This window comes from Streptomyces sp. NPDC046716, assembly GCF_040645755.1.
Classification (GTDB): domain Bacteria; phylum Actinomycetota; class Actinomycetes; order Streptomycetales; family Streptomycetaceae; genus Streptomyces.
This window is the reverse complement of the sequence record NZ_JBEYYU010000007.1, coordinates 113,821-219,862: the sequence shown is the minus strand read 5'-3', so window position 1 is coordinate 219,862 and position 106,042 is coordinate 113,821. Positions and strand designations below refer to the sequence as shown.

General features: G+C 70.6%; 97 protein-coding genes and 2 pseudogenes (1 of these 99 cut by a window edge). 64 read left to right on the top strand and 35 right to left on the bottom strand.

The annotated features are described in order from the left end of the window. Window positions 1–133 precede the first annotated feature (133 nt). Window positions 134–1,174, bottom strand: a complete 1,041-nt coding sequence (locus ABZ930_RS08345) for a polysaccharide deacetylase family protein (protein WP_361543457.1) — start codon at window positions 1,172–1,174, stop codon at window positions 134–136. A 156-nt stretch (window positions 1,175–1,330) separates the two neighbouring features. Here ABZ930_RS08345 and ABZ930_RS08340 point away from each other — a divergent pair, with 156 nt between their 5' ends. Continuing rightward, window positions 1,331–1,690: a hypothetical protein gene (locus ABZ930_RS08340; protein WP_361543454.1), complete on the top strand. Its 360-nt coding sequence runs from the start codon at window positions 1,331–1,333 to the stop codon at window positions 1,688–1,690. A gap of 103 nt (window positions 1,691–1,793) precedes the next feature. On the opposite strand, the gene ABZ930_RS08335 is transcribed toward ABZ930_RS08340, so the two are convergent. Continuing rightward, window positions 1,794–2,102 (bottom strand): hypothetical protein, encoded by a 309-nt coding sequence (locus ABZ930_RS08335; protein WP_361543451.1) that lies wholly within the window; start codon window positions 2,100–2,102, stop codon window positions 1,794–1,796. Window positions 2,103–2,409: 307 nt separating this feature from the next. Here ABZ930_RS08335 and ABZ930_RS08330 point away from each other — a divergent pair, with 307 nt between their 5' ends. The 7 genes from ABZ930_RS08330 to ABZ930_RS08300 all read left to right on the top strand — a co-directional run bounded on the left by ABZ930_RS08330 (window position 2,410) and on the right by ABZ930_RS08300 (window position 11,770). Continuing rightward, window positions 2,410–3,405: an aldo/keto reductase gene (locus tag ABZ930_RS08330; protein WP_361543448.1), complete on the top strand. Its 996-nt coding sequence runs from the start codon at window positions 2,410–2,412 to the stop codon at window positions 3,403–3,405. A 183-nt stretch (window positions 3,406–3,588) separates the two neighbouring features. Then, the gene (locus ABZ930_RS08325; RefSeq protein WP_361543445.1) at window positions 3,589–4,464 is read left to right on the top strand and encodes an AraC family transcriptional regulator; all 876 of its coding nucleotides are present in this window, start codon (window positions 3,589–3,591) and stop codon (window positions 4,462–4,464) included. A 166-nt stretch (window positions 4,465–4,630) separates the two neighbouring features. Further along, a complete protein-coding gene (locus tag ABZ930_RS08320) occupies window positions 4,631–5,494 on the top strand; it encodes an ABC transporter ATP-binding protein (protein ID WP_361543442.1) in 864 nt (287 codons plus the stop codon). Between the two features lie 59 nt (window positions 5,495–5,553). Beyond that, window positions 5,554–6,621, top strand: coding sequence for an iron-siderophore ABC transporter substrate-binding protein (locus tag ABZ930_RS08315; protein WP_361543439.1), 1,068 nt, complete (start codon window positions 5,554–5,556; stop codon window positions 6,619–6,621). Between the two features lie 107 nt (window positions 6,622–6,728). Next, a complete protein-coding gene (locus ABZ930_RS08310; protein WP_361543487.1) occupies window positions 6,729–8,792 on the top strand; it encodes an iron ABC transporter permease in 2,064 nt (687 codons plus the stop codon). Further along, window positions 8,789–9,922, top strand: coding sequence for a peptidase C39 family protein (locus ABZ930_RS08305; RefSeq protein ID WP_361543436.1), 1,134 nt, complete (start codon window positions 8,789–8,791; stop codon window positions 9,920–9,922). Before ABZ930_RS08310 ends, ABZ930_RS08305 begins: the two co-directional genes overlap by 4 nt. 753 nt (window positions 9,923–10,675) lie before the next feature. Further along, window positions 10,676–11,770 carry an LLM class flavin-dependent oxidoreductase gene (locus ABZ930_RS08300; protein ID WP_361543433.1) on the top strand — a complete coding sequence of 365 codons (1,095 nt, stop codon included), beginning with the start codon at window positions 10,676–10,678 and terminating at the stop codon, window positions 11,768–11,770. A gap of 28 nt (window positions 11,771–11,798) precedes the next feature. Here ABZ930_RS08300 and ABZ930_RS08295 read toward each other — a convergent pair whose 3' ends face one another. Continuing rightward, the gene (locus ABZ930_RS08295) at window positions 11,799–12,713 is read right to left on the bottom strand and encodes an NmrA family NAD(P)-binding protein (RefSeq protein WP_361543430.1); all 915 of its coding nucleotides are present in this window, start codon (window positions 12,711–12,713) and stop codon (window positions 11,799–11,801) included. 102 nt (window positions 12,714–12,815) lie between these two features. Between ABZ930_RS08295 and ABZ930_RS08290 the strand changes: the two genes are divergently transcribed. From ABZ930_RS08290 to ABZ930_RS08265, 6 genes are all read left to right on the top strand, one after another. Next, window positions 12,816–13,382, top strand: coding sequence for a helix-turn-helix domain-containing protein (locus ABZ930_RS08290; protein WP_361543427.1), 567 nt, complete (start codon window positions 12,816–12,818; stop codon window positions 13,380–13,382). Between the two features lie 95 nt (window positions 13,383–13,477). Next, window positions 13,478–14,362, top strand: a complete 885-nt coding sequence (locus ABZ930_RS08285; RefSeq protein WP_361543424.1) for a MurR/RpiR family transcriptional regulator — start codon at window positions 13,478–13,480, stop codon at window positions 14,360–14,362. Between the two features lie 79 nt (window positions 14,363–14,441). Beyond that, complete coding sequence (locus ABZ930_RS08280) at window positions 14,442–15,311, top strand: NAD(P)-dependent oxidoreductase (protein ID WP_361543421.1); 870 nt, start codon at window positions 14,442–14,444, stop codon at window positions 15,309–15,311. A 99-nt stretch (window positions 15,312–15,410) separates the two neighbouring features. Next, window positions 15,411–16,997: an aldehyde dehydrogenase family protein gene (locus tag ABZ930_RS08275; protein WP_361543418.1), complete on the top strand. Its 1,587-nt coding sequence runs from the start codon at window positions 15,411–15,413 to the stop codon at window positions 16,995–16,997. 9 nt (window positions 16,998–17,006) lie between these two features. Further along, a complete protein-coding gene (locus tag ABZ930_RS08270; RefSeq protein WP_361543415.1) occupies window positions 17,007–18,233 on the top strand; it encodes an amidohydrolase in 1,227 nt (408 codons plus the stop codon). Continuing rightward, window positions 18,230–19,591 carry a DUF3100 domain-containing protein gene (locus tag ABZ930_RS08265; RefSeq protein ID WP_361543412.1) on the top strand — a complete coding sequence of 454 codons (1,362 nt, stop codon included), beginning with the start codon at window positions 18,230–18,232 and terminating at the stop codon, window positions 19,589–19,591. The genes ABZ930_RS08270 and ABZ930_RS08265 overlap by 4 nt, the downstream gene beginning before the upstream one ends. A gap of 8 nt (window positions 19,592–19,599) precedes the next feature. On the opposite strand, the gene ABZ930_RS08260 is transcribed toward ABZ930_RS08265, so the two are convergent. The 3 genes from ABZ930_RS08260 to ABZ930_RS08250 all read right to left on the bottom strand — a co-directional run bounded on the left by ABZ930_RS08260 (window position 19,600) and on the right by ABZ930_RS08250 (window position 25,033). Then, on the bottom strand, window positions 19,600–20,829 hold the full coding sequence (locus ABZ930_RS08260) for a GNAT family N-acetyltransferase (RefSeq protein ID WP_361543409.1): 1,230 nt from the start codon (window positions 20,827–20,829) through the stop codon (window positions 19,600–19,602). A 169-nt stretch (window positions 20,830–20,998) separates the two neighbouring features. After that, on the bottom strand, window positions 20,999–21,994 hold the full coding sequence (locus ABZ930_RS08255; RefSeq protein WP_361543406.1) for a LacI family DNA-binding transcriptional regulator: 996 nt from the start codon (window positions 21,992–21,994) through the stop codon (window positions 20,999–21,001). A gap of 135 nt (window positions 21,995–22,129) precedes the next feature. Continuing rightward, window positions 22,130–25,033 (bottom strand): CBM35 domain-containing protein, encoded by a 2,904-nt coding sequence (locus tag ABZ930_RS08250; protein WP_361543403.1) that lies wholly within the window; start codon window positions 25,031–25,033, stop codon window positions 22,130–22,132. 598 nt (window positions 25,034–25,631) lie between these two features. Here ABZ930_RS08250 and ABZ930_RS08245 point away from each other — a divergent pair. The 5 genes from ABZ930_RS08245 to ABZ930_RS08225 all read left to right on the top strand — a co-directional run bounded on the left by ABZ930_RS08245 (window position 25,632) and on the right by ABZ930_RS08225 (window position 31,865). After that, window positions 25,632–27,002, top strand: coding sequence for an extracellular solute-binding protein (locus ABZ930_RS08245; RefSeq protein ID WP_361543400.1), 1,371 nt, complete (start codon window positions 25,632–25,634; stop codon window positions 27,000–27,002). 101 nt (window positions 27,003–27,103) lie between these two features. Then, window positions 27,104–28,066, top strand: a complete 963-nt coding sequence (locus ABZ930_RS08240; protein ID WP_361543397.1) for a sugar ABC transporter permease — start codon at window positions 27,104–27,106, stop codon at window positions 28,064–28,066. 11 nt (window positions 28,067–28,077) lie between these two features. Next, window positions 28,078–28,989, top strand: a complete 912-nt coding sequence (locus tag ABZ930_RS08235; RefSeq protein WP_361543394.1) for a carbohydrate ABC transporter permease — start codon at window positions 28,078–28,080, stop codon at window positions 28,987–28,989. Window positions 28,990–29,050: 61 nt separating this feature from the next. After that, the gene (locus ABZ930_RS08230) at window positions 29,051–30,712 is read left to right on the top strand and encodes an alpha-amylase family glycosyl hydrolase (RefSeq protein WP_361543391.1); all 1,662 of its coding nucleotides are present in this window, start codon (window positions 29,051–29,053) and stop codon (window positions 30,710–30,712) included. 100 nt (window positions 30,713–30,812) lie between these two features. Next, on the top strand, window positions 30,813–31,865 hold the full coding sequence (locus ABZ930_RS08225) for a LacI family DNA-binding transcriptional regulator (protein WP_361543388.1): 1,053 nt from the start codon (window positions 30,813–30,815) through the stop codon (window positions 31,863–31,865). 9 nt (window positions 31,866–31,874) lie between these two features. On the opposite strand, the gene ABZ930_RS08220 is transcribed toward ABZ930_RS08225, so the two are convergent. Next, window positions 31,875–32,387, bottom strand: a complete 513-nt coding sequence (locus ABZ930_RS08220) for a VOC family protein (RefSeq protein WP_361543385.1) — start codon at window positions 32,385–32,387, stop codon at window positions 31,875–31,877. Beyond that, window positions 32,375–33,307 carry an RNA polymerase sigma factor SigJ gene (gene sigJ / locus ABZ930_RS08215; protein WP_361543382.1) on the bottom strand — a complete coding sequence of 311 codons (933 nt, stop codon included), beginning with the start codon at window positions 33,305–33,307 and terminating at the stop codon, window positions 32,375–32,377. The genes ABZ930_RS08220 and sigJ overlap by 13 nt, the downstream gene beginning before the upstream one ends. Window positions 33,308–33,422: 115 nt before the next feature. Here sigJ and ABZ930_RS08210 point away from each other — a divergent pair, with 115 nt between their 5' ends. Then, a complete protein-coding gene (locus tag ABZ930_RS08210; protein WP_361543379.1) occupies window positions 33,423–33,935 on the top strand; it encodes a nuclear transport factor 2 family protein in 513 nt (170 codons plus the stop codon). Between the two features lie 120 nt (window positions 33,936–34,055). Here the strand turns inward: ABZ930_RS08210 and ABZ930_RS08205 are convergent, their stop codons facing one another. Continuing rightward, a complete protein-coding gene (locus ABZ930_RS08205) occupies window positions 34,056–34,451 on the bottom strand; it encodes a hypothetical protein (protein WP_361543376.1) in 396 nt (131 codons plus the stop codon). Window positions 34,452–34,654: 203 nt separating this feature from the next. Between ABZ930_RS08205 and ABZ930_RS08200 the strand changes: the two are divergent. The 7 genes and pseudogenes from ABZ930_RS08200 to ABZ930_RS08170 form a co-directional block, all read left to right on the top strand. Further along, window positions 34,655–35,548: pseudogene (locus ABZ930_RS08200) on the top strand (FAD-dependent oxidoreductase); the annotation flags it as partial. Beyond that, on the top strand, window positions 35,546–36,220 hold the full coding sequence (locus ABZ930_RS08195; RefSeq protein WP_361543484.1) for a GMC family oxidoreductase: 675 nt from the start codon (window positions 35,546–35,548) through the stop codon (window positions 36,218–36,220). The pseudogene ABZ930_RS08200 and the gene ABZ930_RS08195, both read left to right, overlap by 3 nt. Before the next feature lie 61 nt (window positions 36,221–36,281). Beyond that, window positions 36,282–37,712, top strand: a complete 1,431-nt coding sequence (locus ABZ930_RS08190) for an aldehyde dehydrogenase family protein (RefSeq protein ID WP_361543373.1) — start codon at window positions 36,282–36,284, stop codon at window positions 37,710–37,712. Next, entirely contained in the window at window positions 37,709–38,851 is a 1,143-nt protein-coding gene (locus tag ABZ930_RS08185; protein WP_361543370.1) for a M20 family metallopeptidase, read from the top strand. Before ABZ930_RS08190 ends, ABZ930_RS08185 begins: the two co-directional genes overlap by 4 nt. A gap of 525 nt (window positions 38,852–39,376) precedes the next feature. Further along, the gene (locus ABZ930_RS08180) at window positions 39,377–39,952 is read left to right on the top strand and encodes a transcriptional regulator (protein ID WP_361543367.1); all 576 of its coding nucleotides are present in this window, start codon (window positions 39,377–39,379) and stop codon (window positions 39,950–39,952) included. 65 nt (window positions 39,953–40,017) lie between these two features. After that, window positions 40,018–41,607: an oxidoreductase gene (locus ABZ930_RS08175; RefSeq protein ID WP_361543364.1), complete on the top strand. Its 1,590-nt coding sequence runs from the start codon at window positions 40,018–40,020 to the stop codon at window positions 41,605–41,607. A 62-nt stretch (window positions 41,608–41,669) separates the two neighbouring features. Further along, a complete protein-coding gene (locus ABZ930_RS08170) occupies window positions 41,670–41,990 on the top strand; it encodes a hypothetical protein (protein ID WP_361543361.1) in 321 nt (106 codons plus the stop codon). 110 nt (window positions 41,991–42,100) lie between these two features. Here ABZ930_RS08170 and ABZ930_RS08165 read toward each other — a convergent pair whose 3' ends face one another. After that, the gene (locus ABZ930_RS08165; RefSeq protein ID WP_361543358.1) at window positions 42,101–43,135 is read right to left on the bottom strand and encodes an iron-siderophore ABC transporter substrate-binding protein; all 1,035 of its coding nucleotides are present in this window, start codon (window positions 43,133–43,135) and stop codon (window positions 42,101–42,103) included. 137 nt (window positions 43,136–43,272) lie between these two features. On the opposite strand from ABZ930_RS08165, the gene ABZ930_RS08160 reads away from it, so the two are divergent. Beyond that, window positions 43,273–43,656 (top strand): BlaI/MecI/CopY family transcriptional regulator, encoded by a 384-nt coding sequence (locus tag ABZ930_RS08160; RefSeq protein ID WP_361543355.1) that lies wholly within the window; start codon window positions 43,273–43,275, stop codon window positions 43,654–43,656. Beyond that, complete coding sequence (locus tag ABZ930_RS08155; RefSeq protein ID WP_361543352.1) at window positions 43,653–44,591, top strand: M56 family metallopeptidase; 939 nt, start codon at window positions 43,653–43,655, stop codon at window positions 44,589–44,591. The genes ABZ930_RS08160 and ABZ930_RS08155 overlap by 4 nt, the downstream gene beginning before the upstream one ends. A gap of 81 nt (window positions 44,592–44,672) precedes the next feature. Here the strand turns inward: ABZ930_RS08155 and ABZ930_RS08150 are convergent, their stop codons facing one another. Next, on the bottom strand, window positions 44,673–45,377 hold the full coding sequence (locus ABZ930_RS08150) for a response regulator (protein ID WP_361543349.1): 705 nt from the start codon (window positions 45,375–45,377) through the stop codon (window positions 44,673–44,675). Further along, window positions 45,374–47,014: an ATP-binding protein gene (locus ABZ930_RS08145; RefSeq protein ID WP_361543346.1), complete on the bottom strand. Its 1,641-nt coding sequence runs from the start codon at window positions 47,012–47,014 to the stop codon at window positions 45,374–45,376. Before ABZ930_RS08145 ends, ABZ930_RS08150 begins: the two co-directional genes overlap by 4 nt. A 213-nt stretch (window positions 47,015–47,227) precedes the next feature. On the opposite strand from ABZ930_RS08145, the gene ABZ930_RS08140 reads away from it, so the two are divergent. The 6 genes from ABZ930_RS08140 to ABZ930_RS08115 all read left to right on the top strand — a co-directional run bounded on the left by ABZ930_RS08140 (window position 47,228) and on the right by ABZ930_RS08115 (window position 52,209). Then, on the top strand, window positions 47,228–48,043 hold the full coding sequence (locus ABZ930_RS08140; protein WP_361543343.1) for an ABC transporter ATP-binding protein: 816 nt from the start codon (window positions 47,228–47,230) through the stop codon (window positions 48,041–48,043). Between the two features lie 25 nt (window positions 48,044–48,068). Next, window positions 48,069–48,926, top strand: coding sequence for an ABC transporter permease (locus ABZ930_RS08135; protein ID WP_361543481.1), 858 nt, complete (start codon window positions 48,069–48,071; stop codon window positions 48,924–48,926). 42 nt (window positions 48,927–48,968) lie between these two features. Then, window positions 48,969–50,027, top strand: a complete 1,059-nt coding sequence (locus ABZ930_RS08130; RefSeq protein ID WP_361543340.1) for an ABC transporter substrate-binding protein — start codon at window positions 48,969–48,971, stop codon at window positions 50,025–50,027. Window positions 50,028–50,336: 309 nt separating this feature from the next. After that, a complete protein-coding gene (locus ABZ930_RS08125; protein WP_361543337.1) occupies window positions 50,337–50,756 on the top strand; it encodes a hypothetical protein in 420 nt (139 codons plus the stop codon). Window positions 50,757–50,788: 32 nt separating this feature from the next. Continuing rightward, window positions 50,789–51,529: a class I SAM-dependent methyltransferase gene (locus ABZ930_RS08120; RefSeq protein ID WP_361543334.1), complete on the top strand. Its 741-nt coding sequence runs from the start codon at window positions 50,789–50,791 to the stop codon at window positions 51,527–51,529. Window positions 51,530–51,615: 86 nt separating this feature from the next. Further along, entirely contained in the window at window positions 51,616–52,209 is a 594-nt protein-coding gene (locus tag ABZ930_RS08115; RefSeq protein ID WP_361543331.1) for a hypothetical protein, read from the top strand. 261 nt (window positions 52,210–52,470) lie between these two features. Here ABZ930_RS08115 and ABZ930_RS08110 read toward each other — a convergent pair whose 3' ends face one another. Continuing rightward, window positions 52,471–53,004: a hypothetical protein gene (locus ABZ930_RS08110; protein ID WP_361543328.1), complete on the bottom strand. Its 534-nt coding sequence runs from the start codon at window positions 53,002–53,004 to the stop codon at window positions 52,471–52,473. Window positions 53,005–53,161: 157 nt separating this feature from the next. Between ABZ930_RS08110 and ABZ930_RS08105 the strand changes: the two genes are divergently transcribed. Further along, a complete protein-coding gene (locus ABZ930_RS08105) occupies window positions 53,162–53,704 on the top strand; it encodes a DUF1707 domain-containing protein (protein WP_361543325.1) in 543 nt (180 codons plus the stop codon). 66 nt (window positions 53,705–53,770) lie between these two features. On the opposite strand, the gene ABZ930_RS08100 is transcribed toward ABZ930_RS08105, so the two are convergent. From ABZ930_RS08100 to ABZ930_RS08090, 3 genes are all read right to left on the bottom strand, one after another. Beyond that, a complete protein-coding gene (locus tag ABZ930_RS08100; protein ID WP_361543322.1) occupies window positions 53,771–54,163 on the bottom strand; it encodes a hypothetical protein in 393 nt (130 codons plus the stop codon). Window positions 54,164–54,370: 207 nt separating this feature from the next. Next, window positions 54,371–56,554 carry an MMPL family transporter gene (locus ABZ930_RS08095; protein WP_361543319.1) on the bottom strand — a complete coding sequence of 728 codons (2,184 nt, stop codon included), beginning with the start codon at window positions 56,552–56,554 and terminating at the stop codon, window positions 54,371–54,373. A gap of 4 nt (window positions 56,555–56,558) precedes the next feature. Beyond that, window positions 56,559–56,819, bottom strand: coding sequence for a hypothetical protein (locus ABZ930_RS08090; RefSeq protein WP_361543316.1), 261 nt, complete (start codon window positions 56,817–56,819; stop codon window positions 56,559–56,561). Between the two features lie 136 nt (window positions 56,820–56,955). On the opposite strand from ABZ930_RS08090, the gene ABZ930_RS08085 reads away from it, so the two are divergent. Both ABZ930_RS08085 and ABZ930_RS08080 read left to right on the top strand, forming a co-directional pair. Then, the gene (locus ABZ930_RS08085; RefSeq protein WP_361543313.1) at window positions 56,956–58,125 is read left to right on the top strand and encodes a sensor histidine kinase; all 1,170 of its coding nucleotides are present in this window, start codon (window positions 56,956–56,958) and stop codon (window positions 58,123–58,125) included. After that, window positions 58,100–58,771, top strand: coding sequence for a response regulator transcription factor (locus ABZ930_RS08080; protein ID WP_361543310.1), 672 nt, complete (start codon window positions 58,100–58,102; stop codon window positions 58,769–58,771). The genes ABZ930_RS08085 and ABZ930_RS08080 overlap by 26 nt, the downstream gene beginning before the upstream one ends. A gap of 27 nt (window positions 58,772–58,798) precedes the next feature. On the opposite strand, the gene ABZ930_RS08075 is transcribed toward ABZ930_RS08080, so the two are convergent. Further along, the gene (locus ABZ930_RS08075) at window positions 58,799–59,452 is read right to left on the bottom strand and encodes a hypothetical protein (RefSeq protein ID WP_361543307.1); all 654 of its coding nucleotides are present in this window, start codon (window positions 59,450–59,452) and stop codon (window positions 58,799–58,801) included. A gap of 471 nt (window positions 59,453–59,923) precedes the next feature. On the opposite strand from ABZ930_RS08075, the gene ABZ930_RS08070 reads away from it, so the two are divergent. Next, window positions 59,924–60,115: a DUF6417 family protein gene (locus ABZ930_RS08070; protein ID WP_361543304.1), complete on the top strand. Its 192-nt coding sequence runs from the start codon at window positions 59,924–59,926 to the stop codon at window positions 60,113–60,115. 109 nt (window positions 60,116–60,224) lie between these two features. Further along, window positions 60,225–60,674 (top strand): hypothetical protein, encoded by a 450-nt coding sequence (locus ABZ930_RS08065; RefSeq protein WP_361543301.1) that lies wholly within the window; start codon window positions 60,225–60,227, stop codon window positions 60,672–60,674. An 87-nt stretch (window positions 60,675–60,761) separates the two neighbouring features. On the opposite strand, the gene ABZ930_RS08060 is transcribed toward ABZ930_RS08065, so the two are convergent. The 3 genes from ABZ930_RS08060 to ABZ930_RS08050 all read right to left on the bottom strand — a co-directional run bounded on the left by ABZ930_RS08060 (window position 60,762) and on the right by ABZ930_RS08050 (window position 62,711). Further along, window positions 60,762–61,487 carry a nucleotidyltransferase domain-containing protein gene (locus ABZ930_RS08060; RefSeq protein ID WP_361543298.1) on the bottom strand — a complete coding sequence of 242 codons (726 nt, stop codon included), beginning with the start codon at window positions 61,485–61,487 and terminating at the stop codon, window positions 60,762–60,764. A 41-nt stretch (window positions 61,488–61,528) separates the two neighbouring features. After that, complete coding sequence (locus tag ABZ930_RS08055; protein WP_361543478.1) at window positions 61,529–61,909, bottom strand: tautomerase family protein; 381 nt, start codon at window positions 61,907–61,909, stop codon at window positions 61,529–61,531. Window positions 61,910–62,060: 151 nt separating this feature from the next. After that, entirely contained in the window at window positions 62,061–62,711 is a 651-nt protein-coding gene (locus ABZ930_RS08050) for a TetR/AcrR family transcriptional regulator (protein WP_361543295.1), read from the bottom strand. Window positions 62,712–62,824: 113 nt separating this feature from the next. Between ABZ930_RS08050 and ABZ930_RS08045 the strand changes: the two genes are divergently transcribed. Further along, window positions 62,825–63,493: a hypothetical protein gene (locus ABZ930_RS08045; protein ID WP_361543292.1), complete on the top strand. Its 669-nt coding sequence runs from the start codon at window positions 62,825–62,827 to the stop codon at window positions 63,491–63,493. Between the two features lie 149 nt (window positions 63,494–63,642). Here the strand turns inward: ABZ930_RS08045 and ABZ930_RS08040 are convergent, their stop codons facing one another. Next, window positions 63,643–63,957, bottom strand: a complete 315-nt coding sequence (locus ABZ930_RS08040; RefSeq protein WP_361543289.1) for a hypothetical protein — start codon at window positions 63,955–63,957, stop codon at window positions 63,643–63,645. 238 nt (window positions 63,958–64,195) lie between these two features. Further along, the gene (locus ABZ930_RS08035; RefSeq protein ID WP_361543286.1) at window positions 64,196–64,783 is read right to left on the bottom strand and encodes a DinB family protein; all 588 of its coding nucleotides are present in this window, start codon (window positions 64,781–64,783) and stop codon (window positions 64,196–64,198) included. A gap of 195 nt (window positions 64,784–64,978) precedes the next feature. On the opposite strand from ABZ930_RS08035, the gene ABZ930_RS08030 reads away from it, so the two are divergent. Continuing rightward, window positions 64,979–65,725 (top strand): aminoglycoside phosphotransferase family protein, encoded by a 747-nt coding sequence (locus ABZ930_RS08030; protein WP_361543283.1) that lies wholly within the window; start codon window positions 64,979–64,981, stop codon window positions 65,723–65,725. Between the two features lie 114 nt (window positions 65,726–65,839). Here ABZ930_RS08030 and ABZ930_RS08025 read toward each other — a convergent pair whose 3' ends face one another. After that, window positions 65,840–67,822 carry a BTAD domain-containing putative transcriptional regulator gene (locus tag ABZ930_RS08025; protein WP_361543280.1) on the bottom strand — a complete coding sequence of 661 codons (1,983 nt, stop codon included), beginning with the start codon at window positions 67,820–67,822 and terminating at the stop codon, window positions 65,840–65,842. A 250-nt stretch (window positions 67,823–68,072) separates the two neighbouring features. Here ABZ930_RS08025 and ABZ930_RS08020 point away from each other — a divergent pair, with 250 nt between their 5' ends. After that, a complete protein-coding gene (locus tag ABZ930_RS08020) occupies window positions 68,073–68,951 on the top strand; it encodes an alpha/beta hydrolase (protein WP_361543277.1) in 879 nt (292 codons plus the stop codon). Between the two features lie 71 nt (window positions 68,952–69,022). Here the strand turns inward: ABZ930_RS08020 and ABZ930_RS08015 are convergent, their stop codons facing one another. Further along, on the bottom strand, window positions 69,023–71,110 hold the full coding sequence (locus ABZ930_RS08015) for an alpha-galactosidase (protein ID WP_361543274.1): 2,088 nt from the start codon (window positions 71,108–71,110) through the stop codon (window positions 69,023–69,025). Between the two features lie 73 nt (window positions 71,111–71,183). Here ABZ930_RS08015 and ABZ930_RS08010 point away from each other — a divergent pair, with 73 nt between their 5' ends. From ABZ930_RS08010 to ABZ930_RS07975, 8 genes are all read left to right on the top strand, one after another. Then, window positions 71,184–72,338 (top strand): ROK family protein, encoded by a 1,155-nt coding sequence (locus tag ABZ930_RS08010; protein ID WP_361543271.1) that lies wholly within the window; start codon window positions 71,184–71,186, stop codon window positions 72,336–72,338. A gap of 50 nt (window positions 72,339–72,388) precedes the next feature. Next, complete coding sequence (locus ABZ930_RS08005; protein ID WP_361543268.1) at window positions 72,389–73,657, top strand: sugar ABC transporter substrate-binding protein; 1,269 nt, start codon at window positions 72,389–72,391, stop codon at window positions 73,655–73,657. 4 nt (window positions 73,658–73,661) lie between these two features. Further along, entirely contained in the window at window positions 73,662–74,642 is a 981-nt protein-coding gene (locus ABZ930_RS08000; RefSeq protein WP_361543266.1) for a sugar ABC transporter permease, read from the top strand. 4 nt (window positions 74,643–74,646) lie between these two features. Next, window positions 74,647–75,486 carry a carbohydrate ABC transporter permease gene (locus tag ABZ930_RS07995; RefSeq protein WP_361543263.1) on the top strand — a complete coding sequence of 280 codons (840 nt, stop codon included), beginning with the start codon at window positions 74,647–74,649 and terminating at the stop codon, window positions 75,484–75,486. 32 nt (window positions 75,487–75,518) lie between these two features. Beyond that, window positions 75,519–76,850 carry a glycoside hydrolase family 27 protein gene (locus ABZ930_RS07990; RefSeq protein WP_361543260.1) on the top strand — a complete coding sequence of 444 codons (1,332 nt, stop codon included), beginning with the start codon at window positions 75,519–75,521 and terminating at the stop codon, window positions 76,848–76,850. Window positions 76,851–76,927: 77 nt separating this feature from the next. Then, on the top strand, window positions 76,928–79,294 hold the full coding sequence (locus ABZ930_RS07985) for a glycoside hydrolase N-terminal domain-containing protein (protein WP_361543257.1): 2,367 nt from the start codon (window positions 76,928–76,930) through the stop codon (window positions 79,292–79,294). Between the two features lie 168 nt (window positions 79,295–79,462). Further along, window positions 79,463–80,560, top strand: a complete 1,098-nt coding sequence (locus tag ABZ930_RS07980; RefSeq protein ID WP_361543254.1) for an SGNH/GDSL hydrolase family protein — start codon at window positions 79,463–79,465, stop codon at window positions 80,558–80,560. A gap of 209 nt (window positions 80,561–80,769) precedes the next feature. Beyond that, window positions 80,770–81,189 (top strand): hypothetical protein, encoded by a 420-nt coding sequence (locus tag ABZ930_RS07975; RefSeq protein WP_361543251.1) that lies wholly within the window; start codon window positions 80,770–80,772, stop codon window positions 81,187–81,189. A gap of 28 nt (window positions 81,190–81,217) precedes the next feature. On the opposite strand, the gene ABZ930_RS07970 is transcribed toward ABZ930_RS07975, so the two are convergent. The 3 genes from ABZ930_RS07970 to ABZ930_RS07960 form a co-directional block, all read right to left on the bottom strand. Then, window positions 81,218–81,601, bottom strand: coding sequence for a hypothetical protein (locus ABZ930_RS07970; RefSeq protein ID WP_361543248.1), 384 nt, complete (start codon window positions 81,599–81,601; stop codon window positions 81,218–81,220). 178 nt (window positions 81,602–81,779) lie between these two features. After that, entirely contained in the window at window positions 81,780–82,214 is a 435-nt protein-coding gene (locus ABZ930_RS07965; RefSeq protein ID WP_361543245.1) for a PRC-barrel domain-containing protein, read from the bottom strand. 158 nt (window positions 82,215–82,372) lie between these two features. Then, on the bottom strand, window positions 82,373–83,308 hold the full coding sequence (locus ABZ930_RS07960) for an alpha/beta hydrolase (protein WP_361543242.1): 936 nt from the start codon (window positions 83,306–83,308) through the stop codon (window positions 82,373–82,375). A gap of 188 nt (window positions 83,309–83,496) precedes the next feature. Here ABZ930_RS07960 and ABZ930_RS07955 point away from each other — a divergent pair, with 188 nt between their 5' ends. Further along, entirely contained in the window at window positions 83,497–84,087 is a 591-nt protein-coding gene (locus ABZ930_RS07955; protein ID WP_361543239.1) for a TetR/AcrR family transcriptional regulator, read from the top strand. A gap of 109 nt (window positions 84,088–84,196) precedes the next feature. On the opposite strand, the gene ABZ930_RS07950 is transcribed toward ABZ930_RS07955, so the two are convergent. After that, window positions 84,197–84,646, bottom strand: a complete 450-nt coding sequence (locus ABZ930_RS07950) for a spore-associated protein (protein ID WP_361543236.1) — start codon at window positions 84,644–84,646, stop codon at window positions 84,197–84,199. A 193-nt stretch (window positions 84,647–84,839) separates the two neighbouring features. Here ABZ930_RS07950 and ABZ930_RS07945 point away from each other — a divergent pair, with 193 nt between their 5' ends. Next, window positions 84,840–85,532 carry a DUF2470 domain-containing protein gene (locus ABZ930_RS07945; protein ID WP_361543233.1) on the top strand — a complete coding sequence of 231 codons (693 nt, stop codon included), beginning with the start codon at window positions 84,840–84,842 and terminating at the stop codon, window positions 85,530–85,532. Between the two features lie 13 nt (window positions 85,533–85,545). Then, window positions 85,546–86,379 (top strand): siderophore-interacting protein, encoded by an 834-nt coding sequence (locus ABZ930_RS07940; protein WP_361543230.1) that lies wholly within the window; start codon window positions 85,546–85,548, stop codon window positions 86,377–86,379. A gap of 23 nt (window positions 86,380–86,402) precedes the next feature. Here the strand turns inward: ABZ930_RS07940 and ABZ930_RS07935 are convergent, their stop codons facing one another. From ABZ930_RS07935 to ABZ930_RS07920, 4 genes are read right to left on the bottom strand one after another with little or no spacing between them, the layout of a single operon-like run. After that, window positions 86,403–87,677, bottom strand: a complete 1,275-nt coding sequence (locus ABZ930_RS07935) for an MFS transporter (protein ID WP_361543229.1) — start codon at window positions 87,675–87,677, stop codon at window positions 86,403–86,405. Further along, a complete protein-coding gene (locus tag ABZ930_RS07930; protein ID WP_361543226.1) occupies window positions 87,674–88,384 on the bottom strand; it encodes a 4-phosphopantetheinyl transferase in 711 nt (236 codons plus the stop codon). Before ABZ930_RS07930 ends, ABZ930_RS07935 begins: the two co-directional genes overlap by 4 nt. Next, window positions 88,381–88,623: an acyl carrier protein gene (locus ABZ930_RS07925; protein ID WP_361543224.1), complete on the bottom strand. Its 243-nt coding sequence runs from the start codon at window positions 88,621–88,623 to the stop codon at window positions 88,381–88,383. The genes ABZ930_RS07930 and ABZ930_RS07925 overlap by 4 nt, the downstream gene beginning before the upstream one ends. 15 nt (window positions 88,624–88,638) lie before the next feature. Beyond that, window positions 88,639–89,526 carry a hypothetical protein gene (locus ABZ930_RS07920; RefSeq protein WP_361543221.1) on the bottom strand — a complete coding sequence of 296 codons (888 nt, stop codon included), beginning with the start codon at window positions 89,524–89,526 and terminating at the stop codon, window positions 88,639–88,641. A gap of 368 nt (window positions 89,527–89,894) precedes the next feature. Here ABZ930_RS07920 and ABZ930_RS07915 point away from each other — a divergent pair, with 368 nt between their 5' ends. The 5 genes from ABZ930_RS07915 (at window position 89,895) to ABZ930_RS07895 (ending at window position 96,528) form a co-directional block, all read left to right on the top strand. Beyond that, complete coding sequence (locus ABZ930_RS07915) at window positions 89,895–90,977, top strand: phytanoyl-CoA dioxygenase family protein (protein WP_361543218.1); 1,083 nt, start codon at window positions 89,895–89,897, stop codon at window positions 90,975–90,977. Next, complete coding sequence (locus ABZ930_RS07910; protein ID WP_361543215.1) at window positions 90,959–92,269, top strand: DUF6271 family protein; 1,311 nt, start codon at window positions 90,959–90,961, stop codon at window positions 92,267–92,269. The genes ABZ930_RS07915 and ABZ930_RS07910 overlap by 19 nt, the downstream gene beginning before the upstream one ends. Further along, window positions 92,266–94,044, top strand: coding sequence for a condensation domain-containing protein (locus ABZ930_RS07905; RefSeq protein ID WP_361543212.1), 1,779 nt, complete (start codon window positions 92,266–92,268; stop codon window positions 94,042–94,044). The genes ABZ930_RS07910 and ABZ930_RS07905 overlap by 4 nt, the downstream gene beginning before the upstream one ends. Before the next feature lies 1 nt (window position 94,045). After that, the gene (locus ABZ930_RS07900; protein ID WP_361543209.1) at window positions 94,046–95,317 is read left to right on the top strand and encodes an MFS transporter; all 1,272 of its coding nucleotides are present in this window, start codon (window positions 94,046–94,048) and stop codon (window positions 95,315–95,317) included. Between the two features lie 86 nt (window positions 95,318–95,403). Continuing rightward, on the top strand, window positions 95,404–96,528 hold the full coding sequence (locus ABZ930_RS07895) for an IS630 family transposase (RefSeq protein ID WP_361543475.1): 1,125 nt from the start codon (window positions 95,404–95,406) through the stop codon (window positions 96,526–96,528). A gap of 10 nt (window positions 96,529–96,538) precedes the next feature. On the opposite strand, the gene ABZ930_RS07890 is transcribed toward ABZ930_RS07895, so the two are convergent. Further along, window positions 96,539–96,856, bottom strand: a complete 318-nt coding sequence (locus ABZ930_RS07890; RefSeq protein ID WP_361543206.1) for an immunity 53 family protein — start codon at window positions 96,854–96,856, stop codon at window positions 96,539–96,541. A gap of 129 nt (window positions 96,857–96,985) precedes the next feature. Next, the gene (locus tag ABZ930_RS07885; protein ID WP_361543203.1) at window positions 96,986–97,651 is read right to left on the bottom strand and encodes a TetR/AcrR family transcriptional regulator; all 666 of its coding nucleotides are present in this window, start codon (window positions 97,649–97,651) and stop codon (window positions 96,986–96,988) included. A gap of 81 nt (window positions 97,652–97,732) precedes the next feature. Here ABZ930_RS07885 and ABZ930_RS07880 point away from each other — a divergent pair. The 4 genes and pseudogenes from ABZ930_RS07880 to ABZ930_RS07865 all read left to right on the top strand — a co-directional run bounded on the left by ABZ930_RS07880 (window position 97,733) and on the right by ABZ930_RS07865 (window position 105,232). Further along, window positions 97,733–99,237, top strand: a pseudogene (locus ABZ930_RS07880) (monooxygenase). A gap of 448 nt (window positions 99,238–99,685) precedes the next feature. Then, window positions 99,686–100,159: a hypothetical protein gene (locus tag ABZ930_RS07875; RefSeq protein WP_361543200.1), complete on the top strand. Its 474-nt coding sequence runs from the start codon at window positions 99,686–99,688 to the stop codon at window positions 100,157–100,159. Window positions 100,160–100,161: 2 nt separating this feature from the next. Next, window positions 100,162–103,992: an ATP-binding protein gene (locus tag ABZ930_RS07870; RefSeq protein WP_361543197.1), complete on the top strand. Its 3,831-nt coding sequence runs from the start codon at window positions 100,162–100,164 to the stop codon at window positions 103,990–103,992. A gap of 28 nt (window positions 103,993–104,020) precedes the next feature. Further along, window positions 104,021–105,232, top strand: a complete 1,212-nt coding sequence (locus ABZ930_RS07865; protein WP_361543194.1) for a tetratricopeptide repeat protein — start codon at window positions 104,021–104,023, stop codon at window positions 105,230–105,232. On the opposite strand, the gene ABZ930_RS07860 is transcribed toward ABZ930_RS07865, so the two are convergent. Continuing rightward, a complete protein-coding gene (locus tag ABZ930_RS07860) occupies window positions 105,229–105,501 on the bottom strand; it encodes a hypothetical protein (RefSeq protein WP_361543191.1) in 273 nt (90 codons plus the stop codon). The genes ABZ930_RS07865 and ABZ930_RS07860 overlap by 4 nt on opposite strands. A 227-nt stretch (window positions 105,502–105,728) precedes the next feature. On the opposite strand from ABZ930_RS07860, the gene ABZ930_RS07855 reads away from it, so the two are divergent. After that, window positions 105,729–106,042, top strand: the 5' portion of a protein-coding gene (locus ABZ930_RS07855; protein WP_361543188.1) for a hypothetical protein. It continues 232 nt past the right edge of the window; the window shows 314 of its 546 coding nt (coding positions 1–314); the start codon lies at window positions 105,729–105,731; its stop codon lies beyond the right edge, outside the window.

The following is a 106,042-nucleotide window of genomic DNA, read 5'->3' as shown; positions in this document are numbered from 1 at the left end:
GGACGCCGTCCGGCAGCGCGAGTACGGGTGCGGGCGCGGATGCCGGAGGCGGAAACTCGTCGGACAGCGGCAGGCCGTTGACGCCGTTCGACGGGCACACCTGTGCCGGCCCGCCGCCTCGTGCTCGCCCACGTCAGCCGGGCAGCCGCTGCACCATGGTGTTGCTGAACACGAAGCGGTAGCCCGCCTCGACCAGAGCACGGTCCGCGGCCGACTCGCCGGTCCAGGAAGTCCCCTCCAGCCAGGCGGTGCACACCGCGGAGCCGCCGGTGGCCCGGTCCATGAGCCGCTTCGGCCGGATCACCTCGCGCTCGATGTCCTCGGGCGCCAGCACCTTGCGGGCGAGGGCGTGGGAAGCGGTGTGCGGAGTGACCACATGGCCGCGCCGGTGCAGATCGGCGATCTCGTCCCACGTCATGGCGAGGCGTGTGCCCTTCTCGTTCTCGGATACGAGCTTGATCCGATGGGCGAGGGCGTAATCGTGCTGGGCGTCGACGGGTGTGTCCACGAAAGCCGTGCAGACGAAGAACCACCCGACGACCCCGGCCTCCTCGCACGCGGCGGCCGCGACGTCGTAGTTGTCCCGGTAGCCCTCGTAGAACACGGGCAGCAGTCCGGGCCGCGTCTTGTGCCACACCCCGGTCTGGGCGAAGCGCTCGAGATCCGCGACGTCGACGGTCTCGAAGTCCTTCGCGTACCCGCGCAGCTCGGCGACCAGTTCGTCCTTCCAACTGGCCGGAGTGTTGTGGTAGTTCACCACGCGGAGGAAGTGACCGGACCGCAGGTCGGCTTCGGTGCCGCCGGCGCTGATATCGGGATCGGTCGACAGGGGCAGGGGCGCGGTGGGTTCCTCGGCGGCGGGTGCGGAGGGGACGGGCCGGACGCGATCGGGCCCCAGCCCGGCATAGGCCAGGGCCTGCAACGTCCGTATCAAGGTCTCCTCCTCGCCGGGCGCCTCGAACTGCGGGCACGACGCGGTGAACCCCTCCGCCAGTTCCGCGTCGGCCGGGCGCGGGGGAGCGGGAGATCGGTCGCCCCGGGCGGTTGCCACATCGTGCGAGGCCGACGCCGAACGCAGGGACACGTACATCGGCACACCCCGGCGCTGCGCCACCAGACGTTGGCTGGCCTCGAAGGCGTCCTGCGGGGTGATTGCGGTGAAGGAACGAGACATGCCAGATCCTCAATGCCGTACTCAGCTGACCCCTCTCACTGTGCTCAATCGAGCGAGGAGCGGCAATAGCACGCAGAGCCTGACTGAAATTGCTCACTTAGCCGAAGGTGTACCTGCGGCATCCCGTGGCGAGCGTCCAGCGCGCAGAATGACCTCATGTCGAAACTGCCGGTACGGTCGGTCCGTTGTTCGTCCTCGGGTTCAGTGCTGTCCTTGTGGTCGCAAGACTCCGTGTTGTCGATCGGCTCGGTGGGCTCGGTGCTGTCCATCGGGTCCGTCGGCTCGGTTCTGTCCCTCGGCTCGATCGGAAGCGCCCTCTCGGTCGGTTCCGTCGGCTCGTCCCTGTCCTTGATCTCGACCGGGTCGTGGCTCAGTACCGGATCCCTGTTCTCGGCGCAGTCGCGTTGGTCGGTGCTGTCCTGGCGCTCCTCTCACGGCTTCCTGGCCATGGGAGCGGTGGGCGCGGCGACGGGAGGCGTCCTGGCGGTGATGCGCCTGCGGTCACAGGGCCGTTGACCCGCGTCGGGACGAGTGGCGAGCCGTCCTGTGGATCCCGCGTCCGCGGGGCCGCTCCCTTGTCCGGGCACGCCGGCGCCGGTGAGTCAGCCTCACACCGGTGTCAGAGGGCCATCCCGTAGACGATGGTGAACAGCGTGCCGAGTGAGCCGATGATGAACACTCCGGTCAGCCCGGCGATGATGAGGCCCTTGCCCTGCTCCGCGCTGAACGTGTCGCGCAACGCGGTCGCGCCGACGCGCTGCTTGGCGGCGCCCCAGATCGCGATCGCCAGGCAGAGCAGGATGGCTACCGCCATCACGACCTGGACCATGGTCTTGGCCTCGGTACCCAGGGAACCGAAGGGGCCCCAGTCGGGAGCGATCCCTCCGATGATCGTGGTGATGTCGCCTTTCTCGGCCGCGAACACCATGGCGTCCTCCGTGCAGTTGGTGACGTCGTGCCTGTCATAGTGTCAGGTCGAACGACATATTTCGCCATCACCGCTCATCGCGTTCCGCGGCTGCCGGACCGTGCGGAGCCGCCTTGACTTCGAGTGCGATCGAAGTCCTAGAGTCCCGATCGTCCGTCCTGGAGTCCCGACCGTCCGCCAATGCCGTCGGGATGCCGCATCGCCGAAGCGGTCGTCTCATGAGAGGTGATCGGTCCGTGGACCGGATCGCGGCGGTCGTGAAGCGACGGACACCGCTCGACTCTGACGGAGAAAGGCCCGTACCAAGATGACGCAGCGCACACGCACACTGCGGGACCTGACGGTCTCACCGCTCGGCCTCGGCTGCATGGGAATGTCCGCCTTCTACGGCACCACCGACGAGGCCGAGGGCATCAGAACGATCCAGCGCGCCCTGGAACTGGGAGTGACCTTCCTGGACACGGCCCAGATCTATGGCCCGCTGACGAACGAGTCACTGGTCGGCCGCGCCGTCAAGGGGCACCGCGACGAGTACGTGATCGCGACGAAGTTCAACCTCCGCATGGACGACGCCGTGCCCGGAGACCCGAGCACCGTCGGTCGGCAGGACGGTTCGGCAGCCCACGCCCGCAGCTCGATCGAGGGCTCCCTCACGCGACTCGGCACCGACTACGTGGACCTCTACTACCAGCACCGCGTCGACCCGCAGGTGCCGATCGAGGAGACCGTCGGGGCGCTGGCCGAGCTGGTCGCCGAGGGGAAGGTGCGCCACATCGGGCTGAGCGAAGCGAGTGCGGAGACGATCCGGCGTGCCCACGCGGTGCACCCGATCACGGCCGTGCAGACGGAGTACTCGCTGTGGAGCCGGGACCCGGAGGCCGAGATCCTGCCCACGTGCCATGAGCTGGGGATCGGGTTCGTGCCCTACTCCCCGCTGGGCCGGGGCTTCCTCGCGGGCAGGTTCTCCTCCCCGGAGGAGCTCGACGAGGGCGACTTCCGGCGCAGCGGTCCGCGCTTCACCGGCGACAACCTCGAAGCGAACCTCCGGCTCGCGGCGAAGGTGAAGGAGATCGCCTCCGAGAAGGAGGTCACGCCCGCCCAGCTCGCCATCGCATGGGTGCTGGCGCAGGGCGAGGACCTGGTCCCGATCCCGGGCACCAAGCGCCGGACCTATCTCGAACAGAACGTCGGCGCCCTGGACGTCGAGCTCACGGCCGACGACCTCGCGCGCATCGACGCCGAAGTCCCCGAGGCCGCCGGACAGCGCTACGACGAGAGGGGCATGTCCGCCGTGAACCGGTAGGGGCGTGTCGAGGCGGTCGCGGCGCGCTCCAAGCGATCCACGACCGCCTCCCGCCTTCCCGGCGTGCCCCGCGGGCGCCAGGGCGCCGGTGGCGATCTTGCGTGGCGGCCCCCGACCGTTCGGCGCGTCGTCGCTGGTGAGGGGCCCGAAGGGTCGGTACGGGCCCCGGATAGACTCGGCCGCATGGTTCGATCGTCCCGTGGTGAGGCGAGCCCCGGAACGTTGTCGCGCGAGACAGGCGTCGAGGCCCGCCCGGCCGTGGCCGTCCCCGAGCGGGCGGCGGCGCCCTTCGTCATCACCGCCGGATTCCGGATCCCCCGCGTCCCCACCGAATGGGCGCCGCACTCGCATCCCCTCCACGAGCTCGTCTGGGTACGCGGAGGAACGCTGACGTCCCGCGTGGAGGACCGCGTCTTCACCGTGTCCGAGGGGCACGGGCTGTGGATGCCCGCCGGAGTGGCGCACGGCGGGCGGGCGACGGCGGGCGCGCGGTTCCACGACGCCTTCTTCGCCCCCGACCACACGCCGTTCGCCTTCGGGGAACCGACGGCGATCTCGATGACGCCGCTGCTCGAGTCGCTGTTGACCCATCTGTCCCGCACGGATCTCGACGCGGCTGCCAGGGCGCGGGCGGAGTCGGTGGTGTTCGACGTGCTCCAGCCCTCGGAGCGCCCCTTCACCCTGCAGCTGCCCAACGACACCCGGATCGACGCGATCGCCGAAGCCCTGCTGGACGATCCCGGCGACCCCCGTTCGCTGGAGGAGTGGGCGCTGGAGCTGGGCATCAGCGACCGTACGATCACCCGCGCGTTCCGCCACGCGACAGGTCTCTCCTTCGCGCAGTGGCGCCAGATGCTGCGTGCGCACCGAGCGCTGACGCTCCTCTCCGAGGGCTTCGACGTCACGACGGTCTCCGACGTGCTGGGCTACGCGCAGCCCAGCTCCTTCATCGCCGCTTTCCGGCGCACCATGGGGACCACGCCGGGCGCGTTCTTCGAAGCGGCCGACGACATCCCCGGCGATGTCCGGAATCCCGTATCGGGTGTCCAGAACTCCTGATTGTCGACACGGCGAGCGGAATATAACCTTCCCGGAGTTAGGTAACCCTTAGTTGGTGCTCGACGTGCACGGTGCTGCCCGTGCGCGGCCGAGCCCGTGGCTCGGCCGGTGAAGACCGGACGGAGGGTGCCGCGACCCTCGCCCCTCCGATCACCCGGACTCATCGATGTTCACACGCCCGAACCGGCACATATCCGGCCCGGTTGCCGATGTCGCCACACCGGTGGCCGCCCTGAACGGGCACGACCTGGTCCTCCGGTACGACGGCACCCCGGTCGTCCACGGGGTGTCGATCGACCTGACACCCGGCCGCGCGACCGCCCTGGTGGGGCCCAACGGCAGTGGGAAGTCCACACTGCTGCGCGCCCTGTGCCGACTGCACCGCGTGGACGGCGGCCGGGTGACGCTCGGCGCCCCCGAAGGCCGGCCCGAGCGGGACGCGGCCCTGCTCAGCGCCCGTCAGTTCGCCCGCGAGGTCACGCTGTTCTCCCAGTCGAGGCCCGCGCCCCAGGGGCTGACGGTGACGGAGGTGGTGGCGTTCGGACGCCATCCCTACCGCCGTGGCTTCGCGGGCCTCGACGCCGAGGACCGCACCGCCATCGACCACGCCATGGGCGTCACCGGCGTACGGGACATGGCCGACCGGCCGGTCGGCGAACTCTCGGGCGGCGAGATGCAACGCGTCTGGCTCGCGGCCTGCCTGGCCCAGGACACCGGCGTCGTCCTGCTCGACGAACCCACCAACCACCTGGACCTGCGCTACCAGATCGAGACGCTCGACCTGGTGCGCGATCTCGTCCAGGAACACGGCGTCGCGGTGGGGGTCGTCCTGCACGACCTCGACCAGGCGTCCCGCGTCGCGGACACGCTCGTCCTGATGCGCTCGGGCCGTGTGCACGCCGCCGGAGCACCCGCCGACGTCCTCACCGCCGAGAACATCGGCGAGGTCTACGACATCCGCGTCGAGGTCTTCACCGACCCCCGCACCGGTCGTCTCCGCATCGATCCCATCGGGCGACACCTCGCCTGAGGCGGGACTTCCGCCCCGCTCGCACCACCTTCACCACACCACAAGAAAGAGGACCCTTCATGAACCGTGCCCGTCGCCTGGCGGCTTCAGCCTCCACCGGGCTCGTTCTCCTCGCCGCCGCAACGGCCTGCGGTACGACCGACGTCGACAAGGCCGAGGCCAAGAGCGGCGCCAGCGCGTCGCCCGCGTCGAAGGACTGCGCCTCGGACACCACGACCACCTCGACGAAGCCGGTCTCCTTCAAGGACGGCGTCGGCCGGACCGTGAAGCTCGACAAGCCCGCCAAGCGGATCGCGGTCCTGGAATGGCAGCAGGTCGAGGACGCGCTGACCCTGTGCGTCACCCCCACCGCGGTATCCGACGCGAAGGGATACAGCACCTGGGTCAGCGCGGAGAAGCTGCCCGGCGGGGTGACCGACATCGGTACGCGTGAGGAGCCCGACCTCGACACGCTGTACGCGGCGAAGCCCGACCTCATCGTGGTGGAGGCGTTCGACGCCCAGGACGAGACCCTCAAGAAGCTCGAGAAGCGGGGCGTCCCCGTGATGGCCACCCGGGGCGCGAACCCGAAGGACCCGATCGGGAACATGCGCGACGTGTTCAGCATGATCGGCGAGGCGACGGGGCGCACCGAGCGGGCCGACCAGGTGCTCAAGGAGTTCGACGACCACCTCGCGACGGCGAAGAAGCAGGTCACCGACGCCGATCTGCCGACGAAGGACTTCCTGTTCTTCGACGGATGGCTGGAGGGCGGCAACCTCACCGTCCGCCCCTACAGCGACGGAGCCCTGTTCACCGAGATAGGCAAGGAACTCGGCATGAAGCCGGCGTGGACCGCCGCCGTCAACAAGAACCACGGCGACGGAGGTGTCGACAAGTCCTACGGTCTCGCCCAGACCGACGTCGAGGGACTCACCGCGGTGGGCGACGCCAACCTCTTCTACGCCAACGACGAAGGGGCCGGCGGCTACGTCGCGGCGCTGAAGAAGAACCCGATCTGGAAGACCATCCCGGCCGTGAAGGAAGGCCGCGCGCACTCCTTCCCGGCACGGGTGTGGGGCGCCGGCGGTCCGCGCTCCTGCGAGCAGGCGATCGACGCGTACGTCGACGTACTCGACAAGAAGTGAACACACCGCAAGAGGTGAACACACCGCAGCACGTGAACGCACCGCAGGGCGCGGGCACTTCGCGAGAAGTCGGCACGCCGCGGACGCCGACACCCGGCGGGGGCCCGCTGCCGCGCACCGAGCGCGGCGGCGGCCCCACCGGGGCGGTCGTCCTCGTGGCACTCCTCGCCGTGACCGCGCTGGTGGGCATGTGGCACCTGACGCAGGGCACTTCGGGCGTCGGCGTCGGCGATCTGGTGCGGTATCTCGCCGGCGGGCGGGAGCACACCGGCGGGGCGCCGGTCGGGGAGATCCTCACCGGCTCGCGTCTGCCGCGCCTGCTCGCGGGCGTGGCCGTCGGGTTCGCCCTCGGCGCCGCCGGAGCGCTGCTCCAGTCCGTCACGCACAACTCCCTCGCCTCGCCCGACACCCTCGCGGTCACGGCCGGGGCCTACTTCACCCTCACCCTCGTCGCGGCCTTCGGCCTCACCGTCCCGCTGTGGGCGTCCGGCGCCGTCGCCTTCGCCGGCGGACTGGCCGCGGCGGCGGTCGTCCTGCTCCTCGCGGGACGCGCCGCGGGCACCGCGGGCACCCGTCTCATCCTCGCCGGATCGGCGATAGCGATGGCCCTGGACGCGGCGACCGGGGCGCTCCTCATCCTGTTCAACCAGAACACGACCGGCCTGTTCGCCTGGGGGAGCGGTTCGCTCGCGCAGCTGAACATCGACGCGTCGGTCCGCGCCTGGCCCCTCGTGGTGCTGGTGCTCGGTCTGGCCCTGGCGCTGTCCCGGCGCCTCGACGTGATGAACCTCGGCGACGACACCGCGTCCAGCCTCGGGGTGCCGATCCGGTCCACCCGCGTGACCGCGGTGCTCTGCGCGGTGCTGCTGACCAGCACCGCGGTGACCCTCGCGGGCCCGATCTCCTTCGTCGGCCTCGGCGCCCCCGTCCTGGTCCGCCTGATCGCGGGCCGGGTGCGGGCGCTGCGCCGGCACCTGTACTCGGTTCCCGCGGCCGGGCTCCTCGGCGCGCTGCTCATCCTGCTCGCGGACGCCGTCCTGCGCGCCGTGCAGGGCGCCGACGGTGCCGCCTCCATACCCACCGGCGTACCCACCGCACTGCTCGGCGCCGTCGTGATCGTCGTCCTCGCGCTGCGCCTGCGGGACACGGGACAGGTCCGGCGACCGCCGAACGCGCGCGTCGCGGCACGCTCGCGCCGCGCGTTCCTCCTCGTGGTGCTCGGCGCGGTGGCACTCCTGGCCGTGGCGGCCTTCGTGGCGGTCCTGGCGGGGAGCCTCTGGCTGCGGGCCGGGGACATCGCGCTCTGGGCCCAGGGCACGGCGCCGGACCTGATCGGCCAGGCGCTCGACGACCGCGTCCCGCGTGTGATCGCCGCGGTGCTCGCCGGCGCGGCACTCGGGCTGGCCGGATGCGTGGTGCAGGGCGCGGTGCGCAACCCGCTGGCGGAACCCGGGGTCCTCGGCATCACGGCGGGCGCCGGGCTGGGCGCGGCGAGCGTCGTCACCTCGGACCTGCCCGGCGGACGGCCGGTGCTCATCGTCGTGGCGGTCGCCGCGGGGCTCGCCACGTTCGGGGTGATCGCCCTGCTGTCCTGGCGCGGAGGCTTCCTGCCCGACCGGTTCGTACTGATCGGCATCGGCTGCGGGTACGGGCTCAGCGCCGTCACCACCTTCCTCCTGCTGCGCGCCGACCCGTACAACACGCCCCGCATCTTCACCTGGCTCTCCGGCACGACCTACGGCCGCACCCTCTCCGACGTCGTATCGGTCGCGGTGGCCCTGCTGATCGCGCTGCCCACGCTGCTCGCCCTGCGCGGCCGGCTCGACCTGCTCGCCGTCGACGAGGACACCCCGCGCATCGTCGGCGTCAAGGTCGAACGCACCCGCTTCGTCGCACTGGCGATCGCCGCGGTGCTCGCGGCGCTCAGCGTGATCGCCGTCGGTGTCGTCGGGTTCGTGGGGCTCGTCGCCCCGCACCTCGCCCGGTCCCTGGTGGGCGCCCGGCACGGTCGCGCGATCCCGGTATCGATGCTGCTCGGCGGCGTACTGGTGTGTGTGGCCGATGCCCTCGGCCGCACCGTCGTCGCGCCCGCGCAGATGCCGGCGGGCCTGATGATCGCGCTGGTCGGTGCCCCGTACTTCGTCTGGGTGCTCCGGCAGTCCCGCGCATGACCCGTCATCCACACCGAGCCGAAGCCCCGGAGGGCCCAGCCGTGAACAGCACCGTCATCCCGTTCGACCCCGATACGTCGTCGGCCCTGCCGGGACGGCTCGGGCACCACGCGGTGCCGGAGCGCTGGCAGACCGTCGACCGTTCGGCCCATGCCCCGCACCTGGTGGCCGTCGGGGACGGCGACGGCGGAAAGTGGACCGGAGCGGCGCTGGTGACGGCCCGTCCGCACACGGCCTACCTGAAGATCGTCGATGCCGTCGGCGACGTTCCGGCCGCCGTCGCAGCGGTCGTCGCCCATGCGCGGGGACAGGGACTCGCGCAGGTCAAGTGGGAAGGATGGTCGGTCAGTTCGGAGGATGCCGCCACTGTGGGCTTCGCCCCGTTGCGTCCTCCGCTCACACCGCTCGAGGAGGCGACGGGTCCTGCCGCCGGTTACGTGCGCTGGCTGCACGACGACGTGGCGACCGCACCTCCGTACTACGGGCAGACCACCCACTTCACGTGCGGCGCCGTCACCGCCCTGGTCGCGCAGGCACACGCGGGGACGCTGTCGTCGGAGGCGCTCGACCGGGAGACGGAGCTGACGCTGTGGCGCGACGCGACCAACTTCCTCGCGTGCGAGCCCGTCGGACTGGGCGTCGCCGTGCGCCGGGCGTGGCCGGCGTCCCCCGTCACGATCCACCTCGACGCGGACGGCCCCGTCCTGCTCGACCACCATCCGGAGGAGGACCGGGAATGGCGTGCCGTGCTCCAGCGCGCGTCACGCAAGCAGGCCGGAGAGCTGGGCGTCCCGATCGACGTGAGCCGTCTCTCCATGACCGCGATCCGGGGCGCGCTCGACCGACGGGAGCACGTGCTGCTCCTGCTCTCGCTCGCCGGGATGCAGGGCTTCGACGTGCCGCACTGGGTGCTCTGCCACGGCGCCGTGCCCGGGGCCGTCGTGATCGACGACCCGTGGGCGAACGCGTCGACGGGGGACACTTGGGTGGACGCCCATCTGCTGCCCGTTCCCGACGCGTCTCTCGACTCGATGGCGGCCGTCTCGGCGGACGGCTTCCGCGGCGCCGTGACCATCGGTCGTCCGCCGCGGGGAGGTGCGGCTCTCGCCGATCCGGTTGAGCAGGGGTAGAGCCCGCTCGGGGCCGGTCCGTCAGTGGACGGCACAGCAGTTCACCCGTGCGATCGAACTGGGCATGTAACGCGAGCATGGCGGGTCCATGAAGGGGCCGTTGCAGCCCGATGCCGGTCAACTTCTCTCCCTTGACCAGGACTTGGCCCGTGGATAGCTTCGCCGACATGTGGATCGATCAACGGCTCCGGAAGCGACGGGCCATCGACCTGATGCGTGTCGCCACCGCGGTGTGTAGCTGACTCTCGAACGGCGCTTCTCATCGAGCCCTCGCCCGTCTCGACCACGACGCGCCGGCCAGCGCTGACCTGACCGCCCCCGACAGTGTGTCGGTGGTCTTCCAGGACGCACGACTGCTCCGGTGGAAGCGGCTGCCCGGCAATGTCCGTCCTCGGCCTGACCGGAACGGACGCCGAGGACCGGGGCCGCACCGCCGCCCGTCGCGCTGTCCGGGGCGGCGGCATTTGGCAGACGGCACAGCGCATCGCCGCGACGGTCTGCCTCGGCGCGGTCCCGGCGGTAAATCCGCACTCCGCCCCGACCCCGCCGGGAGGCAGCGGCCCCCGATCCGCGTAGGCCCTCGCTTCGTGCCCCTGCGCCGGTCTGCGCGTGGTGGCCCTGGTGCCCTCACGACTGGGCGCGTCCGGACCCGAACCCCCGGAACGCCAGGGCCACTTGAGCTCGGAGACCTCCCACGGTCCGTGCCCCGATCCGCGCTGCGCCGCCCCTGCCCGACCGACGATCGGAACCAGCGTGACCTCGGAATTCCTCTGGTACATCCCCAACACCGTCCAGCCGGGCCACCGCGGCGACGACGCGACCTCAGGCTGGGGGTCCATCGAGTACTCGACGGAACTCGCCCGCACGGCGGAGGACCACGGCTGGAGCGGCGCCCTCCTCGGCACCGGATGGGGGCGCCCGGACACCTTCACCGTCGCCACCGCGCTCGCTGCACGCACCACCACGTTCAAACCTCTGGTCGCCGTCCGCCCCGGCTACTGGCAACCCGCGCACTTCGCCGGTGCCGCCGCCACCCTCGACCAGCTCAGCCGCGGCCGCCTCCTGGTGAACGTGGTCAGCGGCGTGGACAGCCCGGCCGCCTACGGCGACACAGTCGTCGATCCCGCCGCGCGCTACGCCCGTACCCAGGAGTTCCTGCATCTCGTCCGGCGCCTGTGGACCGAGGAGAACGTCACTTTCCACGGTGCGCACTTCCAGGTCACGGACTCCACGGTCAGCCCGTCCCCGTACGTCACCGACGGGCGGACCCGTCCGACCCTCTACTTCGGAGGAGCGTCCGAGGCCGCCGAACGGGTCTCGGCGGCGGAGGCCGATGTCCAGCTCTTCTGGGGGGAACCGCTGGAGGGAGTCGCCGAACGCATCGCCGAGCTGGGGGAGTTGGCCGAACGGCTGGAACGTCGCCACGCGCCACTGGAGTACGGGCTGCGGATCACCACAGTCGTCCGCGACACCACCGACGAGGCGTGGCGCGCGGCGGAGGAGAAAGTCGCGAAGATGGCCGCCGACGCGGGCGAGATCGGCACGTGGATGGGCAACCGGAGGACGGCCGTCGGACAGCGCAGGCTCCTCGACCTCGCCGAGCGCGGTGAGGTCCTCGACACCTGTCTCTACACCACCCCGGGGAGGTTCGGCGGCGGGGGAGCGGCGACCACGTGGCTCGTCGGCTCCCCCGACGACGTGGCCGCGGCACTCAACGCCTACCGTGCGCTCGGCATCACACATTTCGTGCTGTCCGACACCCCGTACAAGGAGGAGACCCGCCGGATCGGCGACCAACTGCTGCCCCTGCTGCGTGAGGAACACATCGCGGGAACGGGCCGCTCCTGACCGCGCGCCCGCACACCTCGGACAGGCCCTAGCCGGCCGCGACCGCCAGGTGCTCCCGCGCCCACTCGGCGAACGTGGTCAGCGGGATCCCCAGCGCCCGGGCGAACTCGGGCCGGGCCGGCTGGGTGACCGCGTTGTTCCACTCGTGGCCCGCGCCCCACGTCGGCATGCCCGCGGCCAGGGCCTCCTCCACGGTCATGGACGGCGCGGCGACGGGAACTCCTGAGACGTCGGACAGGATCTGCGCGACCTGCGTCATGGTGAGCCGGTCGCTCGCCAGCTCCAGTTCCACCGCGTGGAACCGGTCGGGATCGGCGAAGGCGAGAGCGGCGGCCGCGCCGATGTCCTCGCGCGACACGAGTGCCAGCTCCGTGTCCGGGTGCAGCACCGTGGCCAGGCCGCCGCCGGGGCCATGGGGCAGCAGCGCGGGGATGTTCTCCATGAAGAAGGCGGGCTTGAGCACGGTCCAGCGGCCGAAGCCCGCAGCGCGTACTGCCTCCAGGATCGCCTGCTTGGTGGCGAAGTAGCCCTCCAGCGCCGCCCAGCGGCCTTCGGCCCAGCCGGGGGTACGGGTGTGCTCGCCGACCCCGCTGGTCGAGGACTGCACGAACTGCCGTACGCCCGCCGCCTTTGCCGCGTCGATCAGGTGCGTGGCCTGCGCCAGCTCTCCCGCGAAGTCGACGCTGGTCTCGGTCATGGGCGGCATCTGGACCGAGAACACCGCCCGGGTCCCGTCCAGGGCGGCGTCCAGGGAGCCCCGGTCGGCGAGATCCGCCTTCACCAGTTCGGCGCCCAGCGCCTCGATGGCCCGGGCGGGCTCCGAGCTCGGGGTGCGCACGAGTGCGCGTACCGGGGTCCCGGCGGCCAGGAGGGCGCGGGCGGTGGCCCCGCCCTGGCGGCCGGTGGCGCCGGTGACGAGGACGGGTGCGGTGTCAGTGGTCATGGTTCTCGCTCCTCGGAGTCCTAAGAACGTAAACGGCGGGCCCCGCCGTTTTGCCGGGGCTAAGATATGGCGGGCCCCGCCGTTTAGCAAATGAGGGAGAACATGACCGGTCAGCGCTCGGATGCCCGGCGTAACTACCAGCGGATCCTCTCCGTCGCCGAGGCCGAGGTGGCCGCCCGCGGCGCCGATGCCTCCCTCGAACAGATCGCCCGCACCGCCGGCGTCGGATCGGCCACCGTGCGCCGCCACTTCCCCACCCGCCAGGCCCTGCTCGAAGCTGTCTTCCGGGAGCGCGTCGAGCACCTCTGTGACCGCGCCCGCAACCTGGGCGACACCGACGACAGTCGTGCCGCGCTCCTGGAGTGGCTCCGGGCCCTGGTCGCGTACGCCGTCTCCGCCCGCGGACTCGCCGACGCCCTCACATATGAGCCCCCCACCGACCAGCCCGCCGCGCACTCCTGCGGGAGCGCGCTCGAAGAGGCCGGCGCGCCCCTGCTCCGGCGTGCCGTCCGGGACGGGGCGGTCAAGGGTGACGTCACCTTCCACGACCTGCTCACCCTGAGCGTCGGTATCGCGCTGGCCACCGAGCATCACAGCGACCCGGCGGCGCAGGCCGACCGCCTCTTCCGGCTCTCCGTCGAAGGGATCAGTCCGGGGCGGGAGGCCTGAACTGCACAATCACCCCTTCCTGCAATTGAGATTGCGTTGTACGGTGCTGCAATCGCACTTGCAGAGTGCTCCGTCTCAGAGCCGGGAGCAATGCCGTGTCCTCCTCCACCGCCCAGAACGACGAGCCCACCGAAGACGCCCAGAGCCGGTGGCTGGGTGACGCCCTGCCCGATGTGCCGCTGTCCAAGGCGCAGGCGAGAGTCGTCGACGTCATCGTGCGCAACCCGCAGCTGGCCTCGTACGCGGAGATCGCGCAGATCGCCGAGCGGGCCGACGTCAACAGCTCGACCGTGGTGCGGGCCGCGCAGACGCTGGGTTTCCGGGGATGGCCGGATCTGCAACGCGAGTTGCGGGCCCGCTATCTCGTGCACATCTCGACCGAGGACACGCTGACCGAGCACGGGGAGCACCACAGCCCCCTGCACGAAGCCCTCACGCACGACATCGAGAACCTGCGCCAGACCCTGGAGAGCAACACCGCCGGCGACGCGGAGGCCGCCATCGCCACACTGGCAGCCGCCCGCTCGATCCTCGTCGTCGGTGTCGGCTCCTTCGCCGGCCCGGCAGGCGTCATGGCCCACCTCGGCTCGACCATGGGCTATCCGATGGCGCTGGAGAACCGGGCGGGTGTGCATCTGGCGACCGCCGTGAACAGCCTCGGGCCCGGCGACGTCCTCGTGGTCGTCAACATGTGGCGGTCCGTCAAACAGATCCTCGTCGCCGCCGAGGCGGCACACACCGCGGGCGCGAAGGTGGTGGCCATCACCGACATGCGCCGCGGCCGGCTGGCCACCTCCATCGCCGACCACCTGCTGATCGTGCCCTCCGAGGGCATCTCCTTCTTCCAGTCGGTCACGGCGGCCACCTCCGTGGTCTACGGGCTGCTCGCAGGGATGCAGGCGGCTCAGCCGGAGCGCAGCCGCGCCGCCATCCGCCGTACCCAGCAGCTCTGGAAGGACCTGGACATCTACCTCGACTGAGGCCTGGCCCAGTCGGCGCTCTCCCTCACGCTTCACAGTCCGGGGCCCGTCCTCACCGCCCCACACGCAAGGAGTTCTGATGAGCAAGCACATAGCCGTCGTCGGCCTCGGTTCCATGGGAGGGGCCATGGCCGGGGCGCTGCACCGGGCCGGCTGGCAGGTGTGCGGATACGACCCCTCGCCCGCCGCCCGGGCCGCCGCCGAAGAGGCGGGTGTGCGCGCGGTCGACGACCTCGACGCGCTCGCCGGCACTCCTTACGTCGTGCTGTCGCTGCCCTCGGCCACGGTGGTGGAGGCGACGCTGCCCGTCCTGCTGGCGCGGCCGGGCACGCTGGCCGTCGTCGACACCACCACCTCGCAGCCGGACACCTCCGCCGCCTGTGCCGCCCTGGCGGCCCAGAAGGGCGCCGTCTTCGTCGACGCTCCGGTCTCCGGCGGCCGTGCCGGGGCCGCGGCCGGGCGCCTGACCGCGTTCGTCGGGGCCACCGAGGAGGCCCTCGACGCGGCCCGCCCGGTGCTGGACGCCCTCACCGACGGCCAGTACCGCCACCTCGGCGGCCCCGGCTCCGGCAACGTCGTCAAGCTCCTCAACAACGTGCTGGCCGCGGTCAACCTGGTCTCCGTCGGTGAGGCCCTCGCCGTCGCCAAGGCGTACGGCGTCGACCCCGCCGCGGCCGCCGCCGGGATCAGCGGCGCCTCCGGCGGCAGCAAGGTCTCCGCCGCCATGTACCCGGACTGGGTGCTCAGCGGGACGTACGACTCCGGCTTCGCCCTGGGACTCATGGCACGGGACGCGTCCCTCGCCGTCGAGACCGCACAGCAGCGCGGCGAGAGTCCGCGGCTGCTGGCCGCGGCCAGCGACCGGTGGCAGTCGGCCCTTGCCGACCTCGGCCCCACCGCCGACTTCACCGAGATCGCCCGCACGGTCGCCCCCTCGCTGACCTCGTGAACCCGACGTCCTGACGAGCTGATCCCCGGCTCCCCCTCCTCCACCCTCCTGGAACCGGCACCCGGCTGGGCCGCCCGACCCCGAAGGAACCACCGCACCATGAGCACCACGTCATCCACGAGCGGATCCACGACCGGCACGGCGCTCCCGCTCGACGCCACCACCTCGTCCGCCGCCACCGCCCGCGCGGTCCTCGACGCCCACTTCCCGCACGGGCTCGGCTCGTTCGTCGACGGCCGTGTCGCCGTCGGCCGGGGTGAGAGCGTCGTCCTGACCTCGTCCGCCACGGGCGAGCGGTTCGCCGAGTACGCCGACGCGGGCGCGGAAGGCGCCGACAGCGTCCTGGCCAGTGCCGTGCGGGGCGCCGAGGTCTGGGCCGCGACGGACCCGTTCGAGCGTGCGGCGATCCTGCGCGAGGTCGCGCGTACGGTCGCGGCGCACGCCGAGGAACTGGCAGTACTGGAGTCCGCCACCACCGGCAAGCCCCTGCGCGACACACGTGTGGAAGCGGCCAAGGTCTCCGAGATGTTCGGCTACTACGCGGGCTGGGCCGACAAGATCCTGGGCCACACCATCCCCGTACCGGGCAACTGGCACACGTACACCGAACGTGTCCCCTGGGGCGTGGTCGTGGCCGTCACCCCCTGGAACGCCCCTCTGTTCACCGGGGGTTGGAACTCGGCAGCGCCCCTCGCGGCCGGCAACGCCGTCGTCGTCAAGCCCAGCGAGTTCACCCCCGCGTCCACCGTGCGCCTGGCTCAACTCGCCCACCAGGCAGGGCTTCCGGACGGGGTGTTCAACGTGGCCACCGGTCTCGGCGGCACCGTCGGGGCGAGCCTCACCGCCGACCGCCGCGTGGGCAAGGTGTCCTTCATCGGCTCGGTCGGCACGGGACGCCGTGTGGCGGTCGCGGCGGCCGCCGCCGGCATCCCGGCCGTCCTCGAACTCGGCGGCAAGAGCGCCAACATCGTCTTCGCCGACGCCGACCTGGACCGGGCGGCCGACGGGGCGATCTCCGCGATCTTCTCCGGAGCGGGACAGTCCTGCGTGGCCGGGTCGCGGCTGCTCGTGGAGCGGTCCGTCCACGCCGAGTTCGTGGCGACGGTCGCCGAGCGGGCCGCACGGCTGCGGCTCGGGGACCCGCTCGACCCGGCCACCGAGGTCGGCCCGATCATCACGCCGTCCCAGTACGACACCGTCACCTCGCTCATCGAGGCGGGCGTGGCGGGCGGCGCCCGCCGGGTCACCGGCGACCGCCTCCCGGACCGGCTCACCGGCTCGGGGCTCGCCGGAGGGCGCTGGGTGCCGCCCACGCTCCTGGACGGAGTCACCCCCGCGAACCCGCTGGAGACCACCGAGGTCTTCGGCCCGGTCGTCGGCGCCGACGCCTTCGACACGGAGGCCGAGGCCATCGCGCGGGCCAACGCCACCGACTTCGGCCTGGCCGGCGCGGTGTGGACCGGGGACGTCGCCCGCGCCCACCACGTGGCCCGCGCGGTACGGGCCGGAACCTTCTGGATCAACTCGTACAAGACCATCCACGTCGCGGTGCCCTTCGGCGGCTTCGGCGACTCCGGGCACGGCCGTTCCTCCGGCCCCGGCGTCCTGGACGAGTACACCCAGACGAAGGCCGTCTGGACGCCGACCCGGGCCGCCGGCGCCCCCTTCCCGTCGCTCAGCTACTAGGAGGCATCCGTGACCACGACGTATCCCACCACCCCCGGCGAACGGCTGAAGACGGACACCTCCGCCGGTGTCGAGAACTGGAAGGAGCGCGTGCACTCCCTGGCACGCGCCCTGCACGCCCACCCCGAACTCGCCTTCGAGGAGACGGAGTCCAGCGCGGCGATCACCGCACTGCTCACCGACGGAGGGTTCACGGTCGAGCGCGGCACCGGGGGCCTGCCCACCGCGTTCACCGCGACCGTGGGCAGCGGCCCCCTCACGGTCGCCCTCTGCGTCGAGTACGACGCGCTGCCCGAGGTCGGACACGCCTGCGGGCACAACCTCATCGCCGGCGCGTCGGTGGCCGCCGCCCTGGCCCTGGCCCCGCACGCCGACGCCCTCGGCATCACCCTCAAGGCCCTCGGCACCCCCGCCGAGGAGCACGGCGGCGGCAAGTCCCTGCTCCTGGAGGCCGGCGCCTTCGACGGCGTGGGTCTGGCCCTGATGGTCCACCCGGTGCAGGACGGCGTCCGCTACAACCCGGCCGGGACCACGGCGCAGGCGGTCGGCCGGTACCGGGCCGTGTTCGCCGGCCGGGCGGCCCACGCGGCCGCCGCTCCTCACCAGGGGGTGAACGCCGCCGACGCCGCCACGCTCGCGCAGGTGGCCGTCGGTCTGCTGCGCCAGCAGATTCCGGGCGACCAGCGGGTGGCGCTGTTCGTCTCCGAAGGCGGTGTCGCCACCAACATCATCCCCGAGCGGACCGTCGTCGACTTCGAGTGCCGGGCGTTCACCCTGCCCGAGTACGAGGCGCTCCTCGAACGGGTCCGACGCTGCTTCGAGGGAGCCGCCCTGGCGACCGGCACCGAGGTGACGGTCGAGGCCACCGAGCCGCTGTACGAGCCGCTCGTCCAGGACGACGCTCTGGCCGGCTACTGGACGGCCGCCCTCGAGGAGTTCGGCTGGGACACCACCTCGGGCGGACGCCTGGGCGGCGGGTCGACCGACATGGGCAACGTCAGCCAGGTGATCCCGACCCTGCACCCGTGGCTGAGCATCCCGGGCGCCGACGCGCCCATCCACTCCCACGCGTTCGCCGCCGTGGCCGACACCGACGCGGCGTACGACGTGATGTTCGCGGCGGCCCGCGCGCTGGCCTGGACCGTGATCGACGCGGCGGGCGACCCGCAGCACCGGCAGCGATTCATCGACGCGGCCCACCGCCGCGACCTCCCCCAGGAAGCAGTGGCGACATGAGTACCCTCACCACTTCGGCCAAGGACTCCGAGACCAGAACGCGGGGGCCCCGGCAGGCGCTGCCGATCGCCTTCCTCGCTCTCGTCATCGCCGTGGTCGTGCAGTTCGTCGGTCAGCTCGACATCGACCTGGGCGTCGGCTCCGTCATCATCTTCCCGATGGTGTGGGGCCTGGTGCTGGGCCTGCTGGTCTCCGTCCAGAAGTTCCGCCCGCTCGGCGTGGACCTGCAGAAGGTGGCGGCCGCGCTCGTCGGCGTGGCGGTCATGATCCTGGTCGCCCGCCTGGCGTTCAACATCGGACCCAGCCTGCCCACCCTCGCCAAGGCCGGCCCCGCCCTGCTGTTGCAGGAGGTCGGCCACCTGCTGGGCACCGTCGCCCTGGCCCTCCCGCTCGCCGTGCTGCTGCGCATGGGCAAGGCGACCGTCGGCGCCACCTTCTCCCTGGACCGTGAGCCCTCGTTCGCCATGGTCTCCGAGAAGTACGGCCCGGACTCGGACCAGTACCGCGGGGTGCTGGCCATGTACGTGTTCGGCACGATGTTCGGCGCGGTCTTCATCACGCTGCTGACGTCGCTGGTGACGAACTGGAAGATCTTCGACCCGCTGGCCCTGGCCATGGGCGCCGGTGTCGGTTCCGGCTCGATGATGGCCGCGTCCTCCGCCAGCATCGTCGCCGCCCACCCCGGCCAGGAACAGGCCATCCTGGGCATGGCCGCCGTCTCCAACCTCATCACCACGATCCTCGGCGTCTACGTCGGCATCTACGTGGCCCTGCCGCTCGCCGACCGGTTCTACCGCTTCCTCACCCGGCGCCGCGGTGACGGCGAGGGCACGCCCGACGCGGTCTCCTCCCCGGCGGACGAGGCGGACGCCCTCGCCGCGAACCGCGCCTTCCGCGAGGACGTGGCGCAGGCCTCGGGCGAGATCAAGCTCCCGCTCTGGCTCTCGCTCGGCATCCTGACGGTGCTCGGCCTGGGCACCGCGTCCGTCGCGGCCAAGAAGGTGAGTTGGGACATCGTCGGCGGCTACGCTGTGCTGCTCGCCCTGGTGCTCGTCGGCCTGATCCTCGCCAAGGCCAGCCGGAAGATCTCGGCGATCGTGTGGATCACCACGGTCGGCGCGTACATCTCCAGCCCCTGGTTCTTCGCCTCGGACACGCTCAACCGCCTGGTGGGATCGGTGGACTTCCTCTCCATCGCCACCATCATGCTGACGCTGGCGGGCCTCTCGCTGGGCAAGGACCTGCCCCTGTTGCGCCGCATCGGCTGGAAGATCGTTCCGGTGGGCCTCGTCGCCATCACCGCCTCGTTCCTCATGGCGGTCGTCATCGCCGAGTTCACTCTGGGGGCCTGGGGCTGAGGACTGCCTCAGAACCAGTGCAGGCAGTGCGGGGGACGTTCGGTACCGAACAGGGCGTCCGCGAGGGCGGCCGCGCCGGGGTGGTGGGCGTGGATGTGTCCCGCGCGCACGAGGGTGCCGGGGGCGGTGCCGCCGAGGTAGACCGAGCCGAGGTCGCCGATGTCCAGGGACAGGTCGGGTTCCCGGTCCGTCGGGGCGCAGGCGGCTTTGCCGTTGCGGACGGACAGCAGGTAGCGGTCGTGCTCGCCGAGGAACGGATCGTCGACGGCGAGGACGAGATCACCGTCCGTGGACCATCCGCGCGCGGCGAGCGCACGGGGGACGTCCAGCAACCGCAGCCAGAGCCAGTCGGTGTCGTCGCTCACCCGACCGGCCCGGAAGTCGGCAAGCTGCCAGCGCAGCGGATGCTGCGGCGGGAGGTGCTTGAACACGACGTCGGTGACAAGGTCGTGTCCGAGGACGAACTCGGCGAGCGCGGTGAAGACGGTGTCGTCGGTGGTGATCGTCTCGTCCACCGTCAAGGTACCGGCCTCGATCGAGTAGCTGGCGTATCCGTCCGGGACGCCGTCGGCATCGCGGTGGACGGCGACGTAGCGCGGCGCGCCGGAGACCGGGGGCTGGCCCGCGGCCAGGTCCCACCAGCGGTGCGGCCGGGACAGGGCACCGGGTTGTGCGCGGCGGTAGCGGTCGTAGACCGCTTCGAGGATCTCGCCGCACGCGGCCCGCCGCAGCAGCTCGACGGAGCCGGTGCCCGATCCGCCGGTGGCACCTGCCTTGCCGCGTGCGCGGGTGAGGGCGAAGGCGCCCTTGTCGCGCGGCACCGTCAGCCGCTGCGTATAGGTCGCCGGTCCATAGCCGAACCGTCCGTAGATCGACGCCTCGGAGGCCAGCAGCACGGAGAGGAACTCACCTCGGGCCCGCAGCTCGGTGAGCTGATGCCGCATCATCGCGCTGAGCATGCCCTGACGCCGGTGGGTGGGCAGGACACCGACACCACTCACTCCCGCGGCCGGGGCGAGGACCTTCCCCGGCAGGGTGAGCTCGAAGGTGTACGCGCCGGCGGTGCCCACGGGCCGTCCGTCCGCCGCCAGGGCGAGCAGGCCGCGGTCCATCTCGAGCGCCGCCCACCAGACACCACGGCCGTCCGCCGGGGTCTCCGGGAACAGCCCGAACGCGGCATGAAGAGTCTCGACGAAGACGTCGAGATCCTCGTCGGTCGTGGCACGGATCTCCGTCACTGCCGCAGCCTTCCTGGTATCCGGGCACCACCACCTGTGGTGTCCGGCCGCAGCGCTGCATCGCCCCGCGGCCGGATCAATTGGATCATTGCCGGATTCGGGATACGTACCGGGCCCGGACCGATGCCGAGTGGTAGTGGCCGACACTGACTCGGCGCCTCGCCAGCAGCTATACCCCGGTGCGCCGCCGGAGAAGGGGAGCGGTGGACTGACGGACCACGAGTTCGGGCTCGTGCAGCAGTTCGTGAGGGGTGGGGCTGTCGCCGGATATCTGGTTGGCGAGCAGGGTGACGGCCGCCCGTGACATGGCCTCGATCGGCTGACGCAGCGTGGTCAGCGGCGGGTCCGTGTAGTTCATGAAGGCGGAGTCGTCGAAGCCGACGACGGACAGGTCGTCGGGAACGGACAGTCCCACGCGGCGCGCGGCACGCACGGCTCCCAGGGCCAGCACGTCGCTGCCGCAGATCAACGCGGTCACCTTCTGGGCGAGCAGTTCGGAGGCGACGGCCTGACCGCCCTCGAAGGAGAACAGCGCATGGCCGACCGGGTGGTTGCCGCTGGTCCCCGCGGAGAGGGTCGCGAAGGCGTCGGCCTTGCGCCGGGAGGGCATGTGGTGGCCGGGGCCGACCATCAGCCCGATGTCGGTGTGGCCCATGGCGGTGAGATGGGCGAAGGCCTGGCGGACGGCGGCGGTGTCGTCGGTGCTGACGCTCGGGAAGCCGGGGTAGTCGACCGCGGCGTTCAGCAGGACCACGGGGACACCGCGCTGCAGCAGCGCCTGGTGCTCGTCCTCGGTCAGACCGCCGCAGAAGATGACCCCGGCGACCTGCTGGTCCAGCAGCATGGAGACGTACTCCGCCTCGGTGAGACCGCCCGCGGTGCGCGTGCACAGGACGGGGGTGAACCCGAGCTGGACGAGCGCGCCGCCGGCGATCTCGGCTATCGCGGGGAAGATGGGGTTCTGCAGCTCGGGCAGGACGATGCCGACCAGGCGTGCCCGCGCGGCCCGCAGGTGTGTGGGGCGCTCGTATCCCAGGACGTCGAGGGCCGTCAGGACCGCTTGGCGGGTGCTGTCGGAGACGCCGGGCTTCTCGTTGAGGACGCGACTGACGGTCGCTTCACTGACGCCCACGCGGCGGGCTACTTCTGCGAGCTTGCGGGCCATGGCCGGAGTGTATCCGCACGTCAGTGACCCGGTCTGCGGGGTGGATCACAGCGGATCGGAGGGGCCTCGCCGCTCGCACGGACGCGCCGGGTGACGACGGCGCGTCCGCACGGGCAGGGTTGTCGCCCCAGGTGCTCAGAAGCCGCTGTTGCCGCTTCCTCGGGTGAGGGTGAAGCCGGGGGAGTTGTTGAGCAGTCCGCCCGTCTCAGCGGTGACGGTGGTGTCGGAGACGGTCATGCCGCCGGTGACGTTGTTGAGGTCGAAGCCGTAGGTTCCGGCGTTCGTGATGGTGTCGTGGTCGAGGGTGAGGTTGCTGATCTGTTTGTCGTAGCTGAGCAGGACGCCCTGGTAGGTGCTGTCCTTGATGGTGTTGCCGTCGATGTGGACGGGCTGGGTGATGTCGGCGGTGTCGGCGTAGATCCACAGAGCGCCGATCGTGGTGGACCAGTTGATGTGGTACGAGCCGCAGCGGGTGAGGAGATTGTTCTCGACGTAGGTGGGAGCGCTGAAGCCCTGTCCGAAGTACGTGCTGATGGTGATGCCGGAGCCGAAGGCGACCGTGTCGCTGACGGCGTTGTTCTCCACGGTGTTGTCGCCGCCCCCGTAGACGCCGATCCCGTTGGCCTGGATGGGGAGTTGGACGGTGTTGTGGGAGACGGTGCTGTGCGTGACGTTGCCGTCCTCGGTGTCCAGGGCGATCGTGTCGTCGCCGGTGTTGCGCACGTGGGACTGCTCGATCCGGGTGTTGCCGGAACCGCCGTGGACGTGGAGACCGTCGGCGAAGACGTTGCGCACGCGGACGCCGGAGACGAGCAGGCCGTTGCCGGGCCGGGCCCACAGGCCGACCTTGGTGTGTTCCATCCACACGTTGGAGATGAGGGAGCCGGAGGCGAAGCTGCCTTCGATGGCGGCCGCGCCGGAGTCGTTGTTGCGTGAGGTCTGGTCGCCGAAGACGGACAGGTCGGCGATCTGGACCCGGCCGCCGTTCGAGAAGAGGCCGCCCGCTCCGTTCTCGGCGGTGGACGTGAGCGTCGTGTACCAGGGGCCCGCGCCGCGCAGAGCGACGCCGGACAGATTCACCCGGCCGGAGACGGTGTACGTGCCGGTGGGCAGCCACAGTCCCTTGCCCGCGCTCGCGGCGCTGCTCAGCGCCGAGTTGAGGGCGCTGGTCACGTCGTCCGACCCGGGCTTCACGCCGTGGTCGGCGGCGGAGACGTAGCCCGCCGGCATGGTGGCGGCGGCGTCGACGAGCTCGGTGTCGATCACGTCGACGGTGTACGAGGCGGCGGTGGAGCCGGCGTCCTTCTGCAGTTTCAGGACCGTGCCGGCCGGCCAGGTCGTGGAGTTGAGGTAGCGGACCTCGTCGAAGTAGTGGTGGCCGGTGGAGTCACCGGTGTTCCCCGGTGTGTTGGTGTCGTAGTAGCCGGCGCCGTACAGCCAGGAGAACTTGTTCGTGGTCTGCAGGTCCGTGACCTTGGTGGAGCCCGCGTAGAGGGACAGCGGGGCGGTGGTGACGGATCCGCTCGCGGTGTCGGGGATCGAGTAGCGCACGACGAGGGCGTTGGCCGGCTTGGTCAGGGTGATCCGCACGTACTGGCCGGTGGCGGTGAGCTTGACCGCGCTGCGGCCGGTGGATTCGGCGGACAGGCTGGGGTAGCTCGTGCTGACGGCCAGCTCGGTGCCGGTGGTGTCGGCGTCGGCCGCCCGGTACTCGGTGTAGGGCAGGGCCGCGCCCTGCGTGGGCAGGGCGGTGCCGCCGTCGACGGACACGCTGTCCAGCGCGACGTTTCCGCTGTCGCCGGAATCGGTCCGCAGGCCGATGAGGTTCAGGCCGCTGCGCAGCTCGGCGTTGACGGTGACATACACCCAGCCGCTCGCGGCGGGGAGGGACAGCCGGCTCGAACGGACGCCGTTCACGTACAGGGAGAGGGTCTGCGGGGCGCTGGTGGTGTTCCGGTAGGTGACCGCCACCGGATAGGTGCCGGCGGACGGCACGGCGGTGTCGATCACGGTCTCGGCGCCCTGCGCGGTGAAGCCGGTGAGATAGCCGCTGCCGGTGAACCCGGACAGCGACGTGGCGGTGGCGGGGCCGCCGGTGACGAAGGCGGTCTCCGCCTCGTAGGCCTTGCCCGGGGCGGCGGCGCCCCCGCCGGTGGGCGGTTCGGTGGAGTCGGAGGCGACGGTGATGTCGTCGAGGTTGACGTTGCCGCTGTCCGCGGAGTCGAAGCGGTAGGCGACGGTGTTGGAGCCGTTCTTCAGCGTCAGCGACTCGGTGCGTGTGGCCCAGGTGTTCCAGTCCGCGGTCGCCGCGAGTGAAGTGGTCAGTGCCTTGCCGCCGTTGACGTACACCGACAGTGTCTTCGCGGAGCCGGTCCCGTTGGCGTAGCGCAGTACCACATCGGTGGCCCCCGCGGAGGCGGCCGTGACGGTGAACGTGGTGGCGGCGGTGCCCTTGTTGGCGTCCGTGTAGCCGCCCACGTAGCCGGTGCCCTGGTAGCCGGGGTGTTCGGTCGCGGTCAGGGTTCCGCCGCTCAACGCCGCGGACTCGGCCTCGTACTGGCCAGCGGGCGTCGCGGGAGCGGCCTCGAGTGTGAGGGCGTCGATGTTCACGTTGCCGGTGTCGGAGGAGCCGAAGACGTAGGCGACCTTGGTGCTGCCCGAGGTCAGGTTCACCGGACTGGTCACGGTGGCCCAGGTGTTCCAGTCGGCGGTGGCCGGCAGGGAGACGGTGCCGGCCCTGGTCCCGCTCACGTAGAGGGAGAGGGTCTGCGTGCCACCGGTGCCGTTGGCGTACCGGAGGGTGGAGGTGTAGGCCCCGGCGACGCCCGCGGTGACGGTGAACGTGGTGGTGGCGGTGGACTTGGCGGTGTCGGTGTACCCGCCGACGAAGCCGCTGCCGGTGAAGCCCGAGTGGTCGCTCTGGACGACGGCCCCGCCGCTCAGGGCGGCGGATTCCGCCTGGTACGTGGTCGAGGCGGCCATTGCCGGGGTGCCGAGCCGGCCGAGCGCGGCGCACAGCACGGCCAGGATCGTGGCCACGAGAAGGAGTCGGGGTCTGGTCCGCACAGGGCGGAGCGCGGAGCCGAATCGAGGCATGGGGAACTCCCACGGATAAGAAGGGGGTGAGTGACGCGCACCGTAACGGTGGGGTGATGGCCGGGCAATGCGTGCGGACATCCGCGAATTCCACCGACGTGCCCAGTGAAATCGATTGCGTTCCTTGCGGACCCTCAACTACCCGCGAAGACAGGGTAGTTCGGCTCTGAAAAGGCGTGGGAGCGTGGAACGGAATTACGCTCCGGCGGTCGTCTTCTTGCCCCGCGTCTTGCGCTCTCCCGCCGTGTGGGCACTGCCGCGGTGGACGGCTGCGGGCCAGCTCAGTGCGGGTGCTCGCGCCCCGCTTCCCTGATGGGCGCACCGCATCGACCGATGCGTCGGCCGGGGACGCGGACGTCCGTGTCGAGTTTTTGCGTCGAGTTTCGTCGACAAATTTCTCGACGGCCCGCAGGTGTTATTGATGCTTTGCGCATCCAGATTTGAGTATTGCTCGGTGTTCGTGGTGCCCGTAACTTGTGCGTCACCTCGACGGGCCGCACACCGACATCGGGCCCATCCACTTCACCCTCAGGGACGATCCATGACCGGAATACCGGCGGGCAGAAACGCCCGCGTCGGCATCGCCGTGGCCGCGGCGGCCGCACTCGGCCTCACCGTGAGCGGCTGCGGAGCCTCCAGCGACGGATCCGCCTCCCCCGACGGCAGGATCACCATCACGGTGAACGACATGCCGGCCAAGACCGACCCGGTGAACCGCAAGATCTTCCTGCAGGACGTGGCCGCGTTCGAGAAGGCCAACCCGAAGATCCACGTGGTGCCGCACGAGGGCCAGATGGACCCTCAGACGTTCTCCGCCAAGCTGGCCGGAGGGCAGCTCGAGAACGCCTACTACGTCTACCTCACCGACCCGGCCGGCATCATCGCCAAGCACCAGGCGGCCGACATCACCGACCACCTCAAGGACCATCCCGAGGCCCAGCAGGTCAAGCCCGAGCTGCGCAAGGTCTTCCAGGACGAGGCCGGCCGCACCTACGGCGTGACCGAGGGCAACTACTCCATGGGCCTCGTCTACAACCGCACCCTGTTCAAGAAGGCGGGCCTGGACCCCGACAAGCCCCCCGCCACCTGGGACGAGGTCCGCGCGGACGCCAAGAAGATCTCCGCCCTGGGCAAGGGCATCACCGGCTACGGCGACTACAGCAAGTCGAACACGGGCGGCTGGCACTTCACCGCCGAGATGTACTCCCGCGGCGGCGACGTGGCCAAGCAGCAGCCCGACGGTTCCTGGAAGGCCGACTTCGACAACGCCACCGGCCGGGCCGTCCTCCAGCAGCTGCACGACATGCGCTGGACCGACGACTCCATGGGACAGCGCCAACTGCTCGAATGGGCCGACCTGTTGCAGATGATGGGCTCGGGCAAGCTGGGCATGTACCTGGCCACCTCCGACAACATCCCCACCATCGCCGCGCAGTACAAGGGCGACCCGAAGGAGTACGGACTGGGCCCCATGCCGGAGGGCAAGGGCACCCTGGCCGGTGGCGGCGGGTTCATGTTCAACCCGAAGAACAGCACCGCGCAGACCAAGGCCGCCCTCGCCTGGGTCATGTACAAGTACGAGAACCCCGACCGCATCACGCTCGGCCAGAAGCGCGCCGCCGACCACGACCAGCCCGTCGGCCTGCCCGAACCCAACATCTGGACCGGCGCCGCGCAGAAGACCAAGGCGGCGGCCGACAAGAAGTACGCGAACCAGCCCGTCGCCAACTACGCGCCGTTCAGCGCCTCCATCGGCAAGATCCCGCTCAAGCTCGAACCGCCGCAGGCACAGAAGGTCTACGCCGTCCTGGACACCGCCATGGCCAAGGTGCTCACGCAGAAGGACGCCGACATCGACAAGCTGCTCTCCGACGCCTCGAAGCAGGTCGACTCGCTGCTCGCCGCCCAGTAGCACCCGCCCGGCACCCCGTGGCAGGGCCGTGCCGCCGCACCCGACCCCGCGGCACGGCCCCCGCACGTCCTCGAACAGCCCCGAACCACAAGGGAGAACCCATGGCGACGTCCCTCGCGCCGCGTCGCAGCGAAGTCCATCAGCCCGCGGCCGCGCCCGCCCCCGCCGGACCGCCCGGCCGAGGGGACCGACTCCGCCGGAGGATCACGGACAACGCTCTGGCCTACGGCTTCCTCGCAGCCGGGATCCTCAGCTTCGCCTACTTCTCCTGGTATCCGCTCGTCCGCGGCATCACCCTGAGCTTCCAGCAGGACAACCTCATCACCGACCCGCAGTGGATCGGCCTGGGCAACTACCGCACCCTGTTCGCCGACCCGCTGTTCTGGACCGCGTGGAAGAACACCGCCGAGTTCACCGGCCTCGCGCTCGTGTTCGGCTACGCCGTGCCGTTCGTGATCGCGATCCTCCTCAACGAACTGCGGCACTTCAAGGCCTACTTCCGGATCGCCGTGTACCTGCCGGTCATGCTCCCGCCGATCGTCAGCGTCATGCTCTGGCAGTACTTCTACGATCCCGGCCAGGGCCTGTTCAACACCCTCCTGCACGGCGCGCACCTGCCGACGTCCCAGTGGGTGCAGTCACCGCACACGGCCATGATCTCCCTCGTCCTCGTCTCCACCTGGGCCAACATGGGCGGCGCCACCCTCATGTACCTCGCCGCCCTGCAGTCCATCCCCGGCGAGCTCTACGAGGCCGCCGAACTGGACGGCGCCGGCATGTGGGCCCGACTGCGGCACGTCACCGTCCCGCAGATGCGCTTCGTCATGCTGGTCCTGCTCCTCCTCCAGGTCATCTCGACGATGCAGGTGTTCATCGAGCCCTTCCAGATGACCGGCTTCACCAACCCCTCCACCATCACCGTGATGACGCTCATCTACCGCTACGCCTTCGCCGTCAACAACGACTTCGGTCTCGCCGCCGCGATGAGCGTCCTCCTCTTCGTCGTACTCGCCGTCTTCGCCGCCGTCTATCTGCGCCTGACCCGCGACGGCGACCAGGGCTGAGGGAGAAGCACATGTCCAGGACCAGCCCCTCCGCCGACCCGGCGCAGCGCAGCCTGATCTCCACCAAAGAGCTCGCACGCCCCCGCAACCGGCGCCTCTACTACGCGATCCTCACCCTGACGGTGATCGCCTTCGCCGCCGCGTTCCTCTACCCGCTGTACTGGATGGCCAGTTCGGCGCTGGAGACACCGCGCCAGTTCGCCGAGCAGACCCCGACCCTGTGGCCCAAGTCCGTGCACCTGAGCGCCTACAAGGACGCCTGGACACAGATGGACATCGCCCACTTCTTCCTCAACACCGTGTACTACGCGGCCGGGGGATGGGCGATCCAGATGGCCGTCGACGTCTGCGCCGCCTACTCGCTGTCGAAACTGCGCCCGGCCTTCGGCAACGTCGTCTTCGCCGGCATGCTCGCCAGCCTCATGCTGCCCGCCGCGGCGCTCCTCGTACCCGCCTATCTGACGGTCAACGACCTCCCGCTGCTCCACCTCAACCTCATCAACACCCCCTGGGCCCTCTGGCTGCCCGGAGCGGCCAACGCCTTCAACATCTACGTGCTGCGCCGCTTCTTCGACCAGATCCCCACCGACATCCTCGACGCCGCCGCCATCGACGGCGCCTCCCGCCTCCAGGTGCTGCTGCGCATCGTCCTGCCCCTGTCCCGGCCCGTCCTCGCCGTGGTCTCCATCTTCTCGGTCGTCGGCATGTGGAAGGACTTCCTGTGGCCCCTGCTGGTGCTGCAGGACCCGGACAAGCAGACGCTGTCCGTGGCCCTGCACCGGCTGTCCACGTCCACCACCCAGGTGCCGCCCACCGAGATGATCGCCGGACTCGCCATCGCCGCGGTCCCGATGATCGTGCTCTTCCTCTTCTTCCAGCGGCACATCATCAGCGGCCTGTCCGCGGGCGCCCTCAAGGGCTAGCGGTACGCCGCCCAGATCTCCCGCCGCCGTCACCGCACCCCTCATTCAAGGAGCTCCCTCCGTGGCCCGATCCGCAGACGCCCACGACGAATGGTGGCGCCACGCCGTCATCTACCAGGTCTATCCGCGCTCGTTCGCCGACGCCGACGGCGACGGCATCGGAGACCTCGCCGGCGTCCGCCAGCACCTGCGCCACCTGGCCGAACTCGGCGTCGACGCCCTCTGGTTCAGCCCCTGGTACGCGTCGCCGCAGGCCGACGCCGGTTACGACGTCGCCGACTACCGGCGCATCGACCCCGCCTTCGGAGACCTGGCCGAGGCTGAGGCGCTCATCGCCGAAGCGCACGCCCTGGGCCTGCGCATCATCGTCGACATCGTCCCCAACCACGTCTCCGACCAGCACGCCTGGTTCAAGGAGGCCGTCGCAGCGGCCCCCGGTGCCGAGGCCCGCGACCTGTTCTGGTTCCGCCCCGGCCGCGGCCCGGACGGCGAACTCCCGCCCAACACCTGGCAGTCCGTCTTCGGCGGCCCCGCCTGGACCCGTGTCACCCACCCCGACGGCAGCCCGGGGGAGTGGTACCTCCACCTCTTCGCACCCGAACAGCCCGACCTCAACTGGAACAACCCCAAGGTCCGCGAGGAACACGAGGACGTCCTGAGGTTCTGGTTCGACCGCGGAGCCGACGGCGTCCGCATCGACTCGGCCACGATGCCCGCCAAGGACCCCTCGCTGCCCGAGTTCGCCCCGGACGCCACACCGCCAGACCACCCCTACATCGACCGCGACGACGTCCACTCCATCTACCGCTCCTGGCGCGCCATCGCCTCCGGGTACGAACCCGCCCGCGCCCTCATCGGCGAGGTGTGGCTCGCCGACCCGGACCGCTTCGCCCGCTATCTGCGCAGCGACGAGATGCACACGGCCTTCAACTTCGACTACCTCAACAGCCCGTGGGACCCCAGCGCCCTGCGCACCGTCATCCAGGACACCCTCGACGCCCACGCAGGTGTGGGCGCCGCGCCCACCTGGGTGCTCTCCAACCACGACGTGACCCGGCACGTCACCCGCTACGGCAGAGCCGACACCTCCTACGGGCACGCGCTGCGCCAGCACGGCACCCCCACGGACCTGGTGCTGGGGACCCGCAGGGCCCGCGCTGCCCTCCTCCTCGCCCTGGCGCTTCCCGGCGCGCACTACCTCTACCAGGGGGAGGAGCTGGGCCTGTGGGAGGTCGAGGACATCCCCGCCCACCTGCGGCAGGACCCGATCTTCCACCGCACCGCGGGACAGGACGTCGGCCGCGACGGATGCCGCGTCCCCCTGCCGTGGTCCGGCGAGGAGCCCCCCTTCGGTTTCAGCCCCACGACGACCGCAGGCAGGACGACGGCACCCACCTGGCTGCCCCAGCCGACGGCCTGGGCCGGCCACACCGTCCAGGACCAGCAGGCGGATCCGGACTCCATGCTCACGTTCTACCGCGGCGCGCTCGCCGCCCGCCGCCGTCACGCGAGCAGCCTGCGCGGCGACTCCTTCCGATGGCTCGACGCCGACCCGCGGGTTCTCGCCTTCCAGCGCGGGCCCGGCTTCGTCTGCGTCGCCAACCTGTCCACCGCCGAGCAGCCGCTGCCCCCGCACAGCGACATCCTGGTCGGCAGCGCGACCGGCACACCCTCCCGCGACACGGTGGCACCCGACACCACGGTGTGGCTGCGCACCGACTGACATCACGCACCGTCGGGGCCGTCGGCGACCGCCGGCCCCGACCGCCGCGGCGGCATCCCGCTTCACCGGCATCCCGCTTCACCGACAGAAAGCACCTCTCATGGCTCGCAGGCTCTCCGAAGTGGCCCGCCGCGTTGGCGTCAGCGAAGCAACCGTCAGCCGCGTCCTCAACAACAAACCCGGAGTCTCCGACACCACGCGCAAAGCGGTGCTCACCGCCGTCGACGTCCTCGGCTACGAACGGCCCACCCAACTGCGCGGCAGCAGCTCCCGCCTCGTCGGACTCGTCCTGCCCGAGCTGCAGAACCCCATCTTCCCCGCGCTCGCCGAAGTCGCCGGCGGCGCACTGGTCCAGCTCGGCTTCACCCCCGTACTGTGCACGCGGACCGCCGGCGGACTCACCGAGGCCGAATACGTGTCCATGCTGCTCGATCAGCATGTGAGCGGTGTGATCTTCTGCGGCGGACTCAACGCCCAGGAGTACGAGGCTCTCGCACAGCGCGGAGTGCCCGTCGTTCTTCTGAACGCCGCCGTCACCCAGCCGCCCACCAGCCAGGCCGGCACGGGGTTCCCCCAGGTCTCCACCGATGACGCGACCGCCGTCGAACAGGCCCATGCGCATCTCACCGCGCTCGGTCACACCCGGATCGGGCTCCTGGTCGGCCCCTCCGACCACGGGCCCTCCCGCCGCAAGGCCGACGCCTTCGCCCGTCTGACAGCACGCCACACGCCGCACGCCCGTGACCAACTCGTCGGCCATGCGCTGTTCTCGTTCGAGGGCGGGCAGGCGGCCACGACCGAACTCCTCCAGCAGCAGGTCACCGGCCTCATCTGCGGCAGCGACATCCTGGCCCTCGGCGCCATCAAAGCGGCTCGCCGGTCGGGTCTGTCCGTCCCCGGCGACCTGTCCGTCGTCGGCTACGACGACTCCGCGTTCATGAACTACACCAACCCGCCCCTGACGACCCTGCGCCAGCCCATCGAAGCCATGTCCCGGGCCGCCGTCACCCTCCTGGCCAACCAGATCGGGGGTGTCCCCACCAGCGCCAACGAGCTCCTCCACGAGCCCGAACTGGTGGTCCGCAGCTCCACCGCGCCGCCCTCCCGGCAGCGCCGGATACGGCCCGTCGCGGGGGTGGCCATGGGCGCGTGAGGCGAGCGGCTAGTGACCGCCTATGTCCGAGAAAGCCTGCGCGGTGAGTTCCTGAAAGTCGGCGAGCGGTACGTCACGCAGGCGCTGTGTCAGCCCCCAGCGATGGCCGAACGGGTCCAGCAGCTGTCCCTCCCGCTCGCCCCAGAAGGTGTCGCCCAACGGGCGCACGACGGTGGCTCCGGCGTCGACGGCCCGCTGCCAGACGGCGTCGACGTCGTCGGTGTGCAGGTAGACGGCGCCGTAGGTGCCGCCGAAGTGCTGTGGGCCGAAGGACGTCAGCTCAGGGAACTCGTCGGCCAGCATGACCGTGAGCGTCCCGATGCGGATCCGGACGTGGATCAGCCTGCCGTCGGGCACCACCAGCCGGGTCAGTTCCTCGGCCCCGAACGCTTTCCGGTACCAGGCCGACGCGCCGTCGGCGCCGCGGGTGGTGAGGTGCACGGTGTGGGAAGTCAACGACATCGTCAGACCTTTCGAGAGGAGGACGAGGACGGTGCGGGTGATGCGGGTCAGGCGGTCCAAGGTCGCAACTTGTCCGGGTTGCGGATCGCCCAGATGCTCTTGATGCGGTCGTGCGTGAAGTCGAACGCGTAGACGCTCAGTACGTCCTCGCCGTTCAGGGCGACGAGTCCGGGCTGGCCGTTGACGGTGCGTTCGTGAAGGTCGAGCCGGTCGGCAAGGTGCGCCAGCCGCACCAGGAACCGGGCGACCGCATCCCGCCCCCGGAGCGGAACCGGAGACGCCGATGTGCGACCGCCACCGTCGGCGGTCGCGACGACCGAGGGGTCGAGCAGCCTGACCAGAGCGTCGATGTCCTTCCTCTGCCACGCCTGCCGGAATTCGTGGACGACCGCGGAACGCCGTGGCACCCCCAGTTCGCGGGTGCGGGCGGCAGCGACCCGGCGACGGCCGGCGGACGCGAGTTGCCGGCACGCTCCGGGACTGCGGCCGACGATCTCGGCCACCTCGCCGAAGGGCATCCGGAACACGTCGTGCAGCATGAAGGCGACACGTTCCGCCGGCGTCATCGCGTCGAGGACGACCAGGAACGCCATCTCGACGGACTCGTCCAACGTGATGTGGTCGGCCGGATCGGTCGCCGTCGAGCCCGGCGGGAGTCCGTTCCGCTCGGCCCGTGCGGGCAGCGGCTCGGGGATCCACTCGCCGACGTACCGTTCGCGTCGCACGCGTGCCGACCGCAGGTGGTCGAGACAGACCCGGCTCACGACGGTGGTCAGCCACGCGCTCGGGGAGGAGATCGCGGCGCGGCGTGCTTCAGGGAGCGCGAACCAGCGCGTGTAGGTCTCCTGGACGGCGTCCTCCGCCTCGGTCAGCGAGCCGAGCAGCCGGTACGCGACATTCGACAGGACACGGTGTGCGGACTCGGGCGGACCGCCGTCCGGTCGCGCCCGGGGCTCGTCGCGTCCGTCTGTGATCCTCATCGGCCGAGTTCCCTTCGCCGGCTTGGTACGGGCTGTCCTCGTTCCTATGACGCACCAGAGCCCGCCGATGTCAGGCGTCGGCGCCTGCCGACCGTTCTCCTGACAATCCCGCGCGATGCACCGTCGGTTCGCAGTGACGGCGAACGGGAGTCCGTCACCGAGCCGAGGAGAGATCGCGATGAGAAGAGAAGCGGCAGAGCCGGAAGAGCTGCGAAGCCTCAGGGACCGGATCGAGATCGACGCACTGCGCGCGGAGTTCACGGACGCGGCGATGATGAACGACCATGTCCGGCTTGCCGCGCTGTTCGTCGCGGAGGGCGTTCTCAGGATCCCGGAGGCCGGAATCGAGCTCGTCGGCCGCGACAGCATCCGACGGCTCGGACAACAGCGTGAGGCCGGCTTCGAGGTCTTCGTGCAGACGACCCATCCCGGGGCGGTCTCCGTGTCGGGAGACACCGCGACCGGCCGCGCCTACCTCAGTGAGGTCATCCGGATGCGTGACGGCGCCGCACACCTCAACCACGGGATCTACCACGACCGCTACCGACGCACACCCCACGGCTGGCGCTTCACCGAGCGCGTGTACGAGATACGTCACCGGGAGGAGTCATCCACAGCGGAGCACTGAGGCCTGCCTTCGTAGGAGGCCGCACATGAGAGGGCGAGAGGCAGCAGGGGACCACCTCCGCGCAGGCCGTCGAGACACTGGGTGAATTCGGCACCCTGGTGCAGGGAGCTGAGGACACTTCTACGTACCGCCGGGATACTCGTCGAGCAGACGTCGCAGATTCCGCACCATGAAGGCGTAGTAGGTGTGCATCTCGCGCAGCCGCGCCTGCTGAACCTCCGGCATGCCCCGGCCTCGCTCCTGCGCGGCCCGCGCGAGTTCGAGCAGCTGCTCGGTCTGGTGGAGCTGGTGCTGGAGGCAGCCGACCCACGCGTCGTCGCGCCACGCGTACACCGCCTGGCGCACACCGGGCACCTTGACCCGTTCGACCGTCCCGTTCGCGATGAGCAGGCGGGTCATCTCCGACGTCGAACCCTTGCTGGCCCCGAGGGTGGCCTGGAGCTCCGACAGGGTCAGGGGAGCGGGGCTGAGCATCAGGACGCCCGCCAGCCGCCCGGCGATGGGCGGCCATCCCATCGCGCGCCCGATCCGCTGACCGAAATCCTCGATCAGTGGCCGGTCGTCCCCGGCTGGACTGTTGTCGGCGGCTGGCGACACCGATTCCCCCTGTACGGAAAAAACTGAATATTCATTCTTGACTGAACTTTCTTGGTACGTCAGATTACCAGCATCCGCGTGGGAGTCACCGGCGCGGGACGCTCCCGCATCAAGGAGTAGAGATGGCAGAACACGTTCGCGACCTGATCGTCGTCGGTGCGGGCTCCGCGGGTGCGGCGATCGCCGTCCGCGCCGCCGCCCGGGGCCGGCGGGTCCTCCTGCTGGAGGCGGGCCCCGACTACCGCTCGGCGCAGATGCCGGAGGTGTGGCGCTCGCCCAATCCCGTGGTGGCCCTCATGGACCCCACGGCCTCGGAACATCTCGTGTGGACCGGCCTGAACTCCTCGCGCACCGAGAAGCAGCCGCAGGCCCCGTACTGGCGCGGCCGCGGCGTCGGCGGCAGTTCGTCGGTCAACGGACAGATCGCGATCCGGCCGCCCATGGAGGACTTCGAGGAATGGGCCCGGCTCGGCTGCACCGGCTGGGCGCCCGACGACGTACTGCCCTACTTCGCGAGGCTGGAGGACGACTAGGAGTTCGGCGACCAGCCCTACCACGGCCGTGGCGGACCGACCCCGATCCACCGGACCCGGCAGGACGACTGGGGCGGCGCCGACCGCGCCCTGGCCGGCTCGGCCCTGGCCGCGGGGTTCGGCTGGGCACCCGACGTCAACGCCCCCGGCGCCACCGGCGTCTCGCCGTACCCGATCAACTCCCGTGACGCCCGCCGTGTCAGCGTCAACGACGCCTACCTCGAACCCGCACGCGAACTGGCCGGTCTCACCATCCGCGGCGACGCGCTCGTGGACACCGTCCTCTTCGAGAACGACCGGGCGATCGGTGTCCGCGCGGTGATCGACGGATCGCCCGTCACCGAGTACGCGGACGAGGTGATCCTCAGCGCCGGAGTGATCCACTCCCCGGCGATCCTGCTGCGTTCGGGCATCGGCCCCGCCGGCCCGCTGCGGGCGTTGGGCATCGAGGTCCGCCAGGACCTGCCGGTCGGTCTCGGTATGCAGGACCACGCGATGGCGGTGCTCTCGCTGCCGCTGCGGGCCGAAGCCGCCATCAAGTCACCGCACGACCGGCACACCAATGTGTGCGTGCGCTGGTCCAGTACGACGGGTACGCACTCCGACGACCTCATGTTCGTCTCGCTCAACCAGAACGTGCTGGCCATGGCCACGGCGAACACCGAGGCGCACGCGGGCGGCTTCGGCGTCTGGCTGAACCGGACCCACTCGCGCGGCGAACTCGCCCTGGTCTCCACCGACCCCTCGGTACACCCGTACGTCGCTCAGCGGATGCTGTCCGACGAGCGGGACCTCGCCCCGATGAGGGAAGGGGTGCGCGCCCTGGTCGAGTTGAGCGGCGCCGCCGAGACGGCCGCCGTCGTCGGGGGATCGATCGAGGAGGCGAACCGTCCCCTGTTCGAGGCCCTGGCGAACGACGGCGACCTCGACGACCACCTGCTGGCCACCGTCCTCGACGCCCAGCACGGCACGAGCACCTGCCGGATGGGCGCGCCCGGTGCCGCCGACACGGTCGTGGACCCGGCGTGCCGGGTCCAGGGTGTCCGGGGCCTGCGGGTCGTGGACGCCTCGATCTTCCCTTCCGTACCCCGGGCCAACACCAACCTCACCGCGATCATGACCGGCGAACTCATGGCCGACCGGCTCGACGGCTGACCCCCACCCCGCACCGAGAAGCCCGACCCCGCCCCCGTACCGAACAGAAACGGGCACCACCATGGAAACCCTCCAGAACCTCATCGGCGGCCGATGGGAAGAGCCGGCCGGCGAAGACGTCGTCGCCGTGGTCGACCCCGCCACCGAGGAGACCCTCGCGCGGTTCGGTGTGAGCAGCGCCCACGATGTCGGCCGAGCCGTGGCCGCTGCGGGCGCGGCGCAGTCCGCGTGGGCCGCGCGCACCGTGGCGCGGCGCGTGGAACGCATCCACGCCTGGGCCGACACCATCGCCGCGCACGCCGGGGAACTGGCCGAACTGGAATGCCGGGAGATGGGCAAACCGGTCGGTATCGGTCGCTCCTTCGTCGAAGGTGCCGTGGCCGGGCTGAAGGCCGCCGCGGACCAGGCGCTCACCTACCCGTTCAGTGACTCGGTGACCGGTCCGGCGGGGGAGCGGACCGACATCGTCCGGCATCCGCTCGGCGTGACCGCCGTGATCACTCCGTGGAACTTTCCCGTCGTCATGGTGCTCGGCGCCCTCGGCCCCCTGCTCGCCGCCGGGAACACCGTCGTGGTCAAGCCCTCCGAGCGATCCCCGCTCTCCACGGTGCGGCTCTTCGAACTGGCCGCCTCGCTGCCCGCGGGAGTCCTGAACCTGGTCCTCGGCGACGGCCGCACCGGCGCGGCGCTGACGGAACACGACGAGGTACAGCTCGTCCACTTCACCGGCTCGGTCGGGGCCGGTCGCGCCGTCGGAACGGCGACCGGGCACCGTCTGAGCCGCTGCCTGCTCGAACTCGGCGGAAAGGACGCCGTCGTGATCGACGCCGGAGTCGATCCGGTGGCCACCGCGCAGGCCGTCGCGTTCGGCGCGTTCATCAACACCGGCCAGATCTGCACCTCCATGGAGCGGATCTACGTCCATGAGCGGATCGCGGACGAGTTCGTCGAGGCACTCGTCGCCACGGCGGGCACCTTCACCATCGGCGACGGTCGCGACCCCGCCACGGTCCTCGGTCCCCTCGTCGACGCCCGGCAGCGCGACACCGTCCGACGCCATGTCGAGGACGCCGTCGACAAGGGCGCCACCGTGCGAACGGGCGGGGCCGTACCGGAGCGCCCCGGCTACTTCTACCCGGCGACCGTGCTCACCGGCGTCGACGACTCCATGCTCGTGATGACCGAGGAGACCTTCGGCCCCGTGGCGCCCGTCACCGTCGTGTCCAGCTTCGAGGAGGGGCTCACCCGCGCGGCTGCCTCCCGCTACGGACTCGCCGCCACCGTGTACACCGACGACCCCGAGCACATCGAGGCGGCCGCACGTCTGCCCGTCGGCGTCGTCTGGGTCAACCAGTGGCAGGGCGGCGGCCCCGAGCGACTGTACGAACCCGCCCGCGACAGCGGCATGGGCGCCACCGGAGCCCGGGCCGCCTACGACGCGGCGACCCGGCCCGCCGCCGTGCACGTCGCCGCCCCGGCGGCCGCCCGGTGAGCGCCGCCAAGGAAGCCGCGGCACGCAACATCCGTGCCGCGGCGGACGAACTGATCGCCCTGTCCCACCGGATCCACGCTCACCCCGAGCTCGCCTTCGAGGAACATCTCGCCAGCCGCTGGGTCGCCGACGCCCTGAGCGGCGCGGGGTTCGAGGTCCGGCACGGATACTGCGATCTGCCGACCGCCGTGGAAGCGACGATCGGCACCGGGCCGACCCACATCGCGATCTGCGCGGAGTACGACGCCCTGCCCGACATCGGACACGCCTGCGGCCACAACATCATCGCCGCCGCGGCCGTCGGCGCGGGCATCGGACTCGCCCCCTTGGCGGACGAACTCGGCCTGACCGTACGGGTATTGGGCACTCCCGCCGAGGAAGGCGGCGGAGGCAAGGTGCTGATGCTGGAAAGGGGTGCCTTCGACGGCGTGCACGCGGCCATGATGGTTCATCCCGCTGCGGTCGAGATGGCGGCGATGCCCGGCCTGGCCGTCACCCAGTTCGACGTGACCTACGAGGGCAAGGCGGCACACGCCGGTGCCTACCCCGAGCTCGGCGTCAACGCGGCGGACGCGATGACCGTCGCCCAGGTGGCCATCGGGCTGCTGCGCCAGCAGACCACCGCCGCCGATCGCATCCATGGCATCGTCACCCACGCCGGATCCGCCGCCAACGTCATCCCCGAGGCCGGTCGCGGCCACTGGATCGTGCGCAGCGACAACCTGAACGCCCTGCGGCCGTTGGCCGAGCGGGTGCACCGCTGCTTCGAGGCGGGCGCGCTGGCCACCGGCTGCGACCTGTCCATCACGCCGGTCGGCCCCGACTACGCCGACCTGCGACCGGACCGGGCCCTGCTGGACCTGTGGGTCGCCAACGCGACGGCGCTCGGCCGCCACTTCCCCGACCTGCCGAACAGCGTCGCGGGCGCCGCCACCGACATGGGAAACGTGTCCCACGTCGTGCCCACCATCCACCCCATGCTGGGACTCGACTGCGGCCCCGCGGTCAACCACCAGCCGGAATTCACCGCCGCGTGCGTCACACAGGCAGCGGACCTGGCCGTACTCGACGGGGCGACCGGCATGGCCTGGACGGCCATCGACGTGGCCGCCGGGGCCGGACGGCGTACGGACAATTGAGTGACGTCGACGCCGTCCGGCGGTGAGACGACCGCACCGGACTCCGGCCCCGGCCGTGGTCATGCAACCCGGCGGTCCCCGCGTCGGCCCGCCGGCGACGGGACCGTCACCTCGTCCTGCACTTCGTCCAGGAAACCCTCGGGGTAGGCAGGGGCCACGAACAAGTCCTGCCACTGCGGCTTCGGCCCGGCCGGGGCACGTCTGGTCACCGTCTCGACCCGCTGCTGCTGAACCATCTCGCGCACGTCCTACCTCACTCACCCACGAATACGACCGCCGCAGAATCACACACGCGGCGCACGGCTGCACGGCAGCCCCACTAAGAGTGTCCTGTCGCGCCCCAGAACTAACATCCCCACCCTGCCCAACGCACCCGACTTTCCACGGAACCCATCGGCGCACGGGTGTGTTCGCGAGAACGTCCCGCTGTCAGAGGCAGTAAGGTCGCGTTCCTGGCCGATCGAGGACCTCTCCAGGGCAGGCACCGCCGACCATACGGACACGCACGCCGAAGGAAGAGAGCAAGTGCCCGACAGGACCATCGAGTTCGGCAAGTTCGGGGCCCGCGGCATCAGGGGCCACGAGGCCGCCGCCCGCCGGCTCGACCAGCTCGCCGGATTCATCGCCACCCCGGTCGCCCAGCGCCGCGGCATGCTGGCCCGTCTGCACTACCTCACCCGCTCCGACCGGGCGAAGACAGCCGCCCGCGCCGCCGGCCTGAACGTCACCGACCGCACCCTGAAGCGCTGGGCCGCGGGCAAGTCCGCCCCGTCGAAGAAGAGCCTGGCGCAGCTGGACGCCGCCTACCGGCAGGTGCGGCGCCAGAACGTCGCCCGCCACCTACTGCAGCGCCTCCACCGGGACGGCCGCGGCACCCGGGTGGAGTTCCACCCGCTCAATCAGTCCCAGGTGACCCGCCCCCACGTGCGAGAGGTCTCCTTCCGGACCCTGAACGTGAGGAACTGGGACGCGATGATCAGCGCATGGACGGCCGATGACGACGAGGCCATGGACACCGCCTGGTTCAGCGGCATCACGGCCGACCTGGGCTCGGACTACGGCGCCTACGAATACGTGATGAACATCGGCTTCGCCGCCTGACCACACCCTCGTGCCGACGACGCCGAGCTGTACGGCAGCCTCCCGCGCTGCGATGATCGCCGATCATGCGACAAGAAGAACTGGGGCCTCTCGAAAGCCAGTTGTGGAACTCCTATGCGCAGGGCCGCCCCGTGGAGTTGCGCCCCGCGCCGCAGTCGGGGGCGCGGCCCACTGTTCGCGCCGAGTTCCTCATGGCTTTGCTTCTGGGGGACGGCCCCGAGCTCGGCCCGGGCGAACGTCCCGCACTTCGGCTCAGCGGTGCGTCCGTCACCGGCACGCTGGACCTGCAGTTCGCCGACCTGCGCGCACCCGTGATCCTGGCTGACTGCCACTTCGCACAAGCCCCCGTCCTGCGCGGTGCCGAGTTCCGCGAAATCGCCTTCACCGGGTGCGTGCTGCCCGGACTGACCGCTGACACGGCGGTGGTCCGCGGTCGACTCGTCCTCTCGCACTGCCGGTTGTCCGGCCCTGTGGTTCTCACCCGTGCCGAGATCCACAGCGACCTGGATCTGACGCACAGCGTGATCACCGCCCCGGACAGCGAGGCGGTGTCCGCCGTGGGCCTGGTCACGGGCGGAGATGTGTTGTGCACGAGCCTGACCGTCAACGGGAGTATGCGGCTCACCGGCGCCTCCATATCGGGCGAGTTCGACCTGGAGGGCGCACACCTGCATCACCCGGGCCGCACCGCCCTCGACGCCTACCACATCCGGATCTCGGAGGACTTCACCTTTCACCCCGGCTTCAGCGCCGAGGGACAGATCATCCTCTCGGGCGCCGATGTGGGCGCGGCCATCGGCTTCTGCGGCGCTCGGCTGCACCACCCCGGCGGCGTCGCCCTCGAAGCCGTGGACGTCACCGTCAGCCGCAACTTCGACCTCGGTGCGGGTCTCACGGTGGACGGCGGCATCAAGCTCGACGGCACCCGCATCGGGACCCGCCTCAGTTTCCAGGACGCGGCCGTCTCCCGTCCCGGCGGCACCGCACTGTCGCTGCGCCTGTCGCAGGCCCGCGAAACCGACCTGCGCACGCGGAAACCCGTCGACGGCGTGGTCGACGCCGGAAACGCCCAGTTGGGCGTGGTCTACGATGCCCCGGACACCTGGCCCGCGCGGCTTCGGCTGTCCGACGCGGCCTACGACGCTCTCGCCACGCCCCTCACGGCCGGTGAACGCCTCCGCTGGATCCGGCGAGGCACCGGGGGCTACCACCCGCAGCCCTACGAACAACTCGCGGCCGTCTACAGGGGGCTGGGGCATGAGGACGAAGCCCGTACCGTGCTGCTGGCCAAGCAACGGCATCGCCGTTCCGGTCTTCCCCGGCACGCGCGCGTGTGGGGATACGTTCAGGACGCCACCGTCGGCTACGGCTACAGGCCCGCTCGCGCCGCCCTGTGGATCATGGCGCTCCTCGCCATCGGAGCGGGCGTCTTCGCCGCGCATCCTCCTGTTCCGCTGGAGGCGACCAAAGCACCTCCGTTCAACCCGGTGTTCTATACACTCGATCTCCTCCTTCCCATCATCGGATTCGGACAGAAGGCCGCCTTCGCGCCGCACGGGGCCGGACAGTTCCTCGCCTACGCGCTGATCACCGCCGGATGGATCCTGGCCACCACCGTCACCGCAGGGGTGTCCAGAGCTCTCAGCCGCCAGTAGCCCATCTCACGTCTCCTGGGCGACGGTCACCGGGCCGCATGTCTGGTTAGGATCCGGGGCTTATGAGCGAGATACGTGTGTGGGCGCAGGCGCGGTCGATGGACAGAACCCTCTTCGCGGTCGTCGGGGTCGCCGATCTGCTCCTGTGCTGTGTGCTGCTCCTGATGTCCGTCGGGGTGGTCGGTCCCGAGCCGACCACGAGGGCGGAGGAAACGTCGGCGTGGCACTCCGCTGCGGGGCTGTACCTGGGATGGCTCGTCATCGGGGCCGTCCTCTTCCTCGCGCTGCGGATGACACGCTCCCTGCTCGCGCATGTCGCGATGATGATCCTGTCGCCGGTCCTGGCCTTCCTGCTGATCCTTTCCTTGCCCGCCCTCAGCTGAACCGAAGCCACGAGCGACCGGCCCGCACTCGGCAACGGCCGGAACCACCTGTGGGGCCGCACCGTCCTGGTGCGGCCCCACAGTGAGCGAGGGTGGAGAGAGGGTGGACGCTACTTCTTCAGTGCCTCGGCGAACTGAGGAACGACCTTGTCCAGGGCGTAGTTGACCGAGAGGATCGAGTCGGTGGCGAAGGCGTTGGCCGAAGCGGACTTGAGTCCGAACACCACATCGTGGCCGGCCTGGACCGCCGGGATCTTCTTGTACAGCGCGTCGTTCTTGATCTCGGCCGCCGACGTCTCGATGGGCTCCATGATCATCAGGTCCGCGTCGAGGTCGCCGACGTTCTCCCGGGCGACGCTGACGAAGAAGCCCTTGCCGCCCTGCTTCTCGACCCAGGGGTTGTTCTTGAACCCGAGCCGCTCCAGGAAGTCCACCCGGCCGCTGCCCTCGACGTAGGCGTTGAAGCCCTCGCCGCTGAGCGAGCCGGACGTCACCGTCTTGTTCTTGAACTCGGGGTGGGCCTCGACCGCGGCGGCGAACTTGTCCTTGGTCTTCGCGATGAGCTGCTGCCCCTTGTCGTGCAGGCCCAGCGCGTCGGCGACCATCTCCGTCTGGTCCTGCCAGTCGGTCAGGTACTGATCGCCGCCCTTGGGCACACCGACCGTGGGCGCGATCTTGCTGAGCGTGTCGTAGCGCTTCTGGTCGCCGCTGGACTTCGTGTCGAGGATCAGGTCCGGCTGCAGCGCCGCGATCTTCTCGTACTCGGGCTCCAGCGTGCCGATCTTCTTCGGGCTCTTGTCGTACATGCCCTTCGCCCACGGCCCCACGCCGTCGCCGCCGAAGGCGAGCCAGTCACTGGCGCCGACCGGCTGTACGCCGAGCGCGAGGGCGGTCTCCGCGTCGCCCCAGCCGAGGGCCACCACGCGCTTGGGCTGCTCCTTGACGGTGACCTCGCCGAACTTGGTGCTCACCTTGGCGGGGAAGTTCCCCTTCGCCACCGATCCGGTGTCACCGCCACCGCTGGAGTCGGAGCCGGACGAGCAGCCCGCGACGACGAGAGCGGCAGCCGTGGCGAGCGCGCCGACGGCCACCCGACGGCGTGCGGGAGCGGAAGGAGAGCGGAGGGAGATCGAACGCTTGAGCATGAAGAAAGGCTAACCTAAGTAAATGGGTTCTTTCCTGCTGCCCTCTCGTGGACAGTGCGGGGTGGGCCCGGCCGGCTGGAGCGTCGAGGCGAATGCCGTCGCGGGGTGCCCGGTACCCCGCCACGGGGAGGAGAACGGTGGCGAAGAAGCGTCAGGACGAACGACGTCCCCACGGTGAGCTGGTCGCGGACGTGCTCGCGGTGCTGTGGGCGGCCGGCGGGCCGATGACCGCTCAGCAGGTGAACGAGACGCTCGGCACGGGCCTCGCACGGACGACGATGGCCACCATTCTGAGCCGGCTGTTCGAGAAGGGCACGCTGCGCCGGGTTCCGTCGGGACGGGGCTTCGCCTACGAGCCCGTGCAGGACGCTCCCGGACTCGTCGCCGGACGGATGCACCGAGAGCTGGAGAGCGAACCGCGCCGTGATCTGGTCCTGAAGCGGTTCGTGACCTCGCTGTCGCAGGACGACGAGGAGACCCTGCGACGGCTGCTCCTGGAGGCGGAGGACGAAGCGCGGTGACGTACGTACTCGTTCTCGTCGTGCTGGCGCTCGCCGTGCCGTGGGGCGGCGCGGTGCTCGCCCGGCGCCTGGCCGGGGTGCTGCCGCCGCGAGAGGCGTGCCGCGCACTGACGGCAGCGAGTGTTCTGCTGGCCGGCGGCACCGTGGTCGCCTTGATCGGACTGTTCCACGTGCCCTTCCTGGCCTCGCTGGAACACGTGTCCCTGCGCCGTGTCCTGGAAGCGTGGCCGGCCGCGGTCCCGTTCGCCGCCGCGGCCGGGCTGGTGCTGTCGGTGCAGCTGGTGCTCTTGTCGAAGCGGCTGTTCCAACAGCGTTCTTTGCTGAAGCGTGCCTGGCAGAGCGTCGGGCACGGCGGCGGAGAAGGCGACCTTCTGGTCATCGAGGAGCCCGAGGTCGATGCCTTCGCCCTGCCCGGCTACCGGGGGCGTGGTGGCCGGGTGGTGGTCACGTCCGGCACGTTGCGGACCTTGAAGCCTGCCGAGCGGGACGTGCTGATGGCGCACGAGCGTGCTCACCTGGCGGGGCGGCACCACGTGCTGTCCGCCGTCGCTGATCTCGCGGCCGTGGTGCACCCCGCGCTGCGCGGGGTGCGTTCCTCGCTCGCCTTCCATCTGGAGCGATGGGCCGACGAAGTGGCGGCCGGGACGGTGGGGGACAGGAAAACCGCTGCCGCGGCGATCGCCCGGGCCGCGCTGGCGAGGTCGTCCCGGGACGGTGCGGCGGGATATCCGCTGCTGTCGGCGGCGCGGGGACCTGTGCCCCGTCGAGTGGAGGCACTTTTGCGGCCCGCGCCGGTGCCCCCGAGCGGCCGGGCCCGGCGGACCGGAATCGTGCTGGCTCTGACGCTGGTCCTCGCGGTATCGGGCACGATGGCCCTCACCTACGGGCTGCACGAGTACGTCGAGTACGCCGCCGTCGCTGTGCGGGGCACCTGAAGAACCTGAGTCCGACCGCCCGAGGCGATGTGCCCGTGCCGAGAGCGCGCGGACCGGCGGCACCGATCAGCCGCAGACGGATCAGCGGTCCTGTCCTCGCTGCGGAGCAGGGGCGTAGCGGTGTTCGGGCCTGCCCGCGTCGCCGTAGCGCAGGGACAGCTGGAGGGAGCCGTTGTCCTGGAGGTGCCGCAGGTAGCGATGGGCGGTGGAGCGGCTGATGCCTGCCCTGGCCGCCACCTCCTGCGCCGACAGCGGGACCTGCGCCTGGTTGATGACGTGGCAGATGAGGTCCTCGGTGGGCCGGGCCCAGCCCTTGGCCGGCGGCGCCGGTGCGTCGGCGGGGGTGCGCACGGTCCCGAAGATCCGGTCGATCTGCTGCTGCCCCCGCCAGGAGCCTCCGCTGGCATCCCGCAGTGTGCGCCGCAGTTCGGCGTAGCTCTCCAGCCGTGCGCGCAGACCGTCGAAGGTGAACGGTTTGACGAGGTAGTGCAGAACGCCGTAGCGCAGGGCCGCCTCGACGATGTCGACGTCCTGCGCGGCGGTCACCATGATGACGTCGCAGCGGATGCCGCGCTGGCGCAGGCCGCGCACCAGCTCCAGGCCGCTGCGATCGGGCAGGTAGTGGTCGAGAAGCAAGAGGTCGACGTGCCGGTTGTCCAGCATCTGCATCGCCTGCAGAGCGGTGTGGGCGGTGCCCACGACACGGAAACCCGAGGTTTTGGCCACATAGGCCGCGTTGATCTCCGCGACGTGGAAGTCGTCGTCGACCACCAGGACGTCCATCACGAGACTTCTCCTGCCGGAACGGGATGCGAGGCCGCAACGGACCTCTGGGCGAGATCGGGAAAGGTGACGGTGAAGACGGCTCCTCCACCGGCCCGGGCGGCGATGCGGGCGGCGCCCCCGTACCGTTCGGCCAGGCTGCGGACCATCGCCAGGCCCAGCCCGCGGCCGCGGTGCGCCGGAGACTCCTTGGTGCTCCAGCCTTCGTCGAAGATGGTCTCGCGCAGTTCGACGGGCACGCCGGGCCCGTTGTCGCTGACCCGGGCGACGACCGTGCCCTCCTCGACGAAGACCTCGACCTCGACCTCGGGACCGACGGTCCGGGCGTCGCCCAGCACGTCGAGCGCGTTGTCGATCAGGTTGCCCAGAACGGTCACGATGTCCCGCGCGTCGATGAGCCCGGTCGGCAGGTGGGTGCGATCGGACAGCCGCAGCGCCACACCACGCTCGGAGGCGATGGCCGACTTGCCGACCAGCAGGGCCGACACCATGGGCATGCGGATGCGCTCGCCGATCTCCTCGGCCGACGCACGCCGTGCGTGGGTGAGACCGGCGACGTAGCCGCGCGCCCGGTCGGGCATGTCGAGGTCGAGGAAGCCCAGCACGGTGTGCAGGCGGTTGGCGTGCTCGTGGTCCTGTGCGCGCAGCGCGTCCAGGAGCCCCTTGATGGAGTCGAGTTCACGGCCCAGCAGTTCGACCTCGGTGCGGTCCCGCAGGGTGACGACGGATCCGCCGTCGGGGGTCGGCATGCGATTGGCGATCAGGACCCGGTTCTCCCGGACGGTCAGCAGATCCCGGCCCGTGACGTGCCCGGTGATGACGTCCCGGGAGTGCCCCGGCGGGAGCACGTCCTTGAGGTCGCGGCCCTCCGCGTCGGTCTCGAGGGCGAGAAGGCGGGCGGCCTCGTCATTGACCAGCCGGACCCGCTCGTTCTCGTCCAGCGCGATGACCCCTTCGCGTACGGCGTGCAGCATCGCCTCGCGTTCGGACAGCAGGGCCGAGATGTCGGCCACCGAGACCCCGTGGGTGCGCTTGCGCAGGATGCGGGCCACGAGGAAGGCGGCACCGGCGCCGAAGGCGAGCGCGGTCCCCGCGTAGCGCAGCAGCCCGGGCAGCGCGGCCAGCAGGCTCTCCTGAACGCCGGAGTAGGCGATACCGACCGAGACCGCACCGATCACCGCACCGCCGGCGTCGCGCAGCGGCACCTTCGCGCGCGCCGAGGTGCCGAGGGTCCCGCGGTCTATCTCCAGCACGACGTGCCCGTGCAGCGGGATCGACGGATCGGTCGACACCCGGTGCCCCACCGACGACGCGTCGGTGTGCGACCAGCGGATCCCGCGCAGATCCATCACCACGACGTACAGGGCGCCCGTGGCCCGCCGGGTGCGCTCGGCCTGCCGCTGCACCGGCCCACCCGGGTCGGGGCCGCTCGTCAGCAGACCGGCGGCGATGTCCGGGTCGGCCGCGGTGGTCTGCGCGATGGCCAGGGCCTGGTGCTCGGCCTGATCGTCCAGCTGCGTCCGCAACGGCTGCAGGAACAACCCGGTCAGGAGCAGCAGCACCCCTGTGGTGATCAGGAGCTGCGCGATCAGCACCTGTGCGAACACCTGCCGCGGCCAGCCGATGCGCAAGCGCGCCACGTCGATACCTGCTTTCGGGAACTCTCCCGCGCGATCAGACGTCTCGCCGGGGTGAACGCACCGTAGTCGCAGGTGTTTCGGCCGGGGAAGAGCCTGGACAGCCGCACACGCCGAAGGCGTCGGCACAATGAGCACAATGCTGTTTATGGGAACAACCAGCAGTTGCCGGCGAAAACTTCCCAGCCCGTCGAGGCGTTCGTAGCGTTCCGCGGCATGACAAGCCCATCGAGTCCGGCCATCGAACTGCGCGGTGTCCGCAAGGCGTTCCGCACCCCGTCCGGTGCCTCCCACACCGCCGTCCACGATCTCGACATGACCGTCCAGCAGGGCGAGTTCGTCGCCGTCGTCGGTCCCACGGGATGCGGGAAGTCCACGACGCTCACCCTCGTCAGCGGCCTCGAGGAGCCGACCGAGGGGGAGGTGCTGCTGTCCGGGTCACCGGTGCGCGGCATCGACGAGAGGGTCGGTTTCGTCTTCCAGCAGGACGCGACGTTCCCCTGGCGCACGGTGCTGTCCAACGTCATGGCCGGCCCCCGCTTCCGCGGCGTACCCAAGGACGAGGCCAGGGACAGGGCGCGCGAATGGCTCTCCCGGGTCGGGCTGAGCGCCTTCGAGGACCGCTACCCCCACCAACTGTCCGGCGGGCAGCGCAAGCGCGTCGCCCTGGCCTCCACCTTTGTCAACGACCCCTCCATCCTGCTCATGGACGAGCCGTTCTCCGCGCTCGACGTGCAGACCCGCGCCCTGATGTCCGACGAGTTGATGGAGCTGTGGGCCGGCACCGGATCCTCCGTCGTGTTCGTCACGCACGACCTGGAGGAGTCCATCGCGCTGGCCGACAAGGTCGTCGTCATGACCGCGGGACCGGCCACGGTCAAGGAGGTCTTCACCATCGACCTCCCGCGGCCCCGCCGCGTCGAGTCGGTCCGGCTGGAGCCCCGCTTCATCGAGATCTACCGCGAGATCTGGCAGTCCCTGGGCGAGGAAGTCCGCATCACCCGTGAAAGGGGTGCGCAGAATGTCGCCTGACACCACCACAGGCCCGGCCGTCGACATGGGCAAGGCCGCCGCCGGACCCGGGAACGACACCAGGTCCGCCCGCTCCCAGGAGCGGGCCCGCGCCGCACGCCGCCGCCGCGGCCTCGTTCTGCTGTCCCGTGCCGCCGTCCTCGTGTTCGTCCTCGGGGTGTGGGAATGGTTCTCCCGCGCCGGGATCATCGACCCGTTCAACTTCTCGATGCCCTCGAAGATCTGGGACCAGATCCAGCAGTGGGCGCTGCACGGCACCCCGCAGGGATCCCTGCTCGAACAGATCTGGTACACGCTCTACGAGGCCCTGCTCGGCTGGGTGATCGGCGTCATCGCCGGAGTCGTCCTCGGGATCGCGCTCGGCCGGATCCGCTTCCTGGCCGATGTGATGGGCCCGTACATCAAGGTGCTCAACGCCCTGCCGCGCATCGTCCTCGCGCCCATCTTCCTCATCTGGTTCGGACTCGGACCGGCGTCGAAGGTGGCCTCCGCGGTCGTCCTCGTCTTCTTCCCCGTCTTCTTCAACGCCTTCCAGGGCGCCCGCGAAGTGGACCGGCACCTCATCGACAACGCCCGTATCCTCGGCGCGCGCGACCGCCAGGTCACCTTCCAGGTCGTCATCCCCGCCGCCACGTCGTGGATCTTCACCAGCCTCCACGTCAGTTTCGGGTTCGCCCTCATCGGCGCCATCGTCGGCGAGTACATCGGCGCGACCAAAGGCATCGGCCTGCTCGTCTCCGCCTCGCAGGGCACCTTCAACTCCGCCGGTGTCTACGCGGCCATGGTCATCCTCGCCGTCGTCGCGCTGCTCGCCGAGGGCCTGCTCACCTTCCTCGAGAACAAGCTCTTCCGCTGGAAGCCCAGCGGCGACGCAGCCCGCTGACCCTCACCCCTCCGCACACCCCCGCCTCCCCAGGAGCCGCACATGTCCCGCCGCACCCTGACCACCAAACTGACCACCGCCACGGCCGCGCTCGCCGTGCTCGCGGCTCTCGGCGGCTGCGCCGACGAGGTCTCCTCCCACTCCTCGGACAGCGGCGGCTCGGGAGGCAAGGGCCCGAAGGTGAAGGTGATGGTGGGCGGTATCGACAAGGTCATCTACCTGCCCGCGATGCTGGCCCAGCGCCTCGGCTACTTCAAGGACGAGGGCGTCAACGTCGAGCTGCTCAGCGAGCCCGCCGGCATCGACGCCACGACCTCGCTCGTCGCCGGGAACGTCCAGGGCGTCGTCGGCTTCTACGACCACACCCTCGACCTGCAGACCAAGGGCAAGCAGGTCGAGTCCGTGGTCCAGCTCGCCCAGACCCCCGGCGAGGTCGAGATCGTCTCCAACAAGGCCGCCGACAGCCTGAAGTCGCCCAAGGACTTCGCGGGCAAGAAGCTGGGCGTCACCGGCCTCGGCTCGTCCACCGACTTCCTCACCAAGTACCTGGGCGTGCACGACGGGGTGTCCACCGACAAGTTCACCAACGTCGCGGTCGGCGCGGGGCAGACCTTCATCTCCGCCCTCGAGAAGGGCTCCATCGACGGCGGGATGACCACCGATCCGACGGTCGCCCAGATCCTCGACAAGAAGATCGGCAAGGTCCTGGTCGACATGCGCACACCGGAAGGATCCCAGCAGGCGCTCGGCGGCCTGTACCCGTCGTCGAGCCTGTACATGAACACGGACTGGGTGAACTCCCACAAGGAGACCGTGCAGAAGCTCGCCAACGCCTTCGTGCGCACCCTGAAATGGATGTCGTCGCACAGCGCCAAGGAGATCGCGGCGAAGATGCCGTCGGACTACGCGCAGGGCGGCGAGGGCCTGTACGCGAAGGCGATCGACAGCACACTGCCGATGTTCACGAAGGACGGCAAGATGCCGGCCGACGGGCCGGCGACGGTGCAGCGGGTGCTCAAGTCCTTCAACCCGAACCTGAAGAACGCCACCATCGACCTGAAGAAGACGTACACGAGCGAGTTCACCGACCGGACCGGCTGAGCCGACATCGGGCGGTGCGGGTCGAGACGCTGGTGGCGACGGCCGTTCGGTCCGCTGGAACAGAGTCCCGGAGACCGTCGTCTACTTCTGGATCATCAAGGTCTTCTGCACGACCGTGGGCGAGACGGCGGAGATCCTGAGCTCCGCCCGGTCGGCAGACGGCTTTGATCGCGCCCGCTCGTCTACTATCATGTAGACGCTGTTGGTGTGATGGCCGCACCGGGAGTGAGCCGACGGGACACCGCCCTGGCTCGCCCGCCCGAACGCGCACCTGGCATCGATCGGACCCCGGCGCCGAAGGATCACCGCATGTACAGGTCCCCCGAGCGAGTGGTTGAGCTCATCCGGCGGGAGCACGCGGCTGACCCGGGCCTCTCCCTGTCCGGCCTCGCTCAACGCCACCGCGTCTCGCGCGCCGTCGTCCGGGCGGCCCTCGACCTGACGGCCGAGCCGACGCTCCCGCCTGCGCAACGGCCCCGACCGCTTCTCCTCGATCCGGTCAGCCATCTCATCGACGACATGCTGCGACAGGAGATCGAGAGCGGGGCACGGCTGTCGAACCAGCGGATCCTCCAGCGTCTCGCGAGCGAGGCAGGGTTCGAAGCGGCATCACTGTCGACCCTGCGCAACTACGTGCACCGCCGCCGCCCGCAGCTCCAGGCGGAGACCGACGGCCACGATGCGGGGCCGGACCGGGGAGAGGGCCGACCGGCGCCCTCATCGTGTTGACCGCTCCCGGCAGGCGATGCTGGAGTCGGCACGTGGACAGCATCCCCGCCAACCGGCGGCTCTGGAACAGAATCAGCAGCGCCTACCAGCACGAGCACGACCCGCAGATCGGCGCCGCACCCCGACTGTGGGGCATGTACTCCATCCCCGACGCGCGCCTGCACGCCTTGGGGGACGTCACCGGCAAGCGCGTCCTCGAACTCGGCTGCGGCGCCGGCCAGTGGTCCAGGGTGCTCGCCGCCGAGGGCGCCACCGTGATCGGGCTCGACCTGTCCGAAGCCCAACTCGCGGCGGCGGCAGGTGAGATGGGGGAGGCGCGCTACCCGCTGGTGCAAGGCGCCGCCGAACAACTCCCCTTCGCCGCCGACAGCTTCGACCTGGTGTTCTGCGACTTCGGCGGGCTCAGCTGGGCGCCCCCGCACCTGGCCGTCCCGCAGGCCGCACGCGTCCTGCGCCGGGGCGGGCGCCTGGTGTTCAACGTCGCCAGCCCCTGGTTCGAAGCCTGCTACGACGAAGCCGCCGGCCGCGTGACCACGACGCTGCAGCAGGACTACTTCGGGCTGAACACCATCGCCGAGGGCGACGGCGCGACCAGCTATCAGCTCACCTACGGCGACTGGATCAAGGTCCTGCGCGGCGCGGGTCTGATCATCGACGACCTCATCGAGCCGCGGCCCGATCGCGGAACACCCAACGGCTACAACGAAACCGACCCACCCGACTGGGCACACCGCTGGCCGGCGGAACTGCTCTGGGTCACCCACAAACCGTAGCCTCCGCCGCGCCGAGAACGCAGTCGGACAAGACCTATGCTGGGATCTTCGCTCCTGATCACCGGCACCCCGTCGAGGAAGTTCAGTTGACTCCGCATTCCCTTGCGTTCTACGTGCATGTGGTCGCTTCCGGCACGGTGCTCGGCGCCAAACCGACGGACGGTCCCGACCGGGTGACCGCGATCCTGGGTTCCGACTTCGCCGAGGGTTCCCTCGACGGCCACAGCATGTGGCGGGACTACGGAATGGCTGAGTTTCACTGGACTCGGGAGACACCGGACCATCCCTGGAAGGGGCACCACTTCACGTTGCAGGTGCACCGACTGCCCTACGGCGGCGGCAGCATCGTCAACCAGGCGATCCGCGACCGCTACGGGCGCTTCGACCGTCACCTCCGGTTCGACAAACTGGAGCGACTGCTGGAGAAGCGCGGTGTGGTCCTGGAAGATGCCCCCGATATGAACGCTCCGGCCTTCACACGCCATTGGCAGCCCGCTTCGCAGGTGTCCGTGATGACGTTCCGGGCTCACCCCGAGTGGCGACAGCGTCGGCGCGGCGACGACCGTATCGGAGATGTGTACTCCATTCAGTCATCGGTGAGTGCCGAAGGAGTCGCGCGGGACAGGGAGCGTTATGGTGCACAGGGCCGCAGGAGCCCGACAGTGGGGGCGGGTTCGTGAGTCGTGCTGCCGCCGTGGCCGCCGCCTTCGAGATCGACGAGTGGGCGGGGGACCTCACGCCACAGGACGAGGACATCGAGCAAGCCGCGTTCTTTCCCCTGCCCGAAGCCAACGGGACCATATCGTCGGCTACTTGAGCGGTGCCGTCGCGCCGGGGACCACCTGGCTGTTCCGCAACCGAGGCAAGGAGCAGACGCTCGTCGCCCGCTGGTGACGCCGGACGACGACCACCACATGAAGTGGACGATCGACAGCGGAGAACTAGTATCCCGGTCCGACCGTCGGGTGTGAGGCCAGAGCGCGCGCCGCGAAGCGCAGTTGGGACGTCCATGCCTCCTCGTCGAGGCCCAGCGTGTATGCGGTGCAGCAGGCACATGTCCGAAGCAGTGCCACGAAAGCATGCTCTTCCGCGGTAGCGGCCTCCATCTCCCACCACGTGTCGGATGCCAGCTCGGTGAGGGCCACGTCCCCGGCGGCGAATCCGGTGGCCAGCCTGTGGAGCGCGTAGCGCCGGGCCAGAGCGGGATCGGGCAAGGCGATTCCCAGCTCCGTGAGCGCCTGCTCGAAGGCGTCGCGGATGTCCTGGGAGTCCGCCCTGCGCGACAGTCCGGCGAGCTCACGCAGTGTCGGAGTGTCCACCCCTGCGGCGAGCGCCTCGGCAGCGGTCATCGGCAGGTCCTCCAGACACACCTCATCTACCGGATAGAGCCACGCTGCCTCTTCCAGCTCTTCCAGTGACATCTGAACTCGGTGTACGGGGGCGCCCGGATCGAGCGCGTCGTCTCCTGCTGCCATGGTTCATACGATGCCAGCGCCGTGTGATCACGCGCCAAGCAATTCCGTCCGCTCCAGTCCAGATGCCAGGTGGACTGCCGCGCCCCCGCGCCCCGCGCAGTAGCGGACTTCGGCTTCACGCATGCTCACGGCATCGACACGGCACTATGGTGAAGAGGTGACCTCTCCCCGGGAACATGCATCGCCACTGCTGACCGAACCTGACCGTGAGACAGCTGTGCAGCGTCTGCAGGAGGCGTACGCCGAGGAGCGCATCTCACGCGAGGAGATGGACGAAGGCCTCGGCCACGTCCTTACCGCCAAGACGCGCAGCGAACTGGAGTCGGCTCTGGCATCGCTGCCGGATGAGCCCCCGGGCGCCACCGCAACGATCGCCGCCGCCGGTGGACGCATCGTGCGGCGCGGCATGTGGCGGGTACCTCGAAACCTCACGGTCGCATCGGCGTTCGGACGGGTTCACCTGGACCTGTCCCGGGCGGTCTTCGAGCATCCGGTCGTCGACATCGAACTGCAAGTGGGCACCGGCAGGGCCAGGATCACGGTGCCTCGCGACGCCGTCGTCGACGTCGAGGATCTGCACACGGGGTGGAAGGACCTGCGCTACAGGCCCGGGCGAGGCTCCCGCTCCGGCGGACCGACCATCAGGATCACTGGGACCATGGGATTCGGGCGCCTGAAAATCCGTCACGCCCGGCGCTGAGGCCGAGTGCGGCACCTCGTCCCGGTCGGTCGCGGACGGCGCAGCGCCGCCTCGAGTACTCGATGATCACCCGTGTCCGGGCGCGCGGGGTGTCCGGGGCAGTGGCTGATGCCAGTCGCCGAGTGTCGAGAGGAGAAAGTGGCGGATCAGCGTGCGGAGTTCGTCCCACACCGGTTCTGTGGCCAAGGAGTCGGCCCAGAGACCGACCCGGGAGGCGGCATCGATCTCGCCGACGCGACGGCTCACGGCCCGAAGATCGCCCAGATCCTTGGACTCGAAGACCCCACGCTCCGCCAGTCCTTCGGAGATGCGGCAGAGGAGCTCCACCTCTTCGAAGACGTCCTTCGTCTCCACCTCCTGCTCTCCCAGCCAGGCAAGCTGATCACGGATGTCGGCTGCGAGAAGGGCCATCCAACGCAGCGTCCAGGCTCGAAGCTGCACGTCGCCCAGATCGTTCATGCACGCATGATCGCACCTGGCACATCGAGTCCGCAGGACAGGTGGGCGCTACGGTCCATGCGGTCGACACACGTGTGCGGGGCTGTAACGTGCACGTCTGCACGTCTGCACGTCTGCACGTCTGCACGTCGGCGAATTCCCCTGGGCGTCGGGCACGGCCTGTGCCGTGACCCACGCCCAGTCATCTCCTGTGCTTCGGGCCGAAGATCAGCTCTGCTCGGGGCGTTCGATGGATACCTTGGGCAGTGTCCGGGCCAGCCGTGCGGGCAGCCACCAGGCCCACTTGCCGAGCATCTGCAGGACGGCGGGCACGATCAGGCAGCGGATGACCACGGCGTCGAGCAGGATGGCGACGGCCAGGCCGAGGCCGAACTGCTGGAGCATGCGGTCGGAGCTGAGGACGAACGCTCCGAAGACGAACATCATGATGGCCGCGGCGGCGGTGATGACCTTGCCGGTGGCGGCGAGCCCTTCGCGCACCGACTGCGCCGGGTCACGGGTGCGGATCCACTCTTCGTGGATGCGGGAGACGAGGAAGACCTCGTAGTCCATCGACAGCCCGAAGACGATCGCGAAGATCAGAGCTGGGATGAAGGCTTCGACAGGGCCGGGCTGGACGCCGAGCCAGCCGTGCTGGAACACCAGGGTGATCACGCCGAGCGCGGCGGAGATCGACAGCAGGTTCAGGACGGCTGCCTTGACGGGGATCCAGAGGGACCGGAAGACCAGGAGGAGCAGGAGCGAGGAGACGCCGACGACGACGGCGACGAACAGGGGCAGCCGGTCGGCGAGTGTCTCGGAGACGTCCTGGGATGCGGCGGTGGCACCGCCGACCAGCACCTCGGCGCCGGTGGTGTGTTCCAGGGGCGGGGCCACGTCGTCGCGCAGGCGGTGGACGAGGTCCACGGTGCCCTTGGCCTGGGGAGAGGTCGTCGGGTAGACGAAGACGGTGGACAGGTCACCGTCCCGTGAGGGCATCGCCGGGCCGGCCGCGGCGATCCCTTCGGTGGCGGCGAGCTTGGCCCGGACGAGTTCGCCGGCGTCCTGGTCGCCCTTGACCAGGACGATGAGCGGACCGTTGAAGCCGGGCCCGAACCCTTCGGCGAGCAGGTCGTAGGCGTGGCGGGACGTGGTGTTCTCGGGGTCGTTGCCGGAGTCGGCGAAGCCCAGGCGCATGCCCAGGGCCGGCGCGGAAAGGGCCAGGAGCGCGATGACGCCCACCAGCAGGGTCGGGATCGGGCGCCGCTGCACGGCCCGTGCCATCGCCCGCCATCGGTGTCCTTCGGCCTTGCCCCTGCTCGTGGACTTGGCCTGCTGTTGGAGCACTTGGCGCTGGATCCGTGCGCCGAACAGGGCGAGAAGCGCGGGCAGCAGAACGAGAGAGGCGGCCATGGTGACCAGGACGGTGACGGCCACCGCGAGGGCGATGCCCTGCAGGGAACCGAGCCCGAGAGCGACCAGGCCCAGAAGGGCGACGATGACCGTGCATCCGGCGAAGAAGACCGTGCGTCCGGCGGCGTCGAGGGCCTTGCGCCCGGCCTCCGCGGGCTCGATCCCGGCCAGGAGTTCATGGCGGTAGCGGTAGAAGATCAGCAGGGCGTAGTCGACGCCGACGCCCAGGCCGACGAGCATCAGGATCGGCGGGGTGAAGTCGGCGACGGTGAAGACGTGCGAGGCGAGGGCGATCAGGCCGACGGCTCCGCCGACCGCGAAGAGCGCGGTGATCAGCGGCAGTGAGGCCGCCAGCAGCGAGCCGAACAGCAGGACCAGGATGACCAACGCGGCGACGATCCCGGCGAGTTCGGCGGTCGGTCCCGACTGGTCCTCGGCGTTGCGCGCCGCCTCGCCACCCACCTCGACCTGAAGGTGGTCGGTGGCGATGCGCTGCGCTGCGTCGATGACCCGGGCGACGTACTCCTTGGGGACCTCCTCGGTCTTTCCGTCCAGCGTGACGGTCGCGTAGGCGATCGTGCCGTCCTCGGAGACCGCCGAGGCATCGGCGAAGGGGCTGCGCACGTCGGCGACCCCGGCCATCCGCCCGACCTCGGCCAGCATCGGCTCGACGCTCGCCTTGTCTCTCTTGACACCCGCGGTGTCCTTGAAGACGATCTCGACGCTGTCGCCGGCCTGGTCACTGCCGTGCCGCTTGAACAGGTCGGTGGCCGTCTGGGAATCGGTGCCCGGCAGCGAGAAGTCGTTCTTGTACGCGGAGCCGGTCACGGTGGAACCCAGTGTGATGGCGGCCAGGACCGCCACCCACAGGGCGAGGGCCGCCCAGCGGTGACGTTGTGCCCAGCCTGCCAGGGCGCCGAACCGGCCGACCGGCGCGGACGTGTCGGCCCTCGGCGGGGGCGGGGCGAGGGGCGCGGCGGAGCCGCGGGGGGAAGACATGTGCCTACCTCGGATTCGAGCGAGTGTGAGCTGGAGCCAGCGCCACGCCCACGACCGCCCCGGCGAGCGCGGCGACACCGAGTGCGAGACCGGCGAACACACCCGTGACCGCGAAAGAGAACGTTCCCGCGGCGGTGAGCAGGAGAATCCCGGCAGCGGCACCCACGAGCGCACCGACGACAGCGGCGCTGATCCGAGGAGAGACGTAGGACGACGACATGCCCTCGATCGTGCTGGCGGAGCCGGGGTGCGTGCGTCCGCCCACGGCTGACAGTCGGCCAGGGCGGACGTACACCAGCGGATGTACGTCTCGGCCGTCGCGTACTCCGCCAGCAGGCACCCTCACCGCAAACAGGGACATATGACACCGGGTGGCGTGGCGCTCCAGGCAGAATGAAGCGGTGCCCCACTTCTGTGTCTCCCGCCTCCGCCTGCCCACCGGCGCACGTGCCGACCTGGCGCTCGCCGGACTGGTCCTGGTACTGGCCGGGGTGGCCGAGGGGCAACGCCTCGGCTCGGACGGGGACACGAACACCTCGGTGATCGGCTCCTGGTTCCTGGCCGCGGCCGTGTGCGCGGCACTGCCGCTGCGCCGCCGCCACCCGGTGGCGGTGGGCTGGTTCACCGTGGCCGGGACGGGCGTCTACTACCTGCTGAGCACCGTCGACGGCCCACTCGTACTGATCCCGATCGCCGCCCTGTACGCCCTGGCTGCGCGGGGGCGGATCCGGGTGTCGGTGGCCATGGCCGCCGTCATGGTCATCGGTGTGGGTACGGGAGCACTCGTCGGTACCGGCGACGTCACCGGTACGGCGGTCTTCATGCTGGCCGGCTGGCTGGTCGCGGTGGTGACGTTGGGCGCCATGCGCCACGGCCGCGTCGCCTACGCCGAGGAGCAGGCCAGGCTGCGCGCCACGCGGGAGCGACTGCGTATCGCCCGCGAACTCCACGATGTCATCGGCCACACCATGTCGATGATCCACGTACAGGCTTCCTCGACCCTCCACCGGCTGCCGAAGAACCCGGACCTGGCGGAGGAAGCGCTGACCGCCATCAAGCAGAGCAGCAAGGACGGACTGCACGAACTGCGCGCCACGCTCGGTGTGCTGCGGCAGGCGGACGAAGAGGCGCCGACCGCGCCCTCGCCGGGCGTGTCCCGGATCGACGAGCTGATCTCCACGGCGACCCGGTCGGGCTTGGACGTCCGTGTCGAGCACACCGGCGTCCGCGCACGGCTGCCCGCAGCGGTCGACCTCGCCGTCTACCGCATCGTGCAGGAATCGCTGACCAACGTCGTCCGGCACAGCGGCGCCCGGAACGTCGTCGTCGACCTCCACCACGGCGAGCGGGAAGTGACGCTGTCCGTCACGGACGACGGCCACGGCACGGCCCACACCGCACACGGCAGCGGCATCGCGGGCATGGCCGAACGGGCGCGCGCCCTCGGCGGAACACTCAGTGCCGAGCCCGGCTCCACGGGCGGGTTCACCGTCCGGGCCCGGCTACCGTTCCCGGACCACCACGAGCCGATCGGCGGAGCAGTTGATGATCAAGATTCTGCTGGCGGATGACCAGCGCCTCGTGCGCGCGGGGATCCGCGGGATCCTCGACGACGAGGACGACCTGCACGTGGTCGCCGAGGCCGCCGACGGGCGCACCGCCCTCGCCGCCTGCCGCGAGCTGCGGCCGGACGTCGTGCTGATGGACATCCGTATGCCCGGCATGGACGGCCTCGAGGCCGCCCGCCGCATCGCGGCCGACGAGCGACTCGCGGCGGTGAAGGTGGTGATGCTGACGACGTTCGACCTCGACGAGTACGTGTACGGGGCACTGCGCGCCGGCGCCACGGGCTTCCTCCTCAAGGACACCGAACCGGCCGAACTCCTGCACGCGGTCCGCGTCGCCGCGCGAGGCGACGCACTCATCAGCCCGTCCGTCACCCGCCGCCTCATCGCCGAGTTCGCCGACCGCCCGGACGACACCCGCGGACCCGACCGGCGTCTCGACGCCCTGACCGCCCGCGAACGGGAAGTCATGCGACTGGTCGCCGCCGGTCGCACCAACGACGAGATCGCCACGCAACTGGTGGTCTCCCCGCTGACCGCGAAGACCCATGTCAGCCGCATCATGGCCAAACTCGGCGCCCGGGACAGGTCCCAAGTCGTCGTCATGGCCTACGAGTACCGCATGGTCAGCCCCGGACGGCTCACGGACTGACACCACGCCTGTCGCCGTGCGGAGGGCCTACTTGTGTGCGGTGACGACCCCGGTGTGGCCGTTGAGGTTGTAGGTCCAGCCGTGAGTGTGAGCGCGGTGGTGGGCGTTGTCGAGGCTGGCGATCCGCACACCCTTGTGCGTGATCCAGGACTGCCACTGGTTGCCGGACAGCCGGGTGGTGTGGGCGACGGAGCCTCCCGGGAGGGAGACGTTGTGGGTCGTGCCGACGGCCTGATGCTTGGTCGTGTGCTTGACGGGGCCGGTCCGGTGCTTGTCCCGCTGGTCCTGGTGGTGGCTGTCGTTTCCGGGCTTGGCGATGTCGGACTCGCTGTGCCAGCCGGAGGCGTCCGTCACGCCGACGAAACCGTTGGCCTGGTTCAGCTCGTAGGTGTGGCCGCCCACGTGTGCGGAGGGATGTCCGGAGCTGAGGGAGGCGATGCGGGTGCCGTTGTGGGTGACCCAGGCCTGGAACTGGCCATCGCCGAGATCGGTGACGTGGGCGACGCTGCCGTCGCTCAGCTGCATGTCCTGCGTGCCGGATGCCCCGGCGGGCTGAGCGGCGGAGGGCTGAGCGTCGTCGGAGGGCGTGGCGGCACCGGCGGTGGAGGCCACGGCCGTGACCGCGCCCAGGCCCAGGACGGCAGAGGCCAGCGTCAGGCGGATACGACGGGAGTTCGACATGTGTCTACGACCTTCCAAGCGAACCTGCGATCAAGTACATATCGAACTTAAAGCCCCAAACGGTACGAAATGCATAGGAAAGGTAACGCTTGGCCTTCGGTTCCAAGGAGATTGCACGTCTTCACTGAAGGTGTGCGTGGGGCGACTTTGGTCGCGCGCCGGGTATCGGCGATTTCGTCGTGCTCCAGAACGCGGACGCCGCCCCGGTGGTCGCGTTCCAGCGGGTGGACGACTTTCGCGCCCCGCGGTGGACGGACGCCGTTCGTCCGCGACAGATGCACATCGACGTGATGGTGGCGGACCTCGATGAGGCCGAGGGGGTGCGAGCCCGATCACTCCCGAGGGCGCCTGACCTCATCCACGCCTGCGCAGCCGACTCGCCCGTGTGCACGGCCTGCCGAATGCCTCCATACGGGTGGACCCGGGCACGCCTCGCGGACGAGGGTGACTGTGGCGGCCGATGATCGGACCATGAGTCACGACACGACCACGGTCATTCCCGCCCAGGACGCTGCCCGCCACCTGGAGATGCTCACTCTCGAGGAAGCCCATGATCTGCTGAGGCTGCTGCAACTGGTGGCGGGGGAGGGGCTGGAGGAACTGTCGCAGGAGGCGGGCTGGTTCGCCCGGGAGATCGCCGCCCGGATCCCTTCGGAGAACTGAGCCCCCACGCGGCGAAACGGGCTCGGCCTCGGTACGGGGGCCACCGCCCGCGATTCCACCGGGCGAGTCCGGGCGGCGGAGCTCTTCGTGGGGTGGCAGCCTCGAGGGCGTGACCATCGAATCCTCGCCCAAGGCGGAGCTGCAGCGGCACGCGCAGAAGGCGGCGACCGCTTTCCTCGCCGGACCACGCCGGGATCGTATGACGGCACTGCTCGAGGCGCCCACGGACAAGCAGTGGGACAAATTCCGCCGAAGCCTGGCGGGAACGTTCCAGGCCGCACTCGACCCGCGTCATGCGCGACCCTTGAGCGCCCATGAGCAGCACCCCGAGGTGCTGGAACACCTGCTGAGGCAGGCGGGTGCGCCGGATCGATGCGCTGTCGTCACCGACCTGGGCGGCGACGACGGACTGTACGCGTTGACGGCTGCTCTGGGCCGTTTCCCCTGGCACGGCCAGGGCGTCCTCATCTCCTGCGTCCCCGGGGCGCTCGCTTACTACGAGTCGGAGGGCGCCGACCGGTTCATCCTGCTCCGGGCCGGGGCGGTTGCGGGCCGGTGAACCGGCCCGCCCTGTTGAGGTCGACGCCCATGAGTCCCTTGCCGGGATGCCGATCAGAGCGAGCGCCGTCATTGCTGGGAGGCGTCGCTATGCCTGCCAGCGATGCGAGTAGCCCTCTCGCAGTGGCCCTCCGATCAGGTCGAGAACTTTCCTCGCGGCAGCTGCCAGTGGGGACGGGTCGGCCTGTTCGGCCACAGCCTGGTGCCCGTCCAGCAGTGCCCGGCCCAGTTCCGGATCCGCGGTGATGAGCCGCCGGGGCAGCCATTTGCCGATACCCGTCCATGCGCCACGGTGAGCGGTGACGAGTTCAGCGGCTTCCCGCAGGACGTGGTCGGCGACGACCAGCTGTTCGTGGCGGCTCGCCGACGGGGTGTCGACCAGGTCGTCGAGATAGCACGTCAGCACATAGCGGCCCTGACGCCACTGCTCTGTGGTGAGACGAGGCGGTCCCGTCGCGACGATCTCTTCTGCCAGTCGGCGGGTGTGGGCCACATGCCCGTACGGATCGGCGAGTGTCATCCCCTGGGCATAGACGAAGACCACCGTCGCCCGTCTGCGGGCCCGGTCCCACTCGAAGAACCTGGGGACGTCCTCCACGTCGTTGAGGAACAGCTCGACCAACTGCCCTTCGTATCGCATCACTTCCCGGCCGCTTCCGGCGGAGGGAGGAAGAAGGACGCCGATGTCGAGGTCGCTGGCCGGAGTGGCACGGCCCCGGGCCGCCGACCCGCCGAGAACCGCACCGAGTGCCTGCGGGAACAGCTCCCTCACCAAACGTCCCGCCTGGCCGATCACCGCTTCTTGATCGCTCATGGGCGTTCATGGTGCCAGGCCGTATCGCCTCACCGCTTTCGTCACAGGTACTGGGCATCGCCGTTGCCCAGCGACCAGTCCGCGTTTGTGTTCTCCGTCAGCACGATGAACATGTTGCGCGGCTCAACGCTCGCGTACTCCTCGGCGAGTTCGGAAATGCGCCGATACAACGCCTGCTTCTGGGTGTCCGGGCGGCCCGCGCGCAAGGTGATGGCCACGTACACGATGCCGTCGTCGCGGGGTATGCCCAGATACGTGCCGTGGCGCAGCAGTCCCTGTTGTCCGTCATGGCCGGTCAGGATCTGAAAGCGATCCTCGTCGGGGAAGCCCATCGCCTCGCCCAGCGCCTCATGGACGGCCCGCCCCAGGGCCTTCAGTCGCGGTGTGTCGCAGTGCATGGCATCGATGCGGACAAGTGGCATGGCGCGTGCCTCCAAGGTCGGTCTGCGAAGCTGCTCGAACACCGTACATACTAGTAGGTACAGAGTGTTCAGGGTTTCCCCTGAACGGCACCGCTGAATGGCACCGTCGCCCGTGATCGACGACGGCCCGCCCGCGAACGAGCCTGGCCGCTCAGGCGCGGGAGGTGTTCCGCCGCTCGGGTGTGAGGAGGTAGGCGACGGCCATGTCGCTGAGTTCGTTCGCGTAGCGGCGCTGGGCCGTTTCGCCGGTCGCCGGGTCGGGGCGTACGGAGTTGTGGAAGCAGGCGCCGAGCAGGGCGCGGGCCGCGGTGTCCAGTGCCGCCTGCGGGTCGGAGCGTCGGATCTCGTCCGCGTAGGGGGCCGCTGCTTCGAGCAGGAGCCGGTGGACCTCGGTGATGGTGCGGGCGCCGCGGTCCGACGGCTTGGCTCCTCGCGCGCGCAGCAGCGCGGGGAAGACGCTGCTGCCGTCGGAGAATGACTGCAGCAGGGCGTGGGCGTAGGCGTCCATGACGCCGGACAGTGACGGCTCGGCCTTGCGGAGTTGCTCGGCCACGTACTCTTCGCGCCGGTCCAGCATCCGCTCCGTCAGAGCGTTTATCAGCTGTTCCTTGTCCTCGAAGCGGCGGTAGATCGTGCCGACCGAGACGCCGGCGCGTTCCGCGACGCCGGTCATCGTCATCTCCTCCAGGCCGCCCGAGGAGGCGATCTCCTCGGCCGCGTGCAGGACGCGGGCCAGCGTCGCTGCGCTGCGCGCCTGCTGGGGCTCCTTGTACGGCGCCGGGCGATCGTGCTGGTCGGTCATGCCCCGCATCGTATCGGCGCGATGCAGGCAGGAACGGTTGACAAGTGCCGGGCCCCGCTGCGTAACCTGACGTGAATGTGAATTCACATTCGCATCACGATGGAGGTTCGACCATGACCGACAAGCAGACTTCCCCTGCTGTGACCGTGACGCTCGAGTCGGGGCCCGCCGGCTCCGGGAGCATCGACGACTTCGAGCTGTTCTACGCGCGCCGTGCCCTGGACCGCTTCAGGACGCGGCTGGGCCGCCAGGGTCTGCTCGATCTGCTGGCCGCTGACATCGAGGAGGGCAACGCCTTCCTGCGCGAGTGTGCGCTCGACTCCGACGGTGAGTTCCATGGCGGTACGACGGTGCTTCAGGCGCGTGGCCTGACCTCGGGCGAATTCCTCACGTGGATGGACGCGGCCTTCGCGGGCGACGACTCCCGCCCGCTTCTCGCCGCGCACCCCGAGCACTACGTGATGGGCACCGACGACATCGGTGCGCTCGTGGTGGAGAACATCGGCCCCCACGTGTGCTCTTTCTACATGGGCGGCTGGGGCACGGACGCGATGGCCTGGGCCGACGACGCGGCCGAACTCCTCCCGGAGTCGGAGTTTCCGCGGAAGATGTCCTCGAACCTCTTCCTGGAGGACGGCACCGTCGTCGGGCGGGCGCTGATCCAGTTCGGCGACACCGCCGAGGGATTCACCGCGAACCTGACGGTCTACTTCCCCACGTCCTGCCCGAAGGACGTGCTCGACCACCATCTGCGGCACTACGCCGTCGAGTTCAGGACCTGACGCATGCGAGGGGAGGTCGCCGCCGCCCGGCGCGCCGGATGCGATGTACATCGGCGTTGCGCGCACGCGGCCTCAGGCCCTCGGGCCGGCCGATCCTCCGACCGCGTCCGCCGAAGGAGCCGTATGCCGTCGCCTGGAGGGTCGCCGGGTCAGCCCTCGTCGAGATGGCGCAGTCCCCTCTCCCAGCGTCGTCTGCGTCCCGTCTCGTCGTCCTCCCACCACGGTGGCGTGCCCCGTTCCCCGAGAGCGACTTTCGCCGCGTGGACCCGGTCGCGTGCCGCGCGCTCGGCGGTGGCGTCACCCTCCCGGAGGGCGGTCGCGGCCGCACGCCGGGCAGCCATGAGGTGGGCGCGCAGTCGCGTCGCGACATCGTCGGGCACGGCCGGGTCGGTTGCCCGCCATTTACGCCCGCGGATCACCACGTGGTGACCGTCGGGTGTGAGCTTGAGTTCGCGTTGATTCACGCACCGCGTATTCCATGGAGGCTGCGCAGCGAATCAACACTGCTGTGCTGATCGAGTGGGTGGAGTACTGGGCTTGGGGGCCGCCTCATCCGGATACCGGCACGTGTCGAGGCGCGCCGGGCGGACTCTCATGCGCTCCTCGAGTGAACTCTCAACCTTCCCTTGAGAGTAAGACGGTGTCTCGGTGTCTTACGGGGCAAGTTCGCGAGCCGTTTCGTTCGTACGGGGGGGCAGCCTGCTAAGCCTCGGCCAGGGCGGCGGCCGTCCTCGCGGCCTGCTCGATCCTCGCGACGTGGGCTGCGCGGGCTTCCTCGTCGATCGGCTGCTCGTTTTCGGCGCGCACCCCGGTCCGGCCGTCGACGCCCTCGCGCAGGATGTCGGCGTGCCCGGCATGCCGGATGGTCTCGCCGAGGACATGGACCGTGATGGCGAACAGGTTCGTGTTCGGACAAGGCTCCGACCACCAGGGCACGTGGCCGGGGGCGTCGAGGGCGAGTTCGTCGATCGTCGCGTCCGAGTGTTCCCACGTGCGCCGGTAGAACCCGATGATCTGGTCGCGCGTCTCGTCCTCGGCCGCCCATTGATCGCCGCCGTCGGAGTCCTGCCACCGGCACAGCGGTTCCGGCGAAGGGCGGTCGAAGACCTCACCGAAATACCTCGCCTCGACCGTGGCCACGTGTTTGACCAGGCCGAGGAGGTTGGTCCCGGTCGCCGTCAGAGGCCGGCGCACGTCGTAGTCGGACAGGCCGTCGAGCTTCCAGAGCAGCGCCTCACGGTCCCGCCGCAGTCTTTTGTGCAGGTTGTCCTTCGCGAACTCATCGATCATGCGGCACGAGCCTGCCATGGGCTGCTCACGGTCTCAAGATCCCGTATGCGGTCCGCAACGACCGGCGGATCGGCCCGCTGATCGTGGTGGGCCCGGGCGCAACTCACCGCACCACTCACCCGCGCCGTTGCGCCAAGTCAGAGGTCGGCGAAAACCTGGCGACGTCGACGATCGGCCCCGGGATACTGGTCGCCCATGGATGAGGTCAAAGTCGTCGTCGCCCATTCCGAGCGCGCGACGCTGCGCGTCGGCGACGTGTTCCTGAAGGTGGACGCCGATCAGGCGCGCATCGACGCCGAGGTCGAGGCGATGTCCCTCGCGCCGGTCCCGACCCCGGAAGTCCTGTGGCGCAAGCCGCCCGTGCTCGCGATCGCCGCGCTCCGGGGGACCACGCTGGGGCGCCTCGGCGGGCCGTCGACCGGGTCGCCGACGGCGTGGGCCGCTGCGGGCGCCGCCATCCGGAAGCTGCACGACGCGCCGCTGCCGCCCCTGCCGGGCCGGGCCGGGCGGAGCAAGGCCGCGCTGGCGGCCGAACTCGACGACGAGTGCGAGTCGCTCGTGACGAACGGTGTCCTGCCCGCTGCCCTGGTCGCCCGCAACCGCCAGGTCGCCGAGGCCGCGTTCCGGCAGTGGACCCCGGCGTTCACGCACGGCGACCTGCAGATCGCGCACGTCTTCGTCGACGGCGACGAGGTCACCGGCATCATCGACTGGTCCGAGGCGGGCCGGGGTGACGCCCTGTACGACCTCGCCACCTTCACACTCGGGCACGAGGAGCACCTGGACGACGTCATCGCCGGGTACGGCGGCGACGTCGACCTCGACGTGATCCGCGCGTGGTGGTCGTTGCGAAGCCTGCTGGCGGTTCGCTGGCTGGTCGAGCACGGCTTCGATGCCTTCGCGCCGGGCTGTGAGGTCGACGTGCTGAGATCCCGGATGTGAGGGTGCGCGGGCAGATCGCGGCGCGGTGGCCGGCCGCGCCTGCCGCCGATCGGCGGGAAGGCCCGGGTGTGCCCGCGCCGAGGCCCCGAAAGAGCCCTTCGACGGTGGCGCCCCTCAGGCCAACGTCTCTTCCAGCGCTGCCACCTGCTCGGCAACAGGTCCCAAGGTGATCAGCCCACTGCCGGCCGCCATTTCCGCCGAGGCGGGCAGCAGTTGAGTGTGGGCCCGGTCCATCACCTCGCGGTCGCCCACCGCGATCGCCGCCCGTGCCGTCAGACACCACAGGGCTTCGGTCATCAGGTCGCGCGGCGGTGAGGCGATGCCGCGCAGCGCTGCCCGTGCCTCTTCCGTCCGGCCGCCCTCGACCAGCAGCAGGGGCCGCACCCACGGCTCGTACGGTCCCCAGTCCGCGTCCGCGTCTTCTTGCGCAGCCGAGGCTCCGTGCCGCAGGCGAACGGAAAGCCGGGCCAGCGGAGCCAGCCCGTGTTCCAGTCCGGGCATCCCCGCGCCGCGCAGCGCGTCGGACGCCTGCGCGTAGGCGGTCTCGGCCGCCTCGCGCGAGCCGGCCACTGCCGTGCGCAGCGCCCGGTACCAGGTCGTGAACACCGAGACCAACGGCAGTTCATGACGGTCCGCCAGCTCGTCGACCACGTCCGCGTGCCGGTCCGCCGCCGCCAGATCCGCCAGCGCGCACCGCGCCTGGATCCGGATCAGGTGACCGAGCACCTCGTAGCGGACCAGGTCGTGGTGGCCGGACAGCGCCACGACCTCGGCGCCGATCCCGTCGCGCCGCAGCGCGAGCCCGGTCCTGCGGAAGGACTGCATGAACGTGCCGTTCAGGGCGAACGCCAGCAGCCCCGGGTCGCCGAGGCGCCGGGCGATCTCCTCGGCCTGCCCGGCGGCCTGGAGCGGCCGGGCCAGCACCCCGGACGCCGCCTCACCTACGGGCAGGGTCCCGCGCGACTCCACCGCGACGGTCGCCAGCAGCCGGCAGCGCGCCGCGTCGTGGCTGCCCGGTTCCAGAGCGCGCAGGGTGCGCTCGGAGGCGTCCACCAGCCAGCGGGCCTGCTCGGGGTCGTCGGAGCGGGTCCAGATCGCGGGGACGTCGTAGACCCCGATGACGCGCGCCGTCAGCTCCGGATCGCCGAGCTGCTCCGCGGCGGCGACGGCGGCCACGCGGTGGTGGCGGGCTGCCTCCAGGCCGCCGCCACCGGTGACCGCCAGGTCGCGCATCAGGCCGACCGTCGACTCCAGTCGGGTCCGGGCCCGGGATCCCAGGGCACCCTCGTAGGCGGCCGTGGCCTGCTCCCACACCCGGTTCACCGAGGCATCGGCGTCCGGGTCGAGGTGTTCGGCCTGCCGCAGAAGGTCTTCCTCCAGGCGCCGCAGCCGGGCGCTGGGATCCATGCCGAGCTGGTCGCGGAGCAGGGCGCGGGCCCGGCGCAGCACGGACAGGGCGTCGGCCTGCCGGCCCGAGCGGTACAGGGCGAGGGCCAGCAGCCGCCAGGCGTCCTCCCGCCACGGATGGTCGGTGACGTGCGCGTCGAGGTCGGGCACGGCCTCGGCGGCCCGGCCCAGGGCGATCCGCGCCTCGGCGCGGCGCTCGACGGCGTGCAGCCGCAGCTCGGTCAGCCGGGACCGCTCCGCCCGCAGCCACCGCTCGTCGCCGAAGTCCGCGAACGCGGGCCCGCGCCACCAGCCGAGCGCCTCGTCCAGCCGCTGTGCCACCCGGGCGGGACCGGCATCCCCGAGTGACTCCACGACCTGCTCGAACCGCCAGGCGTCGATGTCGTCCTTCGGCACCCGCAGGACGTATCCGGAGCCTTCGGTGATGAGCAGGCGCGGCGCTGTCCGGGGCGGCCGGTCGGGTTCCAGGGCACGCCGCAGGTCACCGACGAAGGTGCGCAGCGAGCTGATGGCGTCGCCCGGCGGGTCCTCCCACAGGTCCTCCGCGAGCCGGGCGACCGGCACCACCCGGCGGCGGGCGACGATCAGCCGGGCCAGCACCGCCCGATGCCGCGGCCCCTTGAGCCGCAGCGGCTCCCCGGCCTCGTCCCAGGCGCTCACCGCTCCCAGCACCCCGAATTCCACGCGCATGCCGCCGCCCGGTCCTTTCCGTCTCTCCGCCCCGTTGACCAGGAGAAATCTAGTCGAACCCGCAAGCATTCATCCGGTACTGATCGGCTGCCCGGAGTCTTGAGACATCGGCCGGGGCGCGACACCGCCACCGCCGAGGGCATGCGGAACATGCCGCGCGGGACAGGTCCGGTTCGTCCGGGTCCGGCACCGCGGTCAAGGAAGGGGTCCCGCCGAGCGGGCGGGGCCTAGCAATGAAAGGCACCAGGCCATGACACTCAGCATCACGGGATTCGAGTACCGGCGCGTGGAGGTGGCGGACGGCGTCGAGCTGAACGTCGCCGTCGGTGGCTCCGGCAGCCCGGTCGTGCTGCTGCACGGCTTCCCGCAGACCCACCTGATGTGGCGGCACGTCGCCGAGAACCTGGCGGCCGACCACACGGTCATCTGCCCCGACCTGCGCGGATACGGCGACAGCGACAAGCCGGCCGAGGACGGGCCCGACGTCTACTCCAAGCGGACCATGGCGAACGACATCGTCGCCCTGGCCAAGGCGCTGGGCCACGAGCGGTTCGCGCTCGCCGGGCACGACCGCGGGGCGCTCGTCGCCTTCCGCGCCGGACTCGACCACCCGGACACCATCACCCACCTGGCCTGCCTGGACGTTCTGCCGACGCTGGACATGTGGGAGGCGCTGCACGGGGTGCAGGCGGCCGTGGGCTTCCACCTCTACCTGATGGCCCAGCCGCCCGGTCTGGCGGAGCAGATGATCCAGAACAGCTCGGACGCCTTCTTCTCCTACTTCCTGGACATCTGGGCCAACGACCCCGAGGCCGTGCCGCCGGCGGTCCGGCAGGTCTACCTCGACGCGTGCCGTGAGGCGGTGCCGTCCATCGTCGCGGACTACCGCGCCTCGGCGGGCATCGACATCGAGCACGACCGGGCCGACCGGGCCGAGGGCCGTCAGCTGGCCATGCCGCTCTCCGTCCTCCAGCAGGACTGGGGCGCGGCCCTGGGCTACGAGGCCGCCGCGCTGTGGGGCGCCTGGGCCGCGGACCTGAACCACTCGACGGTCTCCTGCGGACATTTCATGGCCGAGGAGGACCCGGAGACGATCGCGAAGTCCCTGCGCGACCTGCTGGCGCGCTGAGCCCTAGTGAGCGACAGGCCCTGGCCCACCCGTCGCGGGTGGGCCAGGGCCTGCCGCGCGGCAGTACCCGTTCACGAGCCGGCCACGTCCCGGCCCGGCTGCCTCTTCAGACGGATCACGGTGCTGGCCCGGTCGCCCGCGTCCAGATCGAGCGCGAGTCCATGGGTGAGCAGTGCGGCGCCGTGATGGGTCTCGCCGGTCGCCTCGTCGACGTAGACCGCTGCGGCAGAGAGGTCCGCCATCCGCGCCCGTCGGCTCGGGCCCCAGGCGATCAGCACCACGCTGTCCGCCAGCTGGTACTGCACCGCGTCGTCGAGACGGTGCTGTGTGCCGAACTGCACCACGGGACGGACTGTTTTGTAGAGAGCCACCAGCTCGCGGGCCTCGTCGAGTTCCGCCTCGGTCCAGTGGGCCAGATCACCGCCGATCCCGAGGGCCCCGGTCATGGCGATGTGGAAGCGATAGGAGAGCGGTGCGGTGCGGCGGGTCAGCGGGTTGGGGCTGTCGGTGACCCAGGCGGACATGGTGCGCGCCGGATAGATCTGGCTGTAGCCGTGCTGAATGGCGATGCGGTCACGTGCGTCGGTGTTGTCCGAGATCCAGGTCTGGTCCGTGTGGGCCAGCATGCCCAGATCGGCGCGGCCGCCGCCGCCCGCGCAGCCCTCGATGCGCAGACCGGGATGCGCGTGGCGCAGCCGATCGAGCACTCCGTACACGCCGAGGGTGTGCTCGTGCCACAGGCGTTCGCCGTCCGGGTGGCCGGGCCATCCGGCCTCGGTGAAGGCCCGGTTCATGTCCCACTTCAGGTAGTCGACCGCGTGGGTGGCCACCAGGCGGTCGAGCCAGGTGAAGGCCCACTCGGCGACGTCGGTCCGGGCGAAGTTGAGGACGAGTTGGTTGCGCAGTTCGGTGCGGCGGCGGTGGGGCATGTGCAGCACCCAGTCGGGGTGGGACCGGTACAGGTCGCTGTCCGGGTTGGTCATCTCCGGTTCGACCCACAGACCGAAGCGCATCCCCAGCTTCCGGACCTCGTCGACCAGCGGACCGAGCCCGTCGGGGAAGCGTTCGGGATTAGGGTGCCAGTCGCCCAGGCCCGCGTGGTCGCTGGTGCGCTGCCCGAACCAGCCGTCATCGACGACGAAGAGCTCCACGCCCAGCTCGGCCGCTCGTTCGGCCAGGGCGCGCTGGCTCGGCAGCTCGACGTTCCAGCCGGTCGCCTCCCAGCTGTTGTAGAGGACGGGTCGGAGCTCGTCGGGCTCCGGAAGGACGTGTGCGGCGATGTAGTCGTGCCAACCGCGGCTCGCGGCGCCGAACCCTCCGCGGCTGTACTGGCCGGCGAACACGGGGGAGTGGTGGCTCTCGCCGGGGGTCAGCCTCCAGCTGATGCCGTCGTGCCCGGCTCCTCCGCTCACGGTGAACGGCCCGCCCAAGTGGTCCCGGCGAGCGGTGATCCGCCAGCTTCCCGACCAGGCGAGCACCATGCTCCACACCTCGCCGCTCGCCTCGTCGGCGGTTCCGCCGTCGACCATCAGCCAGGGGTTGCCATGGTGGCCCGAGATCCCGCGTCGGGAGGTGAACACGGTCTCGGCGTACGGGGCTTGGGCGCGCTGCAGCTGGGTCTCGCCGCACCACTGGCCCACCGTGTGGGAGATCCGCACCCCAGAGTGTGCCGGAACCGACCAGGCGGCGGAGTCGCAGCGCAGCACTTCGATCGGCTCGCCCGCGCCGCCCCCGGTGTTCAAGTGCCGCAGGGTCAGGGAGCGTTCGATGACGTCGCTGTCGTCGTGGACGGTGTAGTGGAGGGTGCAGGCCAGGGGGTAGTGGCGGTCGCGCAGGTGGAGGTGCAGCTCGCCGCCCGCGTCCTCGTGGCCCTCGTACTGCCACTCCACGCCGCGTGCACCGCCTGCGTAGCGCACCAGCAGGGAAGGGGCCGCGAAGTGGGCTCCGCCCTCAACGGGCAGTTCATGACCGCCGGTTGAGGCGAAACTGCTGTGGAGATCGTCGTGCAGGCGCAGGGACGAGGCCTGTTCGAGAGTGAGCGGGGTTCCCCAGTGCAGATGGCGCGGTGCGTCGTCGGCGCCGATGCGCAACGCGTAGGACGTGGCCGGGGTGGCGAGCAGGAACGTACGGCTCGACGGGTCGAAGGACACCTGTGACATGGCCTGGAGCCTAGGCTTCAACTCCCCATATTTAAATATTGACGAAGGAAATTATTCCCTCTACGTTTCCCCCATGTTGCTGAACCGAGCGAAGCTGCTCGCGTCTCCCGCGGCCAACACGGTGTTCACCACGGTGCTCACGCGAGGGCCGGTCGCCCGCCCCGACATCTCCCGGATCACCGGACTGTCGTCGGCCGCCGTCACCAAAGCCGCCAAGCCCATGATCGAGGCCGGCTACCTCGAAGAACTGCCGCAGGCCGCGCGGACCGTCGAGGGAGCCGGACGGCCCGCGCACCCCTTGGCCGTCTGCGCCGACCGGGAGTTCTTCGTCGGGGTCAAGGTCACCACCGACGAACTCATCGGCGTCGTCACGGGGTTGAAGGCCGACGTGCGAGCCGCGCACCGCACACCACTCGACGGACGCGGAGTCGAGCAGGTGGTCCAGAGCATCGCCCTCCTGGTCGGTGAACTCACCGCCGCCTTCTCCGCCCACACCCACCACGTCGGAGTCTCCGTCTCGGGCGACGTCGACCGGGAAGGCGGCCGGGTGCGCTACTCGCCGTTCCTGGGCTGGCGGGACGTGCCCCTGGCCGAACTGCTCGGCGAGGCGACGGGACTGGCCGTGACCATCGAGAACGACGTGAAGGCGCTGACCGTCGCCGAGCAGTGGTTCGGCGACGGCGCCGGGACCGAGTCCTTCGCGCTCGTCACGGTCGGAGCCGGCATCGGCTGCGGCCTTGTCGTGGGAGGCCGCCTCGTGGCAGGGGGCTACGGCGTGGCCGGCGAGATCGGGCACGTGCCCGTCGCCGCCGGTGACGGGCCCGCGTGCCACTGCGGCGGCCGCGGTTGCGTCGAGGCCATCGCCTCGGAGGAAGCCATCGTCGCCCGGGCCCGTGCCGCGGCCGACGACCCCGCACTCGACATGCCCGGCGCCATCGACCTCGCGCACGACGGACACGAAGCCGTCCGCGCGGTGTTCGCCGAAGCGGGCCAGGCCATCGGGCTGGGCCTGGCCGCCATGGTCAACCTCGTAGGACCCGAACGCGTGGTGGTCTCCGGCGAGGGCCTGGCCGCCTACGACCTCTTCGAGGAGCAGATCCGCGCCGCCTTCGCCGCCCAGGCCTTCGGCGCCGCCGCCCGCTGCCCGCTCGTCGTGCGCCCCCTGCCCTGGGAGGAGTGGGCGCGCGGCGCGGCCGCCGTCGGAATCCAGTCCCTCTTCGCCGCCTGATCCCTCCCGCTCCCCGCAGCCCTCCGCCCGCCTCCCGGAAGGACCCCGTCATGTCTTCCCGCTCCGCGCTGTCCCGCAGAGGATTCCTCGGCACATCCCTGCTGTTCGTGGCCGGCGCCGCCGTCGCCTGCAACGGCGACCCGCAGGGCACGGCCGCCGCCAAGGGTGCCAAGGTCACCCTCACCCAGTGGTACCACCAGTACGGAGAGGAGGGCACCCAGGCCGCGGTCAAGCGGTACGCGGAGCAGTACACCAAGGCCAACCCCGACGTCGCCGTCAACGTCGTCTGGGGCGCCGACACCTCCCAGTACGAGACCAAGCTGAACGCCGCCCTGCTGGGCGCCGACGCCCCCGACATCTTCGAACTCGGCGACTTCCGCGCCGAGATGGCCCGGAAGGGACAGCTCGCCCCCCTCGACGACGTCTACGGCTCCGCCAAGGACGGATTCAACAAGGCCGACCTCGACTACCTCACCGTCGACGGCAAGCTCTACGGCATCAAGACCATCGACGACGTGATGGTGCTCTTCTACCGCAGGTCGATGCTGAAGAAGGCGGGCGTCACTCCACCCACCACCTTCGACGAACTCGTCGACGCCGCGAAGAAACTGACGGACGGTGACGTGAAGGGCCTGTTCCTCGGGAACGACGGCATCGGCGACAGTCCGTACCTCCTCGCCTGGTCGCAGGGCAAGGACCTGATCGACGGCAAGAAGGTCGTCTACGCCGACGCGGCCTCGTCCATATCGGGCCTGCGCGACCTGCACACCGACAAGTCGCTGCTGCTCGGCTTCACCACCGACTGGTACGACGCGGGCGCCTTCACCCAGGGCGCCGCCGCCATGCAGTGGTGCGGCCTGTGGGCGCTGCCCACCATCGAAAAGGCCCTCGGCGACGACTTCGGCGTCGTGCCCTGGCCCGCCCACGGAGCGACGGGCAGGCCCGTCGCCCGGCTCGGCGGCTGGACGCAAGCCGTCAACGCCAAGAGCAAGCATGTGGAAGAGGCCAAGAACTACCTCAAGTGGCTGTGGATCGAGCAGGCCGACATCCAGATCGACTGGGCCGTCAAATACGGCTTCCACGTCCCGCCGCAGACCGAAGTCGCCGCGAAGACACCGGGGTTGAACAAGGGGGCCGCCAAGGGCACCGTCGCCATCGGCACCAAGAACGGCGTCTCCTTCCCCGCCGAGTGGACCCAGGCCATGCAGGCCGAGTTCATCGCGGCCGCCGCCGACATCGCCAAGGGCGCGGCACCCGAGAAAACGCTGAAGAAGGCCCAGGCCAAGGGGCAGGCCGACCTCGACAAGCAGATGGGCTGAGGGCGTGACCGCCACCGGCACCACGCCCGTCCGCGCGGCCCGCCCCGCGCCCGCCACCACAACGCGGCGCCGCCGGCTCACCGAGCGCCGGTCGAAGATCCTCGCCTTCGCCGTGCTCACCGCGCCGATGCTCATCGGCCTCGGCGTCTTCCGGTACGTCGCCATCGGCTGGAGCTTCCTGCTCAGCTTCAGCGAGGCCCGCCGCACCATCTCCCTCGGCCACTGGGTCGGCCTCGACAACTACCGCCAACTCCTGAGCGACGAACGCTTCCGCGACTCGCTCACGATGATCGTCCTGTTCACCGCCCTCATCGTGCCGGTCACCTTCGCGGCGTCCCTCGGCCTCGCCGTCCTGGTCAACCGCGTCCGCCGCGGCCGCGCCCTCTTCCGCACCGCCTTCCTCCTGCCCGCCGCCGTCAGCTACGTCGCCGCCGCGATGATCTGGAAGATGGCCCTGTTCAGCGGCGTACCGTCCGGCCTCGCCAACACCCTCGGCAGTGCCCTCTTCGGCGCCGACGCCACCCCATGGATCCAGACCCAGAGCCCGCCCCTGTACTGGATCGTGCTCGTCACCCTGCGCCTGTGGCTCCAGGTCGGCCTGTACATGATCCTCTTCATCGCCGGACTGCAGTCGATCCCCCCGCACCTCTACGAGGCGGCGGCCCTGGACGGCGCCGGTCCGTGGCGCACCTTCCGCAGCATCACCTTCCCCATGCTGCGCAACACCTCCGTCGCGATCCTGCTGCTGATGCTCATCGCCGCGCTGCAGGCCTTCGACGAGTTCTACGCGATCTTCTCCACCGGCGCCTCGCTCGGCAGCGAACCCCTGCGCACCCCGCTCATGCACCTGTACGGCGTCGCCCTCCAGGACCAGGACTACGGCGTCGGCTCGGCCGGAGCGTTCCTGCTCACCCTGCTGATCGTGCTGATCACGCTGCTCCAGGGCCGGATCCTCGGATTCTCCCGAGCCGGCGACAAGGACTGAACCCATGAACCGTTCCCGAGGCGGCGTCCTCGGCTCCGCCGCCACCTACCTTCTGCTGTGCCTGCTCGCCGTCGTCTTCCTCGTCCCCTTCTACGTCCTGCTGCGCAACGCCTTCATGACGACACCGGAGATCACCGCAACCGACTGGCACTGGCTGCCCCACGCGCTGAGCCTGGACAACTTCACCGCGCTGTTCGACAACCCGGAGCGCCCCTTCGGCCGCTCCCTGCTCAACTCCCTGCTGATCGCGGTGATCTCGGCCCCGGTGTCGACACTGCTGGCCTCCATGGCCGGCTACGCGCTCGCCCGGATCGACGTGCCCGGCCGCGGGATCGTCCTCGCGCTCATCGTCGGAACGCTGATGATCCCGCAGGCGGTGACGTTCCTGCCGACCTTCGTGGTCGTCGGATCCATGGGCGGCGTCAACACGATGTGGGGCCTGATCGCCCCCGGCCTGTTCAACGCCTTCGCCGTCGTCCTCTTCCGCAGCTTCTACCTGTCCTTCCCCGCCGAGATCGAGGAGGCGGGCCGCCTGGACGGCCTCAGTCACCTGGGCGTCTACGGGCGGATCATTCTGCCCAACTCGGCCACGATGATCGCCTCACTCGGCGCGCTCTCCTTCATCGAGGCGTGGAACTCCTTCCTGTGGCCGCTCATGATCGGCCAGGACCCCAGCAGCTGGACCGTGCAGATCGCGCTCTCCAGCTTCCTCACCTCGCAGACCGTCAACCTGCCCGAACTCTTCGCGGGCACGGCCGTCGCGATCCTCCCGCTCGTGGTCATGTTCCTGGTGGCCCAGCGCCACATCGTGCAGGGCATCGCGATGTCCGGCCTCAAGTCCTGAACTGCCGCTCCTCACCCCCGGAGGTACGAACAGTGCACAGAACCACCCGCCGCGCCGCGCTGGCCGCCGCCTGCACCCTGCCCCTCGCCCTCACCCTGTCCGCCGGCACCGCCCAGGCGAAGACCCCCTACGTCAAACCCTTCATGGGCTGGAGCAGCTGGAGCCTGGAGTCGTCCACGCGCAGCGGCTACGGCACCCACTGGCTGAACGAGGGCAACATAAAAAACGCCGCCGACTCGCTCAGCGGCAAGCTGGCCCCGTCCGGCTACAAGAACCTCAACATCGACGCCGGCTGGAACTTCGACTACGACTGGAACTTCCACACCGACGCCCACGGCATCCCCGACGCCGACAAGGGCCGCTTCCCCAGCGGCATGGTCTCCCTGTCCGACTACGTCCACGGCAAGGGCCTCAACCTCGGCCTCTACGGAGCCGCCGGCCTGGAGAAGGAGGTGTACGACAAGGACGCCCCCATCCTCGGCACCGACTGCACCGCGCGGGACATCGCGGTGAAGCCGCTCACCCCGACCAACAAGTGGGGCGGCAGCTGGAAGATCGACTACGGCAACCTCTGCGCCCAGGACTACATCGACTCCATCGTCGCCCGGTACGCCTCCTGGAACGTCGACTTCATCAAGATCGACGGTGTCACGAAGGACAACGTCGCCGACATCAAGGCGTGGTCCACCGCCATCGACCACAGCGGCCGCCGGATGTGGCTGTCCGCGAGCGCCTGGCCCGTCGACCTGGAGGCCGGTGACGGGCTGCGTCCCTACGCGAACGGCGTCCGCGTCGACACCGACATCGAGTGCTACTGCGAGACGACCAGCTCCTGGACCAGCTCCGTCGACGACCGCTTCACGGACCTGCCGACGTGGCTGCCCAAGCTGTCCGCGCCCGGCTACCTCGCCGACCTCGACTCGATGCCCATCAACAACAACACCGGCAGCGGGCTCCAGGACGGCCTGAACGACACCGAGCGGCAGACCGTCATGACGTTCTGGTCGATGGCGTCCTCGCCGCTCTACGTCGGCGGCGACATCTGGTTCCTCGACGACACGGCGAAGAAGATCCTCACCAACCCCGAGGTGATCGCCGTCGACCAGGCGGCCGTGCTGCCCCGGCAGATCCGCTCCGGCGACACCCAGGTGTGGACCAAGCGCGTCGGCAAGGCCACCTACCTCGCCGTCTACAACCTCGGCTCCTCGGCCACCGACATCACGGTGAAGCTGAAGGACCTGGGTGTGAACGGGCCGCGGCAGGCCCGGGACGCCGTGGCACGCGAAAGCCTCGGCACCGTCAGGGGCACCTGGACCGCGACCGCCGTCCCGCCCCACGGCTCACGGCTGATCAAGCTGTCCTGACCACGCTCCCGTCGCCGCGCCCCGCCGACGGCGGGGCGCGGGGCTTCCCTCTGCCCGCAGCACGGAAGGACCCGCACATGAGCACCGGACCGTCCCGCCGCCACCTCCTCGGACTCGGCGGTGCCCTCGCCCTGAGCGCACTCCCCGCCTTCTCGGCGCACGCCGCCCCGCGCCGCCCCGCCGACTCCCCGCTCGTCCCCGCCGCGGACGCGACCACCCTGTGGTACCCGGAACCCGCCGACGAGGACCTCCTCATCGAACAGGGCCTGCCGCTGGGCAACGGCCGCATCGGCGCCCTCGCCGGCGGCGATCCCGCCCGCGAAATCCTGCACGTCACCGACGCCACCCTGTGGACCGGCGGCGCCAACACCACCCTCGACTCCGACGGCCAGTTCCCCTACGGCCGCGACGACTTCGGCAGCTTCACCCTGCTGGCCCGGGTGACGCTCGACCTCCCGGGCCACGACCGCGCCGCCGTCACCGGCTACCGCCGCACCCTCGACCTGAGCAACGGCCTGGTCACCACCACGTACAAGAAGGGCAAGGTCACCTACGTACGGGAGATGTTCGCGGGCGCAGCCGATGACGTCATCGTCATCCGGCTGACCCAGAGCGGCGGCGGCCGCTTCACCGGCAGCGCCATCCTGTCCGGCACCCACGGCGAGACGACCGGCGTGGACCGCGACCGGCACCTCGCCTCCTTCTCCGACGCCTTCGCCAATGGCCTGCGGTACGCGGCCGCCGTCACCGCCACCACGCACGGCGGCGGCACGGTGAGCGCGACCGGCACCCGGGTCACGTTCACCGACTGCGCCGAGGTCACCGTCGTCGTCAGCGGCGGCACGGACTACGCCCCCGACCACACCACCGGATACCGCGCGCCGGACACCGACTGTCTCGCCCTCTCGACGACCAAGGCCCTCGCCGCCGCGGCGACACCGGGAACGGCGCTGCGCGACACACATGTCGCCGACTACCGCTCCCGCTACGACCGGCTCGGCCTCGACCTCGGCCCGTCCAGCAAGCGGCAACGCCAGCTCGACACCTGGTCACGGCTCAAGGCACGCGCGGCCGCCGGATCCGCGGCGGATCCGGAACTGGAGGCGAGCTACCTGCAGTTCGGCCGCTATCTCACCATCTGCGGCTCGCGCGACAGCCTGCCCATGGGCCTGCAGGGGCTGTGGCTGGAGGGCAACACCCCCGACTGGATGGGGGACTACCACACCGACATCAACATCCAGATGAACTACTGGCTGCCCGACCGGGCCGCCCTCACCGACACCTTCCCCGCCTTCGCCGACTACTGCCTGGCCCAGCTGCCCGCCTGGAACAAGGTCACACAGGAGCGGTTCAACGACCCCCGCAACCGCTACCGCAACACCAGCGGCAAGGTCGCCGGATGGACCGTCGCCTTCTCCACCAACCCCTACGGCGGCCTCGGCTGGTGGTGGCACCCGGCGGGCAACGCCTGGCTGTGCGAATCCCTCTACGAGCACTACGAGTTCACGCAGGACACGAAGTACCTGGCCCGCATCCTTCCGCTGCTCAAGGGTGCCTGCGAGTTCTGGCAGGCCCGCCTGATCACGACGACCGTCGACGGCCGAGAGGTCCTGATCGACGACCACGACTGGTCGCCCGAGCACGGACCGCAGGACGCCCGCGGCATCACCTACACGCAAGAACTGCTGTGGTCCCTCTTCGGCCACTACGAGCAGGCGTGCCGCACCCTGGGACGCGACCACGACCACGCGGCCGCGGTGGGGGAGCTGCGCGAGCGCCTCTATCTGCCCAAGGTGAGCCCGACGTCCGGCTGGCTGGAGGAGTGGATGAGCGAGGACAACCTCGGCGAGACCACGCACCGGCATCTCTCCCCGCTCATCAACCTCTTTCCCGGAGACCGCATCCGGCCCGACGCCGGCAACCCCGAGCTCCTCGAGGGAGCCACCGCACTGCTCACCGCACGCGGCATGGAGAGCTACGGCTGGGCCTGCGCCTGGCGGGCCGCCTGCTGGGCCCGGCTCAAGGACGCCGACAAGGCGTACCAGCTGGTGCTGACGAATCTGAAGCCGTGGGCGGGCGGCACCACCGGTACTGCCATGAACTTCTTCGACATGTACCGGGTCTCCGACAACCGCGCCATCTTCCAGATCGACGCCAACCTCGGCACACCGACCGCCATGCTGGAGATGCTCGTCTACTCGCGGCCCGGGCACATCGAACTGCTGCCGGCCCTTCCCGAAGCCTGGTCCGCGTCCGGCGCCCTCAAGGGAGCCGGAGCGCGGGGCGGATTCACCGTGGACATGAAATGGCGGAACGGCCGCCTGCGCGAGGCGACGCTGCACAGTGTCGGCGGGCGCACCACGCGGGTCACCGTCGGCGGCCGCGGCGTCGACGTCCGCCTCGAGCCCGGTGGTTCGGTGGCGCTCACCCGGCTGCTGGGCTGAGAGGAGCACTCACCGATGCCGTTCCACAAGCCGATACGGGCACGGTTGTCGACCGCGGCCGCAGCCCTCACCGCATTGGTCCTCGCGACGCTTCCACTGGACACAGCCGCGGCGACCACCACCGCACCCCACACCGGACCGACGCGGGTCAGCGCATGGTCCCCGAGCATGACCACCGGCGGCCCGAGCTTCGAGGACCGGACCCTTCGCATGGTGGTCCATCCGAGCATCTCCGGTTCTGGCGCCCGCATCACACTCTCCAACCGCTTCAGTCCGACACCGCTGACCATCGAGGCCGTCGAGGTGGCCCGGCAGGCGAGCGGCGGCGAGGCGCGACCGGGCACCACACGTCATGTGACCTTCGAGGGATCCAGCCGCGTCACCATCCCGGCCGGGGCCGAGAAGACCAGCGATGCCCTGCGCATACACGTCGAGGCGGAACAGAACCTGCTGGTCAGCCTCTACATTCCGGGCAAGGCCGATACGGCGACGTGGCACTCGGACGCCTTCGACACGACCTACATCGCCACCGGCAACCACACCGGAGACGAACCGGCAGACGCCTTCGACACGCGAACGACCTCCTGGTACTACCTCGCGGGACTCGATGTCCTCGCCCCGCACGCGGACGGCAGCGTCGTCGCCTTCGGTGACTCCATCACCGACGGATACCACTCCACGACCGGCACCTACACCCGTTGGCCCGACTTCCTCGCCCGCCGCCTCGCGGCCGAGCCCGGTCCACAGCGACTGAGCGTGGTCAACGCGGGGATCGGCGGCAACCGCGTCCTGACCGACGTGCCCAACCTCTGGCAAGGCATCAGCGCCCTGAAGCGGTTTAAGCACGACGCACTGGAACAGGCCGGCGTCAAGGACGTCATCCTCTTCGAAGGCATCAACGACATCGGCAACAACGCCGGCCCCGAGGGCAGACCCCTGGCCGCACATGACCTCATCGACGCCTACCGCACCCTGATCCGCACGGCACACACGGACGGTGTGCGCGTCATCGCGGCCACGCTCATGCCGGACAAGGGCAACGGCTACTACACACCCGCCGCAGAAGAGATCCGCCAGAGCATCAACACATGGATCCGCAACAGCCACGACGTCGACGGAGTCATCGATCTCGACCGGGTGATGCGCGATCCGGCAGACCCGGCCGCACTCAACCCCGTCTACGACTCGGGCGACCACATCCACCCCAACGACACGGGCATGAAAGCGATGGGCGACGCCATCGACCCACGGCTCCTGCACCGCTGACGGGTGCACCCCGCCCACCCATGCTCAGCTCTCGACAAGGGGCCCGGCTGCCCGGCTCGCACCTGCACCTCGTAGCCTCCGCGTATGACTGCTGATCAACCGTTTCGGTGGCGCGCGCGACCCACCGGAGCAACCGGCAGCGTCACGTCGAGTCGGCGTGGTGCCGGGCGGTCGCTGGCCGACGGGGGATCACCGTGAAGGAAGTCGTCGTGCTCACCCTTCTGCTGGTGATCCTTGGGTGGGCGCTGGCGAGTGTGCGGAGCGCTTACCTCCTGTACGTGGGGCTCCGCGACCGCTGGTGGCGGGGCGCGAAGTGGTGGGCCCACCTGCTGTCCGTGTCCCTGTTCGCCGCCCTGGCGGTATGGCTCCGGGGGCTGTTCAGCATGGGGCTCAACGTCCGCGAGGAATGCCAGTTCACCCACCACCAGCTCTACGACGCCGCGTACCGGGACGCGCACACCGCCGAGTACAACAAGTGGTTCCCGCTGCACAGCAAGTGCAACGCCGGCTACGACATGGTCCCGGCGTGGGTGAATCCGGTCGTCGTACTCGCTCTGGCCGTCTCCCTCGTCTGCCTCGCAGTGCTGGTGAGGCTCGCCGCGGCGCGGCGCTTTTCCCGGCGCGCGTGAGCACCCGTCCTCCTGGCGTGGCTCCCGGTCAACCGAGACCTTCCCGCCGTGCGTGCCCCAGCGCCTTCCGCGCGGCGAGGAAACCCGCGATCCTGAACGCGAGTTCGCGGGAGCCGAACCTGTCGGCACGCGCATGTCGCAGGACGACCCGAGTGGCGATCACGATGTCGTGCTCGGCCAGGCTCAGCTGTTCCTCGATGCCCGCGGCGGCAGCGGCGAAGAAGCGTGGCAGGTCCGCGCTGGGCTCGTAGTCCACGGGCGATTCCAGGGCCACCTCGAAGGTGAAGCCCGCGGCCGCGGGCTCGAAGTCCACTTCGATCTGCGCGAACTGCGGCGCACAGTTCTGCTTCTGGTGCAGGACCCGTACGCCCCGGATCGGATGCGGTGGAAACCGGTGCGGTGCTGACGACATGCCGGAATGCTCATTTCGCGAGGACATCGACGTTGCAGACCTCGTCGAGGTCCTCGCCGTCGCCGGGCAGGAACGAGGGTTGGGGCTCCTCGCACGAGTGTTCCTGGTCGGAGTGCCGATCTCAACCGGGATCCTCTGCCGTGCCGTCGCTGCCCGGGTCGTCCCCTGCCCGGGGGCGTCAGGCGGTGGGCCCGCTCTTGTGGGCGGGGTCGGTGCCGGGCGGCGTGGCGGGGGTTCCCGGCGGTGTGGGCGCGACGATGCCGCTGCCGGCACCGTGGCTGTAGTGGGTGCCGAGCTCGCTCTGGTAGTCGGCGTCGCCGAGATGCTTGTTCTTGTCGAACTCCGGGGCCGCCTTGATCTCCTCCTTGGTGCGCGCGACGTGGACGGTCCTTGCCTCGGCGTCGACGGCGGTGACCGTGCCGGCCGGCAGCAGCACCTCCTTGCCGAAGATCCACACACCCGTGTCGACGACGATGTACTGGTCCCCGACGTCGTGCGAGTGCTTGTCGACCTTGCCGATGCTGCCGTCGCTGGCCTCGACCTTGTATCCGGTCAGATCGGCGCCGGGGGTGTAGCCGGCGGTGGAGGGGTAGTTCCAGATGTTCTCGCTCATCGTGCATCCTCCGCGGGTTGCGGTGTTCGGACAGGTGATGCCGTTTTGCGTAGTGCGTCCCTGTCCGCGTCCACCCCCCGACTGACCCTATGGCCCTCCGCTAAACCGGGGGCTGCCGAGTTTTCTCCAGGCCCTTCCCGCCGCCCTCCCGCCCGACCTCAAGCGTCTTCGGTGATGAAGTCGATCAGCGCGGCGGCGACGGCGTGGGGCTGTTCGTCAGGGATGAAGTGTCCCGCGTCCGGCACGACGATGCCGGTGGCGTGTTCGGCCCAGGGCCTGAGGGAAGCCGCCATGTCGGGGATGGAGCCGTGGCTGCCGGAGATCCCGAGAACCGGGATCCTCAGGCCCTGCTGCTCCAGCGCGTCGTGGTTCTTCCGTGCCGACTCGGCGGCGTACCGGTAGTAGGCCAGGGATGCGCGGAGGCCGCCGTCGGCGGCCACGGACGCGGCGTATCGCTCGATCTCGGCATCGTCGAAGGTGTCGGGGGAGAGGGCCTTGGTCCTCAGGAACCACCCGACATATTCGCGTTCACGGCCGGCGAGCAGTGTCTCGGGCAGGTCGGGCACGAGGTGGAAGGCGAAGTGCCAGGTCTTCCAGGCCCGTTCGGGGTCGGTCGGAACGGCGTCGGGGAGGGTGATCCCCGGGATGCCGGCGTCGAGCAGCGCCAGGCCGCGCAGATGTGTCTGGTACTTCAGGGCGAGGGAGAAGGCGACCCACGCGCCGACGTCGTGGGCGACCAGCGAGTAGGTCGAGACACCGAGCGCCGTGACCGCGGCGTGCACGTGCGCGGCGACCGTGTGCGTGTCGTAGCTGATGTCCGGGCGTTCGGAGTGGCCCTGGCCCGGCAGGTCGATCGCGATGACGTGGAAGCGGTCGGCCAGGTCCGGCATCACCTTGCGCCACGCCCACCAGGTCTGCGGGAACCCGGCGAGCAGCACGACGGCCGGGCCGTCCGGCCGGCCGCCCTCGACCGCGTGGAGCCGGACGCCGCCGCCCCCGTCGACCCAACGGTGGGTGAAACCGGCAAGGTCCGGCAGCGGCAGGTCGCGGACCGGAGTGGCGGTGGCGCTGGGGGCGTCGGCAGGGGCATTCATGATTCTCCTCCGCGGGGTGAGGTGTGTGGACGGTCCGTCGTGGGGCGGGTGACATCGCCGCGCTGTGAGCTCTGCACTGCGGGGCGCCCGGCCCGAACCGTGTCGTCACCCTAACCCATCTTGAACTGAATGGTTCAAGATGGGATGATGGTCTTCATCGGGAAGGCGGAGCAGGAGGGAAGTGCCGTATGGCGGGCAAGAAGCAGTTCGACATGGCCACGGCGCTGGACGCCGCGATGATCCAGTTCTGGCGGGCCGGTTACGCGGACACGTCGGTGGACGACCTGTCCCGGGCGACCGGGCTCAACCGCAGCTCGATCTACTCCTCCCTCGGTGACAAGGACATGCTCTTCCTGCGCTGCCTGGAGCGCTATGCCGCGCGGTACGGAGAGAAGTACGACGCCGCGTTGTCCTGCGCGGCCGACCGGCCCCTGGCGGCCGTGCGGGCCTTCTTCGACGTCACCCTGGAGCGCGTCGCGGATCCCGCTCTGCCCGACGGGTGCCTGGTGGCCCAGACCGTCATGGCGATCCCGGCGCTGAGCGCGAGCGTCGCGGCGCGTGCGCGGGAGGCGATCGGCTTCCAGCACACCCGGTTGTTGTCCGCGCTGAAGGCGGGCGGACTGCACGGCGAGGTGGCCGAGTCCTTCGCGACCCACCTCGCGGCGGTGAATCAGTCCCTCGCCGTCATGAGCAGGGCCGGGACGATTGCGGAGCAGCTGCGCGCCATCGTCGACGTGACCCTCGACGCTCTGGCACGGACTCTTGGTGCGGGCGCCTGAGGCCGGACGGTGGGCGCGGTGACGGCGACGGGCCGGACGCCGCGACGCGGGCCCCGCGCACAAGGCTCGTGCGCGGGGCCCGCAGGGTGAAGCCGGGGACGGGGGAGGGTCAGCGAACCGTGGTGACCCGGTGCTCCTTGAGAGCGCTGCAGTTCGAGCCGAAGACCGAGACGTAGACGTTCTTGATGTTGCCGCCCCAGTCGACGCAGTGTGCCTTGCCGTAGACGGAGGCCGGTCCGGCGTACGAGGTGAAGACGCCGGTGTCGTCGGCGCCCTGGCCGGTGTCGCTCACGTACAGCCAGGCCGACATGTCCACGGCCGTGCCCGGGGTGCTGCGGATGGTGGCCACACAGTTGCGGCCGTTGGCGGCGTTGTAGGTCAGGTAGATGGTGCCGAGCGAGCCCACCGCCGCGGAGTTGACCGTCTTGTAGCCGCTGCCGCACACCTTCTGCGGCGTGGTGTTGGCCGCCGCGGACGCGGGTGAGGCCAGGACGGCGGTGGAGCCGGCCGCGAGCGCGGACACGGCAGCCAGTGAGAGCACGGAACGCGTGAATCGCATATTTCCCCCTTGTGGTCTTACTTGCTGTTTTCTCTCACTGGGTGTGACAGGCCTGATGGGTGAAGGGTTGTCATGTGATGTGCGATATGGCTGAGAGTTGTACGAGTGGCTGGGATTCGTCGTCGCGGGCCCCGGGGTGTGCTCCCCGTGTCGGATTAAGTAAGGTGAGCCTTACCTAATCCCGGGAGGGAAGATGATCCACCCTGTGACGCCTCCGGAGCCCACCGACGCCGAGCGCGCCCGAACGATCCTGGCCGCCGCCGACTCCCTGGCCCTGAGCGTGAACCGCGGTGACCTCCGCTACGACTGCGTGGCACTGCACACCGTCGACGCGGCGTCCCGCCTCCTGCTGCTCGATCCCGCGGACCCCTGCCTCACCGCCGAACTCGCCGCCGCTCCCGGCTCCGGCCTCGCGGCCTACGCGGAGTTCACCGACATCGCCCCGATCGCCGTACGGGACCGGGTCCGCGCCCGCCTCGCGCTCAGCGGCCGCCTCACCCCGGCCGGACCCGACACCCTCGTCTTCCGGCCCGCGCGGGCCGCCCTCTCCGTGGACGACACCGTGCGCACCCTGGACGCCGCGACGCTCGGCGCGGCGAACCCGGACCCGCTGGCGGCCCGCGAGGCGGAACTCCTCGGCCACCTCGACACGGGCCACGCCGACATCCTCGTCCAACTCGCCGAGCTGGTACGGCAGGGCGACCTGTCCGGCATCGATCGGATCCGGCCCGTCCGACTCGACCGCCAAGGGCTCGTCCTGCGTCTGGAAGCGGCCGACGGCGCCGTCGACGACGTACGCATCGGCTTCCTGACGGAGGCGCAGGGCCCCTACGACGTGGGCCTGTGCATCCAGGAACTGCTCGATCCCGCCACCGCCCGCCACTGAGGAGACGCCGGCCATGCCACGGGGAAACATCACCACGACCCGGACCAAGCCCGAGACGCAGGAGCCGCTGCGGCTCCACGTCGTGCGGCGCGAGCGGCTCTCGCCGCACTTCGTGCGCGTCACCCTCGGCGGCGGCGACATCGACCGCTTCCGGCCGATGGGCTACGACCAGTGGTTCCGCCTCTTCCTCCCGGCCCCCGAGGGAACGGCGGCCTCGCTCGACCGCGTGCCTGAGCGACTGACCACCATGAGCTACCTCAGACTTCTCACCGCCCCCAAGGGGTCCCGGCCCGTCCTGCGGAACTACACGGTGCGCGCCCACCGCCCGCACGGCCCCGAAGGCCCGGAGATCGACGTCGACTTCGTGCTGCACGGACACGAGGACGGCGCGGCTGCCGGCCCCGCCTCGACCTGGGCCGAGAACTGCTCCGTCGGGGACGCCGTCGTCCTGGTCGACGAGGGCATCGGCTACCAGGCGCCGGACGGAGTGCGCCACGTCGTGCTCGCCGCCGACGAGTCGGGGCTGCCCGCCCTCGCCGGGGTGCTGGCCTCACTGCCCGAGGACACCACCGGCACAGCCGTCATCGAGGTGCCGACGCCCGAGGACCGGCAGAAACTGACCGCGCCGCACGGCGTCGAGGTCGTCTGGGTCGAGCGCGGCGTCACCGGCCCGCCGGTCCCGGGAGCGGCGGCGCTGGCCCGCGCCCGCGAACTCCCGCTCCCCGAAGGCCCGTTCTACGGCTGGGTGGTCGGCGAGTCCGGCCTCGCCACCGGTCTGCGCCGGCACTGGGTGGCGCAGGGCGTACCGAAGGACCACATCATGTTCTGCGGCTACTGGAAACACTGACCGCGGCCTCCGGAAGCGACCGTCTAGCGTTCGAGCTCGCGGTGGGCGGTCTCCGGCAGCCGCAGGTACACCGCCGACGACACGAGGCAGAGCACGGCGACATACCAGGGGAACAGTCCGCTGTGCCCGATCTCCTTGAACCAGGTGCCCATGTACGGTGCCGTACCGCCGAACAGCGCCACCGTCAGTGAGTAGGGGAACCCGATCCCGGCCGCCCGCACCCGGGCCGGGAACACCTCCGCGTTCACCGCCGCCGAGATCGACGTGAAACCGGTGAGCAGCACCATGCCCGCGCACTGCGTCAGCAGCAGCGAACCGAACGAACCCGTCAGCACGTGCAGCAACGGCACGCTCAACAGCGCGAACCCGAACCCGAAGAAGAGCAGCAGCGGCTTGCGCCCGAACCGGTCGGAGAGCATGCCGCCCACCGGCTGCAGCAGCGCGAAGAACGCCAGCGAGATCGTGCCGGCGAGCAGCGCCTGCGACTTGTCGATGTCCGTGTTCAGCTCCGCGTACGTCGGCAGGTACGACGTCCACGTGTAGTACGCGAGCGTGCCGCCCGCTGTGATCCCGCAGATGAGGAGCGACTGGCGCGGGTGCTGGCGCAGCGCGTCGAACAGGCCGGGCCGTTCCTTGCGCTCCGTGCGGGTCTCCTGCGCGCCCTGCCGGATCCAGAACCCGACGAGGCTGAGCAGCGCCCCCGCAAGGAACGGCACCCGCCACCCCCAGCCGTCCATCTGCCCCTCGGCGAGGACGCTCACCAGCAGCGCGGCGACGCCCGACGCGATCAACTGGCCGATCGACGTGGACACGTACTGGAAGGACGAGAAAAGGCCGCGCCGACCGGGGCCCGCCGACTCCACCAGGAAAGTCGTCGATGCCGCGAACTCCCCGCCCACGGAGAGGCCCTGGAGCAGCCGGGCCAGCACCAGGACGACCGGCGCGAGAACACCCACGGCCGCGTACGTCGGCGTGATCCCGACCAGCAGACTGCTGCCGCCCATGAGCAGGATGGTCACCGTGAGGGCGGAGCGGCGACCGTGCCGGTCCGCGACCGCGCCCATCAGCAGCCCACCGACGGGCCGCATGAAGAAGCCGACGGCGAAGACGGCGAACGTCGACAGGAGCGGGACGAGCGAGTTGCCGGCGCTCTTGGGAAAGACCTGGTCGGCGATGTATGTCGCGAGGAACGTGTACGCGTACCAGTCGTACCACTCGACGGCGTTGCCGACGGATGCGGCGAGGAGCTGGCGGACCGGGTGGGCGGGGCGAAGGGCGGTTGTGGCGGTCTCAGTCATGATCCTGTCCCGTTCCCGGGAACGACCTCTTTCACGCGCGGGCTGCCATGGCGGTCGGCGTGGAACGGGCCGGTGCGGGGTGCCACGTCGGCGGCTTCGGCCAGGTGCCACGTTCCGGCGCAGGCCACCGCGGCCCGGGCCCCGCGGGGCGCGTCGTACCAGGAGTGCACCGGCTGCGCGGCGTCGCCCGCCTTGAAACCGGCCTCCGCCCGCACCCACAGGGTCAAGGTGTCCGTGCCTGGCGGGAGTCGGGCGGAGGAGAGCGCGGGGAAGCGCCGCCGCATCAGCTCGGGGTCGGGTGGGACGCGGTCGTACGGTTCGATGTCCACGCCCACCCGGCCGCGCCCCACGGCGACCGCCACCAGCCCTTCCGTGTGACTCGTGCTGATCCCGAGCCAGAGGTGACCGGGAAGGAAGGGCCTGCCGTGGCCGGCGCGGTCACAGTCGGGGCAGTGCTGGCGCACCTCCAACTCCGCCGCCGGGCGGCCGGTGACGTGGGCCGCGCACCAGCGCAGCAGCAGGCGGGCGGCCAGAACGTCGTCGCGGCGGGACGGGATGCGTACGAGCGCGAGTCGGCGCCGTTCCCAGTCGGCGAGCGTCCGCTCGTCCGCTGCCGGTGCGGCCAGCACCTCGGTGGTGCGGGCGACCACGACGAGCGTCGGCACGCCGGCCGGCCGGGACGCGGGCCCGCCCGCCCGCGTGCTCATGCCGGGGCGGTGTCCGACGGGCTGAGGAACCGCTCACGGATGCGGTCGAGCGTGCGGAAGTCGTCGATGGTCGACGTCTGGAGGTCGATCGTCCAGCCGCTGATCGACTCGAGCAGGTCGATGAACTCCAGGAAGTCCATCGAGTCGATCAGCCGGGCCTCGATCAGGTCCTCGTCGGGGGCGATGTCCCCTTCGAGTCCGGGGTTCTTCTCGTGGATCCACTCGATCACGGATTCCATGGCGCTGTGTGGTCCTTACCTGGCGGAACGGGCGGGGGAGGCGGAGACATCGGCGCGGGGCCGTACGTGGTCGAGCACGTCGAGGGCGTTCTCGGCGGAGCCGTGGGTGAGGACCATGGCGTGGACCCACCGTTCGACGCCGAAGGCGACACAGGCGCTGAACGCGGTGCCGTGCGGGCCGGCGCTGATGCCGAGGCGGTCACCGAAGAAGTTGCGGTGCCGGTTCACCGAGGCGATGGCCGTGCCGTCGGAAGCGCTGTACTCGTGCTTGACGGGATCGAGGGCCATGAGCCGGGCCCGGGATCCCTGCCGGTCGTAGAACGGATCGTCCGCAGCCGCCCGGGTCAGGTCGAGACCGAGTCGTTCGGCAAGGTCCGTGACGAACCGCCCGCCCCGGTCGAGGTGTTCGACGCAGCCGTCCTTGGTGCCCAGGTACAGCACCTCCCGCATGTGGAAGCCGTGCAGTCTGCGCAGTCCCTCGTAGTGGGTCTCGTTGCGGAAGCAGCGGCCCGTGGCGGACAGGCGCAGTCCTTCCTCGCCGACGTCCTGGCCCTCCAGCGACAGCAGCAGGCCGTAACACGTGGCCGAGGGCAGTAGGTGTCCGGTCGCACGCAGCGGTGCGTCCACCGGTGGTCCGCCGTCGGCCAGCGCGTCGAACGCCTCGGGATCGAACCGGCCGGCCGGAACCCCCAGGTGCGGGAAGTTGCGGAAGTAGTCCAGGCGCGCGAGGCCCGCGGCCGGCAACAGCGGTGGTCCGAGGCACTCGGGTGCCGCCATCTGCTCGGCCAGGCCGAGCAGAAGTGCGTCCAGGCCGTGCAGGAGAGCCGTGTGCACGGGATCGAGCGCGAGCAGTCCTGGGCCGGGGCCGCGCAGCGGCGGCGACGGCCGGGTCGAGGTGTTCATGCAAACCGCTTCCTGCGAAAGGGGACGGGTGCGGGGAGCCGGGACATGCGGGAGCGCAGCGACGGTGCTGAGCCGTCAAGAACGCGGTCACGGCGTCGAGTTGTGGACCTTAGAGCGACGCCACGGAATTTGTCTAGACCAGAGAGGCGTCATGGGTGCCGGTGGCCTGAATGACTCGTTCTGCGGCTCAAACAGCGCTCAAATGGCCTTCAAATGGGGGTACTTGACAGAGCTCGCGGTCTAGACCAGTGTTCGATCGCTCCTTCATCCCGCTTCTCCCACCGGGCTGACGGCGGAGCGGAGCGCTGCCACGGCCGTGCCGTGCGCGAGCCAGCCGAACCACCGCCGGACGTCGCAGAAGGAACCCCATGCCCACCACAGCGCCCGCCCGCTCCCGCCGGCCCCGCCTGCACCGCGCCGCCACCGACCGGCCCTACTTCAGCGCCGACGGCGAGTCCTACCTCGCCCAGACCGCCCTGCGCGAACTCGACAAGACGCGTCCGTTACGGGTGCTGTCCGCTGATCAGTTCGCCCACTGGCAGACCTACGGCTACGTCGTCGTCCGCGAAGCGATCCCGGCCGCATCCGCCCGTCGGCTGCTGGACTTCACCTGGGAGTTCCAGGGCCTCGACCCCGACCGGCCGCAGACCTGGTTCGAGGACCGGCCCTGGCGCTCCCGGCTCGACCGGCAACTGCACATCTACGGATTCGTGGAGGCCTACCACCACCAGTTGCTCTGGGACAGCCGCCAGAACACCCGGGTGTACGACGCCTTCGTCGACGTATGGGACTGCGAGGAGCTGTGGGTCACCCTCGACCGGCTGAACCTCAACCCGCCCAACCGCGGCAATCGCGACCGCGCCCTGATCGATCCCACCGACCGCGGATTCGACATCGAACTGCACTGGGACATCGACACCACCCTCGGGATCCCTCCGCAGCGGGTGCAGGGCATCATCGCCCTCAACGAGACCAGCCCCGAGACCGGCGGCTTCCAGTGCAACCCCGAACTCTTCCGCCGCTTCGACCAGTGGGCCCCGCTCCAGCCCGCGGACCGCGACCCGCTGCGCCCGGACGCCGACCGCGACGCGTTTCCCGTCGTCAGGCCCGAACTGCACCCCGGCGACCTGCTCATCTGGAACGGACTCCTCGCGCACGGAGTGGCCCGCAACACCTCGGACGACGGCGTGCGGGCGGTGCAGTACCTCTCGATGATGCCCGCGCTGGAGGAACACGACCGCCTGCGCACCTCGCGCGTCGAGTCCTGGCGCCACCTGCGCACCCCGCGCTGGAACCGCACCCTCGTCGGCGACCCCGTACGGCACGAGTCCCAGCGCTACCCGACCGCCGAACTCGACGACCTCGGAAGCCGGCTGCTCGGGCTCACGTCCTGGCACGAGCCGCGTCCCGCCACGAACGCCGAGGAGCGCGCGTGCGCCGCATCTGCCTGACGCTCCCCACCGACCGGCCCTGCGCCCCGGCCATCGCCGACGTCGCCCGTGAAGCGGCGTACGGAGCCCGCGCCTTCGGCGTCGAGGTCCACGTCCTCGTCCTGGACTCCGCCTCCGCCGCCGCGCGCGCCGAACACCGCACGGTCGTCGACGACCTGGCACCCGCACCGGGCGTCGTCGTCCACCACCTCGACGAGCAGGCACAACGCGTCGTGCTGCGGGACATCGCCGCCACCGCCGCGCCCGCCGACGCCGCCCGACTGCTCGACCTGCTGCTGCCCGCCGGAGTCTCGTACGGCGCCTGCACCGACCGCGCGTTCCTGATCGCGGAGACACTCGGCTGCGCCTCGGTGCACCGCCGGGACTCCGACAGCGGCTACCAGGAACATGCCGGAGAGACCGTCTTCCCGATCCACCACGAGCTCGCCTTCCTCGACACCGTGGCGGCCGACGCCGCCTCACATGTGTCGGCCCGCAGGCTTCGTCCAGGCGCGCGGGACCGCCGCGTGGCCCTGGTGGGAGGGTCGTTCATCGGCGAGATGTCCGTCGACCTCGACGGGATACGGCAACGCGACCCCGCCGCCTACGAGCGGATCCTCACCCTCACCGTGCCCGACGACTACCCGGAGCTGTGGCGAGCCACCCTCGCCGCCGACTCCTTCCGCGGCGGCGGAACGACACCCTTCAGCGAAGACCGCACCACCCTCACCAGCGTCCCGCCCACCCGCGTCGACATGTGCAACATCGCCCTGTCGCGCGCGGTGTACGCGAGAGTCCCCCTGCCCCCGGCCAGGGACACCGTCGGCAGCGACTACTTCCTCCTGCACGCGGTGCACGCGGCCGAGCTGCCCGGCGTGCTCCACAACCGGCACATCGTCAACCACCACACGCCGGACCGGCGCACCGACGCGGCGTTCCTCGCCTACCAGGTCAGACTCGCCAAGTACTTCCTGGCCGTGCCACGCCTCCACGAGATCCACACCGCCCTCGCGGCCGCGGGCCCCGACCTGCTCGACGAGCACGGGCGGATACGGACCGCCGCCGTCGCCGACGCGGTACGCCTCGGCGCCGCCGACCCGCGCCCGCAGGACGCCCGCCGGCTGGACACCCTCGACGCCGTCCTCCGGGGCCTCGACGGACGCTGGACCGAGGCAGCCGACCTGCTGGGGGACCGCCGGGACCACCTGCTCGCCGAAGCACGCACCGACCTGGCGGACTTCGCGTTCCTGCTGGACGCGTGGCCCGCGCTGATCCGGTCCGCCCGCGCCCGGGAGACGGTGAGCGCACGATGACGGAAGTGACTCCCGAAGTGTGCGCCCCCATCGACAGGGAACACACGCACACCGTTCCCTACAGCGCGGGCGTCGCCCGCCGCGGCCCGCTCGCCCTCGGGCAGACCAACATGATCCGGTGCATCCTGCGCGACGACCCCGTGCAGATCAACATCCACGACGTGTGGCCCGCACCGGACGGCACCTCCGTGGCAGCCGCCCTCGACGCCCTACGTGTCCTCGTGGAACGGCACGAGGCCCTGCGCACCACCTTCCCGCACCGCCCCGGCGATCTGCCCGGCGAACAACACGTCGCGTCCGAGGGCGCCTTCGAGGTCACCGAGCGCCCGCACCCAGCCCTCCCCGAGGCACCGCACCGGTACGCCGAATTCGTCGCCCGGCGGGCCCGCCACGGCCGCTTCCGGCTCGACCGCGACTTCCCGCTGCGCCTCACCCTGCTCACCCATGACGGAGCCGTCACCCACGTCGCCCTCGCCGCCAGCCACGCCGCGGTCGACGGCACCGCACTCGCGATCCTGCACGACGAATGGCGCACCCTCGTCACGGGCACCACCCTCGCCGCCCCGACCGCCCGCACCCCGCTCGACCTCGCGGCCGACGAGACCTCGGCTGCGGGACACCGCAAGAGCGAGGCCTCCCTGGGCTACTGGGAACGGGTCCTGCGCACCGCGCCCCAGGCCATGTTCGCCGAACCGCGCCTGCGCGCCGGCGACCACAGCACCGCACAGCTGTCCCTGCGGTCGGCGCGGGCCGGACGGGCCCTGCGCGCCGTCGCCGCCCGCACGGGAAGTCCCGCCCCGACCGTCCTGCTCGCGGCCTGGTGCACCCTGGCCGCCCACCGGGCGGGACAGCGCACCTGCGTCGCCGCGGCACCGACCTCGAACCGGAACCGGTCCGGGCTCGCCCGCAGCGTGACCACCCTCTCCCAGGACGCCCTGCTCAGCCTCGACATGAGCGGCCCGACCTTCGACGCGGTACTGCGCAGGACCTGGGGCGCGGCCCTCGACGCCTACCGGCACAGCAGGTTCGACTCCGTGCGGCTCTGGCAGATGATCGACTCGGTCACCCGTGAACGCGGCAGCCGCTTCGCCCGCGACGTCGTGTTCAACGACGTGAGCAGCGTGCCCGCGACCTCCGTCGGCACCGCGGCGGTGGACCGGGACGACGAATCCCACGAACTCACCCTGGTCTGGGGCCCCGAGCAGGACCTGCCCACCCGTCTGCTCACCTTCGTCCACGCGATCGAGCCGGAGCTGCGCCTGTCGCTGTGGGCCGACTCCGCACTCTTCACCCGTGAGGAGGCCGAGGCCCAGCTCACCGGACTCGTCCGTCTGCTGGAGGCCGTCGCGCACGCGGACGTGCCGCTGGAAGACCTCACCGACGTCACCGGCGTACGTCCCGCGGCGCGCGACGCGAACTGGCACCGGGTCGACGGCTGCTGGATCTCCCGCACCGCCGTCGAGCGGGCGGTGAGCGACGCGGCCGGCTCGCTCCCGGCCCACGTCGCCGTCACGGACGAACCCGACGGCACCGGCCCGGAGGGCGGGAACGACAGCCGGCTGGTCGCCTTCGTCGCGGCGGCACCCGACGGCCGCGCCGCGACCCCGGGCGACCTCCACACCGCGCTGATGAACCAGGTCGCCCTGCGGTCCGAACTCCTCGCACCACACCACTACGTGATCGTCGCCCACGCCCCGCGCGAGGCCACCGACACCGCGGCGTGGCATCGGTTGCCCGTACTCACCGAAGGGAACGGCCGCCCACGGCCGATGTGACATGACCACCGACGACGCCCCCGACGCGCAGCCGCCCAGCCCCTGGCGTTCGGCACCCTTCCGCCTGTTCTTCACCGCACGCAGCGCCTCACTGCTGGCCGACGGCATGCTGATGGTCTCGCTGACCACCGCCGTGCTCGCCACGGGCTTCGGCCCTTCGGGCGTCGGCTACGCGCTGGCGGCGTGGATGGCCCCCATCGTCCTGCTCGTCCTCGTCGGGGGAGTGCTGGCCGACCGCTTCTCTCCGCAGACGACGATGGTCGCCGCCGATGTGCTGCGCATGTTCGCCATGCTGCTCATGGCCGCACTCCTCGCCTTCGGCGATCCGAGGCTGTGGCAGATCATGACGCTCATGGCGCTCAGCGGCGCCGCGACGGCGCTGTTCCAGCCCGGCCTGGCCGGCCTCGTACCGCAAGTGGCCCAGGACATCCAGCGGGCCAACGCCCTGCTGCGGGTGTCCGAGGCGATGAGCGCCCTGCTCGGTCCCGGACTCGCCGGCCTGCTCGTCGCCTACTGGGACGTCGCCGGGTCCTACACGGTGATCGCCCTCGCCTACGCGGTCAGCGCCCTCGGCCTGCTTCCCCTGCGCCGCTTCGCCCCCGAACACGACGAGGAGGCAGCGCCCATCTGGCACCGACTGGCCGTCGGCTGGCGGGAGTTCCGCTCCCGCGACTGGCTGTGGAGCGTCATTCTCATCTGGTCGGTGTTCGGACTGTTCGTGTTCGGCCCCGCGCTACCGCTGGGGGCCGCGCTCATCACCGAGCAGCACGGCGCGAGCGGATACGGCTGGATCGCCTCCGCCGACGGCGCGGGCACGATCATCGGCGGCCTGCTCGGGCTGCGCGCCCGCCCCCGCCGACCGGTCGTCGCCGGGGCGGCGGCGATGCTGATGTTCGCGCTCAACCCCCTGGCTCCCGCGCTGGGCTGGTCCTTCACCGCCACTGCGGCAGCCCATGTGCTGGGCGGGTGCGGGTTCGCCTTCTGGGGGGTGATGTGGGCGACGAGCGTCCAGACGCACATCCCGCTCGCCGTCCTCAGCCGGGTCTCCGCGTACGACGTCGCCGGCTCCATCATGGTCATCCCGCTGGGTCGTGCCCTGTCGGGACCGGCCGCCGAGACGTTCGGCGCGGCGCACGTCCTGGAGTTCTCCTCGGCGGTCGCTGTCGTCCTCCTCGCGGTCATGCTGATCGTCCCCGCCGTGCGGCGTCTGGGGCGTGAACCCGCGGAGGCAGTCTCCACGGATGCGGCCCGACTGGCACCGGCCGACGGCTAGTGCTCTGACCGGGAAGGTTCGCCGGGTTGGCGCTTCTGGCGGTTGGATGTGCGGTGACATGCGTCCGTCCGCTCGTTGGGGGTGTGGTGGCTGAGCCTGTCCGTGTGCGCAGGTTGACCGACCAGGAGGGGCAGAAGCTGCAGCAGATCGTGCGCCGCGGCAGCACCAGTTCGGTGCGCTACCGGCGCGCGACGATGCTGCTGGGCTCTGCCGGCGGGAACAGGGTCCCGGTGATCGCGCAGCTGGTGCAGGCGGACGAGGACACCGTCCGCGACGTGATCCACCGGTTCAACGAGATCGGCCTGGCCTGCCTGGACCCTCGATGGGCGGGAGGCCGTCCCCGCCTTCTCAGTCCTGACGACGAGAACTTCGTCGTCCAGACGGCCACCACCCGCCCGACCAAGCTCGGTCAGCCCTTCACCCGCTGGTCGATCCGCAAACTCGCCGCCTACCTGCGGAAAGTCCACGGCCGCGTGATCCGGATCGGCCGCGAAGCGTTACGGTGCCTGATCGCCCGCCGCGGCGTCACCTTCCAGCGAACCAAGACATGGAAAGAGTTACCCGACCCCGACCCCGACCGCGATGCGAAGCTCGACCGCGTCGAGCACGTCCTGGAGCACTTCCCGGACCGGGTCTTCGCGTTCGACGAGTTCGGCCCACTCGGCATCCGTCCCACCGCCGGCTCGGGCTGGGCCGAGCACGGGCACCCCGAGCGGCACCCGGCGACCTACCACCGCACCCACGGCGTCCGCTACTTCCACGGCTGCTATTCCGTCGGTGACGACACCCTGTGGGGCGTCAACCGCCGCAAAAAGGGCTCTGCGAACTCGCTGGCCAGCCTCAGGTCGATCCGCGCTGCCCGCCCGGACGGCGCCCCGATCTACGTCATCCTGGACAACCTGTCCGCCCACAAGGGTGAGACGATCCGGCGTTGGGCCAGGAAGAAACGCGTCGAGCTGTGCTTCACTCCGACCTACGCGTCCTGGGCCAACCCGATCGAGGCCCACTTCGGACCGCTGCGGCAGTTCACGATCGCCAACTCGAACCATCGCAACCACACCGTCCAGACCCGGGCCCTGCACGCCTACCTGCGCTGGCGCAACACCAACGCCCGCCACCCCGATGTGCTCGCGGCCCAGCGGAAGGAGCGCGCTCGCATCCGCAGCGAGAAGGGCATCCGCTGGGGCGGCAGACCCGCGCTCGCGGCGTGAGTTGCTCCGATCAGAGCTCTTCCGCGATGTTCTTGGACGCCCAGGTCCGGAACAGCGAGAGAGCCTCGGTCAGATTGCCCGGCCCACAAGCGACGTGAAACGTCTGCTCAGACGTCCACGCCATCACCCAGTCGTGCTCGCCCCGAGTAACCCGCTGACGCGGATGCTCCCGGTCGGCCAACTCCGTCTCCTCAAGATTGATCTTGACGAGCCACCCCGGGTTGTCGAGCGTCTCGATCCTCACACCCCACTCGTGCTCCCAGTCGCCATCGCACTGCAACGCGTACCAGGTCTGCAACCACTCAATGACGTGCTCGGATTCGGACATGCACGCGATGTTAAGCGAACCACAGGGGCGCCGAAGGACCCGGTGAACCTTCCTGGTCACGGCACTAGACGTCCTGTCCGGGAGCGGCTCAGGAACCGTCCGCGGTTCGAGCACGAGCGAGTACCTGCATCAGAGGCGCGCCTTCAGCCCCTCGACGAGCAGGTCGAGGCCGAACGCGAAGTTGCGGTCGAAGTCTGGGCTGGTGAGCGCCGACAGGGCGCGGTTCAGGTGGGGGTAGTCGCTCCCTGACGTCACGGCGTTCCGCAGCTTCTCCACGCCGGTCGTGCCGCCGTTCTCCGGGTCGGTGGCGGCCTGCTCCTCCAGGGTGTGGCCGACGGTGAAGTTGGCCACGGTGTACAGAGACAGGGCCGCGTCGTCGTCGGAGAAACCTGCCTCGCGCAGGATGCCGACAAGTGCCTCCGCGAAGCCGAGGACGCCGACACCCGTGGAGTGCGTACCCGCGAACACACGCGCCCCGTCCCGGCGGGCGAGCAGGGCTTTGCGCAGGGCGTGCGCGAGTGTGGCGAGCCGTTCGCTCCACGAGGCGTCGTCGGTGCCGACGGCCGACGCCGTGACCCCTTCCATCATCTGCTCCGACATGGCGGTGAGCAGTTCCTGCTTGGTCGCGTAGTAGCGGTACAGCGCTCCGGCCTGCACGCCCATCGCGTCGGCGAGCCGCCTCATGGTCAGGGCGTCGAGGCCCGACCGGTCCAGCAGGTCGAGGGCTGTTCGCACGGTGAGCGCGCGATCGATCCGGGAGGGGCGGCCGCGGGCCGGGGTTGACGGAGAGCTCATGGATCTCACTATAGTGAACAGCGTTCACGTGAACGCTGTTCACTAATTCTGGGGTGCGCAATGAGCGAGAGGGCGACGCCGATGGACGTCGATGTGATCGTCGTGGGAGCGGGGCCGACCGGGCTGATGCTCGGGTGCGAACTGGCGCTCGCGGGCGTACGGACGCGGATCGTGGAACGGCGCGCCGCACCACAGCAGGACTCGCGGGCGCTGAGCCTGCATCCCCGCAGCGTGGAGCTCATGGACCAGCGCGGACTGCTCGACCGGTTCCTGCCGCACGGCCGCACCGTGCCCGGCTGGCACTTCGCGCAGCTCCCCACTCACCTCGACTTCTCCGGGCTGGACACCCGGCACGGCTACACGCTGTTCGTCGCCCAGGCCCGCACCGAGGAGGTGCTGGCCGAGCGGGCGCACGAACTGGGTGTGGAGATCGTGCGCGGACACGAGGTCGTCCGGCTGAGCCAGGACGACGACGGAGTCGAGGCGGAGCTCCGAGGGCCCGGGGGCACCGAAACGGTCCGCGCCCGGTACGCGGTCGGCTGCGACGGCGGCCGCAGCATGGTGCGGCAGGCCGCCGGCATCGCGTTCCCGGGCACCGACGACACGCTCCAGGAATGCTGGGCGATTTCGCGGCCGTGGACCCAGACCCCGCCGTCCTGGACGCCGCCCGCGCCGGGGGCGTACTGGTGGCGCCGATGGAAGGCGGCGTGACGCGGCTGGTCCTCATCGACCCGGACCGCATGCGGGTGCCGAGCACGGAGCCGGTGACCCTCGACGAGTTCCGCGAGTCCCTGCGGCGGCAGTGCGGCTCCGACTGCGGGGTCACCGAACCCCGCTGGCTGTCCCGCTTCGGCAACGCCACCCGCCTTGCCGACACCTACCGCGCCGACCGGATCCTGCTGGCCGGCGACGCCGCCCACATCCACTTCCCCGCCGCGGGGCAGGGCCTCAACACCGGCCTGCAGGACGCGATGAACCTCGGCTGGAAGCTCGCCGCCGCAGTGCACGGATGGGCGCCGCCCGGCCTGCTGGACAGCTACGACACCGAGCGGCGCCCGGTCGGCCGGGCGGTCACGGAGAACACCGAGACACAGACACTGCTCGCGGAACTCACCCTCGTCCCGCAGTACGAACGCCCCGCCGCCGGCCTGCGCCGCCTCTTCGACGACCTTCTGCACATGGACGAGGTCAACCGCGCCCTCGCCTCGAGGATCTCCGGCCTCGCAACCGCCTATCGGCCGACCGAACCCGGGGCCGACCCGCTGGTGGGACGGCGCATGCCCGACATCGGGATCAAGGCCATCGAGCCCGCGACACGTGTGTACGACCTGCTCCCCGCAGCCCGGTTCGTCCACCTCGACCTCACGGGCACCCCGGACACCGCGGCGTCCATCGACGAGGGCTGGTACTCACGGATCACCACGACGACCGTGACCTCACACGACGACCACGCGGAACTGCGGGGACTCACCGAGATCCTGGTGCGCCCCGACGGACATGTCGCCTGGGCGACACGCGCCACCGACACCGCGGCCAGGTCCGCCGAACGACACGCCGCGCTGACGGCCTGGGCCGGAACACCGTAAAGAGACGCCAAGGTCGTCGCCCCGCTCGCAGGGGGAACACTCCGGGGGCCAACCGCACAGCTTCCCGGATACCACATCACCCCTGTGAATCCTGCCCACTTGAGGCCACCAGCGCGACCACGAAAGCCAATTGCGCCTACCAAGGGACGGGACCGCAAGGCATTTCGCCTTCACCACCGAACCGCAGCACCTGCGGTGCCAGCCTCCCAGGGGGCCCGGATCCGGCCCGTCGCCGACATCCCGCCCACCATCCCGCTCACGCCGCGCGAACTGGAGGTTCTGCGGCTCATCGCGGGCTGTGCGGGTCCGACACCGCGGGCTACGACCACTGGGAACATCGGAATCAATCATCCGGCCCCGCCTCGCCCGTCCCGGGCTAACCTGGTTCAGGACAGGCGGAGTCGGGTCTCCCGGGGCCGCCCGCCACATCGGAGTCGGGGGAGGACGGATGTTGGCCGAGTCACTGACGGCGCTCGCCGGCGCGGGGGCCAGCTCGCTGATCGGAGCCATGGCCACCGACCTGTGGCAGGGCGCCCGCGGCGGGATCGTCCGGCTCTTCGGGCGGGGCGGCGAGGCCCGTGGGGAGGCGATCGGCGCGCAGCTCGACGAGGACGCTTCCCTCGTCCGCACCGCCGAGCCCGCCGGCGCGGACGAGATCCGGGCCGAGCTGCTTCCCGTATGGCGTCGGCGGCTGCTCCTGCTGCTGGAGGAACACCCCGAATCCGAGGGCGAGTTGCGGGAACTCGTCGCCCGCGTACAGGACGGCCTGCCCGCCGAACGCAAGGTGTGGACGCAGTCGAACACCGCCCGCGACCACGGCACCGTCTTCGCCGTGCAGAGCGGCAACCTGCACTACCACCAGGCGGCCGAGGGACAGGCGCCACCGCCCGCCGACGAAGACGGCGCGGACGGCACCGGCTGACCGTGGACCTCCCCGACGAGGTCCACCAGCAGGTCCACGCTGTCGCCGGCTTCGCCTACGGCGCGGTCGGCGCCGACATCCACGTCTTCGGCGACGGCACCCCCGTCTACCTGCTGTACGCGCGCGACACCCACGGCGCCGCCGACGGCCTGCGGCGGGACTCCGCCTGGCTGCGCGCCCAGCCCAGCAGGATGCTCGACGCCCGCAGCGAGATCGTGGAGTTCACCGGCCGCGAGCCGGAGCTGGACCGGCTTCGCGCGTGGCGCGACCAGCCCGCGCAGACGGCCGTGCGGTGGCTGCACGGACCCGGCGGCGCCGGCAAGTCCCGCCTCGCGGCCCGCTTCGCCGCCGAATGCGCCGACGCCGGCTGGCTCGTCGTCGACGCCGTGCACGGCACCGACACCCATCCGCCCGCCGAGGGCAGCCAGGACCTGCGCACCGACCACCGTCCCGGGGTGCTGATCCTCGTCGACTACGCCGACCGCTGGCCGGACGCCCACCTCGCCTGGCTCTTCCACAACGGCCTCCTGCGCGGCGAACTCCCCGCGCGCGTCCTGCTCATCGCCCGCTCCGTACGGCCCTGGCCCGCCCTGCGCGCCCAGCTCGGCCGCCGACGGCGCCCCACCGATCTCTCCGACCAGCCGCTGGAGCCGCTGGCCGACTCCGGCCGCCAGGGGGAGCGCGCCCGGATGTTCGACGCCGCCCGCCGGGGCTTCGCCGCCCACTACCCCGACCCCGGTGCCCTCGGAGCCCTCCGCCCGCCCCACGAGGACCTCGCCCGCCCCGACTTCGGGCTGACCCTGGCCGTCCACATGGCCGCGCTTACCGCCGTCGACGCCCTCGCCGCCGGCCGGGAACCACCCGAGGACCTCGCCGGGATGACCGCCTACCTCCTCGATCGCGAGCACGAGAACTGGCGCCGCCCCGACGCGCACGTCCCGGGCACCCCGGTCGCGGACGCCGCCGCCGACGAGCGCCGCGGACTTGACCTCGCCCGCACCGTCTTCACCGCCGTCCTCACCGGCCCGCTGCGCCGCGACGCCGCCCGCCCCCTGCTGGACCGCCTCCTGTTACGGACCCCGGCCGACCACGCCCTGACCGCCCACGCCGTGCACTACCCGCCCACCGACCCGGCGGCCGCCCAGGTACTCGAACCACTGCTCCCCGACCGGCTCGCCGAGGACTACCTCGCCCTCACCCTCCCAGGGAGCCCCGTCACCGGATACCCGACCGACCTGTGGTCGGTCACCGGCGCGACCCGCATCCTCCAGCGCGACGCGGGAGCCGCACCACCCTGGACACCCCGCGCCCTCACCTTCCTCATCGCCGCCGCCGAGCGCTGGCCGCACGTCGGCCCCGCCGTCCTCTTCCCGCTGCTGCGCCGCGACCCCGCCCTCGCCGTCCGTGGCGGCGGCGCCGTCCTGGCCGCGCTCGCCGCCCTCGACTCCGTGGACCTCGACGTCCTGGAGGCCATCGAACCGCTGGTGTCCTCGCGCGACGTACGGGTGGAGACGGGCACCGCGGCCCTGGCCTCGCGCCTCGCCACCCATCGCGTCGAAGGGTCCACCGATCCTTCGGAACGGGCCCGGTTGCTCCGTGACTTGGTCGCCGCACACCTCAAGGCGGACCGAAGGATCGACGCGCTGGCGCTCATGGAGGAGGTCGTACGGCTCACCCGGGAGACGGCCCGACAGGGTCCGGTGCACCGGCCCGACTACGCCGACGCCCTCCTCAATCTGGGCGGCCTCTTCATCGGGGAAGTCGCCCCCGAGCGCCAGGTCGAACTCCTCCGCGAGGCCATCGGGCTGCTGGAGCAGGACGCGGTGGACGCCAAGTTCCTGGGCTCCCTGGCCCAGGCGCACACCCGGCTCGCCTTCGCGCTCTGGCGGACCGGGGCCCCGGCGGCCGCCCACGCCTCCGTGGCCGAGGCACAGCGTCTCTTCGGGGAGATCCTGGACCGCGACCCCCTGCTGTATCTCGCGCTGGCCACGGACATGAACAGCCTGGAGATGGTGAACGGCTACCTGCTGGCCAAGTCCGGGCGCTCGACGGAGGCCGCCGAAGGCGCGGGCCAAGTGGTCGAGTACCTGACCCAGATGGCGGATCTCGACCCGGCCGGCCACGGGGAGGAACTCGCAGGCGCGCTGTACACCCAGAGCCTGCACCTGTGGGACGCCGGGCGGCACGCCGAATCCGTCGACGCGCTCCTGAGATCCATCCGCCTCTACCGCCAACTCGCCGAGGTGGGAGCCCGCTTCCAGGACCTCCTCGCCGCCCGCCTCGACGATGCCGCGGCCAAGCTCATCTCCCTGGAGCGGCACACCGAGGCCACCGCGATCGTCGAGGAGAGCCTCGCCCTGCACCGAAAGCGTCTCGCCCGCCTTCCGGACACGACAGACGGCCGAGACGCAGCCGACGCGGAACACCGTGCCATCGGCACCGCGCTGCTCTATCTGCGGGAGCGGCGCGGCGCCGACCGCCTGGCCTGGGGAACGCCGGCCGAGATCGACGCGGTGGCCGAGCGGCTCGTACAGGCAGCAGACCCGGCGGCGCTCTGGAGCCTCATGCAAGCGGTCCCCGTCACCGACGCGCTGCGGATCGCCCACCGCCGGCCGCCCGAGCACTGGGCCCCGCCCGAGGACCCCCGTGGTCTGGTCGCCCGGCTCACCTCGCGGCGCCACCGGCCGCGGGCCGCCGAGCGCACGGCCCGCGCCGCCGCGGAGCGGGCCGTGTGGCGGCTGCCCGACCGAGGGGACCCGGGCACGGCCGGTCAGACGGGTGCGGGTCTGCTGTCCTTCGCCCCCGAAGGGCCGGGGCGGGCGCCGGTCTTGGCCCGGGAGGCGTACCTGCCCGGCGGGGCGCACCCCGACGGCGTGTTCTCCACGCGCATCGACGTGTACGACCTCCGTTCCCGCTCCGTGCTCTGGTCCGCCGACCACCACAGCTCCGGCTCCACCGCCGTGACCTGCCTCGGCGCCGACGCGGTCGTCACCCTGAGCACCCAGCCGTACCGGGCGGAAACGGAACTCGTCCTCTACGGGCCGCACGGGGCGGAGGCCCTCGCACAGGGTCGGGCCCTCAACGGGGCCCGGATCTTCGCCACTTCGCGCTTCTTCGTCGTCCTGCTGTGCGGTACGACGGCTGTCCTGGTCGGCACGCACGACGGTCGCCTCGAGGAGGCCGACCTGTACGACGGCCTCGGTCTGGAGGACGTCACCGTCCATGCCGTCGACCCCACCGGCGAGCGCCTCCTGCTGGCGGACCGGCGCCGCGTGCTCCTCACCGACGCCGCCCTGGAACCGCTGTCGGACGGCGGCTGGTGGGGGGTGCCCGAGCAGCACGGCACGGTCGAGTCCGCGGTGTTCCTGTCTTCCGAGGAGTTCGTCACCGCCGCGTCGACCGGCGGCGTGTACCTCTTCCAGCAGGAGTCCGACCGGCCCGCGGTGACCGCCTGGCACGCCGGGCCGCCGCTGGAGGACCTGATCGCCGTCCCCGGATGGCGCGTCGTCGGCGGCCGGTCCCGCGACGGGGCGGAGGCGCACTTCCACGACGCGGTCGCCCTCGCCCCGGTACCGGCGCCACGCCAGCTCGCGAGGGCGTCGGGCGAGGACCCGCCCCGCTTGCGGGCCGCCTCGCCGGGAGGCCGCCACGTGGTCCACGGCTCGACCGTGCACGACCTCGGCGACCCCCTCTCCTTCCTGGACAGGCCGCTCGCCTCCCTCACCCCGGCAGACCGGGGGCTCCTCGGCGACTACCTCGACCGGGGGAGGGCGCCCTCGGCCGCGATCCGGGAACTGCTGGAGCTCGTACGGGACCTCGGGTCCCCCACGTGACCGCCACCGAGCCAGAGAGTGACCGCGAATGTTCCGCAGGAAGCGCGCCAAGGGCACCCCGCCGGACCCCGGAAGGCCGACGCACCCCGAGCACCCTGACCGCACAGAGCGGCCACCGAACCCGCCGCCGGAGCCCGGCGGTCCGGAAGACCCCCTCGACCTCCGGCTGGGCGAGCACGACGAGGGGCCGATGCACCTCACCATGGACACCACCCAGAGCATGCTCGACAACCTGCTCGACGGGGAGCGGAGACTGGGCCCGGGCCACCCCGACGTCCTGCGGCTGCGGTACAACTACGCCTTCTTCCTGTGCGTCTGGTCGGCCGCCGCCCCGCCCGGGGACACGTACATGCAGGACAAGGCGATCCCTCTGTTCCTGGTCAACCTGGATCACCAGACGGCGACCCTGGGCCCGTACGCCGGCGACACCCTGCTGACCCTGTACGGGATCGGAAGCGCCCACCTCTCGGCGGGACGCCCGACCGAAGCCCTCCCGTACCTGCAACGGGCCCTTGAGGGCAGCGAACTCGACCCCGACCGGGACGAGCAGCAGATCCTCGACCGCCGCGAGAAGCTGTCGGACGCCTATGCGGCGGCGGACGACACCGACCGTGCGATCGCCCTGCTGGAGGAGACCGTGGCCGGCAGCAGGCGCCTCCTGGCGCCGGGCACCGAACGACTGGACGCCCGCAAGCAGAAACTGTTCACCGCCTACCACGAGGCAGGACGCCCCGAGGCCGAGGCGCTGTGCCGGGAGATCCTCGCCGACAAGGAGCGCTTCTACGGCCCGGACCATCTCAGCACCTACATCTGGGTGGACAACCTGGCCCACCTCCTCCACGACGCCCGTGACCTCGACGGGGCCATCGCCTGCTACGAACGGGCGGTCAGCGGCTTCGAGCAGATCCACGGACCCGACAGCGACGCGACCTCCTACCGCTACCACAACCTCGCGATCGCCCACCTGGAAGCCGGCCGCCCCGAGGTGGCCCTGCCGTACCTGAAGGCGTCCCTCGCCGCGCGCGAACACAGCCGGGGCCTCGACGACCCGGGGACCCTGGACGCCCTGATCTCCCTCATCTCCGGCTACGACCAGGCCGGGCGGCTCACCGAGGCGATCGCGGCGACCGAACGCCTCATCGCGGACGTGACGCGTGTCGGCGGCCCGCAGCACCCCAAGCTCCCCGAGGTGTACGCCTATCTGGCGGAACTCAGGCGCGTCGGTCGGGACGACCTCTAGCCGAAGATGAGCTCGACGTTCTTGTTCACACAGACACGAAGGACGCGGAGCAACTCACTGACGTCTTCGACGCGCCGTCGGTGGACGTGGGTGTTACATCCGTCGGGCCGAGGTTGGTCGCGGATCGCCTCCAGCCGCGGCAACATCGCGGCGCATTGCGCAGGTGTGACTTCGCCCTCGGCGTCCGGGTGGTCGAGCAGCGGCGCGAGCGTGGTGGCGATGCTCGACCATGGCCGATCCCCGCCAAAGCCGATCATGTCGGCGAGCACGAAGCCGCGATGACGACGTATCGGGCCCGGACGTCTCCTGGTCCCACACCGGCTTCGGCCCGTTCAGGGCGCGGCCGGCCCAGGCCGTGTCAGTGGCGGGCAGTAGGGTCAGTTGAGGGAGCCGCAGCGGGGCTTGGGGCGACTGCGCTTCGTGTGGCGTCCAGGCGTCAGGCCACGTCCGAGGCGATGATCCCGGTGCGACTAACCCGGGTGACGAAGGGGGGATCGTGAGGCGACCGTTGTTGTTTCTCGACGTGGACGGGCCGCTCAACCCCTATGCGGCCAAGCCGGAAAGGCGCCCTGCCGGTTACATCACACTCAGAGTGGCTCGCGATCCCTCAACGGACCACGCAGGACTCTCGAACCGCCGGTCCTTGCGGGTCTGGCTCAACCCCGCGCACGGGCAGGCCCTCCTTCAGCTCGACTACGAACTGTGCTGGGCCACCACATGGATGGCCGACGCCAACCGGTGGATCGCTCCGGTGCTCGGCCTCCCCGAACTTCCCTTCGTCGACTTCGGCGACGCCCTGCTCCAAGAGCG

Bases quoted from the DNA above. Each gene is read 5' to 3' on its own strand.
- ABZ930_RS08345 (WP_361543457.1), bottom strand. From the start codon at position 1,174: ATGTCTCGTTCCTTCACCGCAATCACCCCGCAGGACGCCTTCGAGGCC.
- ABZ930_RS08340 (WP_361543454.1), top strand. From the start codon at position 1,331: ATGTCGAAACTGCCGGTACGGTCGGTCCGTTGTTCGTCCTCGGGTTCA.
- ABZ930_RS08335 (WP_361543451.1), bottom strand. From the start codon at position 2,102: ATGGTGTTCGCGGCCGAGAAAGGCGACATCACCACGATCATCGGAGGG.
- ABZ930_RS08330 (WP_361543448.1), top strand. From the start codon at position 2,410: ATGACGCAGCGCACACGCACACTGCGGGACCTGACGGTCTCACCGCTC.
- ABZ930_RS08325 (WP_361543445.1), top strand. From the start codon at position 3,589: ATGGTTCGATCGTCCCGTGGTGAGGCGAGCCCCGGAACGTTGTCGCGC.
- ABZ930_RS08320 (WP_361543442.1), top strand. From the start codon at position 4,631: ATGTTCACACGCCCGAACCGGCACATATCCGGCCCGGTTGCCGATGTC.
- ABZ930_RS08315 (WP_361543439.1), top strand. From the start codon at position 5,554: ATGAACCGTGCCCGTCGCCTGGCGGCTTCAGCCTCCACCGGGCTCGTT.
- ABZ930_RS08305 (WP_361543436.1), top strand. From the start codon at position 8,789: ATGACCCGTCATCCACACCGAGCCGAAGCCCCGGAGGGCCCAGCCGTG.
- ABZ930_RS08295 (WP_361543430.1), bottom strand. From the start codon at position 12,713: ATGACCACTGACACCGCACCCGTCCTCGTCACCGGCGCCACCGGCCGC.
- ABZ930_RS08290 (WP_361543427.1), top strand. From the start codon at position 12,816: ATGACCGGTCAGCGCTCGGATGCCCGGCGTAACTACCAGCGGATCCTC.
- ABZ930_RS08280 (WP_361543421.1), top strand. From the start codon at position 14,442: ATGAGCAAGCACATAGCCGTCGTCGGCCTCGGTTCCATGGGAGGGGCC.
- ABZ930_RS08275 (WP_361543418.1), top strand. From the start codon at position 15,411: ATGAGCACCACGTCATCCACGAGCGGATCCACGACCGGCACGGCGCTC.
- ABZ930_RS08265 (WP_361543412.1), top strand. From the start codon at position 18,230: ATGAGTACCCTCACCACTTCGGCCAAGGACTCCGAGACCAGAACGCGG.
- ABZ930_RS08255 (WP_361543406.1), bottom strand. From the start codon at position 21,994: ATGGCCCGCAAGCTCGCAGAAGTAGCCCGCCGCGTGGGCGTCAGTGAA.
- ABZ930_RS08245 (WP_361543400.1), top strand. From the start codon at position 25,632: ATGACCGGAATACCGGCGGGCAGAAACGCCCGCGTCGGCATCGCCGTG.
- ABZ930_RS08240 (WP_361543397.1), top strand. From the start codon at position 27,104: ATGGCGACGTCCCTCGCGCCGCGTCGCAGCGAAGTCCATCAGCCCGCG.
- ABZ930_RS08235 (WP_361543394.1), top strand. From the start codon at position 28,078: ATGTCCAGGACCAGCCCCTCCGCCGACCCGGCGCAGCGCAGCCTGATC.
- ABZ930_RS08225 (WP_361543388.1), top strand. From the start codon at position 30,813: ATGGCTCGCAGGCTCTCCGAAGTGGCCCGCCGCGTTGGCGTCAGCGAA.
- sigJ (WP_361543382.1), bottom strand. From the start codon at position 33,307: ATGAGGATCACAGACGGACGCGACGAGCCCCGGGCGCGACCGGACGGC.
- ABZ930_RS08210 (WP_361543379.1), top strand. From the start codon at position 33,423: ATGCACCGTCGGTTCGCAGTGACGGCGAACGGGAGTCCGTCACCGAGC.
- ABZ930_RS08205 (WP_361543376.1), bottom strand. From the start codon at position 34,451: ATGGGATGGCCGCCCATCGCCGGGCGGCTGGCGGGCGTCCTGATGCTC.
- ABZ930_RS08195 (WP_361543484.1), top strand. From the start codon at position 35,546: ATGCAGGACCACGCGATGGCGGTGCTCTCGCTGCCGCTGCGGGCCGAA.
- ABZ930_RS08190 (WP_361543373.1), top strand. From the start codon at position 36,282: ATGGAAACCCTCCAGAACCTCATCGGCGGCCGATGGGAAGAGCCGGCC.
- ABZ930_RS08175 (WP_361543364.1), top strand. From the start codon at position 40,018: ATGCGACAAGAAGAACTGGGGCCTCTCGAAAGCCAGTTGTGGAACTCC.
- ABZ930_RS08170 (WP_361543361.1), top strand. From the start codon at position 41,670: ATGAGCGAGATACGTGTGTGGGCGCAGGCGCGGTCGATGGACAGAACC.
- ABZ930_RS08165 (WP_361543358.1), bottom strand. From the start codon at position 43,135: ATGCTCAAGCGTTCGATCTCCCTCCGCTCTCCTTCCGCTCCCGCACGC.
- ABZ930_RS08140 (WP_361543343.1), top strand. From the start codon at position 47,228: ATGACAAGCCCATCGAGTCCGGCCATCGAACTGCGCGGTGTCCGCAAG.
- ABZ930_RS08135 (WP_361543481.1), top strand. From the start codon at position 48,069: ATGGGCAAGGCCGCCGCCGGACCCGGGAACGACACCAGGTCCGCCCGC.
- ABZ930_RS08130 (WP_361543340.1), top strand. From the start codon at position 48,969: ATGTCCCGCCGCACCCTGACCACCAAACTGACCACCGCCACGGCCGCG.
- ABZ930_RS08125 (WP_361543337.1), top strand. From the start codon at position 50,337: ATGTACAGGTCCCCCGAGCGAGTGGTTGAGCTCATCCGGCGGGAGCAC.
- ABZ930_RS08110 (WP_361543328.1), bottom strand. From the start codon at position 53,004: ATGGCAGCAGGAGACGACGCGCTCGATCCGGGCGCCCCCGTACACCGA.
- ABZ930_RS08100 (WP_361543322.1), bottom strand. From the start codon at position 54,163: ATGAACGATCTGGGCGACGTGCAGCTTCGAGCCTGGACGCTGCGTTGG.
- ABZ930_RS08095 (WP_361543319.1), bottom strand. From the start codon at position 56,554: ATGTCTTCCCCCCGCGGCTCCGCCGCGCCCCTCGCCCCGCCCCCGCCG.
- ABZ930_RS08080 (WP_361543310.1), top strand. From the start codon at position 58,100: ATGATCAAGATTCTGCTGGCGGATGACCAGCGCCTCGTGCGCGCGGGG.
- ABZ930_RS08075 (WP_361543307.1), bottom strand. From the start codon at position 59,452: ATGTCGAACTCCCGTCGTATCCGCCTGACGCTGGCCTCTGCCGTCCTG.
- ABZ930_RS08070 (WP_361543304.1), top strand. From the start codon at position 59,924: ATGAGTCACGACACGACCACGGTCATTCCCGCCCAGGACGCTGCCCGC.
- ABZ930_RS08060 (WP_361543298.1), bottom strand. From the start codon at position 61,487: ATGAGCGATCAAGAAGCGGTGATCGGCCAGGCGGGACGTTTGGTGAGG.
- ABZ930_RS08055 (WP_361543478.1), bottom strand. From the start codon at position 61,909: ATGCCACTTGTCCGCATCGATGCCATGCACTGCGACACACCGCGACTG.
- ABZ930_RS08050 (WP_361543295.1), bottom strand. From the start codon at position 62,711: ATGACCGACCAGCACGATCGCCCGGCGCCGTACAAGGAGCCCCAGCAG.
- ABZ930_RS08045 (WP_361543292.1), top strand. From the start codon at position 62,825: ATGACCGACAAGCAGACTTCCCCTGCTGTGACCGTGACGCTCGAGTCG.
- ABZ930_RS08035 (WP_361543286.1), bottom strand. From the start codon at position 64,783: ATGATCGATGAGTTCGCGAAGGACAACCTGCACAAAAGACTGCGGCGG.
- ABZ930_RS08030 (WP_361543283.1), top strand. From the start codon at position 64,979: ATGGATGAGGTCAAAGTCGTCGTCGCCCATTCCGAGCGCGCGACGCTG.
- ABZ930_RS08025 (WP_361543280.1), bottom strand. From the start codon at position 67,822: ATGCGCGTGGAATTCGGGGTGCTGGGAGCGGTGAGCGCCTGGGACGAG.
- ABZ930_RS08020 (WP_361543277.1), top strand. From the start codon at position 68,073: ATGACACTCAGCATCACGGGATTCGAGTACCGGCGCGTGGAGGTGGCG.
- ABZ930_RS08015 (WP_361543274.1), bottom strand. From the start codon at position 71,110: ATGTCACAGGTGTCCTTCGACCCGTCGAGCCGTACGTTCCTGCTCGCC.
- ABZ930_RS08010 (WP_361543271.1), top strand. From the start codon at position 71,184: ATGTTGCTGAACCGAGCGAAGCTGCTCGCGTCTCCCGCGGCCAACACG.
- ABZ930_RS08005 (WP_361543268.1), top strand. From the start codon at position 72,389: ATGTCTTCCCGCTCCGCGCTGTCCCGCAGAGGATTCCTCGGCACATCC.
- ABZ930_RS07995 (WP_361543263.1), top strand. From the start codon at position 74,647: ATGAACCGTTCCCGAGGCGGCGTCCTCGGCTCCGCCGCCACCTACCTT.
- ABZ930_RS07985 (WP_361543257.1), top strand. From the start codon at position 76,928: ATGAGCACCGGACCGTCCCGCCGCCACCTCCTCGGACTCGGCGGTGCC.
- ABZ930_RS07980 (WP_361543254.1), top strand. From the start codon at position 79,463: ATGACCACCGGCGGCCCGAGCTTCGAGGACCGGACCCTTCGCATGGTG.
- ABZ930_RS07970 (WP_361543248.1), bottom strand. From the start codon at position 81,601: ATGTCGTCAGCACCGCACCGGTTTCCACCGCATCCGATCCGGGGCGTA.
- ABZ930_RS07965 (WP_361543245.1), bottom strand. From the start codon at position 82,214: ATGAGCGAGAACATCTGGAACTACCCCTCCACCGCCGGCTACACCCCC.
- ABZ930_RS07960 (WP_361543242.1), bottom strand. From the start codon at position 83,308: ATGAATGCCCCTGCCGACGCCCCCAGCGCCACCGCCACTCCGGTCCGC.
- ABZ930_RS07955 (WP_361543239.1), top strand. From the start codon at position 83,497: ATGGCGGGCAAGAAGCAGTTCGACATGGCCACGGCGCTGGACGCCGCG.
- ABZ930_RS07950 (WP_361543236.1), bottom strand. From the start codon at position 84,646: ATGCGATTCACGCGTTCCGTGCTCTCACTGGCTGCCGTGTCCGCGCTC.
- ABZ930_RS07945 (WP_361543233.1), top strand. From the start codon at position 84,840: ATGATCCACCCTGTGACGCCTCCGGAGCCCACCGACGCCGAGCGCGCC.
- ABZ930_RS07940 (WP_361543230.1), top strand. From the start codon at position 85,546: ATGCCACGGGGAAACATCACCACGACCCGGACCAAGCCCGAGACGCAG.
- ABZ930_RS07935 (WP_361543229.1), bottom strand. From the start codon at position 87,677: ATGACTGAGACCGCCACAACCGCCCTTCGCCCCGCCCACCCGGTCCGC.
- ABZ930_RS07930 (WP_361543226.1), bottom strand. From the start codon at position 88,384: ATGAGCACGCGGGCGGGCGGGCCCGCGTCCCGGCCGGCCGGCGTGCCG.
- ABZ930_RS07925 (WP_361543224.1), bottom strand. From the start codon at position 88,623: ATGGAATCCGTGATCGAGTGGATCCACGAGAAGAACCCCGGACTCGAA.
- ABZ930_RS07920 (WP_361543221.1), bottom strand. From the start codon at position 89,526: ATGAACACCTCGACCCGGCCGTCGCCGCCGCTGCGCGGCCCCGGCCCA.
- ABZ930_RS07915 (WP_361543218.1), top strand. From the start codon at position 89,895: ATGCCCACCACAGCGCCCGCCCGCTCCCGCCGGCCCCGCCTGCACCGC.
- ABZ930_RS07905 (WP_361543212.1), top strand. From the start codon at position 92,266: ATGACGGAAGTGACTCCCGAAGTGTGCGCCCCCATCGACAGGGAACAC.
- ABZ930_RS07900 (WP_361543209.1), top strand. From the start codon at position 94,046: ATGACCACCGACGACGCCCCCGACGCGCAGCCGCCCAGCCCCTGGCGT.
- ABZ930_RS07890 (WP_361543206.1), bottom strand. From the start codon at position 96,856: ATGTCCGAATCCGAGCACGTCATTGAGTGGTTGCAGACCTGGTACGCG.
- ABZ930_RS07885 (WP_361543203.1), bottom strand. From the start codon at position 97,651: ATGAGCTCTCCGTCAACCCCGGCCCGCGGCCGCCCCTCCCGGATCGAT.
- ABZ930_RS07875 (WP_361543200.1), top strand. From the start codon at position 99,686: ATGTTGGCCGAGTCACTGACGGCGCTCGCCGGCGCGGGGGCCAGCTCG.
- ABZ930_RS07865 (WP_361543194.1), top strand. From the start codon at position 104,021: ATGTTCCGCAGGAAGCGCGCCAAGGGCACCCCGCCGGACCCCGGAAGG.